Annotated in this window: 103 protein-coding genes, 1 other RNA gene and 2 pseudogenes (2 of these 106 cut by a window edge); 34 read left to right on the plus strand and 72 right to left on the minus strand. The window is 33.8% G+C overall.

The features are described from left to right. The 5 genes from BXU11_RS07860 to BXU11_RS07880 form a co-directional block, all read left to right on the plus strand. On the plus strand, positions 1-124 hold the end of the coding sequence (locus BXU11_RS07860; RefSeq protein WP_078211812.1) for an FAD-binding oxidoreductase. 1,112 nt of this gene lie to the left of the window's left edge; the window shows 124 of its 1,236 coding nt (coding positions 1,113-1,236); its start codon lies off the left edge, out of view; the stop codon is at positions 122-124. Positions 125-128: 4 nt separating this feature from the next. Then, positions 129-1,424 (plus strand): aminopeptidase P family protein, encoded by a 1,296-nt coding sequence (locus BXU11_RS07865; protein WP_078211814.1) that lies wholly within the window; start codon positions 129-131, stop codon positions 1,422-1,424. Positions 1,425-1,803: 379 nt separating this feature from the next. Continuing rightward, positions 1,804-4,998: a SusC/RagA family TonB-linked outer membrane protein gene (locus tag BXU11_RS07870; RefSeq protein ID WP_078211816.1), complete on the plus strand. Its 3,195-nt coding sequence runs from the start codon at positions 1,804-1,806 to the stop codon at positions 4,996-4,998. Positions 4,999-5,009: 11 nt separating this feature from the next. Next, positions 5,010-6,467, plus strand: coding sequence for a SusD/RagB family nutrient-binding outer membrane lipoprotein (locus BXU11_RS07875; protein ID WP_078211818.1), 1,458 nt, complete (start codon positions 5,010-5,012; stop codon positions 6,465-6,467). Positions 6,468-6,737: 270 nt separating this feature from the next. Then, positions 6,738-10,592, plus strand: coding sequence for a M43 family zinc metalloprotease (locus tag BXU11_RS07880; RefSeq protein ID WP_078211820.1), 3,855 nt, complete (start codon positions 6,738-6,740; stop codon positions 10,590-10,592). Positions 10,593-10,690: 98 nt separating this feature from the next. On the opposite strand, the gene BXU11_RS07885 is transcribed toward BXU11_RS07880, so the two are convergent. Both BXU11_RS07885 and BXU11_RS07890 read right to left on the minus strand, forming a co-directional pair. Further along, entirely contained in the window at positions 10,691-11,902 is a 1,212-nt protein-coding gene (locus BXU11_RS07885; RefSeq protein WP_078211821.1) for a Xaa-Pro peptidase family protein, read from the minus strand. A 109-nt stretch (positions 11,903-12,011) separates the two neighbouring features. Beyond that, positions 12,012-12,980, minus strand: a complete 969-nt coding sequence (locus BXU11_RS07890) for an ornithine cyclodeaminase family protein (protein WP_078211823.1) — start codon at positions 12,978-12,980, stop codon at positions 12,012-12,014. Positions 12,981-13,135: 155 nt separating this feature from the next. On the opposite strand from BXU11_RS07890, the gene BXU11_RS07895 reads away from it, so the two are divergent. The 4 genes from BXU11_RS07895 to BXU11_RS07905 all read left to right on the plus strand — a co-directional run bounded on the left by BXU11_RS07895 (position 13,136) and on the right by BXU11_RS07905 (position 17,193). Next, a complete protein-coding gene (locus BXU11_RS07895; protein WP_078212161.1) occupies positions 13,136-14,431 on the plus strand; it encodes a S28 family serine protease in 1,296 nt (431 codons plus the stop codon). A gap of 113 nt (positions 14,432-14,544) precedes the next feature. Continuing rightward, positions 14,545-16,551 carry a trehalase family glycosidase gene (locus BXU11_RS07900; RefSeq protein WP_078211825.1) on the plus strand — a complete coding sequence of 669 codons (2,007 nt, stop codon included), beginning with the start codon at positions 14,545-14,547 and terminating at the stop codon, positions 16,549-16,551. Positions 16,552-16,592: 41 nt separating this feature from the next. Beyond that, on the plus strand, positions 16,593-16,754 hold the full coding sequence (locus BXU11_RS17835) for a hypothetical protein (RefSeq protein WP_155959414.1): 162 nt from the start codon (positions 16,593-16,595) through the stop codon (positions 16,752-16,754). Positions 16,755-16,935: 181 nt separating this feature from the next. Continuing rightward, entirely contained in the window at positions 16,936-17,193 is a 258-nt protein-coding gene (locus tag BXU11_RS07905; RefSeq protein ID WP_024981640.1) for a hypothetical protein, read from the plus strand. Between the two features lie 205 nt (positions 17,194-17,398). Here BXU11_RS07905 and BXU11_RS07910 read toward each other — a convergent pair whose 3' ends face one another. The 9 genes from BXU11_RS07910 to BXU11_RS07950 form a co-directional block, all read right to left on the minus strand. Next, positions 17,399-18,409, minus strand: a complete 1,011-nt coding sequence (locus BXU11_RS07910) for a nucleotidyl transferase AbiEii/AbiGii toxin family protein (protein WP_078211827.1) — start codon at positions 18,407-18,409, stop codon at positions 17,399-17,401. Continuing rightward, positions 18,402-19,013, minus strand: coding sequence for a DUF6088 family protein (locus BXU11_RS07915; protein ID WP_078211829.1), 612 nt, complete (start codon positions 19,011-19,013; stop codon positions 18,402-18,404). Before BXU11_RS07915 ends, BXU11_RS07910 begins: the two co-directional genes overlap by 8 nt. A 335-nt stretch (positions 19,014-19,348) precedes the next feature. After that, a complete protein-coding gene (locus BXU11_RS07920) occupies positions 19,349-19,552 on the minus strand; it encodes a YqaE/Pmp3 family membrane protein (protein WP_078211831.1) in 204 nt (67 codons plus the stop codon). Between the two features lie 70 nt (positions 19,553-19,622). Next, positions 19,623-20,531, minus strand: coding sequence for a DUF5655 domain-containing protein (locus tag BXU11_RS07925; RefSeq protein ID WP_078211833.1), 909 nt, complete (start codon positions 20,529-20,531; stop codon positions 19,623-19,625). A gap of 3 nt (positions 20,532-20,534) precedes the next feature. After that, on the minus strand, positions 20,535-21,752 hold the full coding sequence (locus BXU11_RS07930; RefSeq protein WP_139363459.1) for a hypothetical protein: 1,218 nt from the start codon (positions 21,750-21,752) through the stop codon (positions 20,535-20,537). Positions 21,753-21,832: 80 nt separating this feature from the next. Then, positions 21,833-22,462 (minus strand): hypothetical protein, encoded by a 630-nt coding sequence (locus BXU11_RS07935; protein ID WP_078211837.1) that lies wholly within the window; start codon positions 22,460-22,462, stop codon positions 21,833-21,835. Then, a complete protein-coding gene (locus BXU11_RS07940) occupies positions 22,455-23,942 on the minus strand; it encodes an AAA family ATPase (RefSeq protein ID WP_078211839.1) in 1,488 nt (495 codons plus the stop codon). The genes BXU11_RS07935 and BXU11_RS07940 overlap by 8 nt, the downstream gene beginning before the upstream one ends. A gap of 9 nt (positions 23,943-23,951) precedes the next feature. Beyond that, positions 23,952-25,322, minus strand: coding sequence for a restriction endonuclease subunit S (locus BXU11_RS07945; RefSeq protein ID WP_078211841.1), 1,371 nt, complete (start codon positions 25,320-25,322; stop codon positions 23,952-23,954). 2 nt (positions 25,323-25,324) lie between these two features. Beyond that, the gene (locus BXU11_RS07950) at positions 25,325-27,571 is read right to left on the minus strand and encodes an N-6 DNA methylase (RefSeq protein WP_078211842.1); all 2,247 of its coding nucleotides are present in this window, start codon (positions 27,569-27,571) and stop codon (positions 25,325-25,327) included. A 332-nt stretch (positions 27,572-27,903) separates the two neighbouring features. Between BXU11_RS07950 and BXU11_RS07955 the strand changes: the two genes are divergently transcribed. Continuing rightward, on the plus strand, positions 27,904-29,184 hold the full coding sequence (locus tag BXU11_RS07955) for a hypothetical protein (protein WP_078211844.1): 1,281 nt from the start codon (positions 27,904-27,906) through the stop codon (positions 29,182-29,184). 141 nt (positions 29,185-29,325) lie between these two features. Here the strand turns inward: BXU11_RS07955 and BXU11_RS07960 are convergent, their stop codons facing one another. The 7 genes from BXU11_RS07960 to mnmE form a co-directional block, all read right to left on the minus strand. Next, positions 29,326-29,913, minus strand: a complete 588-nt coding sequence (locus BXU11_RS07960) for a BfmA/BtgA family mobilization protein (protein ID WP_078211846.1) — start codon at positions 29,911-29,913, stop codon at positions 29,326-29,328. Positions 29,914-30,119: 206 nt separating this feature from the next. Continuing rightward, the gene (locus tag BXU11_RS07965) at positions 30,120-30,986 is read right to left on the minus strand and encodes a toprim domain-containing protein (RefSeq protein WP_078211848.1); all 867 of its coding nucleotides are present in this window, start codon (positions 30,984-30,986) and stop codon (positions 30,120-30,122) included. Between the two features lie 202 nt (positions 30,987-31,188). After that, positions 31,189-32,403, minus strand: a complete 1,215-nt coding sequence (locus BXU11_RS07970; protein WP_078211850.1) for a primase-helicase family protein — start codon at positions 32,401-32,403, stop codon at positions 31,189-31,191. An 88-nt stretch (positions 32,404-32,491) separates the two neighbouring features. Continuing rightward, complete coding sequence (locus tag BXU11_RS07975) at positions 32,492-32,779, minus strand: AlpA family transcriptional regulator (RefSeq protein ID WP_078211852.1); 288 nt, start codon at positions 32,777-32,779, stop codon at positions 32,492-32,494. Between the two features lie 85 nt (positions 32,780-32,864). Next, positions 32,865-33,563, minus strand: a complete 699-nt coding sequence (locus tag BXU11_RS07980; RefSeq protein WP_078211854.1) for a hypothetical protein — start codon at positions 33,561-33,563, stop codon at positions 32,865-32,867. Positions 33,564-33,567: 4 nt separating this feature from the next. Continuing rightward, entirely contained in the window at positions 33,568-34,695 is a 1,128-nt protein-coding gene (locus BXU11_RS07985) for a site-specific integrase (protein ID WP_078211856.1), read from the minus strand. A gap of 149 nt (positions 34,696-34,844) precedes the next feature. Next, a complete protein-coding gene (mnmE, locus tag BXU11_RS07990; RefSeq protein ID WP_024981641.1) occupies positions 34,845-36,245 on the minus strand; it encodes a tRNA uridine-5-carboxymethylaminomethyl(34) synthesis GTPase MnmE in 1,401 nt (466 codons plus the stop codon). Positions 36,246-36,462: 217 nt separating this feature from the next. Here mnmE and BXU11_RS07995 point away from each other — a divergent pair, with 217 nt between their 5' ends. Together BXU11_RS07995 and BXU11_RS08000 are read left to right on the plus strand one after the other, a co-directional pair. Further along, on the plus strand, positions 36,463-37,308 hold the full coding sequence (locus BXU11_RS07995) for a universal stress protein (RefSeq protein WP_078211858.1): 846 nt from the start codon (positions 36,463-36,465) through the stop codon (positions 37,306-37,308). 268 nt (positions 37,309-37,576) lie between these two features. After that, positions 37,577-38,275, plus strand: a complete 699-nt coding sequence (locus BXU11_RS08000) for a DUF1826 domain-containing protein (RefSeq protein ID WP_078211860.1) — start codon at positions 37,577-37,579, stop codon at positions 38,273-38,275. Positions 38,276-38,446: 171 nt separating this feature from the next. Here BXU11_RS08000 and BXU11_RS08005 read toward each other — a convergent pair whose 3' ends face one another. From BXU11_RS08005 to BXU11_RS17840, 26 genes are all read right to left on the minus strand, one after another. Further along, on the minus strand, positions 38,447-39,253 hold the full coding sequence (locus BXU11_RS08005) for an endonuclease/exonuclease/phosphatase family protein (protein WP_078211862.1): 807 nt from the start codon (positions 39,251-39,253) through the stop codon (positions 38,447-38,449). A gap of 94 nt (positions 39,254-39,347) precedes the next feature. Beyond that, positions 39,348-39,755, minus strand: a complete 408-nt coding sequence (locus BXU11_RS08010; RefSeq protein WP_078211864.1) for a hypothetical protein — start codon at positions 39,753-39,755, stop codon at positions 39,348-39,350. A gap of 134 nt (positions 39,756-39,889) precedes the next feature. After that, positions 39,890-40,894: a TerC/Alx family metal homeostasis membrane protein gene (locus BXU11_RS08015; RefSeq protein ID WP_078211866.1), complete on the minus strand. Its 1,005-nt coding sequence runs from the start codon at positions 40,892-40,894 to the stop codon at positions 39,890-39,892. Positions 40,895-40,931: 37 nt separating this feature from the next. Further along, positions 40,932-42,443 carry a helix-hairpin-helix domain-containing protein gene (locus tag BXU11_RS08020; protein ID WP_078211868.1) on the minus strand — a complete coding sequence of 504 codons (1,512 nt, stop codon included), beginning with the start codon at positions 42,441-42,443 and terminating at the stop codon, positions 40,932-40,934. Positions 42,444-42,445: 2 nt separating this feature from the next. Then, a complete protein-coding gene (locus BXU11_RS08025) occupies positions 42,446-43,855 on the minus strand; it encodes a PP2C family serine/threonine-protein phosphatase (protein ID WP_078211870.1) in 1,410 nt (469 codons plus the stop codon). Positions 43,856-43,858: 3 nt separating this feature from the next. Continuing rightward, the gene (locus BXU11_RS08030; RefSeq protein ID WP_078211872.1) at positions 43,859-44,911 is read right to left on the minus strand and encodes a TerY-C metal binding domain-containing protein; all 1,053 of its coding nucleotides are present in this window, start codon (positions 44,909-44,911) and stop codon (positions 43,859-43,861) included. A gap of 1 nt (position 44,912) precedes the next feature. Next, on the minus strand, positions 44,913-45,164 hold the full coding sequence (locus BXU11_RS08035) for a hypothetical protein (RefSeq protein ID WP_078211874.1): 252 nt from the start codon (positions 45,162-45,164) through the stop codon (positions 44,913-44,915). Continuing rightward, entirely contained in the window at positions 45,164-45,613 is a 450-nt protein-coding gene (locus tag BXU11_RS08040) for a hypothetical protein (RefSeq protein WP_078211876.1), read from the minus strand. Before BXU11_RS08040 ends, BXU11_RS08035 begins: the two co-directional genes overlap by 1 nt. Before the next feature lie 17 nt (positions 45,614-45,630). Beyond that, the gene (locus BXU11_RS08045; RefSeq protein ID WP_078211878.1) at positions 45,631-46,266 is read right to left on the minus strand and encodes a VWA domain-containing protein; all 636 of its coding nucleotides are present in this window, start codon (positions 46,264-46,266) and stop codon (positions 45,631-45,633) included. Positions 46,267-46,425: 159 nt separating this feature from the next. After that, on the minus strand, positions 46,426-47,064 hold the full coding sequence (locus tag BXU11_RS08050; protein ID WP_078211880.1) for a VWA domain-containing protein: 639 nt from the start codon (positions 47,062-47,064) through the stop codon (positions 46,426-46,428). Positions 47,065-47,075: 11 nt separating this feature from the next. Then, positions 47,076-47,489: a hypothetical protein gene (locus BXU11_RS08055; RefSeq protein WP_078211882.1), complete on the minus strand. Its 414-nt coding sequence runs from the start codon at positions 47,487-47,489 to the stop codon at positions 47,076-47,078. Continuing rightward, a complete protein-coding gene (locus BXU11_RS08060; protein WP_078211884.1) occupies positions 47,489-48,148 on the minus strand; it encodes a TerD family protein in 660 nt (219 codons plus the stop codon). Before BXU11_RS08060 ends, BXU11_RS08055 begins: the two co-directional genes overlap by 1 nt. Before the next feature lie 20 nt (positions 48,149-48,168). Next, complete coding sequence (locus BXU11_RS08065; RefSeq protein WP_078211886.1) at positions 48,169-48,720, minus strand: TerD family protein; 552 nt, start codon at positions 48,718-48,720, stop codon at positions 48,169-48,171. Between the two features lie 9 nt (positions 48,721-48,729). Continuing rightward, a complete protein-coding gene (locus tag BXU11_RS08070) occupies positions 48,730-49,698 on the minus strand; it encodes a hypothetical protein (protein WP_078211888.1) in 969 nt (322 codons plus the stop codon). 34 nt (positions 49,699-49,732) lie between these two features. Continuing rightward, positions 49,733-50,821: a toxic anion resistance protein gene (locus BXU11_RS08075; RefSeq protein WP_078211890.1), complete on the minus strand. Its 1,089-nt coding sequence runs from the start codon at positions 50,819-50,821 to the stop codon at positions 49,733-49,735. A gap of 3 nt (positions 50,822-50,824) precedes the next feature. After that, positions 50,825-51,433, minus strand: a complete 609-nt coding sequence (locus BXU11_RS08080) for a TerD family protein (RefSeq protein ID WP_078211892.1) — start codon at positions 51,431-51,433, stop codon at positions 50,825-50,827. A 4-nt stretch (positions 51,434-51,437) separates the two neighbouring features. Continuing rightward, on the minus strand, positions 51,438-51,992 hold the full coding sequence (locus tag BXU11_RS08085) for a TerD family protein (RefSeq protein ID WP_078211894.1): 555 nt from the start codon (positions 51,990-51,992) through the stop codon (positions 51,438-51,440). Between the two features lie 4 nt (positions 51,993-51,996). Next, on the minus strand, positions 51,997-52,803 hold the full coding sequence (locus BXU11_RS08090; protein ID WP_078211896.1) for a phosphoribosyltransferase family protein: 807 nt from the start codon (positions 52,801-52,803) through the stop codon (positions 51,997-51,999). Between the two features lie 2 nt (positions 52,804-52,805). After that, on the minus strand, positions 52,806-53,471 hold the full coding sequence (locus BXU11_RS08095) for an HAD family hydrolase (RefSeq protein ID WP_078211898.1): 666 nt from the start codon (positions 53,469-53,471) through the stop codon (positions 52,806-52,808). A gap of 65 nt (positions 53,472-53,536) precedes the next feature. Continuing rightward, positions 53,537-54,112: a TerD family protein gene (locus BXU11_RS08100; protein ID WP_078211900.1), complete on the minus strand. Its 576-nt coding sequence runs from the start codon at positions 54,110-54,112 to the stop codon at positions 53,537-53,539. 261 nt (positions 54,113-54,373) lie between these two features. After that, the gene (locus BXU11_RS08105) at positions 54,374-54,661 is read right to left on the minus strand and encodes a hypothetical protein (protein ID WP_078211902.1); all 288 of its coding nucleotides are present in this window, start codon (positions 54,659-54,661) and stop codon (positions 54,374-54,376) included. Then, the gene (locus tag BXU11_RS08110) at positions 54,642-55,700 is read right to left on the minus strand and encodes a type I restriction endonuclease (protein WP_078211904.1); all 1,059 of its coding nucleotides are present in this window, start codon (positions 55,698-55,700) and stop codon (positions 54,642-54,644) included. Before BXU11_RS08110 ends, BXU11_RS08105 begins: the two co-directional genes overlap by 20 nt. Positions 55,701-55,792: 92 nt before the next feature. Continuing rightward, entirely contained in the window at positions 55,793-56,062 is a 270-nt protein-coding gene (locus BXU11_RS08115; RefSeq protein WP_078211906.1) for a hypothetical protein, read from the minus strand. A 132-nt stretch (positions 56,063-56,194) separates the two neighbouring features. Next, the gene (locus tag BXU11_RS08120) at positions 56,195-56,863 is read right to left on the minus strand and encodes a response regulator transcription factor (RefSeq protein ID WP_078211908.1); all 669 of its coding nucleotides are present in this window, start codon (positions 56,861-56,863) and stop codon (positions 56,195-56,197) included. Positions 56,864-56,870: 7 nt separating this feature from the next. Continuing rightward, the gene (locus BXU11_RS08125; RefSeq protein ID WP_078211910.1) at positions 56,871-58,592 is read right to left on the minus strand and encodes a tetratricopeptide repeat protein; all 1,722 of its coding nucleotides are present in this window, start codon (positions 58,590-58,592) and stop codon (positions 56,871-56,873) included. A gap of 45 nt (positions 58,593-58,637) precedes the next feature. Beyond that, a complete protein-coding gene (locus BXU11_RS17840; RefSeq protein WP_189318515.1) occupies positions 58,638-58,811 on the minus strand; it encodes a hypothetical protein in 174 nt (57 codons plus the stop codon). A 347-nt stretch (positions 58,812-59,158) separates the two neighbouring features. On the opposite strand from BXU11_RS17840, the gene BXU11_RS08130 reads away from it, so the two are divergent. After that, positions 59,159-60,019, plus strand: coding sequence for a hypothetical protein (locus BXU11_RS08130; RefSeq protein ID WP_078211912.1), 861 nt, complete (start codon positions 59,159-59,161; stop codon positions 60,017-60,019). Positions 60,020-60,618: 599 nt separating this feature from the next. On the opposite strand, the gene BXU11_RS08135 is transcribed toward BXU11_RS08130, so the two are convergent. The 3 genes from BXU11_RS08135 to BXU11_RS08145 form a co-directional block, all read right to left on the minus strand. Continuing rightward, a complete protein-coding gene (locus tag BXU11_RS08135) occupies positions 60,619-63,621 on the minus strand; it encodes a DEAD/DEAH box helicase (RefSeq protein WP_223253697.1) in 3,003 nt (1,000 codons plus the stop codon). Between the two features lie 69 nt (positions 63,622-63,690). Continuing rightward, on the minus strand, positions 63,691-64,629 hold the full coding sequence (locus tag BXU11_RS08140; protein WP_078211914.1) for a nucleotidyl transferase AbiEii/AbiGii toxin family protein: 939 nt from the start codon (positions 64,627-64,629) through the stop codon (positions 63,691-63,693). Continuing rightward, a complete protein-coding gene (locus BXU11_RS08145) occupies positions 64,620-65,405 on the minus strand; it encodes a type IV toxin-antitoxin system AbiEi family antitoxin (RefSeq protein ID WP_024981656.1) in 786 nt (261 codons plus the stop codon). Before BXU11_RS08145 ends, BXU11_RS08140 begins: the two co-directional genes overlap by 10 nt. 379 nt (positions 65,406-65,784) lie before the next feature. Here BXU11_RS08145 and BXU11_RS17845 point away from each other — a divergent pair, with 379 nt between their 5' ends. Next, entirely contained in the window at positions 65,785-65,955 is a 171-nt protein-coding gene (locus BXU11_RS17845; RefSeq protein WP_155959416.1) for a hypothetical protein, read from the plus strand. 190 nt (positions 65,956-66,145) lie between these two features. Here the strand turns inward: BXU11_RS17845 and ssrA are convergent. Both ssrA and BXU11_RS08160 read right to left on the minus strand, forming a co-directional pair. After that, positions 66,146-66,542: a transfer-messenger RNA gene (ssrA, locus tag BXU11_RS08155) on the minus strand. Positions 66,543-66,634: 92 nt separating this feature from the next. Further along, a complete protein-coding gene (locus tag BXU11_RS08160) occupies positions 66,635-67,837 on the minus strand; it encodes a serine hydrolase (protein ID WP_078211918.1) in 1,203 nt (400 codons plus the stop codon). 248 nt (positions 67,838-68,085) lie between these two features. On the opposite strand from BXU11_RS08160, the gene BXU11_RS08165 reads away from it, so the two are divergent. Together BXU11_RS08165 and BXU11_RS17850 are read left to right on the plus strand one after the other, a co-directional pair. Next, a complete protein-coding gene (locus BXU11_RS08165) occupies positions 68,086-69,288 on the plus strand; it encodes an NAD(P)-dependent oxidoreductase (RefSeq protein WP_024981740.1) in 1,203 nt (400 codons plus the stop codon). A gap of 160 nt (positions 69,289-69,448) precedes the next feature. Next, a complete protein-coding gene (locus BXU11_RS17850) occupies positions 69,449-69,622 on the plus strand; it encodes a hypothetical protein (RefSeq protein WP_024981741.1) in 174 nt (57 codons plus the stop codon). A gap of 93 nt (positions 69,623-69,715) precedes the next feature. Here the strand turns inward: BXU11_RS17850 and BXU11_RS08170 are convergent, their stop codons facing one another. Both BXU11_RS08170 and BXU11_RS08175 read right to left on the minus strand, forming a co-directional pair. Beyond that, positions 69,716-72,160: an outer membrane beta-barrel family protein gene (locus BXU11_RS08170; protein WP_078211920.1), complete on the minus strand. Its 2,445-nt coding sequence runs from the start codon at positions 72,158-72,160 to the stop codon at positions 69,716-69,718. Between the two features lie 88 nt (positions 72,161-72,248). Then, the gene (locus tag BXU11_RS08175; RefSeq protein ID WP_078211922.1) at positions 72,249-72,596 is read right to left on the minus strand and encodes an ArsC/Spx/MgsR family protein; all 348 of its coding nucleotides are present in this window, start codon (positions 72,594-72,596) and stop codon (positions 72,249-72,251) included. A 99-nt stretch (positions 72,597-72,695) separates the two neighbouring features. Between BXU11_RS08175 and BXU11_RS08180 the strand changes: the two genes are divergently transcribed. Both BXU11_RS08180 and BXU11_RS08185 read left to right on the plus strand, forming a co-directional pair. Continuing rightward, positions 72,696-73,619 carry a CPBP family intramembrane glutamic endopeptidase gene (locus tag BXU11_RS08180; RefSeq protein ID WP_078211924.1) on the plus strand — a complete coding sequence of 308 codons (924 nt, stop codon included), beginning with the start codon at positions 72,696-72,698 and terminating at the stop codon, positions 73,617-73,619. A 22-nt stretch (positions 73,620-73,641) separates the two neighbouring features. After that, on the plus strand, positions 73,642-74,685 hold the full coding sequence (locus BXU11_RS08185; protein WP_078211926.1) for an AMP-binding protein: 1,044 nt from the start codon (positions 73,642-73,644) through the stop codon (positions 74,683-74,685). A 270-nt stretch (positions 74,686-74,955) separates the two neighbouring features. On the opposite strand, the gene BXU11_RS08190 is transcribed toward BXU11_RS08185, so the two are convergent. From BXU11_RS08190 to prfB, 4 genes and pseudogenes are all read right to left on the minus strand, one after another. Beyond that, on the minus strand, positions 74,956-76,584 hold the full coding sequence (locus BXU11_RS08190; protein WP_078211928.1) for an acyl-CoA carboxylase subunit beta: 1,629 nt from the start codon (positions 76,582-76,584) through the stop codon (positions 74,956-74,958). Positions 76,585-76,895: 311 nt separating this feature from the next. Continuing rightward, positions 76,896-78,344, minus strand: a complete 1,449-nt coding sequence (locus tag BXU11_RS08195) for an IS1182 family transposase (RefSeq protein ID WP_078211930.1) — start codon at positions 78,342-78,344, stop codon at positions 76,896-76,898. Positions 78,345-78,511: 167 nt separating this feature from the next. Then, a complete protein-coding gene (lpxD, locus tag BXU11_RS08200) occupies positions 78,512-79,510 on the minus strand; it encodes a UDP-3-O-(3-hydroxymyristoyl)glucosamine N-acyltransferase (protein WP_024981747.1) in 999 nt (332 codons plus the stop codon). A gap of 182 nt (positions 79,511-79,692) precedes the next feature. Next, positions 79,693-80,789: pseudogene (gene prfB / locus BXU11_RS08205) on the minus strand (peptide chain release factor 2). Positions 80,790-80,878: 89 nt separating this feature from the next. On the opposite strand from prfB, the gene BXU11_RS08210 reads away from it, so the two are divergent. Next, complete coding sequence (locus tag BXU11_RS08210; RefSeq protein ID WP_024981748.1) at positions 80,879-81,907, plus strand: low specificity L-threonine aldolase; 1,029 nt, start codon at positions 80,879-80,881, stop codon at positions 81,905-81,907. 58 nt (positions 81,908-81,965) lie between these two features. On the opposite strand, the gene BXU11_RS08215 is transcribed toward BXU11_RS08210, so the two are convergent. Next, positions 81,966-82,286, minus strand: coding sequence for a YbaB/EbfC family nucleoid-associated protein (locus tag BXU11_RS08215; protein ID WP_078212165.1), 321 nt, complete (start codon positions 82,284-82,286; stop codon positions 81,966-81,968). 140 nt (positions 82,287-82,426) lie between these two features. Between BXU11_RS08215 and BXU11_RS08220 the strand changes: the two genes are divergently transcribed. The 7 genes from BXU11_RS08220 (at position 82,427) to lpdA (ending at position 90,186) form a co-directional block, all read left to right on the plus strand. Then, positions 82,427-84,487 (plus strand): S9 family peptidase, encoded by a 2,061-nt coding sequence (locus BXU11_RS08220; RefSeq protein ID WP_223253698.1) that lies wholly within the window; start codon positions 82,427-82,429, stop codon positions 84,485-84,487. Positions 84,488-84,555: 68 nt separating this feature from the next. Further along, positions 84,556-85,596, plus strand: a complete 1,041-nt coding sequence (locus BXU11_RS08225) for a PLP-dependent cysteine synthase family protein (RefSeq protein ID WP_078211934.1) — start codon at positions 84,556-84,558, stop codon at positions 85,594-85,596. 129 nt (positions 85,597-85,725) lie between these two features. Next, on the plus strand, positions 85,726-86,124 hold the full coding sequence (locus tag BXU11_RS08230; protein ID WP_024981752.1) for a cytochrome c: 399 nt from the start codon (positions 85,726-85,728) through the stop codon (positions 86,122-86,124). 568 nt (positions 86,125-86,692) lie between these two features. Continuing rightward, a complete protein-coding gene (locus tag BXU11_RS08235; protein ID WP_024982624.1) occupies positions 86,693-87,106 on the plus strand; it encodes an Rrf2 family transcriptional regulator in 414 nt (137 codons plus the stop codon). A gap of 195 nt (positions 87,107-87,301) precedes the next feature. Further along, complete coding sequence (locus BXU11_RS08240; RefSeq protein WP_024982623.1) at positions 87,302-87,751, plus strand: hypothetical protein; 450 nt, start codon at positions 87,302-87,304, stop codon at positions 87,749-87,751. A gap of 50 nt (positions 87,752-87,801) precedes the next feature. Next, positions 87,802-88,617 (plus strand): SDR family oxidoreductase, encoded by an 816-nt coding sequence (locus BXU11_RS08245; RefSeq protein WP_024982622.1) that lies wholly within the window; start codon positions 87,802-87,804, stop codon positions 88,615-88,617. Positions 88,618-88,782: 165 nt separating this feature from the next. Then, positions 88,783-90,186, plus strand: coding sequence for a dihydrolipoyl dehydrogenase (lpdA, locus tag BXU11_RS08250; protein WP_078211936.1), 1,404 nt, complete (start codon positions 88,783-88,785; stop codon positions 90,184-90,186). Positions 90,187-90,249: 63 nt separating this feature from the next. On the opposite strand, the gene BXU11_RS08255 is transcribed toward lpdA, so the two are convergent. Beyond that, entirely contained in the window at positions 90,250-90,624 is a 375-nt protein-coding gene (locus BXU11_RS08255; protein ID WP_078211938.1) for a DoxX family membrane protein, read from the minus strand. A 289-nt stretch (positions 90,625-90,913) separates the two neighbouring features. Next, entirely contained in the window at positions 90,914-91,834 is a 921-nt protein-coding gene (locus BXU11_RS08260) for a DUF4349 domain-containing protein (RefSeq protein ID WP_078211940.1), read from the minus strand. 204 nt (positions 91,835-92,038) lie between these two features. On the opposite strand from BXU11_RS08260, the gene BXU11_RS08265 reads away from it, so the two are divergent. The 4 genes from BXU11_RS08265 (at position 92,039) to BXU11_RS08280 (ending at position 98,824) form a co-directional block, all read left to right on the plus strand. Next, positions 92,039-93,325, plus strand: a complete 1,287-nt coding sequence (locus tag BXU11_RS08265) for an anthranilate synthase component I family protein (RefSeq protein ID WP_078211942.1) — start codon at positions 92,039-92,041, stop codon at positions 93,323-93,325. 223 nt (positions 93,326-93,548) lie between these two features. Beyond that, the gene (gene tilS / locus BXU11_RS08270) at positions 93,549-94,856 is read left to right on the plus strand and encodes a tRNA lysidine(34) synthetase TilS (protein ID WP_078211944.1); all 1,308 of its coding nucleotides are present in this window, start codon (positions 93,549-93,551) and stop codon (positions 94,854-94,856) included. Next, positions 94,857-96,893, plus strand: a complete 2,037-nt coding sequence (locus tag BXU11_RS08275; protein WP_078211946.1) for a protein-disulfide reductase DsbD — start codon at positions 94,857-94,859, stop codon at positions 96,891-96,893. It begins immediately after the preceding gene. 83 nt (positions 96,894-96,976) lie between these two features. Then, positions 96,977-98,824, plus strand: a complete 1,848-nt coding sequence (locus BXU11_RS08280) for a CocE/NonD family hydrolase (protein ID WP_078211948.1) — start codon at positions 96,977-96,979, stop codon at positions 98,822-98,824. Between the two features lie 277 nt (positions 98,825-99,101). On the opposite strand, the gene BXU11_RS08285 is transcribed toward BXU11_RS08280, so the two are convergent. Then, positions 99,102-99,566, minus strand: a complete 465-nt coding sequence (locus tag BXU11_RS08285) for a hypothetical protein (RefSeq protein WP_078211950.1) — start codon at positions 99,564-99,566, stop codon at positions 99,102-99,104. Between the two features lie 214 nt (positions 99,567-99,780). Here BXU11_RS08285 and BXU11_RS08290 point away from each other — a divergent pair. Further along, positions 99,781-100,334, plus strand: a pseudogene (locus BXU11_RS08290) (transposase). A 229-nt stretch (positions 100,335-100,563) separates the two neighbouring features. Here BXU11_RS08290 and BXU11_RS08295 read toward each other — a convergent pair. Continuing rightward, positions 100,564-100,863: a hypothetical protein gene (locus BXU11_RS08295; RefSeq protein ID WP_078211952.1), complete on the minus strand. Its 300-nt coding sequence runs from the start codon at positions 100,861-100,863 to the stop codon at positions 100,564-100,566. Between the two features lie 288 nt (positions 100,864-101,151). Here BXU11_RS08295 and BXU11_RS08300 point away from each other — a divergent pair, with 288 nt between their 5' ends. Further along, positions 101,152-101,706 carry a transposase gene (locus BXU11_RS08300; RefSeq protein ID WP_078211954.1) on the plus strand — a complete coding sequence of 185 codons (555 nt, stop codon included), beginning with the start codon at positions 101,152-101,154 and terminating at the stop codon, positions 101,704-101,706. Between the two features lie 232 nt (positions 101,707-101,938). Here BXU11_RS08300 and BXU11_RS08305 read toward each other — a convergent pair whose 3' ends face one another. From BXU11_RS08305 to BXU11_RS08355, 11 genes are all read right to left on the minus strand, one after another. After that, entirely contained in the window at positions 101,939-102,310 is a 372-nt protein-coding gene (locus BXU11_RS08305; RefSeq protein WP_223253699.1) for a hypothetical protein, read from the minus strand. 405 nt (positions 102,311-102,715) lie between these two features. Further along, positions 102,716-103,417 (minus strand): hypothetical protein, encoded by a 702-nt coding sequence (locus tag BXU11_RS08310; RefSeq protein WP_078211956.1) that lies wholly within the window; start codon positions 103,415-103,417, stop codon positions 102,716-102,718. An 858-nt stretch (positions 103,418-104,275) separates the two neighbouring features. After that, positions 104,276-104,644 carry a hypothetical protein gene (locus BXU11_RS08315; RefSeq protein ID WP_078211958.1) on the minus strand — a complete coding sequence of 123 codons (369 nt, stop codon included), beginning with the start codon at positions 104,642-104,644 and terminating at the stop codon, positions 104,276-104,278. A 13-nt stretch (positions 104,645-104,657) separates the two neighbouring features. Beyond that, complete coding sequence (locus BXU11_RS08320; RefSeq protein ID WP_078211960.1) at positions 104,658-105,161, minus strand: hypothetical protein; 504 nt, start codon at positions 105,159-105,161, stop codon at positions 104,658-104,660. Between the two features lie 2 nt (positions 105,162-105,163). Beyond that, positions 105,164-105,757, minus strand: coding sequence for an EndoU domain-containing protein (locus BXU11_RS08325; protein ID WP_078211961.1), 594 nt, complete (start codon positions 105,755-105,757; stop codon positions 105,164-105,166). A gap of 271 nt (positions 105,758-106,028) precedes the next feature. After that, positions 106,029-106,634, minus strand: coding sequence for a transposase (locus BXU11_RS08330; RefSeq protein WP_078211962.1), 606 nt, complete (start codon positions 106,632-106,634; stop codon positions 106,029-106,031). A gap of 449 nt (positions 106,635-107,083) precedes the next feature. Then, complete coding sequence (locus tag BXU11_RS08335; protein WP_078211964.1) at positions 107,084-107,638, minus strand: hypothetical protein; 555 nt, start codon at positions 107,636-107,638, stop codon at positions 107,084-107,086. A 303-nt stretch (positions 107,639-107,941) separates the two neighbouring features. Next, positions 107,942-108,364 carry a hypothetical protein gene (locus BXU11_RS08340; RefSeq protein ID WP_139363460.1) on the minus strand — a complete coding sequence of 141 codons (423 nt, stop codon included), beginning with the start codon at positions 108,362-108,364 and terminating at the stop codon, positions 107,942-107,944. 225 nt (positions 108,365-108,589) lie between these two features. Then, a complete protein-coding gene (locus BXU11_RS08345; RefSeq protein ID WP_223253700.1) occupies positions 108,590-109,018 on the minus strand; it encodes a DUF5713 family protein in 429 nt (142 codons plus the stop codon). Positions 109,019-109,165: 147 nt separating this feature from the next. Continuing rightward, positions 109,166-109,771, minus strand: a complete 606-nt coding sequence (locus tag BXU11_RS08350) for a hypothetical protein (RefSeq protein ID WP_024982609.1) — start codon at positions 109,769-109,771, stop codon at positions 109,166-109,168. A gap of 179 nt (positions 109,772-109,950) precedes the next feature. Further along, positions 109,951-110,661, minus strand: a complete 711-nt coding sequence (locus BXU11_RS08355; protein ID WP_078211968.1) for a hypothetical protein — start codon at positions 110,659-110,661, stop codon at positions 109,951-109,953. A gap of 748 nt (positions 110,662-111,409) precedes the next feature. Between BXU11_RS08355 and dnaK the strand changes: the two genes are divergently transcribed. Both dnaK and BXU11_RS08365 read left to right on the plus strand, forming a co-directional pair. Then, positions 111,410-113,293 carry a molecular chaperone DnaK gene (gene dnaK / locus BXU11_RS08360; RefSeq protein ID WP_024982607.1) on the plus strand — a complete coding sequence of 628 codons (1,884 nt, stop codon included), beginning with the start codon at positions 111,410-111,412 and terminating at the stop codon, positions 113,291-113,293. 158 nt (positions 113,294-113,451) lie between these two features. After that, positions 113,452-113,982 (plus strand): DUF6252 family protein, encoded by a 531-nt coding sequence (locus BXU11_RS08365; RefSeq protein ID WP_139363461.1) that lies wholly within the window; start codon positions 113,452-113,454, stop codon positions 113,980-113,982. A gap of 365 nt (positions 113,983-114,347) precedes the next feature. Here BXU11_RS08365 and BXU11_RS08370 read toward each other — a convergent pair whose 3' ends face one another. Continuing rightward, positions 114,348-115,343: the final stretch of a zinc-dependent metalloprotease gene (locus BXU11_RS08370; protein WP_078212169.1), read on the minus strand. It continues 1,560 nt past the right edge of the window; the window shows 996 of its 2,556 coding nt (coding positions 1,561-2,556); the start codon falls outside the window, past its right edge; it ends in the stop codon at positions 114,348-114,350.

The following is a 115,343-nucleotide window of genomic DNA, read 5'->3' on the forward strand; positions in this document are numbered from 1 at the left end:
CTTAACTTTGGCAACCGGACACGCCATGATGGGATTAAGTTTAGCTCCAGCAACGGGCAAGCTAGTTTCAGAAATTATTGCCGAGAAAACCACCACTGTCAATACCGAAATGTTTCAATTTTAACTTTATGAGATACGAATCCATACCTTCTTCTTTATTCATAGAAAATAGAAAACGTTTTTCGGCAAAAATGGATGCAAACAGCCTAGCTATTTTAGTTTCTAATGATGTAATGCCTAATAATGCAGATGATATAATGGGATTTGCCCAGAATAATGATCTATTCTATTTGTCAGGAATTAATCAAGATGAAACCATTTTGGTGCTTTTTCCAGATGCCTATAAAGAAGAAAATCAGATTACATTATTTATCAAAGAAGTAAATGCGCATACAAAACTTTGGGATGGAGATTTCTTAACCAAAGAAGAAGCCAGAGCAATTTCGGGAATAAAAAACATAAAATGGACTCACGAATTTGAAAAAACAGTACAGCTTTTTGCTTTTGAAGCTGATACCTTTTACTTAGGTCATAACGAACATATCAAAAGAGTTACCAATGAAATGATAACGCGTCAGGATCGAATGATTCAATGGTGTAAAGAGAAATATCCGTTGCATAAATACGACAGAGCAGCCAAAATAACACGCGATTTAAGACCGATAAAATCTGAGGAAGAAGTTTCCTTGATAGAAAAAGCAACAGCCATAAGCGTAAAAGGTTTTGAAAGACTTTTGAAAGCTGTAAAACCTAACATAAAAGAGTTTGAATTAGAAGCAGAACTGATCTATGAAATTGTAAAAAATGGAGCTTCACGTCATGCCTTCAGACCAATTATAGCATCCGGTAAAAACGCTTGTGCCTTACATTACAACAGCAATGACGCGATTTGTAAGGAAAATGAAATGATTTTGGTAGATTTTGGAGTTTGTTACGCTAATTACAATTCCGACACCACAAGGTGCGTTCCTGTAAGCGGCAGATTTTCTAAACGTCAGCGAGAAGTATATGCGTCTGTTTTGCATTGTTTAAAGGAAGGTTCAAAGTGGCTGCGTCCTGGTGTAGGACATAGTGATTACGAAAAACAAATGGCTGGACTTATCGAACAAGAATTATTAAAGTTAAAACTATTGACCCCTGAAGAAATTGCCCATCAGGATCCAGATGCTCCTGCCTATAAAAAATATTTTATGCATGGTACAGCCCATCATTTAGGACTTGATGTTCACGATGTAGGATTGTATTCCCGTACTTTTGAAAAAGGAATGGTTCTTACCTGCGAACCTGGAATTTACATACCCGAAGAAGGAATTGGTTGCCGACTGGAAAATGATTATCTCATTACAGAAGAGGGTAATAGAAACCTTTCAGAAGCACTACCTATAGAGATAGAAGATATCGAAAAATGGATTCAGCATAAATAGCTTGGAATAAAGATTTATATCATCATCAAAACGAATAGCTACAAGAGTATTTTTTGTAGCTGTTTTTTTATGTAAGAAATCTAAAAAAGAGAGATTCAAAGTCATAAAATAGGAATACTTTTTTTTATTCAAAAACATGATTTAGAGTAGGTTAGTTTTGTTTCATTTTCACACCTCAATTTATATTTACTTCTTCACATGGAGTAGTAAGCTCTACGATTCTACAAATCATAAAGACAAATAAATACTTGTAAATTTAAATTTCTATGATAAATAATATTCAAAACAAGATAATATAATCTGATTTTATGATAACATATTGGCATAAATAAGAATATAAATGCAAAATATTTGCAGTTCTTAATCATAAAACCAAAATATGAGAATTAACCTTTATTTTAGAAAATTTGCAATACTCTTTTTTGTATTTGCAGCACAACTAATCTTTGCTCAGGAAAGAATAGTTACAGGAATTGTTACCGACGACGCAGGAATCCCGTTGCCCGGTGTGAGTGTGTTAATCAAAGGATCCAAAACAGGAACACAAACAGATTTTAGCGGAGCTTTCTCTATTAACGTAGCTCCTAATCAATTATTGATCCTTAGTTATATAGGTATGAAGCCTCAGGAAGTGACTGCTGCTTCTACTAAACTTCATCTTAAAATGTCGGCTGGATCAACTGCACTTCAGGAAATTGTTGTAACCGCATTAGGTCTTAAAAGGGAGAAAAAATCTCTGGGTTATGCTACTCAAGAAGTAAAAGGCGAGGACCTAACCAAGGTGAATACTGGGAATGTCGCAAACTCAATTTCAGGTAAAGTGGCGGGTGTTAATATTAGAAGAAATAATAACATTGGAGGATCTACGAATGTGATCATACGCGGATCGTCATCTTTAACGGGAAACAACCAGGCATTATGGGTGGTAGATGGAGTGCCATTAAATAATGACAATACTAATACAGCAGATCAAAAAAGCGGTGGTAACACTGGAGGATATGATTACGGAAATGCCGCATCAGATATAAATCCGGATGATATCGAATCTATCAATGTTTTGAAAGGTGCAGCTGCATCTGCTCTTTATGGATCTAGAGCTGCAAACGGTGTAATTTTGGTTACTCTTAAAAAAGGAAGTAAATCTAAAGGCGGACTAGGTATTACTTTTACAAGTGGCATAAGTGTTGGGGTTGTGGATAAAAATACCTTACCTCAATATCAAAATGAATACGGAAGCGGTTATGGCGATTTTTATGGCACGGTAAATTTAGGCAGCGGAGAGTATCCTTATGCTGCTACAGATGATGCTTCATGGGGACCAAAATACGACCCCAACATACTGGTTTACAACTGGAATTCATTCTATCCAGAATTGCCTTCATACGGTGTTGCAACACCTTGGACTCCAGTAAAAAAGAATCCAAACAGCTTCTACCAAAAAAGCCTTACGTACATCAGTAATATTACTTTTTCAGGATCAAATGAAAATGGAGATTTTAGATTAGGCTATACCAATTACAATCAGGAACAGGGAATTCTTCCTAATAGCAACAACAAAAAAGATAATTTTAATTTTTCTGCCAGTTACAAACTTAGTCCAAAAACAAAAGTGTCAGCTTCTGCAAATTTCCTGAAAGCATACGCAAAAGGAATGAATGAAACCGGATATGGTGATGGTGGAAACAACTACCTGAGCAGTATAAGACAATGGTATAGTATGAGTGCGGATTTTCAGGATTTGGAAGATGCTTATAATTTAACCAAGAAGAACACTACATGGAGCGTTGGCGGACCAACAGACTTAACAGTTCAGTTTCATGACAATCCATATTTTCAGCGTTACAACAATTACAACTCTTTGAACAGAGATCGTTTCTTTGGAAATTTTGCTTTAAGTACAGATGTAGCAAGCTGGTTAAATATTATAGGAAAAGGATCAGTAGATTACTATAATCAATTACAGGAAGAACGAATCGCTGTCGGTTCAAAAAGAGCAGGCAATATGTTAGGACAATATTCAAGATATGATAAAACATTCAGAGAAATCAATCTTGATATAATGCTGAACTTTAAAACCGATATTACAGAAGACTTAAAATTCTACGGATTGCTTGGAGGGAACACTAGGCGTTCTGATAAAAGCATAGTCTATTCAGTTACAAATGGCGGTTTAATCGTGCCAGGTAAATATATGTTGAGTAATACGATATCACCTATAAACTATCCTTCGGAATATGTTGAAACTATAGGTACAAACAGTGTTTATGCTAATGCGACTTTGAATTACAAAGAAAAGATTTTCCTTGAAGGTTCTTACAGAGTAGATCAGTCTTCTACTCTTCCTAAAAAGAATAATACCTATACTTATCCGTCAATTACCGGAACTTACATTTTTAGCAATGACCTAAAAGCCGATTGGCTGTCATTTGGTAAACTACGCTTAAATTATGCTGAAACAGGTAATGATGCAGAATTTGCGGTAATCGAATCTACTTTTGCTAAAAACAGCAATTTTGGACCTGATGGAATTCGTTTTTCTAATGAAAACAACAAAAGTAATTCGAACTTAAAGAGTGAACTTACAAGAGGTTTAGAAGGGGGTATTGAGCTTAAATTTCTAAAAAATAGAGTAGGATTAGATTTCTCATACTATAAAAGCAATACTACTAACCAGATTTTATCAATCGAAACTCCTGTGCAAACAGGTTATAGCAGATCATGGATCAATGGTGGAAATGTAGAGAACAAAGGATTTGAGGTTGTTTTAAGTGTTATTCCGATTAAAACACAAGATTTTTCATGGGAAGCCAAAATTAACTGGGCAACAAATAAAAATAAGGTAATCGATCTTAATGGTGCTGAGAGACTTTCTATTGGGTCATTTCAGGGTGTAGGGTATATTGCCGAAGTTGGAAAACCAATTGGTCAGCTTATTGGAAGAGGTTATAAGTATTTAGAAGGCGAAAGAGTTGTGAAAAGTAACGGAAGATACGAAGTGGTAGCTGGAGCAACAATTGGAGATGTAAATCCGGACTGGACAGGTGGTATTAATAACATTCTTCGTTACAAAGATTTATCGTTTAATTTTTTAATTGACATCAAAAAAGGAGGTGATGTTTACTCTTTGGACCAGCAATATGGTAAAACCACAGGTATTTATCAAAGCACTGTAGGAATAAACCATTTAGGCAATCCGGTAAGAAATTCAGTTGCAGATGGTGGTGGAATTATTCTTGATGGAGTAATAGCTGATGGTACACGCAATACTAAAGTGATTCCTGCAGATTATAATACGTACAACTCAATGCCTCAAGAAGCTTATGTGTATGATGCGTCCTATGTAAAACTGCGCGAAGTAGGTTTGAGTTATAAATTTCCGTCAAAACTTTTAGCTAACACATTTATCAACAGTATGATTTTTACATTAAACGGAAGTAACTTGTGGATTATTAGTAAAAACCTTCCATATGCTGATCCAGAAGCAGGATCATCATCAGGTAATCTTCAGGGTTTTCAGACAGGAGTATTGCCTACAACAAAAGAGTACAACTTTAACATCAAAGTTCAATTCTAAAAACAAATAAAATGAAAAAATTTAAAACCATACTCCTTGCCGCAACATTATTAATTTCTGTGGTTTCCTGTGAAGATATCGACAAGTTAAACGAAAATACAAAAGCATATACTACCGTTCTTCCGGGAAGTTTAATGACTAGTTCTCAGGTAAATTATGCCTATTTCTTGACCAATGCATCGGTTAATGACAATAATTTCAGAGGTTATGCTCAATACTGGACTACTTCAACTTACACAGATGAAGTAAATTATAATCAGGTTAGACGAAATTTAGGTAACTCTCACTCTGTGATACTTTACAGAGATGTTTTAGAAGATCTTGTGATTGCAAAAAAGAAAATAACTGACGAACAAGCGCTTGGGCCAGTTGAAACGGCTGTAAAGAAAAACAGAATAGCAGTCTTGGAAGTTCAGATTGTAATGGCTTACCAGACATTAGTGGATCTTTTTGGGGATATTGTTTATTCGCAGGCTTTGGATATAGCAAATTACCCGACTCCAAAATATGATGATGCCAAGACGGTTTATCTGGATCTGTCTAATCGTTTGGATGCTGCCATTGCAAATATGGATGGTAATTATGCTAGTTTCGGATCGGCTGATCTGATCTATAAAGGAAATGTAGTGCAATGGAAAAAATTAGCCAATAGTGTGAAGCTAAAATTAGGAATGCATCTTGCTGATGTTGATCCTGCTAAGGCAAAAGCAATAGTTGAATCTGCTTTCAGTTCAGGAATCATTGCTAACAACGGTGATAATGCTTTATTTCAATATTACAAAACAACGGTAGATGAGAATCCATTATATAATAGTTTAGTTAATGAAAGTCAGATTATGCCAACAGAGTTTTTTGTTAATGAATTAAACGGAAAATCAGATCCAAGACGTGATATCTTTTTTAATCCGGCTTCAAAAATTGCTGGCCAATACAAAGGAGCGCCTTATGCGCAGCAGGTTACCTATAAAAACTTTTCGAATATAGGATTGAAATTAAGAGATAGAACAAATCCAGGGGTAATCTTTGATTGTTCAGAGACCAGTTTTTTACTCGCAGATGCAGCTAACAGAGGTTTTAATGTAGGTGGTACAGCAGCTCGATATTATGAAGGAGGTATTCGTTCCAGTATGAGTTATTGGGGAGTTTCAAGTGTAGATGCGGAAGCCTATTTGGCTAGGACGGATGTTGCTTATGCAACTGCCTCTGGGACAAACAAGCAAAAAATTGCTTATCAGCTTTGGATTGCTTATTACAACCGTGGTTTTGAAGGTTGGACAGAGTACAGAAGATTAGATTATCCAGTTCTGGTTGCTCCAGTAACTGCAGTATCTGAGGCTGAAGGAAAAGTTCCAGTTAGAAATATTTACTCATTATTTGATGCTACTTTAAATAAAGCCAATTACAATGCTGCAGCAACAGCAATTGGTGGTGATAAAATGACAACAAAATTATTTTGGGATAAATTTTAATCCGTAAACATTTTAATAGCTCATTGAATTTAGGCAGATGCTCTTAAGGTGTCTGTCTTTTTTTTGTTAAAAGAAGAAAAGTATTGTATTCTTTGGTTTTTGAAATAATAAATACTTGTATAAAAATTAAAATATTATCAAAATAAAAGAAAATAATGTAATTATAAAGTTAATTTTAAGATAACTTACTATCAATATAGAGTAAAATAGTGCAATATTTTAATTCAATATAAAAATACCTTTGGTTTTAACTAACAAATACCTAAAATTATGAAAACAAAGTTATTTTTATTTTTGGCATTCGTCTTTGTCTTAAAAGCGAGTGCCCAGGGGCTTCCCTGTCGGACGACCGAAGAGAACGAAAAAATATATAAAGCAAATCCCCATGCTTTAAAAGAAAAGAAAGATTTTGATGTATTTAGTAAAAACTTCAGTGCCTCAAGAAAATTAAAAACTGGAAAAGCTATCGAAACCTCGTATATTATTCCAGTTGTATTTCATATTTATGGCGACCTTCAAAGTGGGAAAACCATCACTTATCAAAAAATTGTCAACCACCTTCAACAACTTAATGATGATTTTAACGGTCGGAATGCCGATTATCAAACTGTTGATCCCTTTTTTCAAGCTCGAAGAGGAACTTTAAAAGTAGAATTTAAATTGGCTAAAATCGATCAGAATGGCGGATGTACCTCAGGGGTTGTGTTTCATCCTGCCAAAAATGGCTACGGAAATGGTGGCGGTTACGATGATCAAATTGCAGCCGATGCTTGGGACAATACAAAATACATGAATGTTTACATTCAAAACGACTTATATGCTGATGGCACTTTAAACAACTCTGGCGTTGCTTGGTATCCTAATTCAGGAATGACAGCTAGCAATACGGCCAGAGTTGTTTTTAATGGGGCTTATTTATATGATAACTCCTATAGTAAAGAATTCTCAGCTACACTTACTCATGAATTCGGTCATTTTATGAATTTAATACATACTTTTGAAGGAGGCTGTACTGGTACTGACGAAGTGGATGATACTCCCCTCGAAGATGGAAAACATACTTTGGCCTGTACGCAAGGAACCAACTGTAACGGTGATAGAGTAAACAACGAAAATTACATGGGATACAATGGTGCTCAAGGTTGTTACAAAATGTACACACAAGGACAAATTGACCGAATGCTAGCGGCACTTGAACATCCTGCAAGAAAATCACTTTGGCAAGCAGCTAATTTAATTGCTACAGGCGTAAACACAACAGGAGGATTACTGGCCGTAAATTCTAGTTTTTTCAAAGAAGCTGTTTCAAATGATGGTGCTTTTGATACCTCATCTATTGTAACTTTAACCGACAAAACATTCGCACTCACTTCTGGAACAATGGTTTCTGGCACACACTTCAGCCATACTTTTCCGGTTGGGATTACTCCTGTGCTGACTGTTAATTCAAACGCTCAGTTAACCATTACCTTAACAGGGAAAGCAACAAGCCACCTCACAACCAACAATACAAAAGGAACCATTACATTTTTGCCTGCAGCTTTTACTGGAGGAACTACTAATCTCACTTGTACGAGTTTAAATTTTGATTTTAAATTTGTTGATCCTTACGGAATTTATTTTGTAGATATGCCAGACGCGACAGCTTCCGCAACGACAACTTGGAAAGCTTTTAAAATAGAAAAAGGAGATGACCCCGCTTTTGGTTCTTGGCGATATGCGGCGAATGCTTTAAAAATAGAAACCTACGCTAAAAAATTGGTTTGTGAAACAGGAACAAGAAACATCTCCTTACTTCCTATAAACTCACCAGTAAATGCTTCAAGCAATTTTACTGCTCCTGGAGCATTTCCAAATCAGTTAGATTTACGTACTGCATCTTATACCAATTGGGATGGAAAAACTGGTTATGTAGGTTTTGATTTTCTTATTGATGGACTTACTTGTTATGGCTGGTTTAAAGTAACGGTTAACGCAAATGGAGATAGTTTTAGTATTACCGAATATGCTTACAATACGCAACCTGGAGCTCCTATTTATACGGGAATGTCTCCAAAAACTGCTGTAGTAGTTTCTAACAATATCTTGTATGAATCTGATGCAAATGATGGAAGCATCACTTCAAATTCAGTAATTTCATTATCAACCAATAACGGCACTTTTACAAAAAGCAGCGGGACATTTACTCCAAATACAGATTACACCATTACTGGCGTGCCTGCGGGTTTAACTGCTGTTCTAACGCTTCAAAATAGCTCAAATGTAGCACTTACTTTTACAGGAAAAGCCAGTTCTCATTTACCAGCTAACAATGCCACAGTAATTATAACTTTTAAAGATGCTGCTATAACAGGTGGGATTGCAACACTAGATAATCCAGCAAAAACGATAACGATAAATTTCGATGCACCATACGGAATCTTTTATGTAAACAATCCTGATTATACCGCATCGCCAGCAACTACTTGGCAATATTTTGATTTAGCTATTGGTGATAATACAGAATATGGTGCTTGGCAATATGCTGCTAACGCTCTAAAAATTGAAACCTACGGCAAGCGGCTAGTAACAGAAAACGGAACAAGAAACATTAGCAAAATAGCAGCTGGAACTTCAATTGGGGCTAGCAGTAATTTTACAGCACCAGGAGCTTATCCTAATCAGTTGGATTTACGTACGCCAACTTACACGACTTGGGATAATCAAACAGCTTATGTAGGTTTTGAATATACAAGCAGAGGCAGAACTTGTTACGGTTGGTTTAAAGTAAAAGTAACTGCCAACGGAGACGGATATTCTGTCTTGGAATTTGCCTATAATACAAAGCCTAATCAAGCAATTATTGCCGGAGCAACTAGCGGAACAACTGTTGCAGCTCCAACAAATTTAGTAGCCACTGCAAATTCGGCTAACCTTCAAGCTGTATTAACATGGACAGACAATGCAATTAATGAAACTGGATATACAGTAGAAAGAGCTGCTGCAGATGGAGTTTACAGCAGTATTGCAACTTTAGGAGCCAATGTAGTTACTTTTACCAACACTGGATTAACAGCTGGAAATACTTACACTTACAGAGTAAAAGCCATTGCCAACGCAGTTTCTTCTGACTATTCGAATGTGGCAACAGCAGTTATTACTGCAACTTCGGCTTATTGTACTGCGCAAGGAGCAAATGCTTATGAACATATTAAAAATGTTGTCATCGGAACTTTTACCAATGCTTCTGGAGCTGATGCTACTGGTTATGGAAATTATACTTCTAAAAACATAACACTAACACCTAATGCAAATGTAGCAGTAAGCTTAACTCCCGGATTCTCAAGTTCTAGTTATACTCAATCATGGGGAATTTGGATTGATTACAACAAAAACAGCACTTTTGAAGCATCTGAAAAAGTAATCAACGGACTTTCTTCTAGTGGTACTGTCACCTCAAATTTTACCGTAGCGAATGCAACTGGAACAACTAGAATGCGTATTGTTATGAAATACAATGCAAATCCAGCCTCAGCTTGTGGAAATATAGGCGATGGTGAAGTTGAAGACTATACCGTAACTTTTGGAAACGCAAATCCAAATCCAGTTACTTTAGCAACGCCAACAAATATTGGCAATTCAGGAATTTACTCCTCAGGATTTTATGCTTCTTGGAAAGAGGTTGCCAATGCAACAAGTTACGAAGTTCAATTGTTTAAAGCCGCAACTGGGTGGGCAACAGCTGGCACATCAAACACCTATTATTTATGGATTCCAAAACAAGGTACTGAAACCGCTTATAGATTTAGAGTAAGAGCTGTAAACGCATCTGGAACTAGCGACTGGAGTAATTATCTAGATATCAACCTTACAGCTGCACTTGCTGGACCTGAAGCCGATGATATCCTTACAGGTAAAAAATCATTTACAATGTATCCAAATCCAGCAACAGCATTGGTGAATTTTACTTTTGAAAATGTTAATGTTGCAAATGCTGTGATTACAATCTACAACAATAGCGGAGACCTAATCGATACCGTTCGCAATACATCAACTTATACTTTCAAAAATTTACCAATGGGACTTTATCATGTAATTCTTACAGATGGTACTTTTAGACAAAGTAAAAAACTTTTTATAAAATAAGAGAATAATGCATCCCTAAAAAAAAACCGCTGGAAGAATCTTTTCAGCGGTTTTATTATTTTATAAAGGAATTGATACGGATTAATTCTAATGCTAAATCAATATCCAAAAGGATTTTCAACACTTTGCATTGGCGTAGTAAACCATTTAGGTCCATTGGCAGTCATATAAAAATGATCCTCATGACGAATACCAAATTTCCCCGGAATACAAATCATAGGTTCATTACTCACAACCATTCCTTCACGAAGTTCAATTTCGCTTCCTCTTACCAAATACGGATACTCATGAATATCGAGTCCCGTGCCGTGTCCTACTCTGTGGGGTAATCCGGGTAGTTCATAATCAGCACTCAAACCTGCTTTTGCTAGTGTTTTTCTAGCAGCATCATCAACAGATCCACAAGTAGCTCCTATTTTTGCAGCTTCAAAAGCGGCAAACTGAGTGGCTTGTTCAAGATTCCAAATTCTTTTATACTCTTCGGATGGTATTCCATAGGTATAAGATCTCGTAATGTCAGAAAGATAACCTTCTAGTCTACAACCAGTATCAATAATTACCGCTTCGTTTTCTTTTAAATCCTGAGGAACTGAAACACCATGCGGGTATTGGGTGTCATCCCCAAATAAAACAATACAAAAATAAGAACCTGAAGCAACACCCGCTTTTATATGTGCTTCCTGTATAAATGAGGTTACTTCGGCAACGGTTATTCCGGGTCTGAGTATTTTTGCAGCTGCGCGTTGAACAACCATTGTAATTTCTTTGGCCTTTTGAATAATGGCGATTTCATTTACTGATTTTTGCATACGGCAACCCGAGCTAATTGGAAGCCCATTTACAAACGTATATAACTGATTTGCTTTTGCGACACCATCTACCAAAAAATAGGGAGCAGATTCATCAATCGCAATCTCTCCGTTTAGAATATTTTTATTCTTTAGCAATTCTCCCATTAAAACATAAGGAGATTCATGTTCTTCCCAGCAATTAATTGTTGCGTTTAGTTGCATGTATTTCATAAAAGTGCCGGCTTCAAATTTAGGTACGATATAATCTAACGTTCCATCATCATACAATAAAGCTCCAACCATTCTTTCAGATGGATTCCATTGGGTACCCGTGAAATAATAAAGATTGGTTCCTGCATTAATATACAAGGCTTTGATCTTACTTTCTTGTATTAAAGCTGTTGCCTTTTTTAATCGTTCTACATATTCTTCTGGCTGAATTGTTTTTACACCCAGGGTCATATCCTTAATTTTTTCTAACTCAATGGCAGCGGTTGAGCCTCCTATTCCAATTGTCATTTTTATTTTATTTTAAATTGATTCGATGATCTTCTTCTCATACAATCTTCCTGAGAAGATTTTTGAATTTATGTACTAAAGTGTTATTCCGACTGAGGTAATATACGTTTTAAAGATTATTTTTCGTTGTAAACTCCTCATAAAAATATCCGGCCGCTATAAGATCTTCCATCGCATGTCCAACGGATTTAAAAAAGGTGATTTCATCATCAGAGGTTCTTCCTGCTTTCTTAGTACTGCATAACTCAAATAAATCTGCTTTAATATCGTCTCTAGAAAGGACTCCATTAGTTAACGGAATTAATATGTCACCACTTTCTTTTAATCCACCCTGATAAGTATCTAAAAACACTGATGATTTTAATACAGCTTCATCATCTGCCTCACGCATATCTTTTTTGTAAGCGCCAACCAAATCTAAATGCTGTCCTGGTTTAAGCCATTTGCCAAACACAAGAGGGACGGGTGACAAGGTTGCTGAAGAAATAATAGCTACTTCGCCTATAATCTCCTCTATGCTTGAAACGGCTGTACAGCTATATGCCGCATGATGAAGTTTGTCACACCCCGCTTGTGCTTTTTCTAGTGTTCTTCCCCAAACATAGACTCGTTCTATAGGTCTTACGCTGGCGTGTGCTTCAATCAAATTTACGGCAAGTGCTCCAGTTCCTATCATTAACAGCGAAGAAGCATTAGTACGCGAAAGGTAACTACTAGCCAATGCAGAGGTAGCCGCAGTTCTTTTTGCAGTTAAAGATTTTGCATCAAGTATCGCTTTTACGTTTCCTTTATGTCCATCGAGATACAGATAAGTTCCTTGTATAGAAGGCAAATCGTACTTGCCATTGTTAGGACTAACCGTAACAATTTTTACACCTAAATCTTTACCCGATTCAAAAGCGGGCATTAATAACAAGGTTGAATCTTTGTCTTCTTCGGGATTTGGATAATCATGATGATGGCGCAAAGGCACTTGAATGGACGAAGTAGAAAATCCTTGGCGCAGTCTTTCGATAAGTTCATTGAAGTTGCAGCTTGCTTCGATGAAACTATCTGATAGTAGTTGAATACCTTCCATAAGTTGTATTTGAAATTTCAATAAAAATAGAAGATTAATTTATGATAACACTATTTCATCAAAAATTAGATAACTTAGAACAATTTAAGGTTAATATAGTACAAATTGATTATGCAGTAAGGACATATTTTTATAAAAAATCAATTTATAAAATAATGAAAAAATTACAACACCTTGTAATACTCCTCACCACATCGTTGCTATTTTTAACCAGTTTTGCACAAACTCAAAATGCAAATAAGAGTAGTTTGGAAATTAAATTAATACAATTATTTCCTGGGGCAGAAGTTAACAAAATCAAAGACTTTGAGAATTTTTCAGAGTCTTATGAATTAGTTCTAAATGAACCTTTGGATCACAAGAATCCTAAAAAAGGAACTTTTAAGCATTATATCTATTTATCGCATCTTGATTTCAAAAAACCAATGATTATTGAAACAGAAGGATATGCTGCTCGATATAGAAAAACAGAATTAAGCAGTTTGTTAAACGCCAATCAGCTTATTGTTGAATATCGTTTTTATGGAAAATCAAGACCTAACCCAATTCAATGGCAGTATCTTACAAACGATCAAGCGATTGCCGATTACCATACTATTGTCACAAAACTAAAACAATTGTATACCGGAAAATGGGTCTCAACAGGAATTAGCAAAGGTGGAGAAACCACCTTAATTTATAAATCGAAATATCCAAATGATATAGATGTTGCCGTTCCCTATGTGGCTCCGTTGATAAATACCCAAGAAGATCCACGAATTGAACAGCATTTAGCCACTATAGGGACATCCGAATGCCGAAAAAAAATAACAGCATTTCAGCGTAGTTTACTGCAAAATAGAGCAAGTCTAATCAATGAAATTCAAGCGTATGCGGAAAAGGAAAAAATGATATTTACAGCCGTTTCTTTGGATGAAGCATTAGAGTATAGTGCACTCGAATTTCCTTTTTCTTTTTGGCAATGGGGCGGCAAATGCGAAGAAATTCCAAACAGTACAGCATCCTCAAAAGAACTTTTTGAGTATATGAACAAAATTGTAGGCATTGGGTCTTATAATGACCAAAGCTACTACGACCTTTTACCCTCATTTTATCAACACATGAGTGAATTAGGCTATTACGGTTATGATTTTACTCCTGTAAAAGATTTGTTAACCACAGTAAAAAGTTCTTCAAATAATCGATTTGCTCCAAAAGATGTCGCAATACAATATAACCCAAACTACATCAAAAGCGTTAGAGCTTACGTTGAGAATAAAGGCTCAAAGATATTGTATATTTACGGAGGTTATGATACATGGGTAGCTTGTTCCCCCACTCCAAAATCAAATCTTGATGCCTTAAAAATGGTCTTGCCAGAAGGTAGTCACGCAACGAGGATAAAAAACTTTCCGAAAGAGGAACAAGAAAAAGCAATACAACTTCTTAAAAAATGGCTGCTTGCAAACTAATTTTTTGAAATAGTAAACTATAAAGCGAATCTTTTTAATTCTTTTGCAAATGATGGAAAAGGTATGCTTACAATCTTATTTCAAAACTAAAAACACTTTCAAAACAAAATAAAATGAACAAAAAGAAAATCCTTTTTATTCTTGTATCTATTGGTATAGTCCAATACGGATGGACTCAAAAGCACTTTCCCAATTTAGCAGCAGCCAAAAACAATATCGATTACAAAGGCAACCCTAAAAATGCTACGGATAGAAATCCATTAGCTTTTTCGGACAAAGGCGCTTGGTTTGCCTTTGGATTCTTGGACGCTTCCGGAATTCAAGCGGGATTTTCGGGTCCATTTTTAATGACAGAGCAAAACGGTGTTTGGCTAAGCCCTTCTTTTGTTGCCCTTCAACTTCAGGATGAAAACAAACAAGAGGTCATTCACTGGAAAAGCGCATTGGTGCAACAAAACAGTTACAACAGTCATTTAGAGCAAGAATTTAAAAGCGAAAAAATAAGGATCAAACAAGAATTAGTTTTTTTATCAGGGCATTCGGCATTGCAAAAAACTAGCATTACCAATACCTCGTCAAAAACAATAACACTTTTTCCTTCTTATAGCTCGACAACTTTTTTAACCGATGTACAAGTATCCAACGAAAATAAAACCCTAAAAATCGTTTCTCCAAAAAGTACTGCTATAGGTTACATACAATTTCTGAACACTACTCCTAAAATTCAAATTACCCAACAGGGATACCAAGTTCAAACAGCAAAATTGGTTGTAAAACCAAAGGAAACTAAAGAAATTGTGGTTTCGCAAACTTATATTTTTCCGCAGTATTCTTGGGAAAATGAAAAAGAAGTAATCTCAAAAACGGCATTTTCTGCGCTGCTCAACAGTACACAAAAAGAAAAAGAAAATCAACTATCACATTTGATTTCCAAAAAAAAGAAAATATACAACGACATTATTTATTCAAATCTGATTGCCAAACTTGTCCTTACATTACAAAACAATACGAGAATGCCAGCAGAAGGATTAAAACACGGGGGACTTTTTCCTAGTTACAACTACGAATGGTTTCATGGATTTTGGGCATGGGACAGCTGGAAACATGCTGTAGCTATCGCCAATTACGACACTGAATTGGCAAAAAATCAAATGCGTGCTTTATTCGATTATCAGGAACCCAATGGATTTATACCCGATTGTATTTACAGAAATAATCTTATTGAAGAAAACAATTACCGAAACACCAAAGCACCGCTAGCAACTTGGGCAATTTGGAAAATTTATGAAAAAACAAAAGAGATTAATTTTATACAAGAATTTTACCCAAAACTAAAATTATATCACAATTGGTGGTACAACGAACGCGACCATGATAAGGATGGTTTATGCGAATATGGATCTACAGACGGAACTTTACTTGCCGCAAAATGGGAAAGCGGAATGGACAATGCCGTTCGATTTGATGATAGTAAACTCCTGAAAAATGGAGAAAAAGCCTATTCATTAGATCAAGAAAGTGTCGATTTGAATGCATTTTTATATGCCGAAAAAAACTATCTATTTAAAATGGCAAAAGTGTTAAATCTTACAACAGAAGCCACCAAATGGCAAGAAGAAAGTGTTGCATTAAAAGCAACTATTCAAAATCAATTTTGGGATCCTGCAACAAGCTGGTTTTATGATACTACGATAGATGGCAAAACACTCATAAAAGCAATGGGTTGCGAAGGATATATACCCATTTGGGCTGAAGCCGCTTCACCTGAACAAACTAAAACAGCAAAGGAAAATATGCTCGACACAAAGTCCTTAAACACATTTGTTCCTTTACCAACACTGGCCGCAAATCATCCTAAATTCAAACCCTATAATGGATACTGGAGAGGTCCGGTATGGATTGATCAAAGTTATTTTGGCATCAACGGATTAGAAAAATACGAATACCAAAATGAAGCAAATCAACTGACAAACAAACTAATTCATAACTCCGAAGGAGTTTTAGACAAAGGCAAAACCATTAGAGAAAATTATCAGCCCCTTACAGGAAAAGGTTTGGAAGCCTATAATTTTAGCTGGTCAGCAGCGCATTATTTAATGCTACTTTTAGAAGATGAATAGTGAATCAATGAAAAAAGTAATTTATTTGCTACACTTATTAATTGAACTTACATAATGTTAATATTGAAGAACAACAAGAAATCGTTTCTCGCGTAGAAAGTTTGTTTGCCAAAGCCGATGTGATTGAGAAGAAATACCAATCAGTAAGGGAAAAAATAGACAATTTACCCCAAGCCTTGTTGCACAAAGCGTTCAAAAGGTGAGCTTACAGAGCAGTTCGAGAGTGATGGGGATGCGCGAGAGTTGTTGCAACAAATGCAGGTGTTGAAAAACAGTGGGGTAAAACCTAAAAAAGTCGCATCTAAAAAAGTGAAGAAGTATCCAGAAAACGAAGCTATTTTGGGGATGATTTCGGAGGATGAAGAAAATTATAAATTATAAAATATGGAAATACTAAATAGAAGTGCTATTACCATTACGCCCAAACAACCTTTTGTTGATTGGGCGAATGCGCTTTCCTCAGAATTTCCAATGGAAATAAGTGTGATAGGAGAATCCCACACCTATCTCACCAATCCTGACTTTGACGATGCCCAAAAACACATAAAAAAATATTTCAAGCAAATTTTTGAAGAAGAACTCGAAGGCATTTGGACAGTCGAACAGGATTGGCCACAAAAAAGAGATTTCGAAGCTTTTTGAGCATGGTTCAGCTATGAAATCAGTGATTGGGTTCACGATTTAAGTACAAAACCACTATTTGACGAATTTTGATTTTACTTCCCAATACAATAAGTAATAATCCTTGTGTTTAAAGGGTTAAGAAGGGTAGAGATGTACAAAAGATGTAGTGATATTGTCAGTAAATTGATATTTATTGCAATTAAAAATAAAAATTACACTAATTCTACATTTCTATCTGCCAATCCAAAGCATTCATTTTGTTTTTTAACTCTAATAATGTCGCTATGATTTCTTCAAATGATGGAGAATCTCCATAAATCATTTGCTGTTGCATGATTTTATAATCCGATTTCCAAGCATCAATAATTGCGAGAGAGGGGATAGGATTGATTGTTTTAGGTTGGTGTAAGCTGTAATCAATATCGGCAACTTTAGTAAACTTAAAGCGGTGCTTTACGATTGTTTGATATAATTCTTTGTCGTTTAGTGCAATTTCGGAAAATTTTGTTTTTGACAGTTGATGCACATCATACAAGTGGCGACTTAGCCGTTCCACTCTTATTTTTTCTACAGGCTTAGAAAATTCCTCATGCAACAAAAAAATATTTTCTAAAAAGGTACGTTCTGGATTTACCGTTGGAATTGAACTAGCTTGTTGCCAAAAATCGGTGTCAGGGTAGTGGATATCAACCAAAGAAGTAATGCTTTGCTTGCTAAAAGGCTCTCTTAACGAACGGCATCCAATCTCAATTTGTACCCTTGGCTGAATGTATTCAGAGAGTTCTATGCTATTTGGGTAGTATAAATTTATGATTACTGGGTCTTGATCGGATTCGGTTGTTTTTATAATCTCCCATTCGATGCCCTTAAATCCTTTTTTGACAAATTCTTCTTGTAGCTCAGGAAAGAATGTTTCCGAAATATAATTATTTGCAGCCTTTCTCAAGGCTGTGATTTGTTTTTTTGAGAGTTCTCCCTCAAAACCTAAAAATTGCCTGTCTATAGCCAAATCTACATCTTCAGAGAAACGGTCAATAAGATTCCAAGCTTTACTCAAAGAAGTCCCTCCTTTGAAAACGAGGTGTTCGCTGACTTTCATATCAAAAATAATGGATAAGGTTTGTACTACCCACCAATCTTTTTCTACAGCAAAAGCAGCCATACCAGTTTTTTCGGCTATTTGCAAATAGGCTTTCTTTTTTGCGCTGTCGGAAATAGTAAACCACTTATTCATTATTTGATGTTTTTATAGCTTGTCGCATGATTATTCTAATCCATTCAGGAGCCAGTCGAATATCGTGTTCCAAACGATAGGGTTCTTCTTTAGTCAAATGTTTTAATATGATTTGTTTTTCGGTCTCAGTTACCTTGTCTTTCTCAATTACTTTCAATGCTTGAATGACTAAACTGCTTATTTTGCCTATGGCAGCTAAGTTTTTAGGAGCTGTTTTTTTGAAGAGAATTTTGCGCTTTCCTAAATCAATTTTTCTTGCTGCTCCATCAGTAAGGTAAACGACATTCATGGGGACTTGTGTAGATAAGCCTAACGCATTAAGAGCAAGAATACCTGTTGGTATTATACGGGCTTTATCACGTTTAGCGATAGCAATGGCAATGGCTTCGGTACTCGGCATAAGAACACCAAAAATAGGATCTGTTTCTAAACGAGCATAAATGCCACGAGCAACCCTTGATAAATCGCCTTTGTCGACCAATCTTTCCAACACTTTGGCAACTGCTTTTGCAGAACCAAATGTTACAAAATCATCGACAAAAAAAAGCGAACCCCTCTTGGCTTTCTTTATTTTAGCAATAGCCTTGTCATCAATGCTTAGCATGCTTTTTAGGTTTTATTTTGTCGCAAAAATAGTAAATATTTGCGACAAAATACACTTTGAAAAATGTTTAGTTGAAATTATAAAATAGCCTGTTTTACCAAATTCATTGATAGATCTTAATTTTACTTTACAGTTGCACTAACCACATCCCAACCAATAGTTTTAACATTACTGTAATTGTTCACTTTTAATTTAAACTCCTTCTGTGTATTGGGACCAAAAAAATCATAAATTGTATATTTCTCCCTTGCAATCTCGGAATCAGTTTTACTGTAAAAAACGACATTAACCATTTCATAAATTTAATTTATTGTAGTTTTGGATACAAAAGGTCTTTAATTTATTTTTTTCATCTCTTTGATAATCTTAGTTGTTCTTCTATCTGCATACATTCTGTTTAAGGCAGTTACAGCCCATATAAATGCAGGAATCCAACCAATGATTGTTATTTGTAATAACAAACAAATAATACCTGAACCTATTTTTCCTTGTAACATCAAGGATAACCAAGGTAGAAAAAATGCTAAAACGTATCTCATATTTTTTTATTTGTGAAGGCAGAAGGATTCGAACCTTCGACCGCCTGCTTAGAAGGCAGGTACTCATCATTTATACAATAGCCTGTTTGATCAAACTCATAACATACTCCAAATTCACTGTGTTGGTTACGATAGTTTCATAATCGCCATTTCCCCAATGCCCGGTTTCCGAAACATCTTTCATTAACCTTTTTGGATCGTCTAACTGTCCTTTTTTAAGGTTAATAAAGATCTTAATTCCTTTTTTTAGGATTACAATATCGGCAATATTTTTATTCTTTTTAAAAGCGATGTATAGTTTTTTAGGAACAATTTCAATATCATCCGTTAGGTTTAAAATGGCATTTTTGAAAGATTCATACAATTCTACAATTTCCTCTGAAGAACCGTTTAAATGATCTTCTTCTGTATATACTTTGATTTCATCTGTAACCGATTTTATCAAGCTATTTTGCTTTGTTAGTGGTTTAATGCTCTCTGCTGATTTTGTTTTTTTGATAGGGTTGATGCTAATTAAATCATTTTCATATCTTTTTATTTCCCATAACTCAATGGCAATATCTTTGAAATTAGTAGCCAGTCGTTGGTTTTCTGTAAAACTGGGTGATACAAATACAACTCGTGTTTGTGACCAGTCTACTGAAGTACTGTGTATTGCTTTTTTTAAAGTTTCGTTATAGGTTAAAACAAAATCTGCTTTGTTCTCCAGCATTAGACTCAAATAAGTAAAACCTTGGTCAACTACACTGACGTTTTTATCTCGTTTGTATTCAATAATAACAAATGCTTTCGATTGCGGATCATAACCCAAGGTATCGATTCGCTTTCCTTTTATTACAAATTCCGTATTGACCATTTCTAGTCCCATAAGCTCAGGAAGATTCTTTTCAAACAGTATTTGAATTTCTTTCTCTAGTTTAAAAGGTTTTTCTTTTAATATACTTAGGTTATTGGTGTTTTTGGATTGGTATAGGTTCATCTATTAATTATTAATGTTCAATGAATTCAAGTTTAGAATTCTAGTATTTTGCCCTATTACTCCTGTGTTTTTTTCTTTGAGTTCTGCCTCAATTTCTTGGACTAGAAAAGTATCTATAACATTTACTAAAAGTATTGGTTTTAGAACTATTTCTTTGAATTCTGGTAGTTTTTGAATTCGTTCAACATCTTTTATCAACTTACCGAAATGCTCCCTAATTTTGCTTTTAAGCTTGTCGATATCGGTATTGAGTTTATACATTTTTGCTTCCACTATGTAAGTAAAAGTTCCATCACTAAAAATACAGTCAATTTCAATATTGTCTAAAAAGTGTTGATTAGTTTGATATTGGTACTTGTTGCTTTCCAATACATTACAATAGGCATCTAAAAGCAATCCGTCTTGACTTTTCACTACATCATAAATCTCTTTATGCAATTCATAAGGAACAAAATAAGTTACTTCTTTAGAGCAAACAGGACATTTTAAGTCTTTGAGTTTGTTGGGATTTATTCGTAGTTGAAATACGCCTTTGTATGTACCCGAATCACAATGTGAACATTCTATAAAAGCATCTTCACTACTTGGCGCAATAATTTTATTATCATAAAGTAGATGAAATAATTTTATACGAGAAGTAAAATTATCTTCACTATTTAATGTGTTTACTAGAATTTGATTGGTATTGTAAAGCTTTTTATAGGAATGGTTTACATATAATTCCTTTATGAATTTTATTCCTTCAAAAAAGGTATTTATAGTATTCTCATTTATTAATTCGTTGCCTTTTTTTGGTTTTAATCTTCTTTCGAAATTAGTTTCAATTTCTTTGAACGTTTCAATGTTATGCCCAATGAAACCATACTCTTTTAAAAACTTGATACTGTTCTTTTCTCTGTTCTCTTCGTCAGTGAGAATTTTTATTGCTCTAAAAAACAAACTCAATCCTTTTTTATCAAAGTCATTGATTAATTTTTCAAATGATTTACGGAAATGTTTGTCAAAAAAGTCTTCCAGTATTGGTGTAAAATACTCTATTTTAGCATTTAATGAACCATCTAAAAAAATGTTTTGGGTTTCATTTCTGAACTTTATAGTATCGTGAATACCATCGTCATTATCTTGGGCATTGGAAATAGTAATTCTTGGTAATGAATAACTGAATGCGTTTTCATCATTGCCAATAGTTGTGGTTTCTAAAAGTTCTTCTTTTGAAAGCATAAACAAGTTTTGGCATGATTGATTTTGCCAAAAGAGATTGTAGAACACTTTTTTTATTTCGGGCATTGTTGAATAAATATTTATTTTTTTAAAAAGTATAAGCTAACCCCATAAAATGGTTGAAATTTACCATTAGCATCTTTTGCGATACAGTCTCGTATGCTTTTTTCTATTTTTTTTGAGTAATTACCTTTTTTTAAACCACATCGCTTTTTTATTTGTTCAATTGCTTTATAAACGCTTTCACGAGATTTTCTTAAATTCTCATCGTTCAAATTAAGTATATTCTCAATATCATTCTTTATATTTTGATCGTCAGAAAAAACAGCACCATTTTTAGTATATTTAATTTTAGATGTTATATTAGAATTAATCAAATCAAAAGAGTTTATATCTAAATTAGCTTTTTTCGTATCGCAAGTAAATACATCATTGTTACCTATGCCATTACAAGCAATAAATAAATTATTAAAGTTTAATTGAAGCTTAGGATTTTTATCTTGGCAAAGGAAATGCTCAATTTTACTCTTAACGATAAACTTATGAGGAAGTCTTTTTTGACAATAGCAGCATATATAACCCTGATCCTTAAGCAATTTATTTCTCAAATCAACTTTTTCTCTTTTACCAAGATTATCATACAAAATCACTCCATTTTTAATTGCCTGTAGTAATGATGGTGGTTGGATAGTTTTAACGATATTAACCATTTAAATCAGATTTTAAAAATTCTAATTCAATGTTTGCTCTAATTAAATCTTCATCATCATTCCCTAAAATAATAGATAATTCATTGTATAAATTCTCACTTTCTTCAACTTTCTCTATCTCTAAATATTCGAAAAGAGAATTTAATTTGTCCTGTATTTCTTTTGGTCGTTCCGTAACATTCATTAAATTATAATTCACTGAAGCAATTGTACGTCCATAATAATTTAATGGTAAATCTGAAACTTTGCCATTTTGAATTAAATTAACCTTAACAAATTCATTGCTAGCATTATTTAATAAGTTAGCAGAATGTGTGGCTAAAAGAATTTGATTATAACTATTATCACTAAAAATATTTCTTAAAAATGGAATTAATTCTGTTTGTCTTTTTGGATGTAAAAAAGCATCTGGCTCATCCATTATTAGAACCGAATTATCTTTAAGAAGATGCTGTTTTAAAGCACTAATAGTTATTAATTGTTGTTCTCCTTCACTCAAGTCATTTATATCAATAGAATTATTTAAATCATCAGTAGAAATGTAAACTGATATTTTTTCCAAAATCCCTACCTCAAACAACAAATTCATTATTTGAAATAGAAGATATGTATCGTTTTTATACTCATAGTCGTTTGACCAATTACCCATATCATAGATAGCATCTAATAAGCCTTTATGATAGTCAATATGAATAAAGGTTTTTTTATCATCAATATCTAATTCTACTTTTCCAGAATACGATGTTTTTAAAACTTCATCAAGGTAAGTTCTTAGAAACCCAGTTAATTTATATAAATCATCATAATCATTATTGGCAAAATCATCCGGTTTTTTGAGATGTAAATTTACACTCCTTACTTTATAAATTTGATTTGATAATGGTAATTGTAAATTATTACTTTTATAATAATTCATTAGAAAGAGAACAGGGTAATGCTTTTCTTTTATATAGATTATCTGTTTTGATAATAAATATGGAATTAATGAAACATCGTTGTCTTTTATGCTATAAAGTTCTTTGGCTTGAATTTTTTCTGTTTCTTGAACAATATTTTTTAGAATTGAAGAATAACCTGCATAATAAAAGACTAGATTATCAGGTAAATATTTGAGCATTTCTTTTCTGTCTTTAATAATAGTACCATTAATAGCCATTGTGAATAGAAGCCCAGATTCACTGCTAGAAGTTAACTCAATATATTCTATAGAAGTTTTTGATTTTAAAGTGGTAGTTGTCGTTTCAATAACAACCTCATTTGTAAAACTATAATCAATTTTGAAATTAAATATTGACTCCCTTGTTTTGCCATCTAAGCAAAACTGTTTTACTTCAGAAAAAATAATAGCTATGGCTTCAAAAACACTTGATTTACCAGAACCATTTATTCCAATAAGTACGTTAATCTCACTATTTAAATCAATAGTAATAGATGGATAAAATTTTTTATATGTTTCTATATATAACTTCTTTATTCTCATAATAAATATTTAATTAAATATTTCATTTTCAAATTCCAAAATAGCTTCTTCTTTGTTCTTAATTGATGAATTATTCAATTGTTTGATTTGTGATTTTATTAATTGTATTTTTTTAGAAATCTCTTTTTGTTTTTCTAATGATGTTAGTGGAAAGACAATTTTCTTTAAATTATTTACCCCTAATTCTGTTTGTTTTGTAGATTGAGCAGATTTTATTCCGTCCACTTGATTTTGACCAAAATGGCTATTAAATAAATATGTGTAAAATAAAGGATCAATTACACTTTTATTAACTCTTAATAAAAGCATATGGCTATCATATAATAAACCTTCATACTTATTTGTTAGACAAGTAGCTCTACCAATAGTTCCTTCCCCAGTTGAATTGATTATTACATCACCATCTTTTGTGAAAAAGTTTTTATCAATACCGTTGTACCAACGTTCGTCAACTGTTTTGGAGTGCTCAATCTCGATGTTATTCCAACGATTACATTTTTGATTTAAAATAAGTCTGGTTGAATTTTCAGAATACTTTGGGCTTTTACCTCTAAAAATACTTTTTACTAAGTTTGGATTTGTTTCAAATGAAGTCATATCGTATAGGGATGATTTTAATTCATTTGAATTAAAAATTTTATCAAGACCCCATTCCGATATTATGGTATATCTAATAAACTGTAAAAAACTATTTGATTTTCTTTCTTCTGCTTTAATGATACCCAACTCTTCAAATAAATACTTTTCAATACTTTCTTCAAGTTCTTTTGCTAAACTCTCTTGTTGCACTGCTAAATTTAATTTAGAATTATATGCTCCAATTATACGATTTTGTTCCTCTAGTGATGGGAGCGGAATATAAATTTCCTTTAATAATTGATCAGGTCTAATGTATTTTCGATTTGTAGTACCAGTAACAAAACCATCTAAATATTCGTAAATTCGATTGCTTTTAAAATATAATTGAACAAAATCAACATTTGCTTTATTGGTGTCAATTTCCGCAAAAGTCATATTAGAAGAACCTAAACCTGATGATAAATTATTGCTTATAACTCCAAAAGCACCATTTTTTGTATCTACTTTGCACCAAAATAAATGATTTGGTTTTGCTTGTTGATACACTCTCATTTTTAGTGTTTTACCTTCAACTTCTCTATTTACAAAAGCTCCTTTTCCATACGATCTAACGCCTAGAATTTTATAGGTTTCATTGTCTTCAATACTAACTTTTTTAATAGTTGCTTTTGATAGAAACTCACCAAAAAGTACTAGAGGAATATTAGGATTAAAAGAATTACTCTTTTTAATAAAATTCTTTACATCCCAACTAGAAATGCTGCTGTATGATACGATTTTAAATAATGAATTAACTCCCATAACTATTTATAAAAAGCTACTGGTTCCCCTAATTCCATTCTAAAAATATTGTCATTAATGATTTCATATTTTACTTCATCAAAGATGCCTTTCCAAAGTTTGTTAGCTTTTCTATAAGCTGTAAATTCTACTTCTAATGGTATTAACTCATTTTCTATTACTGAACCAGTTGTACTAATCCCTGCTTTTTCTACTTCGGCAATTGGTATTTCGTAATCAAAAAGTTGTTTGATTTTGGTTTTTATTTCAATTTCTATGGTTTGGCCTAGTTGTTTTTCTTTGGCTTGAAGTTCTTTTCTATCTTCTTTAGAAAGGGCTTCTTTCCCCTTTAAGGCTAATTTTGATTTAATTACTTGTAGCTCGTTTATATATATATCTTCGATAGCTACTTTGGCTTTCGTTTGGATTAATTTATATTCTTTTACTTCCGCTTCTGTAAATTTCTTAAAGAATAACAAACTTGGTTTTACTGTTGCACCACTTGCAATAAATACATCTTGAGGTATAGAGGTTATAAGTAGAATTTTTGCTTTGCTTTCTACAAAATCTCTAATCTTTTGTAAGTTGGTATTGTTTAAAACGCCTTCGGGTAAAACAATTCCCATCCTGCCACCTGGTTTTAATAAATTTAAACAACGCTCGATGAAAAGTACTTCGGTAAGTGAACTTAATTTCCCTGTTTTGTATAAACTCAATAAAGGTTTATTGATGTTATCATTAATTTGTCGTAATGCCACATCGTATGCTTCGCCATAGCGTTTGCGGTATTTTGCAATTCTTGCTTCGTCGGTGTATTTATCAGCTTCGGTAATTTTTAGAGATTTTTCAACTCTGGAACCAAAAGGGGGATTGGTTAGAATGACATCAAAACGGTTTTCAAATATTCCGTTTACGTTTAATAATCCATCGTTGTGATGTACGCCACCGTGACCATCGCCGTGCATAATCATATTCATTTTGGCAGTTCTACTCATACGAGGATTTGCATCTGTACCAAAAATACAATCGTAGCTCAACACTCGTAAACGACTGTCTGGATTGTTTATGTCTAGTTCTGCATTGAGTTTGGCAAATAAATCGTTTACGGTTTCATCTACTTTTTCTTTGTCGGCTTCTTTCATCTTCTCGAAAGCAGCATCGAAATACATTGCTTTAATTCGCTCTTTTTCTTCGTGAATTTCTTGTTCAATTTTTGCTCTTACAAATTCAAAAGCTTTGATTAAGAAACCGCCACTACCGCAACAAGGATCACATAAAACTTCTCCTTCTTCGGGATCAAGAATATTAACCATAAAATCAACAACTGTTCTTGGTGTGAAAAACTGACCAAGTTCACCTCTGAAAGTTCTTCCTAGAAATTGTTCGAAAGCAATTCCTTTGACATCATCGGAAGTAGTTGATAGGTTATAAATTTGTAATTCCTCAACAATAGCTTCAAAGCTGTTTTCTCTAATACGTATTATTTCAGATGGTTCAAATAAATCATCATCTTTAAAATCCTCTTTGGTTTGCTCAAACAAAAACTGATAAAAATCTTTACCATCTTTCGGTTTATATTTTTCGTAACTTGATTTGGCTTTTTGGAATTCTTCTTTTGAGAAAATTTGAGCTCCAGAATTAGTCCGTTCGTATCGTATTTTGATAAACAAAATTTTGCTAATTTCATCAAAAGCTGCCTCTGGTGATAGCTTATCGTTATTGCGGATAATGTTATGGCATTTGAATAGCAGTTTAGAGAATTCGTCTCTTGTAAATGCTTTTGTCTTTTTTAGATATTCAGTTACTTTTTTCTCATCATTGATGATTTTAGCATCTGGAATATCAACGATTTCTTCTAGTTTTTTTGGTATGTTTCCTTTTACAACCTTAAAAATTCGTGTTTCTTTTAGATTGGTTGTAACAAAGAAATCAGCACCAGCCCATGAAGCATAATTATAACCTTGGAAATAATCTTCTTCACGAACGGTAATGTGTTCCGCTTTACATTCCACAACAATTATTGGGCTTTTACTCTCTGATTTGTCTTTTATATTTCTCCATATAACAATATCAGCCATAGCACGACCTTGACCACGTTGAGAGTTACTCACTTTTACTTCTTGATCCATTTGATCCAAAGTAAAACCTTTGTTTTCCAACAGTCGACATATGTACTCTTGTCTTACTTTTTCTTCTGGTTTAAGAATCAGCCATTTATTTAGTAATGGTGCAAATATTTTGTTATCTTTAATCTGAACGTCTAATTTCATAAGGAACTTGTATTTTTATACAGTATGATAATCTTCAAAAATACTATTTTAATACTATTTTTTGTTGTTTTTGTTTTCTTTTAGTACTTCTTTATTTATCTCAAAATTATAGCAGTTTAAAAACCTACTAACTATCCTTGAAATCTTAAATACTAATTACTTCACTCGCTTATTACATTTGCTTTTGAAAGAAAGAATAATGCTTTTAAATTATTTATTTTCTTCTAAAGTAACACCTTATGATATTTAGGGTATTTACATTGATTTTAAGCCTTTTTATTTAATTATTTAAAGAGAAGCGCACTAGTCTTGTAATTTTAAACAATCACTATATGAATCATTACCCATTTAAAAAACAAGGTAATAAATTTGATTTTCTGTCTCAGGATGAGATGACTACTTTAATGAAAGAGTATTACGAGGATAGGATCTCCATGACTGCCTTAAAAGCAAAATACAAGCTTCCCCAAAGTAATAATTTTGAAGAACAATTTCCTTGGGAAAAAATAGCAGAAATTTGTGGTTTATGTAACTGCCAAATGGTTGTAGTCCCACATCATAGGGATAGAAATTCAAATAAAGCTGTGTGCTCAAACTGTGGTCACATAAACGAAGGACTTTGTACTTGTGGCACTTGTCGTGACATAGAACGTCAAACTTATTTACAGGAAAAAAAAGAAAGAGAAGAACGCATTTCAAATCAGTTGGAACTTGAAGAATCTGTAAAAATCCCTTTTGACAAGCTCACGGCTGAAGAGAAAATAAGTCTAGGAATGTTAGTCCGGAATATGTCTTCAGAAGATTTAACTTATATTGTTCCTTTCTCCAGTAAAGAAAATTGGAAAAATAACAAAGATTTTGTGTTACCGCTTTATAAATCAAAGATTTTAACGGTTCATCCTGAAAGTGATTATAGCTTCATCGGAATTAAAGAAAATAAATTTAAGGAAACCATTCTTTCTTTTGAACTCCATAAAATGAAATGGAATATCAATGTTTTGAAAGAGAATTTATCAAACAATGAATTGTATAATTACTTGGCTAGGGCAGAAGATCAATTAAAATTAAGCTACGAAGAGCTTTTTTTATACTGGAAAAAAATTGCCAAACATGAAGCTCAATTATATCTTGCTTACAATTTTAATCAGGTTCTTAAAATAGAATTTGAAAATGATTTTGCAATAGATAATCTACTGGAGTATTTAACGAATCATTTTTCTATTGGTCAGATTTATAATTTGATTTGGAAGTATACCAATAATACATTGCGTTTCAAAGAGGAACGACAAGTGACAAGAAATCATATTTATAATTATTTGCTGAAGTGTATCAGAAATGAAGCAGAAAAAATCATTGCAAACAGCTATAATTTAGGACATTTTGACAAACCTAAATATATACAGGAAAGTTCTTTTTCGGACTTTTTTTTCAGTTATATTTTAAAGGCAAATGGACAGGGGTATAGAATAACTCCATCGGAAATTTTTGAAATTAATCAGAATAACTCTGATGATATACAAGAATTTGTGCAATTTAAGACAGTTGGTGATTATCTTAATACTTATAAATTTCTCTCTACAAATAAAGAGTCTTTTAAAGACGAAGATGAATAAGATGTGCTGTGGTTGGGGTGGTAATCTTATGATTGGCTAACAAATCGATACAATCACAATAGAATTACCTTGACTTTCAGTTCAGAGGTTTTCTGTAGCTTAAAACCTCTGAACTGAAAATTGAGGATAACGAAGTTATTTTCAAGGTGTTAGATAGAATAATTTTTCGGCTTCTTCTTTGGATAAATCTATAAATATTTTGTTTCCTACTGTGGTTCTTTCAAGTCTAACAGCTTTATTTATTGCTTCTAAACACCTGTGATATTCTTGTATTTTTTCTTCCAATGATCTGTTTTTTAGTTGGCTTTTTTCTAATTCTTCGTTTAATTTGATGAGCATATTATTTCTCGAATCAAATAACCCATCGACATCTCTAAAATATCCCGATATCTCATCATCAGGGATTTTGTTCACAATACTATAAACCGCATCTATCTTCTCTGCAAAATTTTTAAAATAATCTCTTTCAATTGCTCCAAATCTTTTCCTTAAGCTCAGAGAATCGGCTTTAATGAATTCTTTAAGTTCCTCAAAAGACCTCCGTTCGCTTATACTGTTTCTAAATAACTGCTCGTTTAATTCTTGATTTATTCTATCTCTTGGAGTTATTTTATTTCTTTCAAAAAACCAAACTATGTCTTCCAAACAACTTGTTAAAGTGGTATATCTACCTGCTTTTTTTAGTCTATCTAGTCCGTTTTTTGCTTTCTCCCCGATTCTTATATTCATTTGTTTTTTTATTAAAATGGATGCTTTTTGCACGCAAATATGTAGATGTTGAAACTAATAATGTGTTGTTTTTTAATTGATTATGTTTTTAAATGCGTTCATTTATGCCTACTTTTTAAAAAAGTAAAAAACACAAACTATTTAAAATCAGTACTTTATGTTTTGAACTGAGATTCATCTCCGTTCCCTCTTGCTTCTCCCATTCTTTATACTAAATCTTTAATTTCACTGCCATTTACCAAGCATTCATTTAGGTCTTTAAATCCAAGAAAATGCTTTCTACAATCTTTCGCATTTTTAAATTTTTCCATTACCAATGAAGTGTATTTATCTCCTGTCGTGTCATTATCTAAGTACAATTCTATAAAATCATAATCACTCAAAACCGAAATATTCGTCACTAACAATGCCACCGAATTTAAAATCAAATAATCCGATTCCTCCATTATTAAATTTTCCCGAACCTGTATAAAAGATAAATAGTCAAAAAAACCTTCGTAGATTCTTAGCGTTTTTGATTCATTGTAGATTAGTGATATGTCTTTCTTTCCTAAGCAGATTTTTGCATATTTGGATCTGATTTCCCAACCTTGGCTTTTATTTTGAAATCCTAAAGCGAAGTGATTTTTTTCATTTATTGTATAGTGGATTTCTTTGAGCTGTTTAATATTTTTGGAATTATGTATTTGTCTATTTTTTAGATATTGAATTAAAGCGACATGTTGAACCGGTAATATTTTTTTAATATGATTAGTGCTATTTAGTTCCTTAGTTGGTGTTTCAAAAATTTGCTTTTGAAAAGAAAAAAAAGTATCGAATTTTTCTAGGTAACTCAAAGCTTCATTAACACTAAATCCAAACTTTTGAATTACGAAGTCTATAACGTTCCCACCTTTCTGTTCTCCGTGGTCAAACCATCGATTAATTTTTCTATTGAGCTTAAAAGAGGCTGTTTTTTCAATTCTAAAAGGGGATAAATACCAACTTTCATTTTCATTTGATTTTGTGGGTTCACATCCTAAATTTTGAAGTACTTTTTCTATTGAAATTTCTCTTGCTTGAGTCGAATTCATTACAGCGTATTTTGTAGGTTAAAAAAATGCAAAAAAGTGATGAATTGATGACAAAGTGGTCTCAGCCCAATATTGATAGGGGATTACGTCTCCTCATTTTGTCATCACGTCATCATTATTAAAACTCTGTCATCATTTTTTATTCATCATTATAATTTTTGATGACAAAATGATGACAATGTAAAGCCTTACTGTTGTTGGTTTAATCTTGTGTTGTCATCAATTCATCACTAAAATCAGATAAAAAATATCTGGTTATCGAGTAATAACGCCCTTTGGTTAAATTTTGGTAGAAATCTAAATCATTAGTGATGCTTATTTTTTGATATTGATTTGAATTTTTAGCTTGCTCTAATTTCCAATTTTTACGAATAATTTTTTTTATTTCAGCAGCATCATATTTGATCCTAAACTTGTTTAAAATATTCAATAAATCAGAAAAACTGAAATCTAGAATTTCAATATCTAAACTTTCCATTGTATTCAATAAAACATTAGCTATTTCTTTTTCCAATTGGTTCGAATTATGTTTTACTAACTTTAATAAAGCCTTAGTTTTAATTTGTTCTGGAGTAAACCACATTCGGGATTGATTTTCGGTGGATAATTTTCTAGTTGTTAGAAAATGTAGAAATGCAGGAATTTCGTCAGTTAGTTTTTTCAAGAAATTAACATCCTCTTTTTTGTAACGATTCACTTTTATGATCCAAAACCGAATTTCATCAGCATCAATTTTAATAAATGATGTTTCATTATTGGAGCAAAGAATAAATTTCCCAAAAAAGGAAGCTTCTTTTTTGTCTTTTCCTTTGGCTTCTGTTTTATGTGTATTAGTCGTAGAAAGGTATTTTATACGTTCTGTGAGTTCATCAGTCTTAAACAAAACTTCATCAATACAAATCAATAGTTTTGAACTCCAGTCGGAGTTAAAGTTTGAAGTAAAGTCACTATTGGTTAAAAAAGTCAAGTTATATTCATAGATTTCTTTTAACCATTTTAGGAAGGTTGATTTTCCGGTTGATCTTTCTTTGCTAATTAAACATAAAATGGGTAATATTTGGGTTGGTTTTAAATAAAGCAACTGCAAATAGTCAATTCCTAAATCTAGCTGTTCGCCAAAAATATGGGATAAGAAAGTAAGTGTATGGGTAATATCGCCTTCTGAGGGCGATTTACTTATTTGATGATAGGTGTTATAATAGTCCTGGACTCTTTTCTTAAAGTGTTCAGGACGATTTTCAGGAATACATATGAATCCATCAAATCTTTCAATTTCTGAAAGGACATTTTTACCGTGATCTTGTCTTATCAATTCTGCTGACCAAATTACTAAAATCTCGATAAAATCACCTGAAGGTAAAGGATATAAGGATTTCTTAAAATAGGTAGTTCCTATTCTTAAATACATGTTTTTCATTATACAATATGGTTTTATTGTATCTTTGTCAGACACAACATGGTTAGAGTTAAAATAAAGCGTTGCAATTCGGCGGAATTGAACGCTTTTATTTTTTTACAGCATTTGTATAATTGATCGCCTCTTTTTCGATTTGAGAAACCGATTTTGACTTGTTTTGTAGTAACCATTCATCAATCTCTGATTTAGTAAAAAAGAGTGTTCTGTTGTTTGGTTTGGAGTAGGGGAGTATGTTGTTGTGTACTAATTTATAGACATAACTTTTTGAGAATCCCGTGTAGTTTACAACATCATCAACAGTGAAGATTTGTTTGTTTGTCCCAATTATAAGTTTCTCTAATTGGGTTAATTTTTGAATGATAGCATTACTTTCCATAAGTGATTTGTTTTATCGTTATGGTAGCAAATGTCACTAATGCTTATCGCTTTGAGCATGACTTTTATTACAAAGTAACGAAAGTCTATTTTGGAAAACTCATGAAAATGGTATTTAAATTTTTAGCATTATCGGAATTACGTTCTTTATCCTTTCCATTTTTTACCGAACTATATTTATATGGGATATTATCATCAGTTAGAAATGAATCGCTAAATTTATTTAAAGGAATCCTCTGATTTAGATTTAAATTATTTTGAACTAGCTTATGAAAGTAATACAAATCAAATGCTGTTAAATTTATTTGCATTGGTTTTGAAAGAAAATCTGAATAAAAATTGCTTTTCTCAATTTTCTCATCGATAACAGAATATTTTCTTAATTCATTATATAGATAGCTAAGTTGGGAATTATTTAATAAGTGGTTAAAATTTTTAATCGTTGGTTCTTTTGGAGAAATTAAACTGTTCTTGGCTCTTTCTGCAAATCCCATTCTGTGAATTAAATATATTGAGATTGTTAAAAAAAACAATATTGTTATATATGAGATTGCCAAATACAATTCGTTTGAAGACGTCAGTAGTATGCGACCTAAATAGATGCTTAAACAAAAAAATGCTAAAAATGAAGCTGCAATTATTCTATCGTAATTAGAATTCCAAGTGATTTTTTTATTTTGAAAATATTGTATGATTAAGGGATAATAATATCTCAAAATTAAACCTAGTTGTACTAAAATATTAATTAAAATTGATACAACAATAATGTAGCTTATAATTTCCATTCTTTTAATTATTAATGTTAGGGATTAGATTAGCGGCTTCTTTCATCTTAGAATCAATGATTTTAGCATAAATTTCGGTTGTTTTTAATTCTCTATGACCAAGCCTTTTTGAAACGGTGTAGATATCGGCTCCGTTTTCTAAAAGTAAGACAGCATTGGTGTGTCTGGCGCTATGAAATGTGATGTGCTTTGTTAATCCAGCTCTCATACACCATCTTAATATTTCAGCATTAAAATGAGCTCCATATTTCAAGCCTTTAAAAACACGTTCTGAAGGACTTTCTCTTTCTCCGAGTAGTTTTCTTGCTTCTTCTGAAATATATAAATATTCTACACCATCTGTTTTTTCTTGTCTAAAATTTACTCGGCTAATATCTCCTTCGTCTCTTACTTCTTTCCAAACAAGTGTATTTATATCAGACCATCTTAAACCAACTAAACAGGAAAAAATAAAAGCTCGTTTTAGGACATCATATTTACAAGTAGCTTTATTCATAGCTACTAACTCATTGTAAGTTAGATACTCTCTTTGGCTTTCTCCTTGCTCAAATCCTTTTACTTTTTTGACGGGATTCATTGTAAGATAGCCATCTTCAAAAGCGGCTCTTATTGCAGCTTTGAATTTATTATAATAAGAATATTTTGAGTTTTGAGCTAATGGAAGATCGCTTTTAGTTCTAGCGTCTTTGTCCAAATAATTTCGGTATGCTTTTGCGAATTCTTCATTAACTTCATCAAAAGTTATATTTGGATTACAGAATCGTTTAAGATGAAGAAAGGAAGCTGTCCAATTCCCATAATTTTTTGGAGAATCAACACGTTCTTCCGCTTGATTACTATAATATTCTAAAAATAAGGTTTTAGATTTTGTATTGTTTTTGATGTCAAATTTGCCTTGAAAGTATTCGGCTTTTCTGATTGATAATATCTGTTCGCTTAAAGTATCAATTTCTTTATTCTCCTTTTTTTCACTGGCAATTTTCGGATCTTGATGTGGATATAACTTTAGATACTCAAAGTCTCTCAAATGAATACGTTTGCCAGCTGCATTAACAGTTGATCCTTTGTAGTATTCTAGATACAAACTATATCTACCATTTTGCAATTTCTTCTTCTTTAAACTAATTATCATAAGGTGTACATTTTTACACCTTGTTTTTGATAAGGTGTACATGAAGTGTAACAAATGTATAAATTAAAGATAATATAAGAAAGTAAAAACACTTCTAAATCAATGGGAGTCAACTAAGAGAAAGTATAAGAAACTTAAAGAAAGTGTATTTACTTCCCAATACAGAAATTAGCAAATATATTCCCCAACAATTCGTCATTCGTAACTTGTCCTGTAATCAATCCGAATTGGTACAAGGCTTCCCGAATATCTAATGCCATTAAATCACTGGACAGATTGGTTTCTAGTCCAAACTTCACTTTTTGAATTTCTTCTAGGGCTTTCAATAAAGAATCGTAATGTCTTGTATTCGTTACAATCGTTTCGTTGTTGCGAAGCGCTCCAGTGTTGACGAACGAAAGCAATTGATTCTTTAAATCCTCGATGCCTTCTTTGTTTTTGGCTGAAATTTTTAAAAGTTTAAGGTTTAAAGTTTCAAGTTGATTGTTGATACTTACCATTTCATTTTCAGCTAACAAATCAATTTTATTTACAACAACAAGAATTGGCTTTAATGGGTATTTATTTTTTACTTTTTCAATTTCGGTGATATAGTCAAAACCTGAAACTTTGAACTTTAAACCATCAAACAAAAAGATAACGACCTGCGCTTGTTCAATTTTTTCAAACGTCTTTTGGATACCAATGCTTTCTACATAATCTTTGGTCTCGCGGATACCAGCGGTATCAATAAATCGGAAACCTATACCGCCAATCACCAATTCGTCTTCAATCGTATCACGCGTAGTACCCGCAATTTCCGAAACGATAGCGCGTTCTTCGTTGAGTAAAGCATTCAATAAGGTGGATTTCCCCACATTGGGTTCGCCTACAATAGCTACTGGAATTCCGTTTTTGATTACATTGCCCACGGCAAAAGAATCAATCAAACGCTTTAAAACAAACTCAATTCGGTTAATCAACTCGTGAAATTGAGTTCTATCGGCAAACTCGACATCTTCTTCGGCAAAATCCAATTCGAGTTCGATAAGGGAGGCAAAATTCAAGAGCTCTTCACGTAGTTTGGCAATCTCGTTCGAAAAACCACCTCGCATTTGCTGCATGGCAATTTGGTGACTCGCTTCGTTATCTGACGAAATCAAATCAGCAACAGCTTCGGCTTGGGATAAATCCAATTTTCCATTCAAAAAGGCTCTTAGCGTAAATTCACCAGCATCGGCCATTCTACAGCCTTTACGCAACAATAATTGAATAATTTGTTGTTGAATATAAGTAGAACCGTGACAGGAAATCTCAATTGTATTTTCTCCAGTATAAGAATTTGGACCTTTAAAAATCGAAACCAATACCTGATCCAAGGTTTTTTCACCATCAACGATATGTCCCAAATGCAAAGTATGCGTTTTTTGTGTAGTCAAGTCTTTGTTTTTGATGGAACGAAAAACAGAATGACCAATTTGAATGGCATCTTGACCAGAAATACGAATGATGGCAATGGCTCCAGCACCCGAAGCGGTGGCTAAAGCAACTATAGAATCGTTTGGAATCATGTGGAATGTCTATTTGTATGCAAAAGTAAGTAAAAGTATTGGCTTTGCAATTGTTGAGAGCAAGGGGCTGTGCTATTAAGTAAAAGTTGGAGAGTTTAAAGTCAAGTATATTATCTTATAGTTAAAAATATGGTAAACTGATAATTATCAGTCAACATAGAAGAAACATTTCTTAATTTTAAGAACCATTAAAACCAATCCTTTAAACTTTTTAATCATGAAAAGAATTTTATTTCCAACCGATTTCTCAGATGTTGCTACGAATGCTTTTGTGCATGCCTTACATTTGGCCGATGTTGTTGAAGCGGAATTGATTTTATTGCACACGTTTCAGCTTCCAATTATCGACAGTCAGTTTACGCCTGACAATTATTATATGATTTATGAGTCATTACAGTTGGCAGAATTTGATGCGTTCAAAGACGAAATTCCCAAACTGAGAGCTATTGCTGAAAAAGAAAGGATGGAGCATATAAAAATTACCCATCGATTAATGGATGGTGACTTGGTAACTACCATTCGTGAAGCGATCAAGGAAGAAAATATAAACTTTGTAGTCATGGGAACAGCGGGCGCTACAGGCTGGGAAACCTTCTTTGTGGGTACCAATACAGGTTCCGTACTTTCTGCAGTTACTGTTCCTGTGTTGAGCGTTCCGATCAATGCTAAGTATCAAAAAATTAACACCATTGGTTTTACCACCAAGTTTAAAGAAAAAGATAAAAAAGCCCTAGAATTGGTTTGTGCTGTAGCCCAAAAAACAAAAGCCCAAGTGAAATGTTTGTACGTAAAAACAAGCCAATCTAATGTGAAACCTGAAACCATCAAAGAGTGGGAGTCTCATTTTGCTCAGTATCCTGTTCAGTTTACCATTCTTCCCCTTGAAGATGTACAAGGCACGATTCTAGATTTTGTATCACAAAAAAGCATCGATGTTTTGGCGATGGTCACTTACAAGCGTAACTTTTTTGTCGAATTGTTTAGCCCAAGTCTGACCCGAAAATTTTCAGATTATTCCGAAATACCTATTTTAGCGCTTCAAAGTGATACTATTGTAGAGTAGTGTTGTCAGAAAAAAAAATCTAGTAGCTTTCGTTTAAGTAGCAAGAACTGTATAGTGTCATAATCATTTAAAAGAGTTTTTGCTACGCCACGAATTAATCTGTGCTAAGCTATGAAAGCTGTGGCAAAGAAATTTATAGCTTTAAAACACGACATCAAATTTTTACCATTACTTAGATGCTAAGCGTGTGTAACTAGAAGAAAAGATATCGTACAATTTTATAATTTTGCAGCCTATTTTAGGAGCAGAATTTTAATATAAAAACACAATGAAAGCAACAATTTCTTCTAGCACTCAAATTCAAGTAGTGTCCAACTTTACTGAGCTGATACACACTGATTTTAAGGGCGAAAAGAATGCTTTGTGCTGGCACAGAACATTGGAAGGTGATTTTGCAGCAATTGTAGCTCAACTGCAACTGAAAGAAGATATAACAGAAATTTCCCCTGAGGACTTATTAGCGCTTCAGTTATCAGAAGAGGGACAAAAGGCAAGAGAAATTATCTTAAACGATTTACGATTGCTGGCTAATTTTGGGGCTTCTCCCTCTCTAAATTTATTGAAATGCTATGGCCGAGATGATGAATTTGATTTTATCTCTACGGATGTGTATTCGTATCATGTAGATCGTTCACCCATTGCAACAGATACTTTTTTATGTACGTATCACGGAGCGGCTAGTGATATTATTCCAAATGAACAAGCGGAACAAAAAATTCTAATTCCAGAAATAAGAAGCAAACTTGAAGCTTTACACGAAGGGTCATCCAATGAATTTGATGATTTTTTAAAAGATAATTATTTTGACTTGCATTATCAAGCCAAGCCACATGCTGAGCCGACTAATTTAGGTCTTGGTCATCTTTGGCGCCTAGCGGTCGATCATCCTGAACAAAAGGTACTGCCTTGCATTCACAGAGCGCCAAAAGAAAATGATGGAGAATATCGTTTGTTGTTGATTTGTTGATCAAAAGGAGTGTTAAGATTCCAAATTACTGTTTAAAATGTAATTGATTCGTTTCTATTTATGCGAATTCTATTTTCAGTAGTATTCAAAATAGGACAGCTCACGAGTTTTCTGAGCAAGGGGAATAAAGATTGATTTTGAAATAGTTTTGCTAGGTTTTGAATGGGGATTTTAGTTTTCATCTAGAGAAAATGCCATCCATACCGGAATATGGTCCGAAATTTTTCTGGCTTCTTGTAAGGAACTAAACGCTTTATAAAAATGGATTACTCCACCTTCGATTTTTTTGACTTTTTTATGGTAAAATAGGTTGTCAAATTCAGAGGCCAATGCTGCTCCGTTTTTACTGTTTCTCTTTAAGGAGGTTTTTTGTCCTTTCAAAGCGGAGTCATAGCCCATTTTCTTCAAGGGCGTAAAAACAGTATGCGACTGCGGACAGTTGAAATCACCCAAAAACAGGAGGTTCAGTTTTGGGTATTGAGCAGGTAACAACTTAAAATATTTGATTTCCTTTTCGGGTTGTTTGCTTTTGGTAATGGCGTGAAAGTTCACGAGCGTAACTTCTTTTTGGTTGACGATAAAAGTAGCCAAATACGGTTCGCGGTCAATTTCGAGTTGGAATTTCGACTCCAACCACGCTTTTCCTTTCAGGCGAGCGCGATTCGTTTTCCATAAATAAGCATAGCGCTCCGTTTTGTAGGCACTGCTGCTGGTGGGGTTGCTAATGGAATAGTCCCATTTCGCTCCTTTTCGGTTCAATTCGTCTGCTAATTTAGCCACAGTTTGCGCACCTCCATCACCAGCTACGACTTCTTGCAGGGCTACGATATCGTAGTCCTTTAGGGTATTGGCAATAAACTCCAGTTCAGGATTCGATTTGGAACGGCCTAAGTTCTCGATATTCCAAGACAAAAGCCGAGTTTGAGCATAAAAGGAAGTACATAAAAGGAAAAGAAACAGGCTGTAGGTCTTGTTCATGAATGGAGGAATTTGGGTGCCAAAGATAAAGATTGTAAAAGAAACATCAGTCTTCCCAACCACAGAGCGAAAGACCAAAATTCTTTACTAATCATTAATGGACTCTCAACTCATAACAGCGGCCTTGTTGGTCTTTTCCTTTTAGCACGCCATACGCTACCCATTCCACCTCCACGGCAAGGGTATCTTGGTTGTTGTCGATGAGAATTCCAGCGCCATATTTTCCTTTGATATTGATCAAGCCGTTAATGGAATCTTTGGCCTCATTCCGCCCGTGTACTTGGTATTGGTACTCATAATGCCCAGAAGTTCCTGTGCGGTATTCGTAGTCATATACCGTGTCCCGATGGTATGTTTTTGCTTCCTCTGTCGTGAGGGTTTTGACATCATCTGGCGTGATTTTCTCTTGATAAAAAGATTGGACTTTAGGCGGTGTGGGTTCTTTTTGGCAGGAAAGGATGCACCCAATTAAAAGCAACAAAAGAAGGATTGGTCGGCGCATAGCTTTTTGTTTCTAAAGTAGAAGCCTTGCCTTCGAGTTCCTTACCGGAAACCACATAATGAATAAATAATAAAGACTATCTAATTTAGACAGTCTTTATTAATTAAAATTATATTTTTTTTGTAAAGTAGATTTTATGATAATTCTTCTTCTTTGCTAGCAAACAAAATTGACGCAATTACGGATAAAGCTAAAATACTACCAATGACTATTAATGAGTAAACAGATTCAATATGGTAGAATGGTGATATTATCATTTTAATTCCAATAAATGAAAGTATGAACGCTAAACCGTAAGTTAGTTTACTAAACAAATGAATAAAATTATCTAAAAGAAAAAACAATGCTCTCAAACCCAGTATCGCAAAGATATTTGATGTGTATAGTATAAAAGGGTCATTAGAGATTGCAAAAATTGCAGGTATTGAATCCACCGCAAAAAGTAAATCTGTAAACTCAATTACTGCGACAACAACTAACAAAGGAGTTGCTAATTTTTTACCATTTTCAATTGTAAAAAAATTATCACCATCATATTTATCACTTACACTAAAGAACCTTCTAATTAATTTTGCTCCTCTAGTATCATTATAATCTTCTTCATCATCATCATCTCCAGCTGACCAAGATTTAATTCCTGCATATACTAAAAATAATCCGAAAAGTGTCATAATTATGTTAATATCATATTTAAAACCTTGAATTCCTGCAAGACCTAATAGTTTGTTCAAATAAGTCAATTCAATTAAAAATGCACCTGAGAAAATAAAAATAGCTCTTAAGACTAGAGCTCCAATGATTCCCCAGAACAATACTTTATGTTTGTTTGAATTAGCCACATCAAAGAACTTAAACACTAAAATAAACACAAATAAATTGTCCACAGATAATGCCTTTTCTATCCAATAAGCCGATTGAAATTCATAAAACTTTGTTGAACCTGCATAGTAATATACCAACCCACTAAAAAGCATGGAAAGTGATATCCATACAAGTGACCATGTTATAGCCTCCTTATTTGAAACTTCGTGACTTTTTTTACTAAACACACCTAAGTCTAGCAAGAGCATTACGACTATTGAAATTGCAAAGGTTACTATTAACCATGGGTGTTCTGATACTATTGGATGATTGTTCATTTTTTTTGTTTATTTATTAAAGTTAATTTTTATTTATTTATTTATTTGCCATTGTTATAACTACTACTCGTCCGCCATCTTCTTTTGATAATAGAAGTTTTTTTCCGTCCGTTAATTCTAACATTGATCCGATTGGAATTTCTTTATCTTCGGTAATATCTTTTAATGAGGAGAGTTTTTGATTGACAAATACCCACTTATCATTATGAAAAGTAAAATAACCTACAGGAACCTTTTGTTCTGATGTAAGTTTTTCATTTCTGGCAATATTTCGATTAACATGCCATTGAAATAAGTATTGGTCGTTATAAACCATCAACCTATGATTCTCAGGTTTCCAAACGGTTTCCTGAAACTGATAGTATAAGTCTAAAACAGGAAGTGTACCCTTGTGAGCAGTACCACAAAAGGGACATTTTGGTGTATTAGTATTGTTAAAAACGTACCATTTTTGTTCACAGGAAAGGTTATGGCATTTCTGCATTAAATCGGTTGTTTTGAGTAGAGCAATTTCCCATTCTTCGGCAGTTGGTCTTTGCATCGGATTGTGTAATCCATCTATAAAGACTTTATCAAATAGGGTTTTTAAATATGGGCCGGTTATTGTATAAGGCAATTTATCAATATCTGCCCAAGGCAAATCCCATTTTGAAACCTGATTAAGTTTTGGTCGGTTCATTGGGTCTGTTGGATGCTCAATAAACATTGCCTTTTCTCCCATCGATAGCAAATCGTCTTTTTCTGTGTCTAAATCGTGTACTTTACCTCCTTTTAATGGATGTCTATGTAATAAAAACATATAGATTAAAACCGGCAGCGCATGTAAATCGGTTAATCGGTTTGGTAATTTTCTATTTGGGTCTGATTTGTCTAAATGTTTTGTCGAAAGTACTTCTGGAGCGATAAACTCGGCAGTTCCTATTACTTCTGCGGGAAACAATCCAGGTACGACTAATCCGTCCAAATCAATCATACAAGCTGATTTATTGATCGGATCAATCAAAACATTATTGTATGATAAATCAGAATGCGCTAATCCCATTGCATGCATTTTTTTTACACCACGAGACAAATTGACACAAACCTGAAAGTAACTTAGCCAATCACCTAGCTCTGATTTGGCCACACGAAGAGGAAAATGCGGGTTCCTAAATTTTGATCCTGCAAACCATTTTCCGTTTTTCTCTTTTCCTTGAATTAAATCACTGGTTTCGTATCCTTTTTTAAAGAAAAATTTAGAATCATAGATAGGAACAATAATTCCCGTTAATCCTCGATGTTCAATAACATCTGTCGGCCATCTGTACACCTCATTCAAATAATAATCACCAGCATCACCGTTTTGAATCTGAGTTAAATATTTATTGGTAATTCTTTGAAGTCTTTCTTTTTGATTAAAATCTAATTTATCCCGAAATATAGCAACAACATATTTTTTATCAGGACTAAAATAAACATCCTTTACACCACCACGCATGGGGTCACCATTATCTACAAATTGATAAGATTTTGAAGTGTCATTAATTGATTTTACTGAAATAGTAGTCATACTTAATAAATTATAGCAAGGGTTCTGTCATCATGATTTCCCGGGCTCCAAAAGTCCATCCATGTCGAAAGTTGCTCATTAACATCGAGATTATTTTTATCAAAATCTACTTTGATTTCTTCTTCATTTTTTCCTTTTAAATCTTCTAGGAATTCATTCCATTTATCTATTTTTTCTAAATTGGCTTCAACGACAAATTTAGGATCGTAAATTCCGTCTGTCATTAGCATTAAATAAGAGAAATCGTCAATAAGTTTAAAACCGAATCGGGAAGAAAATTTATCATTCTGAAAAATTTCTGGCATGGTAATAAAACGCGTTCCGCCGCCATAATCGCCAACATCGAGCCAGTTCATTAATTTGATTTCTGTGAGATTCTTATTTAACAATCCGATTGGACAATCACCAACTCCAAACGTTAGAATGGCATATCCAAATTCATACTTTTTGACCAAAGCAAAAATTAAAGTGGCATGAAAATACTTCAGCTCTGTTTCGTTTTTTATCGCAAATTCTTCAATTTGCTGATGTGCAAAATGTGCTGCTTTAGAAAGATTCTGATATACAAAATGACTTATTTTTTTTGATGTTTCATCAGTTGCTTTTGCATGATGTTCAACCAAAACCTGATCAAATTCTTTTAAGCTTTCTACGTTTAAATTCTCTTCAAAATAATGAATAACAGACTCACAAGCTATTTTTGACCCTTTTCTTGATAATTTTGCGGAACCTGCACCATCGGAGACGGCCAAAATACTCCAACCAATTTCTTCAAGATTTTTAAACGCAAAATCATCTTCCCGAAAAGAACCTACATTAGCATGACTTCTTCCTCTTTTTGAAGCTACTACAATGCTTTTATCTAAAAAATTAGAGGTAACAGCTACGTTATCCGCTTTCCAATAAGGATCATTTTTATCACTTTCCAGGTTTTTCCACAACGATTTTGGATCAGGATTTATAATTAGTGTTATTGTTTTTTCATTTAAAACCGAATCTTCCGCCTCGTTTTCGATTCTAAATAAAATCTTTATTTTTAAATCACCGCTTATTTGAGGAATTCCAAAAAGTAATTCATCGGTCTCATTAAACTCAAGTCCTGTATTTTCTAAGCCTTTCATTTCAAAGAAAATAAAATCATTCCAACCCAAAGTATTGAAATCAATTTTTGCTTGATATTTTTTATTTACCGTACCATTTGGTATCGATACAGTCTGCATCAAAATATCATCAATTCTGTTTTTCAATATCCAATTTTGCATGATCATTTTTTGGTTTTCCTGAATTATTTGTACTGCATTGATATTCTTTTCATTCGCAATAAATGCATCAAAAAGAGCTGTTTTACCTGAAGGAATGTCAATTTTCTTTTGAGATAAAAAAGACTGAATATATCTCTTAGTCTCTTCCATGAATTATCCTTGTGTTCTGTTTACGTCAAATCCACCTTCACCATAACCATAGCTCCCCTGATTATTACACCACGGGCACGTACTTATATTTTCATCACCTATGCAATGTATTTTACCACAGACGCAAACCGCAAAAGCAATTTGATTGCCACAGCACGGACAAGTGGGGGCGCCAATTAGTTCTTCTGTGTTCACTTTATTGTTGAAATTTCCTGAATCGGCCAATTCAAAATACGAATTGTCAACCTGATAAGCGCCAACTAATTTGTAATTTTTAGACGATAATTCAATACCAGCATAAATAGACTCTGCAATTGTCTTACGGTATTTCATTAAATAGGGTCTTTTAGTATTTTGACATTTCCCGTTCAAAACCACAAAATTGTCATCTACATATTGACGATTGGGTTCAACTTTGGTTAAATCTATTTTCGAAAGGGTTTCTCCGTCTAATTTTGCTAATTCAAAACCACTTGAATTATTTTCGACGCTAATACTGCTAGTTTTTATGGAATCTGTTACCCATTTAAAAAACTCTTTGTATGATTGAACATTTGTGTTTTTAAAATGCAAAACATTCTCTGTAAGCTCGCCTAATAATTTTGTATCTGTTTCACTTCCGAAAGAGATTGCAATTAAATTAGCGGTTCTTTGCCAGTTTCGTTTCCATTCGTTTATTACTGCCTGACTGTCATCTGTAGGAACTCCGTCTGTAAATAAGAAAACAATAGGTTTCCAATCTCCTTTTACCTCATACGTTGTTTTAACGATATTAGTTCTTAATTCATACATTAAATGTCCTAAGCCTTTGCTTAAAGAGGTTCCGCTGCCAATTGGGAATTTTGGTGGATAAAAGCTCACGATTTCTTGCAAAGGGACAAGGGTTTTAGGTTGTCCAGCAAATACTATAATCGAAACAAAAACGGTTTCCAGCGCATGAGGATCTGTTTTTAAAGCCTGAATGATAGTAGCTAATCCTTCTTCAACCTGCTGAATTGGTTCTCCAACCATTGACTCCGAAATATCGATCAGAAAATATATGGGTAATCTTCTCATTTTAAAGGAAATTTAATAACATTAAAAAAATAATTAAAAGCAAAACCTGTGTCATATCAACAGCTAAACCAACTCCAACCTGAAAAGGTTGTATTATTGTTTTTAGGGAATTGAATATTGGAGAGAAAACACTATTGAAAAAATCAAAAATGCTTCGGTATTGTGGATTTAATTTGTCTTTGTACGGCAATAATGTGGAATACATGAACAGACCTACAATCAAAATCTGAATAAAAATTTTTATAATATGCATTAGGAAACAGCTTTTAATAATTCGTTTGCAATTTCTTTAAAGACCAGTTTCTCATTAGTATTTTTAGTTTTATGACCATAAACTGAAACACCATTATTTACTTCCATGATATTGATAGAGAAAGAAGTTCCGTAGCATTTATTCCCACCTTTGAATGGAATATCATGCATCACTTTTAGGTAAGAGCAATTTTTACGTATAATGACATCTATAATTTCGAAATCGTTTTGTAGATAATTATTTTTCAGATTTTTCTCTATGTCTTTAATCAAAAAATCATTAATCTCAGCAGTTTGATTGCATACCGTCAAATTATCGATATCCATGGTTTCTAATTTTTGATCAGAACTTAAAACCATATTTTCAACCTCATTTTCTTTTCCTTCGTAATAGGCCTCGTCAATAGCTGTAGCTACATTAATCAGCACTTTTGCAAATGTAAATATCATATCAATCCTATTTTAGATTAAATCACTACCGTTATTTCACTTGGCGGAGGCGGTAATGTTACGCTTTCTCCCGTTCCCTGACTCTTATTCCCTTGTTCTATCGTTTCTGAAACCCATTTAAAAAATTGTTTTAAAGTTGAACTATCAGCAGATGCTAAATGCACAACATTATCGCTTAATTCTTTTAAAATTTCATCGTTAGCCATATGTCCAGCGGCACAGCCTACCACTGCACCAAAACTCATATTGCGTATTTCCTGTGTTTTTTGTCTGTAAAGCTGAATGTCTGATGGTTTTCCGTCTGTAAAAACAAATAGCAAGGGTTTCCAATCACCTTTTTGAGTTTCAGACCCTTTAATAACCTCTTTATTTACTTTTTGAATAACAAAATCAAGCCCTGCTCCAGTATTGGTAGGACCACTTTGTGGACAAGTAATTTCAGGCAGTTGAAAGTTTACCAGTTCGGTTAAGGGAACAATTTCTTTTACTTCACGATCATAGGTTATGATACTGATCCATAATGAATCTAAGGCCTGAGCGTCTGAACGTAGTGTGTTGATCATACCGCTTAGTGCGTTATTCAATGCTTGGATGGGTTCACCATACATAGAACCCGAAGTATCTAATAAAAAATATACTGGTAGTCTTCTCATATTACTTTTAAAAATGTTATAACAATGAAATTACTTAACTTTCAAATGCGTTTTAGAATTTGAAAGACATGCTTGTCTTAGCATAACATCCTTAAAAAGATGTAATACTCAAAAGTGTATTTAATTTAAACGGCAATATAAACTCCGCCTTCTCAAAACTTAAACTACTATGTTTAATTCTGATGGTGGCGGAGGTAATTCTTTTAAATTTGTAAATTCTTTTCCTGAATCTTCAACTTTTGTTGAAGTTACACCAATGGAAGCGGTTACCCATTGAAAAAACTTTCCTATGCTGGCACTATCAGCTGTGTTAAGACTTACTACGTTATCCGTAATTCGTTTCAAAATAGCGGTATCAACACTACCTCCTGCTGCGCACGCAACTGTATAAGCCGTTGTTGCTTTCTTAAATTCATTTAGACCACTTTCCCAATTATCCGTTGGTATTCCGTCAGTCATTATAAATACCAATGGTTTCCAGTCGCCTTTTTGTTCTGTAGTTGTTTTAGCAACTTCGGTTTCTATTTTATGAGTCAATAATCTTAATGCTTCTCCCAATGCAGTTACGCCAGTTGCTTTAAGGTCGACCATTTGAAAAGAGGCCAAATCGGTTAACGGAATAATTTGCTGCGCTGTTGTATCGAAGGTAATTACGCTTAAAAAAGCAGTTTCTATGGCCTGAGGATTTTGTCTCAATGCACTAATCATCATTTGAACACCATTTTTAACGGCTTCGATAGGTTCGCCAGTCATTGAACCAGATGTATCTAATACTAAGTAAACAGGCAGTCTTCTCATGGTTATGTTTTTTATACAGGAATATTATAAGTTGGTGTTTCAGTAGTATTGCCTGCCAGATTAGAGCTTTCAACACCATTAATATTATATGTATTTGTGTTTGCTTCAGGGTCATGCTGAGTTAAGTGACTCATAACCTCCGGAGTTAAATCTTTACCTCCTACAATATGATGGTAAGCAGAGCCTATTGTGTAAATTGGTCCCCATGGGATTCCCCACCAGCCCACAATTAAATTCAGAAAAACGTAACCATATGAATATTTAAATGTATTTTCTTCAGCTTTAATGAAATAAATATCTGAACTTCTTTTTAAAGTCATTAATATGAATGATACGGTATATGGAAATACAACAAATTTAGCTCCCTGTTGAACCATGTCTCTTATTTGTGAAACTCTTAGTCCTTCGATGTTTTTGATTTCCATTATAGGTAAGATTTAACAATTTTATGAATAGTCTGCCCTAAAAATGTATCATCTGTTGGATCACCAATTGCACTGAATTTCCATTCGCCATTACGCTTGTACAATTTACCCATGATAATTGAACGTTTGTTTACATACTGTGCTTCTGCAGAAACATTATACGAAGCAAATTCTGAAACTACTCTTGTTGGGGTTCCTTCATACATTCTGATTTTTGCATATGGAATTTGAGAGAAGTCTTCTTTTCCTGCATTATTTAAAAAGAAAAATATCTGATTTACTTTGGCATCAACTTTTGAAAGGTCTACGGTAATAATTTCATTATCTAAACCGTCGTCACCACCTGTATCACCTGCAAGGTCATCACCGGTGTGTTTTAGTGCTCCATCAACACTTACTAATTTGCCTTTTGGTAAACCAAACTGCTGTAATACTTCTACTCTGTATAGAGGGGAATACAAATGATCGCAAAGTTTATTTTGGTCATCAATAAGTATGCAACTAAGATCTAAGTCTACTTCTGTTACGTTTTTTGATAATCCAAAAAATCCTTTTGTTTCAATTGCACCCCAGTTTACACCGACGCAAAAATTGGTTAATGTTTCACCAGTTGATTTTCGCAAATCAATTTTTTGTCCTTTGGTTAAGTTAATTGCCATACTTTTTAATTGGTTTTAAATTAATTATATTTATTCAAATAATCTTGTAAGCCACCTTTCATTCCTATTCCAACTGCTTCAAATTTCCACTCGTTGTTTCTTTTATAAATTCTTCCAAATTCTACTGCGGTTTCAATAGAAAAATCTTCGTCAAGCTCGTATTTTACCAATTCAGTGTTTGTCTGATCCAGAATTCTGATAAATGAATTTCTGATCTGTCCAAAATTTTGTCTTTTTGTGTCTGCCTGATGAATGGTTACTACAAAAGAAATTTCATGTACCTCTGGAGAGATTATGGATAAATCAATTTGGATTTTTTCATCATCTCCGTCACCATCACCAGTTAAATTATCTCCTGTATGCGTTACCGCGCCATCAGGTGATTTTAAATTGTTATAATAAACAAAATGGTTGTCATTGGGAATTTTTCCGTTTGCACCAACTAAAAACACTGAAGCATCCACATCAAAACTTGATCCCGTGTTGCTTGAATTACTATCCCATCCAAGACCTACAGTAAATTTTGGTGCATCAATACTTTGTCTTTGTCCTTTTTCTAAATTAATTGCCATTTTATATCTTTAATTAATATTTATATTCAACATTGTTTTTAAAATATTGGTTTGTTCATCAATATTTTGAAGTTCTTCCAGAAAATCTACTGATGAAATTTTTTCATGATATTCTTTTAATACTTCCAAAACATTTTCAGGCAGAGTTGTTTTGATGACACTAAGTTCTCTCTTCAGATCTGCATTTTTATTGTTCAAATCTCTTATGATTTCTTCTTTTGCGGAACCATTTCTTGAAACATCAATATCTTTTACGTCTTCTTCATTCAAAAAATAAAATGATTTTTCATTGGCTACAAAAACAAATTTATCGTTAGAATCCCTAAACTCGTAGATTTCAATTATTTCATTATTACAAACCAGTCCGCATGAAAACTTAATTTTAAAATTCAGGATATTCAAACGCCCAAGAAGCTTTTTTTCAAATCTGGCGCATGTGTTTTCATATACGCTTTTATTTTGTTGCGAAAGTCTTTCGTACTGTTCAATAGTTATTTCCCTATAATATTCGGACTGAATACTCTGAGAAAAAGTCATTATGTCATTCCAATTAAAAAAAACATCTTTTTCAGAAACAAATAGCTGATAGAGCTCTTCTATTTTTCTGGACATATTCTGAGCATGCAGTTGCATTTGTTTCGCAAATTTGCTATCAACTATTTCCAGTTTCAATTTTGATAAAATATCTTCATTAATATATATTTCATCACTTATTAAAACATGTTGTTGTTCTTTTGATTTTTTGATTTTTTGAAACAAATCAATAAGACTACTTGTAAATTGAATATGAAAGAGTTCTAATTTATTACTATCTAATATTCTGTTTTTTTCAAAAAGGGCATGTATGATTTTTGTCCTTACCAAAATCCCGACAAGATCCTTGTGGTTAAAGAAATTGGATAACAATTCTAAAACCACAAGTTTTCTGTTACTGTCTTTTATTATTTGAAGATATCTCTCTTCTTCTTCCTCCCGCATTTATCTAATTTCCAATATTCAAATTTTGTAATCTCTAACTTACAACGCCTTTCTTTAATTCTTGTTCCAGGCTTTGTAAACCAGCGTCAAGCTGTCTTCTGGTTTCTGTTCCTTGCTCGTGAATTTGTTTTACTTCTGTCAAAGTATCGATCAAAGATTTTGTTGTCATTTTCAGCGTTTCCAAAGAAACAATAGTGTTTTCGTTTTCTCTGGCAACTTCAATACTATTTTGTTTTAGCATTTCAGCATTCTTTTGCAAAATCGTATTGGTTGTTTCAGATACTTTTCTTTGAATTTCAATGTTTTGTTTTTGTCTTTGAAGTGCCACTGCCAATGTTAATTGGTTTTTCCAAACCGGCATTGTTGTAGTAAGGATAGATTGAGCTTTCTCTGCAATTGAAGTATTATTATTTTGCACAACTCTAATTTGAGCTAAAGACTGTAGCATGATAAAACGCACAATTTTCATATCGGCAAGACGTTTGTCTAATCTATTAATGAACGTCCTTTTGTCCGAAATTTGATAATCCTGATACTGTGCACTATTGCCTTCCATTACAGCAAGTTCTTCGTTTAATTCCTTAAAGCGAATCTGACCTGCAATGATGTGTTTTTCCATTTCTTTAATAAGACCAACGTTACCGTCAAACATGGTTTGAAGTGCACTGTTATCTTTTACGGAATTGATCATTCCAGCTTTCACTTTGTTACTGATTTTGTCAATATTTACAGTGATCTTATCGTATTGCTGAAATAGTTTTTTTACGTCAACAACCAATTTATTTAGCAATGGGATTTTAGACAAAAATCTTTTTAACGGACCTTGATCCAGCTGATCAACATCTACATAATTCAATTCAGTTAGTAGATCGTTAATCAACGTTCCTACTTCTCCAGAGTTATATGTTCTAACATTAGTTAAGAAAGTATCACTTTGTTTTGCGATTGAATTTTGAATTTCTGCTCCGTAATTCAGAATCGAATTGGCATCATTTTCATTTAACTGATTCGAAATAGATTTGTAATTATTTGCATCAGCTTCTGTGATAGCAGTTAAATTTACGTTTCCATCTTTATCAATCAAAGCGCTATTTTCCTGAGTAACTAATTGATTTTGCTCCATTTTTTATAAATGATTTTGTTGAATTGTAACGATAGTCTGTTCTAATTTTTTGTCATTTGTTGGTACTCCAACTGCACTAAATTTCCATTCGTCATTTCTTTTATAAAACACTCCTAAAACCATAGAAACGTTGCCTGCAAAAGTAGCATCGTTTGCTATATCAAAACGTGCAAATTCTTGGCTAACTTTAGTAGGTGTTCCTTCGTAAATACGGATAGAAGCAAACGGAATATCTTTAAAATCCTGTCCTCTAAAACTGTTTATAAAAAAAGCGACATGGCTTGCTGCAGGTGTTAATTGTGAAAAATCTAAAGTGATAACTTCATTGTCAAGACCATCGTCTCCATTTAAGTCTCCTGTTAAATCATCACCGCTGTGTTTAATAGCACGATCATTTGAAATTAATTTTCTGAAGTTAACAGAATCGATATGATTTTTTTTATCGTCGTAAACGGCGCAGCTTGCATCTAAATCTACTGCTTCTTTTTTGGTTCCAAAAAAACCTTTTTTCTCAATTGCTCCCCAATTTACGCCCACACAAATGTTTTGTAATTTGGTTCCATTACTTTTTTCAAGATTTATGCGCTGTCCTTTTTCTAAGTTAATTGCCATATTTTTAGTTATATTTGTTTAAGTAATCTTCTAATCCGCCTTTCATTCCAACTCCAATAGCTTCAAATTTCCATTGTCCGTCTTTATTGTAAATTCTTCCAAATTCTACAGCGGTTTCAATAGAAAAATCTTCTTCAAGTTCATATTTCACCATTTCAGTATTGTTGCTGTCATCAACAATTCTTATAAATGAATTTCGAACTTGTCCAAAATTTTGTTTTCTGTTTATTGCATCATGAATAGTAACCACAATACAAATTTCTTTTACTGCTGGGTTTATTTTTGTTAAATCAATTTTTACTTGTTCATCATCTCCATCTCCATCACCCGTTAAGTTATCTCCTGTGTGAATTACTGATTCGTCTGGAGATTTTAAGTTATTATAAAAAACAAAATGAGAATCAGATAAAATTTTTCTGTTATCTCCTAATATAAAAACAGAAGCATCAAGGTCAAAGCTTGAGCCCGTACTACTATTATTAGTATCCCATCCTAAACCAATTGTAAATTTTGGGGCATTTATATTTTCGCGTTGCCCTTTTTGTAAGTTGATAGCCATAATTTTAATCTATTTTTATTACATTAATATTTGTTTTGTATTCTAATATCTGGTGATAGTTATTGCTTATAGCCAAATGAAATAATTCATCACTTTTTTTGGAAGAAATGCTATTGATTAAAAAATCGAACTCATCTTCATTTAAACTCAAAATAAATTTCACTATTCTGGTATTGTATTGAAAGTTTTCACTATTTATTATCGAGATGATATCTTCAACATTTTTAATATCAAAGTAGTTATAATGATTTTCAATATTAGGATGGATGTCTTTATTGACCAATTCTGCGAAGTAAACAAAAATAAAATCTCCGTTTACATCATATTGATTCAATATCTTATTTACTGTATGCTCATGGCTTCCGGTTATTTTAATATCATCTACAAAAATGCAGAGTTTATTATTAATGAAATTTCTATCAATATAATAAGTATCATTAGATATTAAATTTACCCTTTCATTAAAATCTAAATTTCCATAATCGGTAACGTAAGTTTGATTACGATAGATTTTTGATTCAATACTAGCTTTTTTACCATTCCTAAATAAAAAGCTGTTTAATTCTTTTTTAAAGTAGTAGCATAAAAAGTTTGAAGCAGTTGGTATTGACAAATAGGGACTTGGCAAAATGACAATTTCCTCCTTTGAAAGCAGTAATTCTCTAAAATGATCTATAAATCCTGAAAATAGTTCTTTGGCAAATTTTTCCGCATAGAATTTATCGCCAAATTTAAATCGGCTGTATTCATTTTCTTTAAATGGACAATTATCTTTGTCAATAATTTTATGTAGGCTGTAACGTTTATTCACTTTTAATTTTTTAATAGATGTGCATCAAATCCAAAATTGATTGCGCCATTATAATCAGCAATGCTATTATCTCCAATGTGTAACACTTCGTTTTTTTGTATTTTTTTTGATTCTTTTATCTTATCAAAAACCAATTGAAAAATTTCTTTATTGGGTTTTGAAAATCCAACTTCGTCTGAATAAATTTGAAAGGAAATAAAATTTGATAATTCATAATGAGAAATCAGTTTCCTTAAACTTTTCCCTTTTATGAATCCTGTATTGCTTAATATGTTGATTGATTTTCCTTGTTTTACAATCTTTTCAAATTGAAATTTAATGTCTGGAAAAATCAATTCTGGTTTATTATTAAAAAATAAAACTTCTGTTTCATCATAAAATAATGCTAACCTTTCTAAGCTATTTGATTCTAAATTCACATCGAGAGAGCCCAATATTAAGTAATAGATTTCATAAGTACTTAAATTAGATCCTGTTTTTTCGTTGATAGTATTACAAAGAACATCATAATGTCTGATTGTTTCAGATACTTTTTCGATGGTTGCATTAATTTCAAAAAAATCTTTAAACAACTGATTTCTTTTTTGTTTAAATTCAGGGTTAGATCGTATTAATGTTAGCCATAAATCAAATGAAAAATGGTTGTAATTTGTATAATTTAATTTCAAAATTTATTGTTAAAAGGGTTCTAGATGTTTTAGTTTTGGGTACTGAATATTAGTTTTTTAAAGTATTATTTTATTATTTTTCCAGAAAAATATTTTTCCAGAAAAAATCCTAAATCTGCTTTATATCCAATTCCTGAAGCTTCAAATCTCCACTGATTATTTCGTTTGTAAAGCCTTCCGAATTCAACTCCCGTTTCAATCGAAAAGTCTTCGTCTAATTCATATTTGGCAATTTCTTGCCCATTTGCATCATCTACAATTCTAATATACGAATTTCTAACCTGACCAAAATTTTGTTTTCTTCTCTCAAAATCTTCAATAGTAACTACAAAAAGAATTTCTTGGACATTTGAATCAATTTTGCTTAAGTCTACTTTTATTGCCTCGTCATCATCCCCGTCGCTGTTACCACCAGTTGGGTCATCTCCGGTATGCTCTAGTGCACCGTCAGGAGAATTTAAATTATTGTAAAAAACAAAGTAATTCTCATCTAGAAGTTTACGATCAGCGTTAATCATAATTGCTGAGGCATCTAAATCAAATTCATGACCTGTTCCTTCATTTGGATCCCAGCCTAATCCTACAGAAATTCTGGACAGACCAATATCGATTTTTTGTCCTTTTTGTAAATTTATTGCCATTTATTTTAAATTTTATTCTACTTAATGGAGTAGTCAAATATAATTACTTTCGGACAAAAATAGCAATCGTTTTGAAAATTATTTCAACAATATTGTTTCATTTTCTGCTATTGCCTAATTTTTTATGAATTATTTATTTTAAGAAAATAATGACAACTTGTTTTAATTTTTTACTAGAAGCTTCTTCAACTTTGTATAACAAAATAACATTCCCGAATACTCTATAATCAATTGATTTTCCTTCGTCATCAAAAGTAATTTTTATAAAAAAATCAAATAGTTGTCTCTTACAGTTGCATTTTCAACTATAGTATTTATGATAGAGTTTCCTAATAAAGTGTCTAGTTTAGAAAATGCATTTTCAGAACCTGTTTGGTTGTCTTTTAAAGATTTTTGATAGTAAACCCTATACGTTTCTTTAACTTTTTCTTTGTTTTCTTTTTGACTATGCTTTGTAAAAATTACAATCAATAAAATTTTATAAAAGCAAGAAGTACGATTTGTTTCGTTTTCATAGTAAAATAGTGTTTTAGTTATTCTCAACTTCATACAACCCCGCCGTTTCCAATAACTCTTTTTCAAACAAATAGATGTCATCGACAGTTTGGATAGATTGGCGGATTTCGCTTTTGTCTGTATTGAAAAGCCCAAGGTATTTTTTGCTACCGTTGAGGTGCAAGCGGCATAAGGGTTTGCGGTTGTTGTCGTCGAGGAGAATGCCAAAATACGATTGGGTGTCTCGGTATACGATGCGTTGGGTGGGGAGTTTGCGGCGGAGAATAGCAACGACTATGCGGTAGCCTTCCAGTTCTTCTTCACTAGTGACTACTTTGGATTCTTCAACTTCTTCGATTTGGTCTTTTTCTTGAATAATGACCTCTTTGTTCAAGGCAAAATGGAGGCGTTCGTTGATTTTTTCGCCTATCAATTGTCCGTAAGCTTTTTGAACCAGTTCTGTAAATTCGTCCATTACTTTTTCGGTCAAGCGACCGCTGTATAGTTTGGAAGCAAACAACCGTACAAATTCAGGAGAAGGATTTTGAATCTCTAGATCAATTTGTCTTCGGATTTCTTTGATGTATTTCAAAGAACTGGCATTGTCTAGAATTTTGTTGACATCAAAACTGGATTTGTGGAATTTGGCAATTTCATTGATGGCACTATCTTTCAACGAGCAAATGTCAAATTCAAAAAAGGGTTTTTGGTCCATTTTGTTTTTTTCATCCAAATCGGTAAAAAATTGATAGTGTATGCCATTGGTGAGCAAAGCAAAACGTGTTTTCGAGACATGGAAATATCGAAACAGTTGGGAGTTATGAACACTTAGGTTTTCTTTCCAATTCTTGCATTCAATAATCAATATTGGTTCGTCGTTCTGAATAATGGCATAATCTACTTTTTCGCCTTTTTTAAGCCCTAAATCAGCGGTGAATTCAGGAACAACTTCGGTTGGATTAAAGGTGTCATATCCCAAAAGCGTAATAAAAGGGAGTACAAAAGCATGCTTGGTCGATTCTTCAGTTTCAATCTTATCTTTTAGTAAATTAATTTTGTCAGCTAATGATTTTAGTGCCACTTGTAATTCCATAGTTGTTTTGTATCAGGTTAATATCATCCAAACCTACCGCTATCCAAAATCAATTCCTTACGGTTTCCCTCATTATGCAAAAAAAAAGTGATTTAGAGTGCTGTTAAGGCTGCTTTGCCTTTTCCTCTTCTGTGAGAACTATTGCTTTTAAGGGATGTTGAGTTGTGAGTTTGGAACGCTTTAGTTACGGGCAATTGGGTATAGTAGCGAAAACCATATGGTGTTTTTGGTAGAGGAGTGGATAAACTATCTGCATCCATTGGAGTGAAGAAAGCTTGTGTAATTTTTCCTTTGGCACAGACCATAGCAAAATAAAACAACAAGAAACAAACTAACGTTTTGGTAGAATAAGAAGGTGTCATAGCGGTTCTGGCTTAGCATTATTTTTGAACAGAATCAAAAGTAAGGGGCTATGCAACGACTTCCTTACGGGAAACCGTAAAGGAGTTGATTTTTTTAGCACTGTAGTGGAATGGCAAAGAGGCTCTCTCTTTTTAAATCAAGCCTAAATCTTTGGTAATCGATACCAAGTGAGTTGTATTGAGCGCTTTGAAGTAGATTTTGAGTTTGCTGATGCGTTTTTCGATGGTACTTTTGCTATTTGGCGTAATACCCGCTTGTTTCAAAACGGATTCCATCGCCTCTTGAGAGACACCTTGTGAGAGATACTCCAGCAATTGGATATCATAATCATCAATTTCATTGACCAATTTATCCTGAAAAATATACTGCAAATCTGCAGGTAAATAGGGAGCGTCATGACTAGCCACTGCTTCTACGGCTTTGCGTAACTCAATCATGGTGTTGCGTCCTTTCATCACAAAACCATTAATGCCCAAATGGTCAAACAAGGATTTGATGCGATAGGATTTGTCTTCTATAGAAAAAGCAATGATTTTGATTTCGGGGAACAATCCCTTTACGGCTTCGATTAAGGCTTCACCCGAGGTGAGTTGGTTCGCACGATGGTCGGCTTTGAAAGACAAATCGGTAATCAATAAATCATAAGGCGCATGATCTAAATAGGCTTTTTTGAGTTTAAGCAAGGCATCATCGCAGTATTTGGCAGAGTCTATTTGAGGAACAGCCAAAGCTTCTAGCACACTCACTGCTGCTACATCATTGAAATCAATATCATCTACGATCAACACTTTTTGAAACATACTTGGTTTATTTAGGAAACGTTAGTTTGATTTTAAGCCCTTTTGAACTTGATGTGTCAAAAATAATACTTCCGCCAATAGCGTGAATACGGTTTTCCACATTCTGAAGGCCATTTTTTGAAGGAATAGGATGGGACATACCGATACCATTGTCCGAATAATGAACGAGTAAGGCTTTGGCATTCATTTCAAATCGCAAAACCACAAAGGAACCTTGACTGTGCTTTTTCATGTTGACCAAGAGTTCTTGCAATACCCGATACAGCGCAATTTTTTGCTCTTCTGCTATTTTGTCCCAAGGAATAGTACTAATATCTTTTACGATGACTTGTATTTGAGAAGACGAAAAGCCCGAAAGCATTTCTTTTAGTGCCATTTCGTAGGAAGCACCAGTACCGATGGCACTATTCTCTCTGGAGATATTGCGTGTTCGAGTGTAAATTTTATCCAAATTATCCAATAGCGTTTCTTTTTGAATAGGGTTGTGCAAGTCTTGAGTCTCGGCAAAGGCAATGGTTTGATAGACATCATTGGCCAACTCGTCGTGCAGTTTTTTGGCAATGCGAGTTTCGCTCTCATAAATAGCGGCTTGTTTTTCTTTCTTGCTTTTATTTTTCTGATAGAAATACAAGAGCACCACAGCGATTAGTACTAACAACAGTGTAAAAAACAGTAAATAATTGTTGAATCGTTGTTGGGCTAGGGCCAAGGCATTTTCTGCTTTTTCCGCTTTTAATTGTAAATTCTCATTGCGCTCTTGGGTCGCATCGTATTTGATTTTGGCAAACTGATTTTTAGCGATTTGCTTGACTTTGCTAATACTGTCATTGAGTTGCAGGTAGCGTTTAGTGTATTGGCGAAGTTGTGAAGGACTACTAACTTCCATCAAGAGTGCCAAGGCGGACAAACGATCTTCAGTACTTTGGATGGCAGTAGCTTTAGCATACGATTGTTGGGCATAGGTAAAGGCCAGTTGGGGATTAGCCTTTTGATAGTATTTTGCCAAATTACTATAACTGCTAATCAAGCCATAATCAAATTGCAGTTGTTGATGAATGGCTAGCGCTTTCTTTAAATAAGCACTACTTCTGGAGTCTTGGATTTTAAAATAACAAAAGCCCAAATTGTCCAAAACTCTGGCTTGATGCTCCAGATTGTTTGAACCGATTGGAGATTCGTAAAGAGCAGTTAATAACGGAGTGGCTTGCTTATAGCGGTGTTGTTCCATATACACCACAGCGATGTTGTTCTGAATGACTGCTTTTTGTAGCGGTGTATCAGCTAAAGCCCTTGCTTTTTGATAATACCGAATGGCATTGGTGTAATCAAATAAGTTTTTGTAATTAATACCCAAAGTGTTGTAAATCGCCACTTTGTATTGGGCTTCGGTGTTTGGTTTGAAATATGAAATTGCTTCAGTAGCAGTGGCTTCGCTACCAATAAAATCGCCTTGGGTTTGCTGTATCGCTGCCATTTTGAGCAAAACATAAACAATTTTATCCCCCTCAGTTTTGGTACTACTTTGACTTCGAATTTGATTGTAGTAATAGTAAGCACTGTCGTAAACGCCCTTGGCATAAAAATCTTCTGCTTGGGTAATGTATTGATGATAAGCGCTAACTCTAGTTGCCTCGTTTATAGCAGGAGTTTTGCGAGTACAAGAAAAGAAAAAACAACCCAAAAAGGTTATAGAAATAAAAAACGGGAAATGTATTTTTTGAAAAATCATTTCCCGAAAATATCAAATTAATTCCAATTAATGGAGTAGCATCTTTTATTTTTTTGGAGGAGTGGTTGGAGTTTGTCCACTTGAATTGCCGCCTAGACCATCATCGGCAAGGATTGAAGTGGTTGCAGAGGGCTTACTGGGTTCTATTTCATCATTGGTACAAGAAACAAAGGCCATAACAGCCAATAAAAAACACGAAAGGATAACTATTCTTTTCATTAGATTTGATTTAAAAATTAGACATAAGAAGGGCGGTTCGATTATGAAATCGAAGGTTTGTGGTTAAGGTGTGTATCCTTAAAAGCCCTATGAATTATACTTTTTTTGGAAGTGAAGTGTGCTAAAACAGTTGATCAAGAATTTATACTTCCCGGATAAATCGAACCCACTGTTTAGTCACACTTTTTTATGAACTAGTTTTGTACATTTGTTCGTATCGCGAAATAGAACAAGAACTAATTCTGTAGCAAAGGAATGGTGTTTCTAGGTGCTAATACTAAGGCGATTCCGATAATTCCAGTAATTCCGTTGAGGTCTACTAATTCTAATACAATCCGTTGGTGTTTATGAGTACAATTACTTTTGAAGAATATAAAGAGGGGATAAAAGCGCAATTTCAAGCGATAAAAAGAGTGGGAATTTATGGTAGCGGTGACTTGTCCAATGTAACACCTGCACAACTGAGAGATTTGTGTTTGAGGAAGGCAGAAAATCAGTTGAATCCAAAAGACGAAATGGTTTTTAGGTATTTTTTTAATGCAAAAGAGGGGGAGAAATTGAGTAGAGCCATAGAGAATTATGGTATAGGAAAATTAAAATCGGTAATTTCCTTTTTAAAAGGAGAGAAGAATTCAGAAAATAGAAACAGAATAGAATTGGCCGCCATTTTGGTGGATTTTAATCCAAGACCTTTTCATAGTTACTTTTCAAATGAAGGAAAGGAGTTAAAAATAGGTGAGGAGTCTTTACAAGAAATAAAAGAAACGTCTAATGAAGAGCGTATTGCTTTTGTTGCAGTAAGTGAGAAAGAGATAAAAAGCGAGCAAAATAAATCAATACTAGAGCGTTATAAAAAGCAATTGGCAACAGGCGCCGTGTTGTGCAGTATGGGAATTGGTTTGGTTAGTTTGCTGCCTAAAAAAGAATGCATGCAATGGAATACCAATCATTATGAAGTTGTAGACTGCACTAGTAAAAGTAGCGGTTTTATGGATTCCCGTATTCCAATAAATAATGAAAGACTAGGTTTGAAAAAACTTGAACCAAAGACGATAAAAACTTATTTTAAAAATGGTCAACCAAGCGTTTGGTATGCTAAAATTGAAGGGAAGATTGAACTTTTTAATCAGCCAGGTTTGCATCCCACTACAGGAAAAACCTTAAAACCGATAACGCAATACATTATTAATAAATATCTAAGGGATTGAAAATTGTAGTGTCTCACTAACTGTGTAAGTTGAATATTTATTCTGGAATTTTGTGATTCATAATTACTTAATTTATCATAAATCGTCTTTTTTAGCAAGATGTTCACTTTCTTTCTCTCTTGTTATCATTGAGCTTAGAAGAATTTAGGTGACCCTGAATTTGAGAAATTTCAGGTATCCGATTGTACTACCAAAATTTTGCGATTTACTATATAATTTGAGTTGTAATCCAAAACAAAAAAGCCTGTAAATCCAACGATTTACAAGCTTTTGCTCTGATTTGAAATTGTAAAAGTGGACTGGGTGGGACTACAATCGAACACTTAATACCGATATTGACATTTTTTGAGAGCTTAAAATTATGAGTTAATTGCTTTATTTTTTATCACTTGAATTTTTGGAAGCTTTGACGTTGGCATAATCAAGTGTATGTATTTTATTGTACCGATTTAAAACCGTATTTGACCATTAAAATTTATACTCTTTCTGGCTTTTTTTGCTTTTGTGGATACAAGAAGAAAGTGTTCAGTTTTCATTGGGAGGTATGGCATTTACAAAAGTAAATGTTGGTACTTGCGATTCCACTTTTGTGCCAGTTTTCAAGTAAGTCTTTCTTCAATCAAATCTTTCCAAATTATAAATCCTTTTCTTTCTTCTGAATAATCGTGAAGTATGCGGCTGAAATTCTCGTGTGGATTTACAATAAATACTTGTCTCCCATTGTTTCTAATGATGTTAAGGTAATTGTCAACTTGTTTTAATTTGTCAGGAAGTGCCCGTTTGTTATTGTCGAAATGCCAAATATATGTGGCTTCTTCGGTGTTCAGCGTTTCTAAAATAATGTGAAACCCTTCTTTTCCGGCTAAAAGAAAAACAAACGAAAAAGGATTAAGGACAAATCGAATTTTAAGAATAGTCCTTTCGTGACGGTCGGCTAAATATTGTAAGTGCTTTTGGTGTTTGTAGTTTTTATTCTGTAAAAAATCATTTAATAATTCATCCCCAGAATCATATAGTTTGCAATTAGTTTCATTTTGTAATTGATTAATATCAAGCAAATTTTCTTGACTAACTGCATTTGCTTTGCCTAAGAAAGTCTTCGTTATAAATTTAAACTTGACTCCTTCAATCAATTCTCTACTGATCTTTTTTAGATCGTTGGATAGTGCCAATTGAGAAATTAGTTTGCTGTTATCAAATTCAGCATAAATAGAAACAACGATATTTTTAATTTTGAGTGTCTTTGAAAAATAGGGTTTCAAAACTTCAAACTCTGGTCTGATTTCGAGATTTTCAATATCAAATTCAAGTTCTGTTTTCATTTCAGGCACATTGTATTTAAAAGCAATGCTTCCGTAGCGAAATTCAAGTTTCTCAAATGCAATCTTTATTTTCTGATTAATGATAAAAGTGTTTTTTGAAACAGCAATTTCCTCTTCGGGTTCATCAAACAAGGTGGCTAGTTTATCTATTTTTCTATAATAGGTATTTCTCTTCAGAAACATTTTGTTTAAGTAATCAATCTTGATGTCCCGATAATCATAAATAGTTGGAGCGATTTCCGATCGTTGGACTCTACCGATGTATTGAATCAATTTGCCTTCAAAAGAAAATGGGTAAACAAGAAACAGACAATTGGTGTTTTGCAGATCAGTTCCTTCACCAAAGAATTGTCCAGTGGTGATTAGTACTTGATAATTCCCTTCTTTTAGTAATTTCCATTTTGAGTTTTTGGCACTTTCAGAATCTTCTCCACTTAAAGTGATTACTTCATAAGATTGTTTTAAATATTGATTTAGCGAGTCAATATGTTCTTTACGTTCTGTAATAATAACGACTTTTTTGTCAGATTTCAATTCATTAATCACATCTTCAAGAATTGATTTGTTTCGAGTAGAATCGTGAACTAGAATTTTTGATAAAGTTTCAAATTTGTCTGTTTTTGAGTTGAATGGCACATCAAGTTCAGTGTTTCGAATGATAATTTTTGGCCTTTTAGATGTGCTTATTTCATTTGATTTTATTTCAGCAATTACTTCACCTAAATGAATAAAAATAAGTTTACTGTCATTGTATTTTCGAAATGGGGTTGCAGTTAATCCATACAAATAAAAGGTTTGTAATTTTGAAATTGCATTTCTGAATGTTTCTGCAGGAATATGGTGGCACTCATCTACAATGATAGTCCCAAAGGCATTCAAAATTTTTTCGTTATCAGGTTTCTCCAACTCTTTTGATAAACTCTGAATCATAGCAACCGTTATTTGCTTACCGATTTTGGTTTTGCCTTGACCTATTTTTCCAATTTCTTTTTTTGGAATTCCAAGAAAAGTTTCAATTCTTTCAATCCATTGGTCGGCAATTTGTTTGCGATGAGTGATGATTAATGCAGGTTGTTTTTTCTCCGCAATAATTTTTAGCCCGACTATAGTTTTTCCTGAACCCGGCGGTGCCACAACAATTCCTAAATCTTTCTTTCCAATCGCATCAATCACTATTTGCTGATGTTCTAGGAGTTGTGTGTTGAATAAAAAAGAAATCTCTTTTAATTTTTTCCTTTCATCCTTGAAATCATATTCAATTTTACTTTCTCTACAAAATCGAATTACTTTACCAATAAAACCTCGTGGAATAATTACTTCGTTTTCCTTTTCTTCAATCAGTTTAAAATATCGTTCTGTTCCAAAAGTATTTTTCCCCATTTTCTTTTTTATTAAAATTTCGGTGTTCAGAAAATTCAATTCTTCTTTTAGAAAATTTATTAGTGGGGTTGAAATGGCAGAGCGATTGATTTTTACAACATTTTCTAATCTTATCGTTAATTTTTCATTGTATAATTTTGGTATAATCGAAGCAGGAATATTTTGTAGTGTATTATGAATTTGGTATAATTCATCCAATTTTATTGTCGAAATTTTTTGAATATTCTTTATAAAATTCCATTGATTTGGAATAGGTTCTAGGCTTTCCATATCAATAAAACAACTGTTTCCATGTTCATAAGTTTTCTTATACAACGGAAGTGCTATCAAATTTCCAAATCCTTTTCCAGAAAGAAAATCTTGATTGGGAAACATTCTATCAAAACTGGAACTCTTGTCAAATAAAGAAAAAACTCCAGTTTGCTCCAAAATTGATATAAATAGCCGTCTGCTTTTTATCGCTGGATAAGGTTGTTCAAAAAATATCCAAACGTGCCCGCCTTTACCCGAACGAGAGCGTTCCAAATAGGCAGGGATTTCTTTTTCATTACAAGCATTTATAAACTTTTTGCAATCACCAACCCAATCAACTTTGTCAAAATCGGCAACAATAAACCACGAAGTATTGTCTTTGAGTAAAGGATAAACGCCAATATGTTGTTCGCCGTTAAGGTGTTTTTCAATTTCCTTTTCTGTAAAAGGCAAATATTCTTTATCTACATAATTTTGAAAATTTCCACCATTCATTTTATGAACTCGATACCGATATGGGTCATAAAAATAGGCTGGCATATAGCCACTTTTACTCCCTTTTTCCCAACGAACTGCAAATACATCTTCTCTAGCTGTAAAAACAGATTTGAATAGTTGGACTTTATTCATCTCGGCTGATGTTGACATAATTTTAATTGTTCAAATGGTCTATTCTTTAAAGAAATTGCAAGTGAATTAGAATGCTAGATTTAAAGACTATTTTATATGTGTTGGATATAGTATGTTTTGCAATTTATCAAATGCTACTTTGTGTTTTTGAGTAGGCATTTTTTCAAGATTTATCATTTTCCAAAGTACTGAAGGAAGGTTAGTAATTACGGTAACATTTTCCATTTCCAGTAAATTCCAATCAGGAGTTTTGTTTTTGAATGACAAAAGAAATTTCTTTTCATTATCTGTCATCTGAGAATTGATTTGATGAATTAGATTTTCTCTAGCTTCTTCTAATTGTTCTAATGGAACATCTATTTCAGCCATTTGTTTAAACTCTGTTTCGTAAATTTCACTAATATCTTTTCGATTTGGCGCTAATAGTTCTGACATTGGTCTTTGATGACTTATTAGAAATATTAAGAATGTTTTTCGTAAATTATCCGTTAGCCCTTCATTTTCGAGAAGAAATTTTACATCAAATAAATCTCTTGGATGTTGTCTGTCTAAAGCAGCACATAATTTACCAGCATATAAATCTGGAAGTGATGCTATTTGCATTTCTACATATCCAAACTCTCTTTCGACTTCTTCAACAACCTCCATTCTTACTTCTGGAAAAACAGTCCCTCTAATTACTGGAGATAATTCTACTTTAATACGTACTTCTCCTTGACTTACAATTAAGCGTAGTGCATCGCTTTGGTCGTGTGCATCTTGTACTTTACTTCCCGGTATTTTTTGCCGTATCAGTTTGCTTATTCTTGATAAAGCTGCTTTAATATTTATCAATGCTGTTTCTCGATCATCCATTGGTATGTATAGTAAATCGATATCAACCGAAAGTCGAGGAAGTGTTCTGTAAAATAAATTGATTGCAGTTCCTCCTTTTAGTGCAAAACATTTTTCGGTATCCACTAACGGTAAAACACGAACTAAAAGTTGTACTTGTCTGCGGTATATATTGTTTGCGTCTATATCCATTTTGGAACTGTTATTTTATATTTATTATCTAATTTTCCGCCTTTTATTATCATTCTGTTTCCAGAACCGAATGTTATGTTTTCTCGATTTATTTTACCCAACCAAACATAATTTTGACGGTCTGCAAACCAAAAGAAAAGCCGTTTTACTTTCACATTTTGACAGCATTCCAGCGTTTTTTGAAGATTTCTAGGCGACAATGTTGTTAGCCCTTGCATTAATTGATCAGCGTGTTCAAAAGTTGTTTTTTGTGGTACGTCTAACAATACTTCGAGATACGCTCTTTCTGGCGAAGATAGGATTAGTTTTCTATTATCATTATCCCACTCTCTCTCTACTGTAAAAGATTGTAATTGTTTGTTTTCTTCTGAATTTTTAGCAAATAAACTATTGGTAGTATGTCTAACAAATTTTACATTCAAATCTAAATTTGTAACCCATTCAGGCAGTACATCATTTCCAAACAAATGCACTATTTTATTTTCGGATAATGATAAGTAATGAGATAATCCCTGCATTTCAAGTGCTGTTAAACCACCTACAACAAAATCTGTTTTCAATATTGACTGCAAGGAGAAAACTACTGACTGCCAAGATATTTTACTAGCATTTCTAACATAAACCCCTTTACTTATGGAATCCAGTTGGTTACTTTTTACCAAATTGTCTATTGCGTGACGGGTTAAATTATTTTCCATAAGCCACTTATGAGTAGTTACTAAACCCTCGGGCATTATTTCGTATAACTCTTTTCTTCGTATTACATTTACAGCCATAATTTAAAAGTTTAGCTTATTGCGGTGTTAATCGCCGTTATGCAAAGGTAATGTAAATTGGTTGATTTACAGATATTAATTTTAACGGCGATAATCGCCGTTAAAATTAATTTATATAAACTTTGCTTTAAAAAAGTTTATATAAATTATAAAAACCATGACTTTCAGGGTTTATATTGATAACTTTTTTTCGATTAATTTAGGTATATTCCTAAGTCAATTGTAAAAGTGATTCTGGATTTGATTAAATGCGTAGCTTAAGTGAATATAAATGATATTTATAAAATTAATTTTAAGATTACCCCACTTTAACTTCCAATTTAAATTTGATTTTAATATTTGTGTAAATATATCTTCAGTAGGATTAAATAATATTAGCATGAAATCAAAAGGTCCTAATCTTACAAGAAAAAATAAAAAGAAGCTCAAAACAGAGGCTGAAAAGGAAGAAGCTCTGGTTGAGTTAATTATTCGAATGATTGTTGAAGCAACTCTAAAAGAGATATATGAAGAAAATCAAAAAATTGAAAAAGATAAAAATCAGAAATGAATGTAGTGTTAATTGTTTGTTTTTCAGATTGTTAAGGCGTTCGATTATCGTTGACTCTCTAGTTTTTTTAAACAATTTTGGTGTTTTTTTAGCAATAAACTGTGTCGAATACTTATTTTTTAAACTTATAACTGATTGATTTGCAATGTTTTGATAAAAAAAAAGGGGAAGGTGTTCGATACCTTCCCTTTTGTGGAGTCGCCGAGAATCGAACTCGGGTCCAAACAAGCAACTAAAAGGCTTTCTACACGCTTATTTCCTGATTGGGTTTTCGATGTTGAGCTAGGTCAGAAACAACCACTCAACACTTATCTTCTTAGTTTCGATTACCACTCGAAGCTCATGGTAATCTAGGTTTATTTTTACGGTTCCCCTGTACTGACCGCCACAAACCAAGGCTTTCAAGGAGAATCCAGCTTTCCTACCTTGTAGGAACGTGGCGCAATCGTACTATAATTCGGATTATGCAGCTAAAGCGTAGTTATTTTCGCCGTGTAAAAGTGTGAGATCTTATATTTACGAGCAAGGTCTCAATGCTCGACGTGCTTACTTTTCAATTCGACTTGCTGTCAAAACCAGTCGACCCCAATATTTTTTGGATTGCAAATATAATCTATTTGAGGTAATAAAAAGTATTTAAATCAAATTCTATGCCTATTTTTTAAAAAATGGATTTTCCTTATTCTTCGTCCTCCAGTTTAAACGGGTAATCTCCAAAAAGCGTTGCAAGCTTTCTGACCGAATACGTACTTCTTGTCATTTTATTGGATAAAGCAATGATGACCACTTTTTCTTTTGGAAGTGTGATGTATGAGGAGGTGTTTCCATGCCACCAACCGTTATGAAAATAAAAATTTTGACCTGTTTCCCAATTGATCATTCGAATGCCTAAACCATAGTTTTTGGTTCCTTTTCGTTCGTTACTATAGGGGGTAAAAACTTGCTTCCAAAGATCTGGTGAAATGAAAGAGCCTGTATTTCTGGCTAAATCAAATTTTAATAGATCTCTTGGAGTAGAGTAGATGTTTTTGTCGCCATACACTCCGTCTAAGTAATCAATTCCAATTTCAACTTTGTTGGTTTTATATGACGGGACTATTTTCTTTTTGTCTTTGGTAATGTCAAACACAAAACTGTGGGTCATTCCCAACGGTTGGAAAATCATTTTGTGCATTGCATCGATATACGTTGTATGAGTTATTTTTTCAATAATCAAAGCCAAAATCGCATAGTTGGTATTGCAATAGGCAAAACGACTATCTGTTTTAAACTCTAAACTGATATCTTTTGTAGCCATTAAATCCAATACATCTTGGTTGGTTAATGTTTTTTTACGATCCCAAATATTAGCTTTCCTATCCGTAAAGTAAGCATAGTTTCGAATTCCAGAACGGTGATTCAATAAGGTGCGTACTGTAATTTCAGGATACGGAAAGGTTTCAAGAATACTGTTAACCTTTTGGTCCAAATCCAAGCGTTTGGCATTGACTAATTTCAAAATCAATGTGGCCGTTAGCACTTTACTCACAGATGCAATATGCAAAGGAGTTTCGCTTGTAATAGTATCTTTATCTCTAAAATTTCCATAACCATTGTATTTTTCATAAATGATTTGGCCGTTTTGAGCTACTAAAAAACTCCCATTCATAGAATTGTTGGGCCAGGTTTTTTGATAAAACGTAGCGATTTTTGCCTTTTTTTCTTGAATGTAATTTGCACTGAGTTGGGTGCTATCTTTTGGTGCTGGCTTTAATATGGGTAGAACGTTTTTCGGAAGCTGGTCGTCTGTAAGCTCTACTTTTTTAATTTCTTTTGCACAAGAAATTATGGTTAAAGATACGAGGAGTAATTGTGCTATATTTGCTTTTTTGAGAAGTGCCATCTAAAGTAAAATTGAAAGGGGCAAATATATAGATTCCTTTACATTTTTTCTTTCTTGTTTTTTTTCTATTGCTACATTTAGGATAACTTTAATATTCCTCCAAAGACATAGCGTATTGGTGTTCAATATTAATTTGTTTTTTTTGTAATGAAAATCAAAATAAAAAAAGGCTATTCTTATTACTATTGTTATATTTGTAACAATAATTCAATCGTAAGTTAAATTAATTATCGTATAAATACTGTAAAATGAAATTTGGAATTATAAAAGAAAGGAAAAATCCACCAGACAAACGTGTTGTTTTTTCTCCTAATGAAATAAAAATATTACAAGAACAATTTCCAGATCTTATTTTTAAAGTCGAACCTTCGGATATTCGTGTTTTTAGTGATGCATCTTATCAGGATCAAGGAATAGCGGTAACCGATGATTTGTCGGATTGTGAAGTATTATTTGGGGTAAAAGAAGTGCCAGTAGAGTGGTTGATTCCTGATAAAAAATACTTCTTTTTTTCGCACACAATCAAAAAACAGCCTTATAATCGAAAATTATTGCAAGCTGTTTTAGAAAAAAACATTGAACTGTATGATCATGAAACCATTGTGGACGCTTCGAATAGACGATTGATTGGTTTTGGAAGGTATGCAGGAATTGTGGGTGCCTACAATGCTATTCGAGCTTTCGGAATTAAGTTTGAATTGTTTAAAATGCCGAAAGCTTGTACTTTGAATGGAAAAGAAGATCTAGTGCGTCAATTAAAGCGCCAAATTCTTCCTCCAATAAAAATTGTGGTCACTGGTAAAGGTAAAGTCGGAGTGGGAATACAAGAAATTTTGACGGCAATGAAAATTAAAGAAGTTTCGGTAGAAAATTTTTTGAATAAAAATTATTCTAGTGCTGTTTTTACCCAAATTGAAGTTTTGGACTACAATAAAAGACTGGATGGTACTACGATCGATACAAACGATTTTTACAAAAATCCCCAAGATTATGGTTCTGATTTTGAGAAATTCACCAAAGTATCCGATATTTATATCTCAGGACATTTTCATGGCAATGGTGCTCCAGACATTCTAACGCAAAAAATGTTACAAGCTAGTGATTGTAAAATAAAAGTGGTTGCTGATGTTTCCTGCGATGTAAACGGACCTATTGCTTGTACACTCCGAGCTTCAACTATTGAAGAGCCATTGTATGGGTATTTACCCTCCGAGCATAAAGAAGTTGATGTGTTTCATCCTGCAGCTATTGTGGTAATGGCCGTAGATAACTTGCCTTGTGAATTGCCGAAAGATGCCAGCGAAGGTTTTGGTCAGATGTTTGCACAACATGTAATTCCAGCCTTTTTTAATGGTGATGCTGACGGAATATTGGCTCGGGCTCGAATGACTCATAACGGGCAATTGACAGAGCGATTCCAGTATTTACAGGAGTATGTGGATGGCAAATAATTGATTTTTAGTTATTTGATAGGATTGCGTAATGATAACGTTATAGTTAAAAAAGCATTCTTAAAAGTTTCTTAAAAATAAAGCTGAGTTTTTATGCTTTTAATTGCTTTAAAACAATATTCCCGCTATATTTGTCGCAACATTCAAAATTCCGGAAAACATGTTTGAATTTTCACAGTATTTAGGTTTCTTGCTTTTTTTAACCATCCTAACCATGGGATTTTGGTTAATGTTTTTCTTAGTTGGTTTCATATCCTATTGGGTAGGAGGCGCTTCTTGGGAAGCTTATAAAGAGAAAAAAGCAAAACAGAAACAAGAAGAAGAATTAGTATAAGCTAATGATCTTAATAAAAAAGGACTCAATTTGAGTCCTTTTTTTTGTGCTTTATCCAAAAAGAAGACCTGCTTAAGCAGGTCTTTTAATTGATTATCCTTGAAATTCCATTTCGCCTTCGTTCATGTTGCGTTTCGGTTTTTCTCTTTCGTTTTTAGGTTTGTTAAAACGATAAGTAAATGAAAGTGTTACTTGTCGGATTCTAAATTGCATTTCTGAATACGATTCAACACTTGGAATGCGTGTTTCTGACATCATTTTTCTACTATTGAAAACATCACTTATGTTGAAGGCAACCGTAGCTTTGTCTTTTAAAATATCTTTACTAAATCCTAAATTCATGGCTAAGATACCCAAACGTTTTCCTTGGGCATTGTCTTGTGGTCCATTGTAGGATAAGTTGGTTTGCCAGTCTATTTTGGCAGGTAACGTGATTTTTGAGGTTAAACGTGCTGACCAAGAAGTAGCATCAAAATCAAAATTTTGAGTAATTACTTCTCCTAAAGAATTAGTGTATACAAAATCGCCACGCGTTTGTACAGCGAAGAAATTAAAGTTACTATTCAATTTCCACCATTTATAAGGCGAATAATTTAATGTGAATTCAAAACCACTTCTTAGCTCTGTACCCAAATTAATAGGAGAGGCTTCAATTACGGGGATTCCATTTACGGTTTCTCCCGATGGGCGTCTCACAAATTGGAAAGCATCTTTGGTTTTGTTAGCATACAATGAAGTACTTAAAGTTAGCTTTTCCCATCTTTTGATGTATCCAAAATCAATCGCATCGGTTAGGGCAGGGTCTAAGTCAGGATTTCCAACAAAAATATTGATGTTGCTCGAGAAGTTGTTGAAAGGGTTTAAGAAACGTCCTCTTGGTCTTTGAATTCGTTTGCTATAACTAATTGACGTACTACTTTTGTCTGATAATTCATAGGTAAAAAAAGCACTTGGAAATAAGTTGCTGTATTTTTTGGTATTGAAATCGTTAGTTTTTAAAAAGTTAATATCAATATTTGAATCTTCATAACGCATACCAAAAAGCATAGAGAGTTTGTTTACTTTTAAGCCATATTGTGTATATAAGGCGTTTACTTTTTCTTTATACTCTAAAAAATTGGTAAAAATACCAACAGAAGTACCACTACTAGTTACAGCATAATCAGTGTTTAAATTCGTAAAGTCACCTCGGTATCCTGCTTCAAATTGTTGTCCTTTTCCTAACGGCAACACATAATCAACCACAAATAAATTTCTTTTTTGATCTTGGTTGTTACGGGAATCATCAAGCTTAACCACTGTAGAATTTGTTGTTTTATCAGTAATTATAGCAGAATTCAAATCTTTATTGCTAGAAATAGAGATATCAACACTCAGCTTATGGCCTTCTTTTTTGAAGTTTTTGATAAAATTAGAAGCGTATTCAAAATTCTCGCTATCACTATTTTCTTTATTTAAACGATTACGGGTAAACTCGTAAACAAAATCTTTGTTATAATTATCTTGAAAGACATTATCCTCGTTATTGCCATTACTTTTTCGGTAATTGATACTATTGGTCCATGAAGTAGATTTATTGATGTACCATTCTATTCCAGCAGTACCATTGTAAGCGCTGTTAAAACGATCGTTTTCTCTGTCTTCGTATACATAATTTTTGGTTGTTCCGTCAGTATTGAAGTATTTTGAATCGTTTAATCCTCGACCAGGATTGTTTCTGTAATTGTAGCCTTGGGTGGTAAACAAATTGAATTTTTCAGTTTTGTAATTCAAAGTTCCGCTCAAACCATGATTGTCTGGATATCCGGTATTAGCTATGAAGGTTCCGTTGAATCCTTGGTTTTTTCCTTTCTTTAGAATGATGTTCAATAATCCACCACCACCTTCGGCATCGTATCTAGCAGAAGGATTGGTTACAACTTCTACTTTTTCGATAGCATCCGCTGGAATTAAACGTAAGGCTTCGGTAATATTAATAGCGTTTGAAGGTCTTCCGTCAATAAGAATTCTCACATTTTCGTTTCCTCTCAAACTTACGTTTCCTTCGGCATCTACTGCTACAGAAGGAATGTTATCTAGAACATCGCTCACTGTTCCTCCTTTAACCATTAAATCAGAACCTACATTATATACTTTTTTATCTAATTTAATATCCACAGTTGTTTTCTCGGCGCGTATCACGACTTCGTTTAGTTGTGCAGCATCTTCTGTTAGGGAGATGAGTCCAAGTGATACGTTATCTGAAATGTTTTTTTGTTTGATTTCAAAAGGCTTAAACGAAATGAATTCTACAATGATATCGTAAGTACCAGCGTTCAGATCTACTGAAAACTCTCCTTTATTGTTTGTAACACCTCCAGCAATAATTTTTGGATTGCTAGTGTTTTTTAAGGTGATTGTAGCGTATTCTAAGGGTTGTTTTGAATTTTTTTCAACAACTCTTCCTGTGACTTTGAGTTTGGTTTTTCCTGGTTGTGCATAACTCGCAATAGTAAAGCAAAGTAGTAATAAGGTAATGAAGTGAGTAAGGTTTTTCATTTTTAGTTTTAATGATTTGGCTTTTTAGACACTTAAAAAGTAAAAAGGTTTCATTCTGAAATCATAATATTTTGTTAAAAAGAAATGATTAATCTTTTAAAAAGTCTAGTGTTTTTGATTCCTCACGGGCAATGATCGCTCGATCTCCTGATACAATAATTGGTCGTTCAATAAGTATGGGATTACTAGACAAGATCAAGATGATTTCAGCTTCGGTTAGTGTTTTTTCTTTGTAGTTTTCGATCCAAATTTTTTCTTTTTGCCTTACTAATGCTATAGCTGGTATGGACAGTTTTTGAAGCAGTATTTTTAATTCCTCTGGTGTAGGTGGAGTGGTGAGATACGAAATGATTTCAAACTCTTGATTCATAGTTGTTAACTGAGCAAGGCAATTTCTGGATTTCCCACATCGTGGATTATGAAAAATTTGTAGCATTTTTAAAGTTATTTTTGAATTTATAAACAAATAAAAGGGTATTTTTAGGCATACAAATCTATGAACTTTATTATAAACCATTCATCAAATTGTTAAACTATGTTTTTAACACAAGGAGTTCTTCCTCATAATCATTTTTACAAATATATTATTGGTTCTGTACTTGTTATAGTGGCATCTCTTATTGGTCAACTCCCGATGTTAGCCGTGATTTATTTTAAATCGATTCAAGATAATTTGCCCTTTCCAGCAACTAACGAAGCTATGATGCATTTTTTAGCCCCAAATGCTACTTTGTTTTTCATGCTATTATCGTTTGTCTTTGCATTGTTGGCTTTTTTTCTGGTGGTTAAAGTGATTCATAAACAATCTATTTTGTCAGTAACTACATCAAGAGCTCAGGTCGATTGGAGTAGGGTTTTTTTCTCTTTTTCAATTTGGGCATTTTTCGCAATTGCATCTACTTTATTGGATTGGTTGTTGTCTCCCAAGGATTATGTATTGAATTTTGATCCCTTGTCTTTTTTGATTCTTTTATTGATTGGAGTGGTTTTTATTCCTATTCAAACCACAACAGAGGAATATGTATTTAGAGGTTATTTAATGCAGGGTTTTGCGAATATGTCTTTGAATAAATGGTTTCCATTAGTCATGACATCTAGTATTTTTGGATTGATGCATTTAGCAAATCCTGAAGTGGTAAAAATGGGCAATAGTATACTGATCTACTATATTGGTACGGGCTTTTTTTTAGGAATTATTACGTTGATGGATGAGGGAATGGAATTGGCTTTGGGTTTTCATGCAGCAAATAATTTGGTTGGCGCTTTATTGGTGACCTCAAATTGGTCCGTTTTTCAGACGCATTCCATTTTAAAAGACGTATCAGAACCATCAGTAGGGTATGATGTATTACTGCCGGTTTTGTTGATATACCCAATTCTTTTGCTTATATTTGGGAGAAAATATCAATGGACTCAATGGAAAAATAAGCTCGCGGGTTCAATTAATAATAGATTATAAATTGCAATAAATTACAACCACTATGAAAACAGTTACATACAAGAATGTTCATAATTATTTTAAGTTTAATGGTGTTCACTTAAATCGCGAACAGTTATGCATGGTAGCTTATTCTTTTATAAAAGAAGGAGCTGAATTTCAAAAATCGTTAGGCGATTTTTTAATTGATTGGTTTGATAATAGGTCTTATATTGAGATCAATACTTCAGGTACGACAGGTGCGCCAAAATTAATTCGTATTGAAAAAGAAGCTATGGTAAGTTCTGCTTTAGCTACAGGTGATTTTTTTGAGTTAAGCCCAGGTAACAAAATTTTACACTGCTTACCTATTGATTATGTTGCTGGTAAAATGATGTTTGTTCGTGCCTTTATTCTAGGTTTGGATATGGATTTTGTAGAACCTAATTCTAATCCTTTGCAGTATAATGATGCAAAATATGATTTTGCTGCCATGGTTCCTTTACAGGCCAAAAATTCAATAGATAAGTTAAAAAATATCAAGAAAATAATAGTCGGAGGGGTGAAAATCCACAAGTCGTTAGAGGATAAGTTAATAAAGTTACCAAATAAAATTTATGAAACTTACGGAATGACTGAGACAATCACACACATTGCTGCTAAAAGAGTAGGGGAAAAAGCTTTTACAACTTTACCGAATGTGACCGTTTCTGTAGATGATAATAATGGTTTAATTGTACATGCTCCGGCTATCAATGCTAATCCAATAGTAACAAATGATATTGTAGAATTGGTTTCAGATACACAATTTATTTGGGTTGGACGATTGGACAATATTATTAATAGCGGTGGAATAAAACTTGTACCTGAAAAAATTGAAGCTAAATTGTCCTCTCAAATACCAAGACGTTATTTTGTAGCAAGTAAACCTGATACTGTTTTGGGAGAAAAAGTAGTTTTGTATGTTGAAGGTGAGCCGATGCCAATTGAGGAGTCTGTTTTTGATGTTTTGGATAAATACGAAAAACCAAAAGAAATTTTATTTGTTCCTGCTTTTGAAGTAACCGCTACTGGAAAAATTATCAGAAAAGAATCGATAGTAGCATAGTTTAAAAATTATAGTAGTTAGTTTAACTTCTATAGTAGAAATAACCAAGAATCATTTAGTACAAATAAATTTCTACTCTTCAACTTAGAGGGGTAGGAAAGGCAATAAAAAAGAGCTGAGAAATCAGCTCTTTTTTTATGTACTAAGTAGTAAGAAATATATATTGTCATAATCATTTAAAAGAGTTTTTGCTACAGATTGAAAAATTAATCTGTGCTAATCTGTGACAAAGAAATTTTTAGCTTTAAAACACGACATCAAATTTTAACCTTAGGTTTGAATGATACCCAGATTAAACTTTTTTTCAATAGGAGCATGATTGGCTGCTTCAATACCCATAGCGATCCAAGTTCGGGTATCCAATGGGTCGATGATAGCATCGGTCCATAATCTAGCGGCGGCGTAATAGGGCGAAACTTGTTCGTCATAGCGAGCTTTAATAGTAGCGAACAATTCGGCTTCTTTGGCCTCGTCTACCACTTCGCCTTTGGCTTTTAGAGAGGAAGCTTCTATTTGCGCTAATACTTTTGCTGCTTGTGTGCCACCCATTACAGCTAATTCTGCACTAGGCCATGCAACAATTAGTCTTGGATCATAAGCTTTGCCACACATGGCGTAATTTCCGGCACCGTAAGAATTTCCAACTATGATGGTGAATTTTGGAACTACAGAATTCGATACAGCATTGACCATTTTGGCGCCATCCTTAATGATTCCGCCATGTTCTGATTTGTATCCCACCATAAATCCGGTGACATCTTGAATAAAAACCAATGGAATTTTCTTTTGGTTGCAATTGGCAATAAAACGAGTGGCTTTATCGGCGGAATCAGAATAAATTACGCCGCCAAATTGCATTTCCCCTTTTTTGGTTTTTACTACTTTGCGCTGATTGGCAACAATACCTACGGCCCAGCCATCAATTCTTGCATACCCCGTTATAATCGTTTGCCCGTAACCGTCTTTATAAGGTTCAAATTCTGAAGCATCAACCAATCGGAGGATAATCTCGTTCATGTCATATTGTTCGTTTCTCGCTTTAGGCAAAATACCATAAATGTCTTTTTGTTCTAAAGTGGGTGGGGCAGATGGAATGCGATTGTAACCTGCTTTTTCGTAATCGCCAATTTTACCCACTATATTTTTAATTTTATCCAAAGCATCTTTGTCATCTTTGGCTTTATAATCGGTTACACCTGATATTTCGCAATGTGTAGTGGCGCCTCCGAGGGTTTCATTGTCAATGGTTTCTCCAATGGCAGCCTTAACCAAATAGCTTCCTGCCAAGAAAATACTCCCCGTTTTATCTACGATCATGGCTTCATCACTCATAATGGGCAAATAAGCTCCTCCGGCGACACAGCTTCCCATCACGGCGGCAATTTGAGTGATGCCCATACTACTCATTTGTGCATTGTTTCGAAAAATTCGCCCAAAGTGTTCTTTGTCAGGAAAGATTTCGTCTTGTAGTGGCAAGTACACACCAGCGCTATCGACTAAGTAAATAATAGGCAACCTGTTTTCCATTGCAATTTCTTGTGCTCTTAGATTTTTTTTGCCTGTAATAGGAAACCATGCTCCTGCTTTTACAGTAGCGTCATTCGCAACTACGATACATTGTTTTCCTTGGATGAAACCTATCTTTATAACAACGCCTCCTGAAGGGCAACCTCCATGTTCAGGGTACATTCCTTCACCAACAAAAGCACCAATTTCAATACTTTCAGCTTTGGCATCTAATAAATAATCAATACGCTCTCTTGCCGTCATTTTGCCTTCGGCATGTAACTTTTCAATTCTTTTTTCGCCACCTCCCAATTTTACTTTACTTAATTTGTGACGCATTTGAGAAAGCAGTAATTTATTGTGGTCTTCGTTTTGATTAAAGTTTAAATCCATAAAGATTGATTGGTTTTTTAAATTGTAAGCTAATTTACAAAAAGGTTTTAATTTCTTTTATGTTTAAATGCATATCAATGTGTTGTTTTTTAATAAAAACAAAAAAGCAGCATAATATGAGGCCACTGAAAAACCTCGTCGAATTTGATAGGCATTGTTTTTAGACAATAAAAAAACGCTTATAATTGGAATTTTACCTTCCTTTTATAAGCGTTTTCTCTTTTTGATTAATTTTATTTGAGATTTTATTGTGGCTACATTTCGATTTATCTAAGTTCATTTTAGATGAATCTGGAAGTAGACCTGATTTGCTACATTAATTTCAGTATTCTTTTTAAATTGACTGTAAAAATAGCCATTGCACCCTGCATTTGCATATTGTCTATACCGTACGATAGTGCTCTGTCATAACTGTGTACATTTTTTAACTCACTATTTTTAGCCTCTATCTTGTATCGATGTTTTGCTTTTTCCTTGTAATATTCTGTTTCTTGAAAATCTATTTGGTCTTGATGTAATTTTGATTTTATAGATACCGAATACGTTTTCGTTTTGGCTCCATCTTTATAGCAACCTTCTTTTAAAGGACAAGACTTGCATTTTTTGATATCAAAATAATAAGTATCTACTTGATTTGCCCCGACATCTTTGGTTCCCCCTCGTGCCTTTCGTATTGCCATATGTCCTGCTGGGCAAACAAACCTATCAGCATCTTTATTGTAGTCAAATTTATCTTCATCTTTTCTAAATCCTTGTGCTATCGATGGATTTAGTTTTGCTACTATTTTAATGTTTTGTTCACTTGTTATTTTTAGGTTTTCTTTTCCAGAATAAGCCGCATCGCCAATAATGGTGTCAACATCAATTCCGTTTTCTTGACTAATTTCTAAAAGTTTAGGCAATTCCGGTCCATCGCCTTTTTCTCCTGATGTAACTACGGCCGCTGTAATGATGCGTTCTTGGGTCATTGCCAAATGGGTCTTGTATCCAAAAAAGGAGCTCTCGGCAGATTTATGGCCTATTTTTGCATCGGTATCTTTTGATAGCGTTAAATTTTCTTGAGTATCTTCTAGGGTTTCTTTTAGCAGATTTAATTTTTCTTTCACAGCGGGTATTGAACTTATCGATGGCTCATTTTCGATACGTTTTCCTAAGTCTTTGCAATAAGCTAGTTCCTTTTCTAAATCATTATCGGTATTTTTTTCAGGCATACGTTCTTTGAATTGGTCGTCAAAGATGTATACTGTTTTTCGAAGAAGTTTTGAACGTTCTCTCAATACATCGATAGCTGAAAATGGATTGGATCTTGATAAAGTATGTGTGGCATCAACGATAATAGACCTCGAACGGATGATACCTTTTTCAATAGCGATGGCTACCGTTTTGTTTATCAATAGATTTAATAAATCGGTGTCTTTTAAACGCAGTCTTCTGAATTTTGTCAACGAACTAGAATTGATAACATCGTCTTCTGGATTCATGTCCAAAAAATATTTAAAGGACATATCGTAACGCGAACGCTCTACTACATCAACATCAGAAACGGTATAAATTGTTTTAAGAAGCAGATACTTGAACATACGAACAGGACTTTCTGCCATACGCCCATTATCGGCGCAGTATTTATTCAATAACTCGTCGTAAATAAAGGAAAAATCAATCAAATCATTGATCTTTCTTAAAATATTTTCCTTTGGAACGATTAAATCATACAATGTAGAATGCTCGCTGAATCGTATTGTTTGTTGCTGTACTAACACTTAAAAAATATTAAAATTACAGCTAAATATAATAAAAAAGGAGCAGGAAAGCTAAGCTTTCTACTCCTTTAATTATCGCTTTTATTCCTTAAAGTACTTTTTCAGTGGCCTCCATAATATTGCTGCTTTTTTTGTGAAATTAATAAAATTTTATCCGTTAGGTGTGTTTATTTTCTTGTGTCATTTACTAATTGTTTCAATATTGCCCATTGGCGTAGTGCATCTTTGGCGGCTACGGCAGGATAGCCCAAAACGACTTTTCCTTCAGGAACATCGCAGGTTACGCCTGAACCAGCACCTACAGTAGCTCCCGATCCAATGGTAGTGTGATCTTTGATCGAAGCACTTCCTCCAATAACTACACCGTCTCCAAGTGTTACAGAACCGGCAAGACCGCTATGCCCAGCCATAATACAAAAACGACCCAGTTTACTGTTGTGACCAATTTGTACCAAATTATCAATTTTGCAGCCATCACCAAGTACGGTAGCGCTAAATTTGCCACGATCCACACAAGAATTAGCACCAATTTCAACTGAATTTCCAATGATTACATTGCCAATTTGTGGAATTTTGACCAATCCTTTTTCTTTACACATTCGAAAACCGAAACCGTCTGCTCCAATAGTAGCATTAGGATGGATGATGCAATGGTTGCCAATTTGACAACGTTCTCTCACCACAACTCCTGACCAAAGTACTGTATGGTCTCCGATAAAGGATCCGTCCAAAATAGTCACATTTGGGTAGATGGTTACATTTTTTCCAATAACCACATTGGGTCCAAGATAACATCCTGCACCAACTTTGCTTCCTATTCCTAAAATAACGCTGTCATGAATAGTGGCATTAGGGTGAACATCAAAGTCAAATTGAGGAGGCTCTGGTGCGTAAAGTTGTAGTAATTGTGCCATTGCTAATTCGGCATTTTTTACTTTAATAAACGCTTTGTTTTCTCCAGGCTCTATGCTAATATCTTCGTTTACAATAGCAGCGCTGGCATTTGAAGTAGCCCAATATTTTTCGTATTTTTTGTTGCCAATAAATGAAATTTGATGGGTTGTTGCTAATTCTAATTGTTCGGGTGCAGTAATATGGTGTAATAAGTTGCCAATTAATTGGCCTTGCAAAGCCTCGTTAATTTCTTGAATAGAGTAGGATTTCATTAAAGGGGAAGATGTTTAGGTATATTTGGTTTCAAATAAAAGAATTTGTTATAGACCTACCTAATAATTTAACTTTTAAAAGTTAAAAAAAACTTAAAATAAGAAAAAAATGACTTTTTTGAGTAAACTAAAAACGACTTCAAGAATATATTGAAGTCGTTTTAGTTTTTGGAATACATAGGTTATTCTTCTTCTCTCTGTCCCATCATCATTAGGAATGATTTTAAAAAAGGGTCAATGTTGCCATTCATAACACTATCTACGTCGCTAGTTTCGTGGCCTGTCCGAACGTCCTTTACTAATTTGTAGGGATGCATGACGTAGTTTCGAATTTGTGACCCCCATTCAATTTTCATTTTCTTGGCTTCAATTTCGTCTCTAAGCGCTTGCTTCTTTTTTAATTCAATTTCATATAATTGTGATTTCAACAATTGCATGGCTTTGGTTTTGTTGTCCAATTGAGAACGTGTTTCGGAGTTTTCAATAATGATGCCTGTAGGAAAGTGACGCAAACGAACTGCAGTTTCCACTTTGTTTACGTTTTGACCACCTGCTCCGCTTGAACGCATGGTTTCCCACGAAATATCGGCGGATTAATCTCAATTTGAATAGTATCATCCGCAAGGGATATACATATACGGAAGCAAAAGATGTATGTCTTTTGGCATTACTATCAAAAGGAGAGATACGAACCAAGCGATGTACCCCATTTTCTCCTTTTAAATACCCAAATGAATAATCCCCTTCAAACTCTAAAGTCACGGTTTTGATACCTGCTGATTCTCCTTTTTGAAAGTTCAATTCTTTGATTTTATAGCCATATTTTTCGCCCCACATGATGTACATACGCATCAGCATTTCAGCCCAATCACAACTTTCGGTTCCGCCAGCACCAGCTGTTATTTGTAGTACAGCACTTAAGGTATCGCCTTCGTCAGAAAGCATGTTTTTGAATTCAATTGCCTCAATATGATTTTGAGTGCTTAAATATTGTTCGTCTAATTCTTCGATACTAAGTTCTCCTTCTTTGTAAAAATCAAAAGCGAGTTGCAATTCTTCTGTAAGTGCAACGGCCTTATTGTAATCTTCAATCCACTTTTTTTTGTTTCTCAAGTTTTTTACAATAAGCTCAGCTTCTTTTGTATTATTCCAAAAATCTGGAGCAAAAGTTTTTTCTTCTTCATTGGTAATTTCAATAAGTTTGGTATCTACGTCAAAGATACCTCCTCAACGCACCAAGGCGCTCCACAATACCTTTAATTTGTTCGGTAGTTGTCATAAATTTTAATTAATTTTGTTTTGCAAAAATATAAAAAAAATAGCACAGCACAAGCTAAGGTCTTACTGTGATTGATATAAATACTTCTTATGGAAATTAATTTAGTGAGTGATACTGTGACTAAACCCACTCCCGAAATGTTGCAATATATGTTCAGAGCGGTTGTTGGTGACGATGTCTACAAGCAAGACCCAACAGTAATTGAATTAGAAGCACGTGTAGCGGCCATGTTTGGGATGGAAGCGGGTTTGTTTTTTCCTTCAGGGACTATGGCGAATCAAACGGCGATTAAATTACATACGCAACCTGGAGAACAACTTATTGCAGATAAATATGCCCACGTTTATAATTATGAAGGAGGAGGAGTCTCGTTTAACAGCGGGGTTTCTTGTTGTTTACTAGATGGATCTCGAGGCATGATTACAGCGGCTCAAGTGGCCGAAGCGATAAATGATCCCGAATTTTATCATAGCCCCAAAACCAGTTTGGTGTGTGTAGAAAATACTACTAATAAAGGAGGTGGCGCTTGTTATGAATTAGAAACATTACAACAAATAAAGCAAGTTTGTACTAGCAATAACTTGAAGTTTCATATGGATGGCGCCCGAATTTGGAACGCTTTGGTGGCTAAAAGGCAAAATCCTAAAGAGTACGGAAAATTATTTGATACCATTTCTGTGTGTTTGTCCAAAGGATTAGGCGCACCTATCGGATCAGTTTTGTTGGCCGATAAAGAGACCATTCATAGAGCGCTTCGGGTTCGTAAAATTTTGGGAGGCGGAATGCGTCAAGTAGGATATTTAGCGGCTGCGGGAATTTATGCACTTGAAAACAATATCATGCGATTAACAGAGGATCATCGTCGTGCCAAAGAATTAGGATTATTGCTCAGTAGATTGCCATGGGTTGAATCCGTGGAACCAGTGGAAACGAATATCTTGATTTTTAAAGTGATTCCTAGTTTGAGTGATGCTTTATTGATCGAGAAGTTGCGCCAAAAAAACATTGCAATTAGTTCACTCGGAAAAGGAAAACTTCGAATTGTGACGCATTTGGATTATAGAGAAGTAATGCATTCTTATGTAATAGAAACCTTGCAGCGTTTGTTTGTAGTGTAAAAAAAAAGGATTTATAGTAATTACTGTAAATCCTTTTTTTTGTTTTAATGAAAAGTTACTATTTGAATAGATTATCCATTCCAGGGATCATCGGCATATCCATTTTTGCTACAGCATCAAGTTCTGTTTGATTGACTTGGTTAGCTCTTGAAATTGCCTTGTTCATAACCAAAATCAAATAATCTTCTAATTGTTCTTTGTCTTCTAATAACTCATCCGAAATATGAATCGATTTTACCGCTGTGTTGGCAGTAAGTGTAACTTTTAATAAGCCGTCTGAACTTTGTTCGTCAATCAAAACACTATCCAATCTTTTTTTAGTGTCTTCTATTTTTTGCTGGGTTTCTTTTAGTTTCCCCATCATTCCCATTAAATCCATTTTTGGTTTATTTAAAATTATTAGCGCAAATTTACTATATTGCTGATACATAATCAATAAAATTTATGAAAAGAACCGTTTGTTTCGGGTGCCTTTGTGTTATTTTTGCAGCTTTAATTCCAAAAGTTAAAGCACAAACTATGTCTGAAAATATTCAAGCTCCAATAGCAAAAATTATCCCAAAACAATTAGTAAAACACAAGCATACACGTACTGATAATTATTTTTGGTTGAACGAAAGAGAGAATCCTGAGGTTATTGCTTATTTGAATCAAGAGAACGAATATTACAATGCTAAAACTGCACACACAAAGCAATTTCAAACCGAACTGTTTGAGGAGATGAAGGCGCGTATCAAGGAAGACGATCAATCGGTTCCCTATTTTTATAATGGCTATTACTATATAACTCGCTACGAGAAAGGTCAAGATTATCCTATTTATGCGAGAAAAAAAGAAAGTCTTTCGGCTCCCGAAGAAATTCTCTTCAATTGTAATGAAATGGCTAAAGGGCATTCCTATTTTCAGTTGGGTGGATTAAGTGTGAGTCCTAATAATAAATATGCTTCTTTTGGTATTGATACCCAAGGGAGAAGGATTTATACGATTCAAGTTAAAGATTTAGAAACGGGCGAAATTTTATCCGACACTATCAAAAATGTAACGGGTGGATCGGTTTGGGCCAATGATAATGCGACTCTTTTTTACACCCAACAAGATAAAGTTACTTTACGATCAGACAAGGTGTATCGTCATAAATTAGGGACAGATTCTAAAAAAGATATTTTAGTATTTGACGAAAAAGATGACACTTTCAATGTGTATGTTTATAAAGAAAAGTCAAGAAAATACTTGGTTATTGGTTCTAGTAGTACACTAACTACCGAGTGTAGAATTTTGAATGCTGATCAACCGGAAGGGGAGTTTCAAGTTTTTCAACCTAGAGTTCGTGGTCTAGAATATAGTATTTCACACTATGGAGATTCTTTTTATGTTTTGACAAATAAAGACAAAGCAACGAATTTTAAGTTGATGAAAACTCCTGAAACTACTACTTTAAAAAAGCATTGGAAGGATGTTATCCCACACAGAGAAGAAGTGTTGTTGGAAGGGATTGATATCTTCAAAAATTATTTAGTAGTTGAGGAACGTTCTAATGGTTTGAATCATATTCGTATTATGCCTTGGAGTGGGAGTGGAGATTATTATTTGCCTTTCGATAATGAAACTTACAATGCCTATACCACTACAAATATCGATTTTGATACAGATGTCTTGCGCTATGGTTATCAGTCTATGGCTACGCCTTCGTCTGTGATTGATTTTAATATGGCTACCAAAACCAAAGTAGTTTTAAAAGAGCAACAGGTTCTAGGTGGTACTTTTGACAAAAACAACTATGTCGAAGAGAGAGTTTGGGCTACGGCTACTGATGGTACCAAAGTGCCTATTTCAATGGTTTATCATAAATCAGTTCAGAAAGATGGTAAAAATCCGTTGTTATTGTATGCTTATGGCTCTTATGGAAACACTATGGAACCTTATTTTTCATCTACTCGATTGACTTTATTGGATAGAGGATTTGTCTATGCAATCGCTCATATTCGTGGAGGTGAAGATTTAGGAAGAAAATGGTATGAAGACGGGAAATTATTGCATAAAAAAAATACGTTTACTGATTTTATCGATTGCTCAAAATTTGTGATAGAACAAAAATACACTTCGGCTTCTCATTTGTATGCCGAAGGTGGTTCGGCAGGAGGATTACTGATGGGAGCTATCGTGAATATGTCGCCTGAATTGTACCACGGTGTAATTGCTCAAGTTCCTTTTGTGGATGTTATTACCACCATGTTAGATGATAGCATTCCATTAACAACAGGGGAGTACGACGAATGGGGGAATCCAAACAGTAAAAAATATTACGATTATATGTTGTCGTATTCACCTTATGATAATGTCAAAGAGCAAAAATACCCTAACATGTTTGTTTCAACTGGCTTGCACGATTCTCAAGTGCAGTATTGGGAACCTGCAAAATGGGTGGCTAAATTGAGAACTGTAAAAAAGGGGGATACCGCCTTGTATCTAGTAACCAATATGGATGCAGGACATGGTGGGGCTTCAGGTCGATTTGAGTCCTTGAAAGAGTTGGCAAGAGAGTTTAGTTTTTTGCTAGATTTAGAGAAAATTAATAAGTAATTGAATTTTTTTGTTAGATTTGTATCTTACCTTCTTGTTTGATTCACAACTCAGGTTAACATTTATTTATGAAAGAAGAAATAAACGCTTTTAATAATGTTTTAGAATTAATAGGAAATACTCCTCTTATAAAGCTAAATAGTGTAACAAAAGAATTAAAAGGTAACTTTTATGCAAAAGTTGAGGCTTTCAATCCAGGGCATTCATCTAAAGATCGAATTGCTTTGTATATCATTGAAGAGGCAGAACGAAAAGGCATTTTGACTCCTGGCGATACTATAATTGAAACGACTTCAGGGAATACGGGATTTAGTCTTGCCATGGTGAGCATTATCAAGGGATACAATTGTATTTTAGCGGTGAGTTCCAAATCATCTAAAGATAAGATTGATATGCTCAGAAGCTTGGGCGCTAAAGTATATGTTTGTCCTGCTCATGTATCAGCCGATGATGAGCGTTCCTATTATAACGTAGCGAAAAGACTGCACGAAGAAACGAAAGGATCGGTTTATATCAATCAGTATTTTAATCAATTGAATATTGATGCCCATTATTTAACTACGGGACCAGAAATTTGGAAACAAACCAATGGTAAAATCACCCACTTAGTAGCTTGTAGCGGAACAGGAGGTACCATTTCAGGTACTGCCAAGTATTTGAAAGAACAAAATCCTGCCATTAAAATATTAGGCGTTGATGCCTTTGGATCAGTGCTTAAAAAATACCATGAAACCAAAGAGTTTGATAGTGCCGAAATTTATCCATATCGTATTGAAGGTTTGGGGAAAAATTTAATCCCAACGGCTACTGATTTTGATGTTATTGATAAATTCATGAAAGTCACCGATGAAGAAAGTGCCCATTCCACCAGAGAATTAGCTCGCAAAGAAGGACTTTTTGTAGGCTATACTTCTGGGGCAGTGTTGCAAGCTATAAAACAATATGCTGAGGAAGGTGAATTTGACCAAAATAGTAATATAATTGCTATTTTTCCGGATCATGGCTCACGGTATATGAGTAAGGTATTTAGTGACGATTGGATGAATGATCAAGGTTTTTTTGACAGTATCAATGAAGAGGAAGTTCAAAAAATAGAGTTTATTAAGTAATAATACAAGTAAGCGTCTCTGTTCAGGAGACGCTTTTTTTACAGTTTTTTTTTAAAATAACTGACAATTATCAGGTTGTAAATTGATAGATTCAGCTATATTTGAGTAACAAACTAAAACGATTTCGCTATGAAAACTAATGTCACTTTTTTATTCATTTTTCTTTTTTTTAGTATTGGAAGTACTACTGTTTTTGCCCAAGATTCTGATTGGAAAGCGCCAAAATCAGCCGATGCAATAAAGAATCCTCTGGCCGGAAATAGTAAAGCTACTGCTGAGGGAAAACGTATTTATGAACAAATGTGTGTTTTGTGTCATGGAATAAAAGGAAAAGGAAATGGAGAAGCGGGACTAACACTAGATAAAAAACCAGCTAATTTTTTAGCCTTTAAAGTAAAAAAAGAAACAGATGGTGTTATTTATTGGAAAATCACCAATGGAAAATCACCAATGGCGGGTTATGAAGAACTTCTTACTGAAGATCAACGTTGGCAATTGGTAAATTATATTCGGGCCTTAGAAAAATAACGTAAAAAGAAACTCCAATCAAAAAGCAATCTAAAATAATTGCAAATAAGATACACGAACGTTTGCATCGTGATCCTAAATATGTGCCGCATCATTGGCGTGTCTTACCTAATATTGTTATTAATTCCATTTGCTTTTTGTTGTCAGCAGTGGTTGTTTTTACGCTAATGTATTGGCTGGTTAGGTACATACTCACCGTATTTTATCATTTGCAATAAAAATTTTGAATGCTGTTACTTTTGTATCTTTCGAACCGACTTTTTTTGGGGAAGAAGTCGGTTTTTGTATGGATACAACCCTTCTTTGATTATTTTAAACCCAGAATCCGCATTAGATTTCGTAGCGAAACTGAATTATTCAATAAAAGCAGGAGCTCACGGACTATTTTTGAAGAAGGAATACTTTTGTATTTTGAATTTAAAAATAGGAGTAAGTTCATGGTTTTGAAGAAGAATTTAGTTGTAGTAGATTTCTAATGCGGAATCTGGGTTAAAAGTAAAGCGCAACCACTAAAATACAATCGGAGTCATTCTTGGTTTTTTTTGTATTTTAGCCAAAAATAATACAGATGCTGTCACAAAAAACGAAATACGCTTTAAAAGCTCTACTCTATTTGGCCCAACAAGAAGAGGGAATTATTGTGAAAACTAATGCTATTTCTGAAGAAGCTTCTATTCCTAAAAAATTTTTAGAGCAGATTCTTTTGGATTTAAAACGTGCCCATTTAGTAGGAAGTAAGCAAGGCAAATTAGGAGGGTATTATCTTTTGAAATCCAAAAACGAAATCACTTTAGCGGATGTGTATCGATTATTTGATGGTGCTATTGCACTTCTTCCTTGTGCTTCACTCAACTTTTATGAACCTTGTAGTGATTGTAAAAATGAAGCAACTTGCCATCTGCGTCATAGTTTAATTTCTGTTCGTGAAGAAACTTTGCGATCCATGCAAAACATTACTATTGCTTCCATAGTATCGAATTAATATACTTCTTTTTGATTTATGACTTGTTTTTTTAAGTGTTTTGTGAGTTTTATTCGTAATTTAGAACTTGCTTAACATTTTGTGACTAGATATTTGTTACTTTTATTTTAAGTAAATGAATTGTATTTTAGTATCGTGATCCTCTTTGCTATTTTAGGAAAAAATGATGTATAAACAGATGAAATTAAAAGTAAAATGACAAAAAGAAACATCATTATTGGCTCTATAATTGCCGGTGTAATAAATTTAATCATCAATACTACGCGCTACTGGTATGCTATGGGGGAGCAGTATCCTACCATTTTTTTAACTCAAGATAGTATTTCAAGCACAGTACCTTCGGTTTTTTCAAAAGCTGTGCCTTTGGCGGTTTCCTTATGCTTTTTTGTGACTTCCATTGCTTTTTTAACCACAAAAATGAAAGATAAACCGTCCTATTTTCCAGGCTATTTTCTGAAAGCACTTAAACACTGCGTATTTGCGTTTGGTTTAGTAACTATTTTTGCGGTTTTATTTCAAAAATATTTCGGTGCAATCGAGGTTTCTCACCGCACGGCTTCCATTGTAACAGGAATAGTCTCTGGTTTTGTAGCAACTTTGGTAGATTATGAAACCAAAACAAGTTTGCATTTAGATCGAGAATAAATACGTTTATTTAGCTCAAAGTTTTCTTTATTAATTTAAATGGTAATACAATGAAACCATCTAAAACTATTGTAATTACAGGTTCGCAAACAGGAATGGGGCTGGCTAGTAGATTGTATTTTGAACAACACGGGGTGCAAATAATTGGCGTAACCAATACCGACGATGCTGAAATTCAGGCCGATTTGTCCACAATTGAAGGAGTTGATCAAGCGGTGCAAGAAATTGTAAAATTGAGTAATGGAAAAATTGATGGTATTTTTGCCAATGCTGGTGCGGGAGGGGAGAATGCATCACTTGTATTTGGTTTGAATTTCATAGGAATTGTTAGAATGTTAGAAGGCTTGCAACCGTATTTAAAACAATCTGGAAACGGTAGAGTAGTAATTAATGCGTCTAATTCGGTAGTGATTACTCCCGGAATTCCTAATGAAGTGGTGGATGCTCTAGTGAATTTTGATCTTGACAGCGCTTTTGAATTAATTAAAGAAAAACCCTTTTGGACTTATCAGGTGAGTAAAACGGCTATTACAAAATGGGCACGTCAAAATGCATTCAAAGAAGCGTGGGCAGGCAGTAATATTTCGATGAATTTAATTGCTCCAGGGGTGGTTTTGACGCCCATGATCGAACATGATTTAAAGGATCCGAGAAAAGCCGAAGGAATCAATAAATTGCCCAGACCCTTAGGTGATTTTTGTAAACCCGAAAACATAGCGCCTTTGGTTAAATTTTTATTAGTAGACGACTCGCGATTTATTATTGGTCAATATATTGTGATTGACGGAGGAACGGAAGTGACTTGGCGAGGGGATGAACATCCTAAGACATGGGACATAAGTTTTGAAGATTTTGCTAAATTGTAACTGTTAGATTTGTAGTATTTTGTTGTTTCAAACGTGTACTTGTATTTGATTATACAGGGAACACGTTTTTTTGATGAAATTCACACAAAAAAAACCTTAAAAAGTAGTATTCAAACCTAACTTTATTGCTTATTTTTGGCTCACAAAAAAATAAATCAACACACTATGAGTTCATTTGACGTAGTCATTATAGGTTCTGGTCCTGGAGGATATGTGTCAGCAATTCGTTGCGCACAATTAGGTTTCAAAACCGCAATTATCGAGAAATACTCCACACTTGGAGGAACCTGTTTAAATGTTGGATGTATTCCATCTAAAGCGCTTTTAGCTTCTTCACATCATTATGATGAAATTAAACATTTTGCCGATCACGGAATTGAACTTTCTGGTGCCGTTAAAGTGAATTTAGAGAAAATGATTGCTCGCAAACAAGCAGTTGTGGATCAAACTTCTGGAGGTGTTCAGTTTTTGATGGATAAAAATAAAATCACAGTTTTTAACGGTTTGGGTTCATTTGTAGACGCGACTCACGTTGCGGTTGCCAAAGCTGACGGAACTTCTGAAACCATTGAAGCCAAAAATATCATTATCGCAACAGGTTCTAAACCTTCTTCTTTACCTTTTATCTCAATCGATAAAGAAAGAATAATTACTTCAACCGAAGCTTTAAAATTAAAAGAAGTGCCTAAACACCTTGTAATTATTGGTGGAGGTGTAATTGGAATTGAATTAGGGCAAGTGTATTTACGTCTTGGTGCGCAAGTATCTGTTGTGGAATTTATGGACAGAATCATTCCAGGAATGGACGCTTCATTGTCTAAAGAATTGACCAAAGTCCTTAAAAAACAAGGAATGAAGTTCTACACTTCTCACAAAGTACAATCGGTAGAAAGAGCTGGTGATGTGGTAACTGTGAAAGCTGAAAATGCTAAAGGTGAAATCATCACTTTAGAAGGAGATTACTCTTTAGTTTCTGTAGGTCGTCGTCCTTATACTGACGGATTGAATGCAGATAAAGCGGGTGTAAAAATCTCTGACAGAGGTCAAATCGAAGTGAATGACCACTTGCAAACATCTACTCCAAACATCTACGCTATTGGTGATGTGGTGCGTGGCGCGATGTTGGCTCACAAAGCTGAGGAAGAAGGTACAATGATAGCTGAAATCTTAGCAGGTCAAAAACCACATATCGATTATAATTTAATTCCTGGTGTTGTCTACACTTGGCCAGAAGTTGCTGCTGTTGGACAAACAGAAGAACAATTGAAAGCGGCAGGAGTAGCCTACAAAGTGGGTAATTTCCCTTTCAAAGCTTTGGGTCGTGCACGTGCTAGTGCAGATTTAGATGGTTTTGTAAAAATCCTTGCTGATGCGAAAACGGATGAAGTTCTTGGTGTTCATATGATTGGAGCTAGAACAGCCGATTTGATTGCAGAAGCAGTGACTGCTATGGAATTTAAAGCTTCAGCCGAAGATATTTCTAGAATGTCACACGCGCATCCTACTTTTGCGGAAGCGATAAAAGAAGCGGCATTAGCTGCTACAGACAATAGAGCGTTACACGTATAAAAGCGTAACTTTCAAAAATAAGAAACCCGTCTCGTGATTATGAGACGGGTTTTGTTTTTTTAATCAAGGAGTAAAAACACTTTTATAATTATCCCAATAGCGATAAATCAAGAATAAATTCCCCAAGAATAAAGCGCCAGCAATCGGGATGCCTTCGGGAGCTAAAAAGATATTGATGAACAATATGTTTATCGTGATGGGAAGAATCAAAATATTGGCTAAAGTCACAAAACGATTGCTAACAAAAGCTAATCCGCATAAAAGTTCAATTCCCTTGGCTAGAGGCATAAGATAGGTTGCAGCTACCAATCCTACATTGAAGGCTTTAAAATTTCCTGTTGTTTCAGGCTCAGGCACTAAATGAAAAAAATAACTGATGGAAGCGAACAGTAGTAAGAGTCCAATCAAAATTCGAATAATAGTAGTGGCTACTTTCATATATGTAAAATTTATTTGTTAGCGGTCATATATGGTATCGCTTTTTGCTTATCGGTGTTTGTTTGCAACAAACCTTTTGTTACTGGCGATTTCATATTTACAATATATTTTAGGGGTTACTTTTTTTGAAATCAACAACGAATCATTTCTTGGTTTGGTACTACTTTTAAAACTATTTTTTTAGGAAATGTTTAATTGTCTATCAAATTTAAGTAAAATATTGATAAATAGTGAATTGCGAGTCTTGTTTTTCGGATTTTGATTTTTTAAGCGAATGAATATACAGACTTTATTTTATGTTTTTTATGAAAGGCACTTTCTTGAATATCCAGTATAGTACTAAACCAATTAGCGCTAACCACCATAATTTCAAAAGGAAAACTACTAACGATAGCAAATGAAACCAACCCGATTGCAACGCATCCAAGATTTGAATTCCAATAGCTGGTTCAAAATAGTACCCTTGTTTTTCATTGGCTACCAATTCCTGTTTTACAACTTCTCTTTGGTACAACTGAAGGGTAATAGTGCTGTAATTGATTTGGTCTTGCAGCGATAAATTATCTATAAGACTAGTATCACTTGCAGCTTTTTGATTTTCAAGTTGCGATTCGGCATTCATAACATCATTGATTTTTTTACCTTTTGTATCAATGGCATTAGCTACTCTTTTTTCACTGGTAGCACTTCTTTTTTGCAACAATTCATTGGATAGTAATCGTAGCGCTACATCATCTGCTTTGATTAATCGGTAGTCTAAATAATCAATTTCTTTGGCAATTTCTTTTACCACGGTATCCATATTTTGTTGCGGTACACGAAGGGTGATGGTGTTTTCAACTTGGTATTTAGTGGTTTCTAGCGTGCTGTCTTGACTAATTTTAGTACTTATTTTGTCATTTATGGTACTTTGAAGGTTGGAGTACGTAACCAAACCACCCCATTTTTTAGTGGTATTCTCAATCAAGTTGGTCGATTGGACGACACTTTTTACTTTGAATTTGATATCTGCTGTTCGAATGAGCTTCCTTTTTTCTACAGTTTTTGGAGTTTCTGTGGTTTTTTCTGGGGTATTGCTAACGGTTGCGCTATCGGCAACAGCTGCAGCGTAATCGGCGGTTTCTTCTGCCGAAACATCAGCTTTTTTGCACGAAAATAGTACTACTGCGATGATTACGGCTAGGATGCCTGCTTTTGCAATTGTCTTCATAAATAAAATAGTTTAATAGATTAAAAAAGGGTTAAAATTCAAATAAGAGTTCCAAAATGGAGTAAGGGTAGTTTTTTAATCAATACCTAATTTTATTTAGTGAAGTAGTACTTTTTTTACCTATTAAAAAGTGTGCCAATTTTTTTGAGGAAGGAGACAGAAGGTATTTTTTTGTCGTAATTTTGGAGCTTAAAATAATTATTATTGAGAGTCTCTGAATTTTATACTATAGACAATCCTTCACTTTTTAAGGAACAACTTTTGCATTGGGCACAGCAGTTTCGTGAAGTTGCTTTTTTGGATAGCAATAATTATCCACAAGCGTATTCCAGTTATGATTGTTTGTTGGCAGTAGACGCTTTCACGCTGCTGCAAACCGATTATGATAATGCTTTTGAGGATTTAAAACAGTATCAGCAAACGACCAAGGATTGGCTGTTTGGCTATTTGTCTTATGATTTAAAAAACGATAGCGAGCGTTTACAATCCAATAACTTTGACGGCTTGGATTTCCCAGATTTATTCTTCTTTCAACCCAAAAAGATTTTTTTGCTAAAAGGCAATCAGCTTGAGACACGCTACTTGCATTTATGTGATGACGAGTTGCAAGAAGATTATCAAGATATCACGACTATTGTTCCTCAACAAAGTACTGCTTCCGAGTCTGTTGAAGTACAAGCTAGAATAGACCAAAAAAAATACATCGAGCAAGTGCAAAAAATGCAGGAATACATTCATAAAGGAGACATTTATGAAGCCAATTTTTGTATGGAATTTTATGCAGAAAATGCAACCATTCAACCGCTCGATAAGTTTCAAAAGTTAAACGCTATTTCGCAACCACCCTTTGCAGTTTTCTTAAAAAATAACCAACACTATTTGTTGTCTGCCACGCCAGAACGCTATTTGAGAAAAGAAGGAGAAGATTTGATTTCGCAACCCATAAAAGGAACCGCAAAACGCTACGAAGACCCAGCGGCTGATGAAAAAGCAAAAGATGATTTGGCTTCAAATCCAAAAGAACGCGCTGAAAATATTATGATTACCGATTTGGTTCGCAATGATTTATCGCGAACCGCCCAAAAAGGTTCGGTGCAAGTAAAAGAACTTTGCGGCATTTATTCTTTTATGCAAGTCCATCAAATGATTTCAACCATCACCTCAAAAATGGACGAAAAATATTCAGTTATTGATGTATTGCGCCTCACGTTTCCAATGGGAAGTATGACGGGAGCTCCCAAAATTTCGGCAATGAAAATCATCGAAGAATTAGAAGCGACCAAAAGAGGTTTGTACAGCGGGGCAGTAGGTTATTTCACTCCCGAAGGTGATTTCGATTTCAATGTGGTCATTCGCAGTATTTTGTACAATCAAAAGAAACAATACCTTTCTTTTTCGGTCGGAAGTGCTATCACAGGGCTATCGGTTCCAGAGCAAGAATACGAAGAATGTTTGCTCAAAGCCAAAGCAATGAAAACCGTATTAGAATAAAAAAAACAGTTCTATACTTTTTTAGGATCGCTAACAATAGGCTTTTTTGGCAATAGGGTTTCCAGCTATCCGCTATATCTTTTTTTATTTTACTCTGTCAGGGTTCAAAACCCTGACAGAGTAAAATAAAAAAAGGATGCCGCTCCTATCTGGGCTAAAGACTAACAATTGTCTATATTTGGAAACAAAAAAGGCCTCTAATTAAAAAAATGTAAATTTGAGCATGCAAAACCTCTTTTACCAACATCTACAAACGCAATTTCCATTTCTCGAAAACAAAAAATTATTGTTAGCCGTAAGTGGTGGTGTAGATAGTATGGTACTTTTGCATTTATTGCAACAATTGCCTTACACCATTGCCATCGCGCATTGTAATTTTCAACTCCGTGGTATTGAAAGTTTTGAAGACCAGAATTTTGTGCAAAATTATGCTCTTCAACATCAAATTCCCTTTTATTGCACTCAATTCGATACTCAGGCATTTGCCAATGATTATAAACTTTCGACACAAGTTGCAGCAAGAGAACTGCGTTATGATTGGTTCTATGAACAACTAGAATTGCATCAATTCGACTTTGTTTTAACCGCCCATCACGCCGATGATAATTTGGAAACTTTTTTGATTAACCTCTCAAGAGGCACAGGTTTAGACGGATTGTCGGGTATACCTGCGCAAAACGAGGCGGTAATTCGACCATTATTGCCTTTTTCTAGAACAACAATTGAGGAATATGCCAAAGTTAATAATTTACAGTGGCGCGAAGACAGTAGCAATGCTTCGGATAAATATTTACGCAACCAAATTCGCCATCATTTAGTTCCAATGCTCAAAGAACTAAATCCTGATTTTTTAAAGGCTTTTGGAATGACTCAGGAGTATTTGCAACAGGCACAAGAATTGGTTTCAGATGCGGCTAGTATGGTGTATCAGCAAGTAGCAAGAGAAGAAGATGACGCCATTTATTTTGATGTAAAGCAAGTATTGCGCTTGCCTAATTATACTTCTTATTTGTACCAATGGCTTAAAGAATATGGTTTTTCGGCTTGGGATGATATTTACAATTTGGTCGATAGTCAATCAGGGAAACAAGTTTTTTCAGCAAACTACAGATTACTCAAAGACCGCGATTTTTTTATTTTGAGTCCAATACAAGAACCTGAAAAGGGGATATATTTCATCGAAAAAAATCAAGATAAAGTTAAGATTCCCTTAAAACTCGAGTTTTGTAAAGTAACAGACATTTCAAAGACAGATTCTAATGCTATATTTGTCCAAGCGTCAAAGTTAGTTTATCCTTTGGTAATCCGAAAATGGAAAGAAGGCGATTATTTTTATCCTTTGGGAATGAAGGGAAAAAAGAAAAAAGTGAGTAAGTTTTTTAAAGATGAAAAAAGCTCACTTTTAGAAAAAGAAAATACCTGGCTTTTGTGTTCCAATGATGCCATTGTTTGGATAATCGGAATGCGGCCTGACGAACGATTTAAAGTTGAAGATAATAACAATACCATTTTAAAAATTGAATTAATATAGATGAAAAAGTACCTTATTTTAGGAATTAGCTTATTGCTTTTTAGTTTTACCCATGCACAAATTTTAGATCCTGTAAAATGGACGACGAAAATTGAAAAAAAATCCGAAAACACCTTTTTGATTTCGCTGAATGCCATCATCGAAAATGAATGGCATGTGTATTCTCAATTTACGCCTGATGGTGGGCCACTACCTTTAGAAATTTCTTTTACCAATCAAAAAGGAAACTATAATTTGGTAGGCAAAGCCAAAGAAGGAAAAACAAGAACCGCCTACAATGATATTTTTGAAGTAAATGAAACTTTTTTTGAGAAGAAAGCTCAAATTACTCAAGAAATTTCGGTTACTAATAAAGGAGTAAAAACGATCGAAATAGTGATTAATTACCAAGCTTGTAAAGAGGTTTGTATTAATCTTGAAAAGAAATTTAGCATTGCCCTTCCTGCTAATAGTGAAGGAGCAGAGGCGACCACAGCCACAGGAATCACGGCTGACAGCGCTGTAGATAGCACTAATTCATTGAGTGTTGCATCCACAGTTGTTGATACGACAGCAGTAACTAGCCCTGCTGTTGCTACTTCAAGTACTGAAAATGTTCCTGACGAGACTCCAGCGACCGAACATGGGTTATGGGCCATTTTCTTCATTGCCTTTTTATCAGGTTTTGCGGCATTATTAACACCATGTGTGTTTCCAATGATTCCAATGACCGTTAGTTTTTTTACCAAGCAAAGTAAAAATAAAGCCACCGGTATACGAAATGCCATTATTTACGGGATCTCCATTATTGTAATCTATGTGGTTTTGGGATTATTAGTCACAGGTATTTTTGGTGCCGATGCTTTAAACGCCTTATCTACCAATGTATGGTTTAATTTGATTTTCTTTGTTTTATTATTGGTTTTTGCGTCTTCATTTTTAGGCGCCTTCGAGATTATGTTACCTAATTCTTGGGCCAACAAAGTAGACAGTCAAGCGGATCGTGGTGGAATCATAGGTATTTTGTTTATGGCTTTAGCCTTGGCTATAGTGTCGTTTTCATGCACGGGGCCAATCGTTGGCACGTTATTGGTAGAAGCCGCTTCAAAGGGTGGTATTGCTCCTGTTATTGGAATGCTAGGGTTTTCATCAGCTTTGGCTTTGCCTTTTATGTTGTTTGCCATGTTTCCGGGTTGGTTGAATTCGTTACCCAAATCAGGTGGATGGTTGAATACCGTTAAAGTATTTTTAGGCTTTTTAGAGTTGGCTTTGGCTTTCAAATTTTTATCCAATGCTGATTTGGTATTGCAGCTTCACATTTTAGAGCGTGAAGTGTTCATTGCCATTTGGATTGCTATATTCGGAACTTTGTCGTTGTACTTGTTTGGAAAAATTACTTTGCCGCATGATAGTCCGATAGCGTCTATTTCTGTAGGACGTTTGTATATGGGGTTATTGACTTTAATTTTCACCTTCTACCTGATTCCAGGACTTTGGGGAGCACCTTTGAAATTGATTAGTGCTTTTCCACCTCCAATGGAATATAGTGAAAGTCCCAACGGAGTAGGAGGAAGCGCAAAATTAACTAGTATAGCTGTACTTCCTGAAGGCGCCAAAAATGGTCCTCATGGTATAGTAGTTTTTGATGATTACGAAAGTGGATTGGCGTATGCCAAAGAAGTCAATAAGCCTATTATGCTTGATTTTACTGGTTTTGCTTGCGTAAATTGCCGAAAAATGGAAAACAACGTGTGGTCGGATCCAAAAGTACTATCGATTCTTAAAGATAAAGTAGTAGTCATTTCATTGTATGTCGATGATAAACGTGAGTTACCTAAAAAGGATCAATTTATTTCTAAAACCACAGGCGAAGAGATTGAAACTATTGGTGATAAATGGACGGATTTTATGATTTCAAAATACAAAACCAACACGCAACCTTTGTATGTGTTGACGGATTTAGAAGGAAATAATTTAAATACTGCCAAGCCAACCATTAGTTATGTTGGTGTAAAAGAATATCAAGCTTGGTTGGAAGCAGGAATTGCTAAGTTTTAGTTTATAAAATATATTTTTTTAATCCCATCTGTGAAAACGGATGGGATTTCTTATTTTTACCAACTATCAAAATAAATAACCACATGAAAAAACTGTTTGTATCTCTATTCTTGTTAGTAGCTGTTTCGCTTTTGGGACAAGACAAAAAGAGTAATTACGTTGCCGAAAACTATACCAAACAAGAAGTAAGCATCAAAATGCGTGATGGCTTGACGCTATTCACCTCCATTTATTCTCCAAAAGATACTTCTAAAAAGTATCCGATTGTAATGCAGCGTACTCCCTACAATTGCGCACCTTACGGACCAGACCAGTTTAAAAGAAGCATTGCTCCCAACGAAACAATGATGAAAGAAGGTTACATTGTGGTGTATCAAGATGTTAGAGGACGTTACATGAGCGATGGTTTATATGATAATATGAGAGGTTATATACCAAATAAAAAAGCAAAAACCGAGGTAGATGAAGCCTCAGACACTTATGATACTATTGATTGGTTGGTGAAAAATGTACCCAATAACAACGGAAATGTGGGGACTTGGGGCATTTCGTATCCCGGATTTTATGCTTCTTATTCTTTGTTGAGTGGACATCCTGCCTTAAAAGCTGTTTCTCCTCAAGCCTGTATAGCCGATTTCTTTTTTGATGACTTCCATCATAATGGAGCTTATATGTTGAGCTATTGGAAGGTGACGCCACTTTTTGGTCCTCAAAAAACAAAGCCAACTACAGAAGCTTGGTTTAAATTCCCCAATGTAGGTACCAATGACGATTATCAATTCTTTTTGAATGCTGGACCGTTAGTGAATTTGGACAAATACTACGATTCGTCTAATGAATTTTGGCAACAACTAAAAGAGCATTCAAGCTATGACGAGTTTTGGCAAAAGAGAGGTTTGTTACAGCATTTAAAAAACATTAAACCTGCTGTAATGACAGTAGGCGGATGGTTTGATGCCGAAGATTTGTACGGTCCATTGAATACGTATTCAACCATAGAAAAAAACAGTAAAAATTACAATACTATTGTTATGGGGCCTTGGAGCCACGGCGATTGGGCTAGAAATTCAGAAAAGCAAATCATTGGAAATATTAATTTTGGTGACAGTATTTCTGGTTTTTATCAAAAGAATATTGAAGCTAATTTTTTCCGTCATTTCTTGAAAAATAATGGAAAAGGGGAAAACAAATTACCCGAAGCTTATGTTTTTGATACAGGAAGAAAAGAATGGAAAACCTACGATACTTGGCCTCCAAAAAACACAGAGAAGCAACAGTTTTATTTGCAACCGCAACAAAAATTGACTGAAAATGCTGGAGCAGTCTCTTTTGAGGAATTTGTCAGCGACCCAAAGAAACCTGTGCCACATTCTGAAGATATCAAACAGCAAGGGTTGACGCCAAGAAAATATATGACCGATGACCAACGATTTGCGGCTAGGAGACCTGATGTTTTGGTTTTTGAAACCGATGTTTTAGCAGAAGATGTTACTTTGGTCGGAGATATTTTAGCTAAATTGCAAGTAGCCACCACTGGAACTGATGCGGATTGGATAGTTAAAGTTGTGGATGTTTTTCCAAATGACGAACCAGAAACAAAAGAAGTGCAGCCGTATTTAAAAATGAGCAATTATCATATGATGGTGCGCAGTGAGGTGATGAGAGGTCGTTTTCGTAATAGTTTTGTAAATCCAGAACCTTTTGTTGCTAACGAGAAAACTCCGGTAAATGTAAAATTGCAAGATGTTTTTCATACCTTCAAAAAAGGGCATAAAATTCAAATTCAAGTGCAAAGTACTTGGTTTCCTTTGATTGATTTGAATCCTCAAACTTTTGTGTCGAACATTTTTTATGCCAAGCCAGAGGATTTCAAAAAACAAACCCATCGTGTGTATTCAGACTCAGCTATTGAATTTACTGTTTTGAAATAATTTCAAAGCAAATTCCAAATACTTAAAAAGAGATTAATCGTAAACAAAAACCGCAAGAGTTTCCTATGAGGTAGCTTTTGCGGTTTTTTTATTTGAATATCCAATTTTAGTTCTGCTAGAAATTATGCGGGCTTAGAAAATGATTTAGAGGTCGTAATGTTGGATTTATTTTAGATTGTTGATGCACTGTGTGGGCACGGATTACTTCGTCAGTTCACTTCGTTTGTGTGCAAATCCGAGCTATCGTGCGTAGAGATAGATCCGCGTGATCGGGACCTCAAATCTGAGGGCTTTTTCTTTGTAACATATCTATCCATTGGCTACAATAAGTGATATATTTTTCTAAGGAAATTTTTACATATTCAGTATAATTATTTTCAATGAATAAAGTATCTAAGAGCCAATCCCCATCTTCGTTTAGAATATTTTCTCCATTGTCTTTTTTTAATCCTGGTAGACGCCTGCCAATTTGTTCAATGGATTCATCAAGTACCATTACATGATCATGTCTGAAACAGATTGTACCACGCCATGGAAAAGAATTCCAATCAGTGATTTTTCCTGTTCTGTTTCTTAGCGAGTCTAAATATGGTAAAATTTCATTTTCCCACTGAGCAATAGTTTTAAATGTAGTAATTGAATGCCCTAACAAGTAATAATATTTCCCAAAGGTTTGTTCATCAAAGTTTTCATAAAACGAACGTTCTTCCAGAATTTGCTTTTCAAAATCTTTATTATTCATAACACTATGGAATTATGTAGGCAGTTGAAATATTATTACTACCATCAAGGTACATTTCTATCTTAACACCATCAGCAGTACTACCCGATAGCGCGGATTTGCAATCCGTGCCCACAACGATTAGCCTACAAAGCAAATCTACACGAAAACAAAGAAATACAAGCTATTTTTTTTCTTCATTTTATAGCTTTTATTGTATTTTTAAATAAAAAAAATGTCAACAAAGTATAAAGCAACAACAACAGATCAGGCATATTTTATAACCATAACAACAGTAGGTTGGGTTGATATTTTTACTCGACTCAACCAAAAGTATAATATTATTAATGCTTTGCAATATTGTCAGGAGAAAAAGGACTTGAGATTTATGCGTATTGCATTATGCACAGTCATATCCATTTAATGTGCAAAGCCACGAATGGTTTTATTTTATCTGATGTTATGCGTGATTTTAAAAAATTCACCTCCAAGAAAATTATTCAAACAATAATAGAAGAACCAGAGAGTCGCAGGGAGTGGCTCTTGGCTTATTTTGAAAATGCGTGTGCGCATCTTAAGAGAAATCAAAGCTATAAAGTATGGCAAGATGGCTATCACGCTGAAATAATAGAAACCAATTGGTTCATAAAACAAAAAGTGAATTATATCCACAACAATCCTGTAAAAGAGAAAGTAGTTAGCTCTCCAGAGGATTACTATTTTAGTTCTGCTAGAAATTATGCGGGCTTAGAAAATGATTTAGAGGTCGTAATGTTGGATTTATTTTAGATTGTTTATGCACTGTGTGGGCACGGATTTTAAATCCGCGCGATCGGGTGATCGTACGTAGAGATATATCCGCGCGATCGGGGATTTATAAAGGAGCGAAGTCGGAGACGATAGCAGCATTTCAAAAGAACACTTCGAACAGCTGGGAAACCTCATATATAAATACCTATAAATTTGCATCTTAAATTTAACAATTTTTACTTGTTTTTATCATAGAATGCGGAGCGGGCTATCTAGAAAAATAACTATTAAAAATTACATCTTTTTCAATCGTTATATACGAGTCAATTGACAAATAAAGCTTTGCTAGATCATACTTTGTTTTTAAAACTATTTTTATTTTTTCATCTTTTTTAACTATTATTTCTCCACATTTTATTAGAAAATCTAACATACCCTTTGTTTTTCCAATTGCCAATCCTTGACCTGAAGCTATTTGAAAAGCATCAGTAATTTTTATTATCTCATTATAGTTAATAACATTCTCTTTCTTTAATCTCTTTAAAATTTCTATCTGATATTCTATCATAATTATAAATTTTTAAATTGATACAACTTAAAATAAGCGCTTAAGATTTCAAAGAACTTAACTCAAAATTGCATCTTCACTTTGTTTAAATTTTGTTTGTTCAAAGACTTAATAGTTAGTTAATCATTTGGATTAACTTCTGAATTTTTTATAAAACCCCGATAGCGCGGATTTGCAATCCGTGCCCACAACGATTAGCCTACAAAGCAAATCTACACGAAAACAAAGAAATACAAGTTATTTTTTTTCTTCATTTTGTAGCTTTTATTGTATTTTTAAATAAAAAAAATGTCAACAAAGTATAAAGCAACAACAACAGATCAGGCATATTTTATAACCATAACAACAGTAGGTTGGGTTGATATATTTACACGACTCAATCAAAAGTATAATATTATTAATGCTTTGCAATATTGTCAGGAGAAAAAAGGACTTGAGATTTATGCGTATTGCATTATGCACAGTCATATCCATTTAATGTGCAAAGCCACGAATGGTTTTATTTTATCTGATGTTATGCGTGATTTTAAAAAATTCACCTCCAAGAAAATTATTCAAACAATAATAGAAGAACCAGAGAGTCGCAGGGAGTGGCTTTTGGCTTATTTTGAAAAAGCGTGTGCGCATCTTAAGAGAAATCAAAGCTATAAAGTATGGCAAGATGGCTATCACGCTGAAATAATAGAAACCAATTGGTTCATAAAACAAAAAGTGAATTATATCCACAACAATCCTGTAAAAGAGAAAGTAGTTAGCTCACCAGAGGATTATTATTTTAGTTCTGCTAGAAATTATGCGGGTTTAGAAAATGAATTAGATGTCGTAATGTTAGATTTGTTTTAGATTGTTGATTAACTGTGTGGGCACGGATTGCAAATCCGCGCTATCGTGCGTAGAGATAGATCCGCGCGATCAGGTTACTTCGTCAGTTCACTTTGTTCGTGTGCAAATCCGCGCTATCGTGCGTAGAGATAGATCCGCGTGATTGGGATGCAATTCCGCGCTATCAGTATCGAGAATGTTCTTAATATCCGAGCCATCGGGCACTATCGTGCGTAGAGATAGATCCGCGCGATCAGGTCATATCCGCGCTATCGGGAGTTATTTTATTTATAGTAACATTTCCTATTTTATCAGTTCCAGCGTCTGAGATTTTAAAAATTCTATTATTACTTACAGTTAAATTAAAATCTTTATTAAAATAATTGGCAACATCGTTATCATTCAACTTTATGTCATATTTTATTTTCATACTAGTTTGTCCGTTAATAATAGCTCCAAACCCTTCTTTTTGTCTTTTTGTTAAAGCAGTACCTTGAGAAAGTTTATTTTCAATTATAATGGTGTCTTCAATTTTTCCAAGTGCATTTTTCTTAATTAACAAAATGTCTGCCTTCATAAAACCTCCTGTAGTTCCTAGTGGCACTTCGGTTAATATATCGTACAATTTAAGATTTTCAGGTGTCATGTCAAGGCTATGAGCTAAATCTTCAAATAATTTCCCAGATTTAAGTTTTATTGCATCTGTTATGTTTTTACTTAAACGATTACCTGTTGCAACAACTTCCCCAAAATTAGAGAGTTTAGAGCTTCTGTTTATCCAATTTTCTAATTTTTCTTTAGAGGCAGATGAGGTTATTAATTCTGCGATTTCATCAGGAAAATTTTCATAATCTGCTCTTGTAAATTTATTTTTATGACCGACAATTGCTTCAGCATATCGACTATCTGCATTTAGTAATGCTACAAAGTCACTATCACAATCATCTAGAAATTTGCTAAGTGTTGCTCCTGCTTTATCATCAGTAAGTTGAGAAATAAACTTTTGAACATCGGGTTTTTTTTTATAATTCTATTTTATATAAGGTTTTTGTATTAAATATTTTTCATCCCATTCATACAATGGTTTTGTCTTTTCTAATGTTTTTATGATTTTTAGATATTTGTCATAATCTTTTTTTAATAATTTGTCATTTGGAGTCTCTTCTAGTTCCAGCTTAAATATCCCTAACATTTCTTCAATTAAATTATAATAACACGGATGTGAGCACAGTTTCCATATAATCACTTTTTTATAAAAACCATCCCCCGAAAATAAATCTGCAATAAAACCATTATCTTTTGTTTCTAAAAATGGTAAAAAATCGCGAATATCCTGCCAATAGTTAAAAAAGGGAATAGCCTCTTGTTCTATATACTCTTGTATAAGTTGACACGCTTTATCTATGCCAGCTTCAGTATCTAAACTTATAGGTAATTGACTCAAAATTTCTTGATAATCATGCTTAAAAGGAAATTTGTTTCCAAGAATATCAATAGTTGGATTATTTTGTCCTAATTCGTATTTATTATTCAGAATGTTTTCTATTTCAAAAAAAATAATGCTTGATGAAATATTTGTTAAAAAAAAAGCGTTTAAGTTTCCACAATATATTTTATTTAAAATAGTGTTGTTAATCTTTTCAAGACTTATATAATTCTCTTTTGATATAACAACATTAAAACCCTCAGGTGAAATTCCTTCAAATTTTTTAGTTATATATTCTATATTCATATTAAATTTATTTAAAGATTTTAATTGTTTCTGTTATACTCTTCCCATCTCCGTTACTTATTGACTTATAAATGTCGGATCTATATATTCTGACTTTATCTCCCCGATAGCGCGGATTTGCAATCCGTGCCCACAACGATGAGCCGCAAACATAATCCATGCCAGCAAAGCAAATCTACACGAAAACAAAGAAATACAAGTTATGTTTTTGTTTGTTTTGTTGCTTTTATTGTATTTTAAATAAAAAAATGTCAACAAAAAATGAAGCAACAATCCTGTAAAAGAGAAAGTAGTTAGCTCACCAGAGGATTATTATTTTAGTTCTGCTAGAAATTATGCGGGCTTAGAAAATGATTTAGAGGTCGTAATGTTGAATTTATTTTGATTGTTGATGCACTGTGTGGGCACGGATTACAAATCCGCGCTATCGTGCGAGTGACATATCTGCGCTATCGGTTTTTTTTTTGTTTTTACTTGTATTATTTGACTTTGATTATGGGCACGGAATGCAATTCCGCGCTATCGGGTTGCGCTATCGTACGAAGAGATATATCCGCGCGATCGGGGTTATGATGACAAAGAAGTTCTTTGTGTTCACGAGCGGGGCTTGCGTTAGCCTTTTATAATATGTTTCAAGAATGATATTTTTTATTCCAATAATAGAATCTATCGAAACGAGTGTTTAAAAAATCAGTTAATTCTAATGTATAAGGATCTAAAATTTGGGATTCTGTATATTCTAACTCATAATCTATATCTAGTATATCTAATTCAAAACCTTGATCATTAATGAATCTTTTATAATGATTATAACATAATCTTTTACCTTTTAAAAAGCTTTCGATAGGAGGATTTGATTCATTTTTTTTTTTCTATTTGTTCCAAAATTAATTCAGACTTGAATTTTGGTACCTTAAGAATTTTGTTAACAGTTCCGTCTAAATTAAATATTATAGCATTATCTGGATGTGGATATATTTTACTATTTTGAAATATAGCTACAACATATTGCAAAGTTGAAATAGGAAAACCTTCAACACTTCCATTTTCATCAGATATACTTATTTTTTCACCATTATATTCCCAATAAATTCCTTGCTTTTTTCCTTTTAAGAATTCTTCTTTCTTATTTTTTTCAATTTTATCAAAATTAGGTAGATGCGAATTTAATATATCTATTGGTATGTTAATTCCACTTTCATTGAATTTTTTCCAGTTTTTAATCATGGTCTTGATATATTTAATTATTATGTAAACTAATTTTTTCTGAAAGTTTTGATAATGAATACTTCATAGCTTCTGACCAGGAACGATTATTCTGAGATATTTTTTTGTCTCTTATATAATACTTAAAGTAATCAATGTTTACATTTTCATTGTATCTATATGTATCTAAAACTACAAGAGAGAAATCGTATAATATTTTGTCAAAGATAACTTGTTGAATTATAGTATCACCAGTAAATTCATGGTGTAAAAAAATTTCACCAATCTGTAATTCTCTACCAATCACATTTTTTATCCAAGATTGATCATCACAATCAATATCAGTATACATCCGCAAGCTTAAATATTCATATCCTGTACTATTTGAATTAATGACATCATTAATAAAATCAGGATAATCAATTACTTTAATTTGTGAAAGAAACCCTGATAAAATTAGGTTTTCGGGTTTGAAATCGATATCTAATCGATAAAATGATCCCTTATTATCTTTTCTATGGCTTATTACGTATTCCATGATTATTTAAAGTAAAACGTTTTAACTTTCTGATCTCTGATAATAAATTCTATTTCATAACCATCTTTAGTAATTCCTGAAGTAAGCTTGTCTTCAATCATATTTCCCTTGTTATTACAATCCAGTAAAGCTTCCTTTAGCGCTTTTTCTAATTTTGAATCTGTCCAAATTTTAGGATCATAAATTGTCTTGACGTAATTTTTTATAGAAGATTCACCTTTAGTTGCTCCAGTAGTGAAACCTTTATTGACATCTTTTCCATCAATTTTAACAGTATACTTACCATCAGTTGTAGGAACTCTATATTCTATAATTGTTACTCCGGGAACTTTTGAGTGTGCTGACTGTTTTAAAATTACTATATCTTCTACTTCATCTAATGTTTTACCAATAGGAAAATTAAAATCTAAATTATCAATTGCTTTAGCCACCCTTAGTTTATAAAATTCTGTGGCATCATGTAAACCTTTAATTTCCATTAATGTAGAATTAGATAAATCCCTAAATTTAATGTGTTTTAAAGCCTCAGGTATATCAAATTTAGAAAAATCTAATTCACTAATTAACAATGTACCTTTTTCATCACTGATCTTCAAATATTTTTTCCAATCTTCACCACGTACATTTTCAATGAATTCATATTGATGTTGATTACCTGCATAAACTTGTCCAGCATTTGAGCCAGAAATTTCTTGTAATGGAGCAACTACTCCACCAGCTCTGCGAAGTCTCCTGACTTCGCACTTTTTTTAAATCTTCAATTAAAGCAGTAAATCTAGTAAAAGTCTCCCGACTTTTTCCGTGAATATGATGAAAGAGTCTTTCAGGAATTTTAAAAATGCACAATAAAATTAATACAAATTGTATTTAGTAAAAGAGTTTAGGATTCAAGACATCAACAATGGGACTGTCAGCTTTATCTATTTTGAGCAGCCCTGTATCGTTAACATAATTACTAGCACTTGAGTAAATGTATTGTGATGCTTTTTCAACAATTCCTGCACGTACAGGATTTAGATGAATATAATCTAACTTTGACCACATAAACTTGTTAGTGTAGATTTCTTCTGGATGGTTGCCATATTGCCAGAACTGATAGTTTTTGTTTCTTGAATGGCTTTCGGTTGCCAATTTAAAACGTTCTAGCATCCATTGTCTTCGGCTCTCAGGTTCGATTTGTATTTTTTCTAAGATTTTGGTTGCTATGAACTTTTTGAAATCACGTATTAAATCTGAAAGTTTACCGTCACTGGATTGAACTATTAAATGAATATGATTGCTCATGATAACATAGCCGTAAAGAACCATTCCTTTGTGCTCAATACAATAATCTAAACACTCGATAACCGTATCTCTATATGTTTTTCGTGTAAAAATATCGATCCAATCTACAACAGTTGCTGTTAGAAAATGTGGCAAAGTTTGATCTCTTATAACGAAGCCTTCTTTGTTAGTTGTGTTATTTTGAATCATTTTGAACGTAATTTTACCTATAATTCAAATCATCATAAAAAACTACAAAATACCTCAACGGTTACTTTGTCGTTTTTTATGATGATTTGAAACGCATATCATGCTAAAGACATTTACTTTAAAAGTAGGGAGACTTTGACACGTTTACGGTTTTTAAGAACTCTTTAAAAAACGTAAAAGTCATGAGACTTTGCGGAGCGGGGCGCAGCTGGTTACTGATTTTGATCAACGATTTTTGATTGCTGATGGTCAAAACGTTTAAAAATATTTTTTTTTAATCACTTGTGCTAAAATCTAAAAGCAAGAATCGTTAATCTACAATCTAAAATCTCATAACTTAATGACATTGGGATTGTATCCGAACGATAGCGAATTGACGAAGTATATCCGCGGGATAGCTTGATAATACGTTTTAAGATCTCGCTAAATAGAGGATATTCAAGCAGCGCTTAGGAGTTGAACAGTTTAATGACTCTAGACCATATAAAACGGAGTATAGGTAGCAGTAATAAATAGATTGCCCCAGTTATCAATACCAAAACGGTTCCTATTATAATTGGGAGTACACCTCCAAAAGTGTATGTCATGCCTAGTACAAAACCCAACAAACATTCTGCTCGATAAATGGGAAAGAAAAAAGCAAAGACCAACAAGCCCACAAGCATATAAAAAGGGACATCTTGATTGCCAAGTAAAAAAAACACCGAAAGAACAATTCCGAAAAACAAAGCGCCTACAAAATGAGTAACAAAACGGGTTGGAAAAACTTTGCTCGTTGATTCTTTCTCTATTCGTACTTGTGATCGGTAGAGCAAGAACCAAGTTAACAAAGGAAGCAAAAGACCGCCCCACCAATTAGAAAATTTGGGTAAATCTTTATTTTGCAAAATATGATGACTAGGTACCCCACCATGATAAAAATCCCAAAGTAATAAAATCCAAATGGCTACTGTGACTACAAGTGTAACATACAATCGTTGCTTGAAAAAGGATAGTTGAGGCATGGTTTTGCTATTTAGTTTTTGTTAGTTAAAATCCTAATACATTAGTAGTAAAAAAAGCATATAAGTTACAGGTTATTGGGTATACTTGCTATTCGTTGATTAATATTTTTTTTAGGAGCACCACATCCTTGCTTACAACACCAGTCGTCCCGCTGTTCGTTATATCTTACTGTGCGAACCCCGCCCAGTAAGGATACCACTGCCATCGGGGCTAAGCGAGGCGCGTAGGTTTTCATAACATAAAAAAAATAACAATATCTTTTTAGAATAGTACTGTTTAGGGAATGATGTTGTCAAATGTTTTTATTTCGCGCTGCTGCGTCTGACTTTCTCTCTTGTTGAAAAGGCAATTCTAATGTTAGGGCAATTGTCTTTTACTTTGTTGGTATGAATCAGCGTGTCATTTCTTAGGATAAATTTTTCATTCTCAAAAATCTCATAAGTAGCTTCACGACCATTTGGTTCACAATTTTTAATTGTCTTATTGTTTTCAAAATAAGTTGTATCATTATATGCAATGCAAGAAATTCCAAATCGATGTTGAAACAAACATCCTGTGGGTTTTGTGCTATTTAAAATGATAGTGTCCTTTTCAATTTTCCATATTCCGTTGCTTTTGGAACCATCCTGACACGAACGACTTGAATATTCGAAGGTGTTGTTTTCTTTGATGTTTAATTTTGCTCTGAAAGGCATTCCTTGAACAGTGTCATACCATGTTCTCACAAACTTTGGATTTTCGATGGTTTGCGGTAACTCTTTTTTACAACTTGAAAATAAAACCAAGCAAACAAACAGAAAGCCTATTTGGTGTTTGAAGTCAAAGATTTTGGTTGTATTGCGCATGGGAGAAATGGTGCTACTTTCGGTGAAGTGAAGTTATAACTGATTCAAAGTTGTAATATAAAAAGGTAATTGCTTTAATCCATTGAAGTCGTAATTACTAGTTTTCTACCATTCTCTTGGGGCTATCAGTTCTTCTGAATCAGCATTGAATCCATAAGCTTTAGCAATGAAGTCAAAGTCTGTCGCAATTGATTCTCTAGCACCAGTTTCTATTTCGCTGTTTTGCTCAGAGAATTCGTTTTGTAAATCATTTATTTTTTTTGTCGCTGTATGTGTTAATTTATAAAGTTCGTCAAGATTTTTAGGCGCTGTTTTTTCAATATCAATACATAGCTCAATAAGGATTATTTTTACTTTGTCAACGAGAAATTTTGGAAAATAGGAATCAGTATACATATCTTTTAGATAAGCATAATTCTTCAATTTATCGTTTTTTAGATTTTCTTGCTTGATAATTGTATTTTGATTTGTCGCTTGCTGACCATTGCAAGAAAATAAAATCAAAGAAATTATTGCAATAAAATATGCTTTCATTTTTATAAAGTTAGTGCTGATTGACGTTCGTTTATTACAGCGGGTTTGAGAACTAAATTAAGATTTATTTTTCGGTTATCGCTAAACTGCCAAATACAAAACCATCTTTCAATTAAGCCAAATGCCTAAATCCGTTGTAGTGGCTGGTTACTTATTTGAAGCAAAATTGTTATTTCCGCGAATTAATATTTCTTTCGACTTTTTAATGTTTTCTTCGGATTTAGTAATCAAACGAATAAAATTTACATTTAGTTTTTCTTTCTTGTTTTCAAACTTCTCAACAATTATTTTTAAAATATAATTTTCATCAACTATATAGCTTTCATAGTTAGCGTAAATTATTTCATTGTCAATTTGAAAAATTGTTGAATTGTCTTTTAGGTTTGTATATTTCAATTTCAAATTGTTTAATGAAATGAATTTAGGCTTATATGTTGGTTTAGTTACAATATAAAGTTTTCCGTAATATTTTATATTTTCTATTTCAATATTTTCCTTTTCTACATTTACTGTTTCAATTTCATTCGGATTTAGACTTCTTAAAATACTTTCATTAATCAGCTTTCCATTTACGAAATAAGCAGGTTTTTTGTTGTTTTCAATTTCGTTTTTGTATACAACGTTAATAATTGTATCATTTTTAGAAGCAATTTCTTGATTTGTAATTCGTAATCCTTGAGCTTTTCCCGTCGGTTTTTGCCCGAAACTATTAATTGATAAAAATAGTGTTGCAATAAAAAGTATCTTTTTCATAATTTTCTTTTTTTTTACGTTTCTTAGGTTAACAAGCCACTAATGTTATGGTACTACAGCGGGTTTGGGAACTAAATTAAGATTTATTTTTCGGTTGTCACTAAACTGCCAAATACAAAACCATTTTCCCATTAAGCCAATTGCCCAAATCCGTTGTAGCTTTTAGTGGTTGGGCTTTTTCAGCTTTCCATTTCTTCCCATTCATTTTTGTCTGGAATCATTCTTAAATTTTTAAATTCATTAAAGTCTTTAAAAAAATCAGTTCCTGGAAATCCATCAATTTCCTTTTTACCATTCCAGGTCAAATGAATAACAGTAAACTGCTTTTCAAAGTTTTGATTTCTAACTTCAAATAAAACATCATCATCAGATTTATATTTATAAAGTGCAGAAAATTTAAAATCGGAAAGTTTATGTTTTTCTTGTTTAGGTTTTAAAAAATCAAATATAGATTTTTCTTCCAAACCGATTTCTTTACTTAATTCTTCTTCAAAACCAATTTTTTGATTTATTGTAATCTTTTCCCAAGGCTCTTCAATAAAAAGGTTGGAAGAATTTTGTAGAGAAAAAAAATCTAATACATCTCTGTCAATTCCCGCAATATCAATTCGCTTTGGTTCGGTAGGGAAATCCGGATTATCATCAAACGTATAACCACCAATTGGATAAAGAAAATAGCCATTCTCTAATTGTACATTAAATCGTAAAGAACTCCATTTTTTATAATCAGGTTTATTTGTTTTCCAAAATTTCCAAACAGATTTTTGTATGTATTTAAAATAATTTTCGGTTGGAACAAATTCTCCAAATATGCAACCCATATTTTCGTCTCCGATTTGTAAGTCGGTTGTTCCTATAAATAGTTTATTTGAATATATTTTTGCTTTCAACGTTCTCTTTTTTTAGCCTTGCCACTAATTTGTATATAAACGCTATGTAATAGCGACTATACGCCCAAAATTGGCTGGATAATCGCAGTTTTATCTCGTTTTATTGTTTTTCAAATATATACAATTTTCATTACAAATCTTTTGCTTGTTTAGGCTTTGTTGCTATTGGTTTATGGTTTGGAGTTTATGGTAGTTGTTAAAAAACACACACCCCGACCCCTATAACTCCTTTTTGCTATTTATTTCGGAGTCGTTGAATCTTCGATTTCAAGAGGGGAGTAGTAACTGCAAAAAAAAAGGGATTTGTAATTTATAATTGGAATTTCTTCGCATAACGTTTCTAGCCCTGATGGGAGCGGCATCCTGTGGCTCTGGGGTTCAGATCCACAGATATAGCGGACAGCAGGATTAAGCTCCTAAATAGTTGTGTAATGGAGGAATATGCCCTTCGACTGCACTCAGGGTGATGTTTTTTGAATTTTGAATTTTGAATTTGAAATTTAAGAATTAGGATTTGCCCTTCGACTGCGCTCAGGGTGACGTTTTTGGGATTTTGCTTTTTGCTTTTTGCTTTTTGCTTTTTGCTTTTTGCTTTTTGCTTTTTGAAAATGTCATCTTGTCATATTTTTTTCCGCCATTTTTGGGGCAAACTGACAATTTATAGACTGACATCGGCTTGGCACAGTCCTTGACTTACCGACCTCGAGTTGTTAAAACGAGTATACAATTAAAATTAAATATAGTAAAAATGGGTAAAATAATCGGAATTGATTTAGGCACGACCAACTCTTGTGTTTCTGTAATGGAAGGTAATGAAGCAGTTGTTATTCCTAACGCAGAGGGAAAAAGAACAACGCCATCTATCATCGCTTTTGTAGAAGGTGGAGAAATTAAAGTGGGTGATCCTGCAAAAAGACAAGCAGTAACTAATCCAACTAAGACTATTGCTTCTATCAAACGTTTTATGGGACACACTTTTGCTGAAACTACAGAAGAAGCAAAAAGAGTTCCTTACACAGTTGTAAAAGGGGACAACAATACACCACGTGTGGATATTGACGGTCGTTTGTACACTGCTCAAGAATTGTCAGCTATGACACTTCAAAAAATGAAAAAAACTGCTGAAGACTATTTAGGTCAAACAGTAACTGAAGCAGTTATTACTGTTCCTGCTTACTTTAACGATGCACAACGTCAGGCTACAAAAGAGGCTGGTGAAATCGCTGGTTTGAAAGTTATGCGTATCATCAACGAACCAACTGCTGCGGCTTTGGCTTACGGATTGGATAAAAAAGGAACAGATCAAAAAATTGCTGTTTACGATTTAGGTGGAGGTACTTTTGATATCTCTGTTTTGGAATTAGGAGACGGAGTTTTCGAAGTATTGTCTACTAATGGTGATACACACTTAGGTGGTGATGATTTTGACCAAGTAATCATTGACTGGTTAGCTGACGAATTCAAATCTGAAGAAGGTATTGATTTACGTTTAGACCCAATGTCATTACAACGTATCAAAGAAGCTGCTGAGAAAGCAAAAATTGAATTGTCTTCTTCTGCAGAAACTGAAATCAACTTGCCATACGTTACAGCTACAGCTTCAGGACCAAAACACTTAGTAAAAAAACTAACTAGAGCACAATTCGAAAAATTGTCTGATAGTTTAGTAAAACGTTCTATGGCTCCAGTAGCACAAGCATTGAAAGATGCAGGTTTGTCTACTTCTGACATTGACGAAGTAATCTTAGTAGGTGGTTCTACTCGTATGCCAAGAATTGCTGATGAAGTGGAGAAATTCTTTGGTAAAAAAGCTTCTAAAGGAGTTAATCCTGATGAAGTAGTAGCGATTGGAGCTGCTATTCAAGGTGGTGTATTGTCTGGAGATGTAAAAGATGTATTGTTATTAGACGTTACTCCTTTATCTTTAGGTATCGAAACTATGGGTGGTGTAATGACTACTTTGATCGAATCTAACACAACTATTCCAACTAAAAAATCACAAGTATTCTCTACTGCTGCTGATTCTCAACCAACTGTTGAAATCCACGTTTTGCAAGGAGCAAGAGCAATGGCTGCTGATAACAAAACAATCGGTCGTTTCCACTTAGATGGAATTCCACCAGCACCAAGAGGTGTTCCTCAAATTGAAGTTACTTTTGATATTGATGCCAATGGTATTATCAAAGTATCGGCTACTGACAAAGGAACTGGTAAATCTCATGACATTCGTATCGAAGCTTCTTCTGGATTAACAGCTGAAGAAATCGAGAAAATGAAAAAAGATGCTGAAGCTAACGCTGAATCAGATAAAATCGCTAGAGAAAGAGCTGAGAAATTGAACGAAGCAGATGGAATGATCTTCCAAACTGAGTCTCAATTGAAAGAACTTGGAGATAAATTATCTGACGATAACAAAGTGGCTGTAGAGTACGCTTTAACTGAATTGAGAATGGCGCACCAATCTCAAGACATTCCAGCTATTCAAACTGCTTTGGATAACATCAACGCTGCTTGGAAAAAAGCAACTGAAGCGATGTATGCTCAAGGTGAACAAGGTCAAGCTGCTGCTGAGCCACAAGCTCAAGCACAGGGAGATAATGTTGAAGACGTTGACTTCGAAGAAGTTAAGTAAGTATTAAGTACTTTGTACTAAGTATTGAGATAAAACCGAGTCAGAAATGGCTCGGTTTTTTTTGTTTCATTTTTTATATATTAGCAGGTTATTTCCTATAATTCATTTTGTTTTTTCAAAATAATAATCTTTTATTTGTTAAAGTAAATTTATTAGAAATGAAAAAATATATTGGAATGGGTTTGGTCATTATGACCTTGTTTTTTGTAGGCTGTAGTGCTGAAGACTCTTCAGATGATACTACATCGGGAACCATAACGGCAACGATTAACGGAACGCGTTGGAAAGGGGCAAAGATTGTTAATGTTTCTTTGATGCAAGTAAATTCTATTGGAGAGCAGCGATTTGATATCAGTGCTCAAGATGGTAAACAAATGCTGTCATTAGCCTTTTTAAGCGAGTTAACTACCAAAGGAATGCCTGTTCGTACTTATTCGTTTGATAATGATGATGCGTTATTTTTAAATACGTATCTGATAGGGAATAGTACGTTTACCGAGCATTCTCCAGTTAGTGGTCAATTAACCATTACGGCTATGGATGCGGATAAAAAAACAATCTCAGGTACCTTTAGTTTTCAAAATGAGAAAGTAGGTATCTTACAGACAGAAATTATAACTCCTGAATTGGTAAATGTAACGGAAGGGGTTTTTACCAATCTAAGCTACAAAGTGATAACGGAAAAGTAATCTACTTTTTGGCAATGAGAACCGAGTCAGTAATGGCTCGGTTTTTTTTGTGCCCTAGATTCAGATTTTGATGCAAATGATTGCTTTTGATTATGTAGAAAAAGGAAAAGTAATACAACCTTTATTTCAATATAGTCTTTTCGTTTTTTGTCATATCGAGCGTAATCGAGATATATCGAGGGTTCTCGACTGCGCTCGAACTGACAAAATGGACTATTTTATGGTTTTTCTGTAAGGTCTTTTTTTTGACTTTGTAGGCATCAGAATTCAAAATACAAACCTACAGGATTTAACTATTTGATATTCTACAAAAAAGGTCTCGCTATAAAACGAGACCTTTTGATATTCAACTAAAATGGTACTTGTTATTTTGGATTCAAAGCACTGTCGATTCGAGCTACCAAATCCAATAAGTGGAATTTACTCAAACGATCCATTCTCGCTGCAGCCACTTTCATTTCATTTTTCAATCCTACCAATTGTCCTCTAGCGATAGAAGGCAAATCGGTTTGGGCTAAATTTACGGTTCTTGAATTCATACCGTAAGCCGCACCTACACTGTTAGAACGTACTACTGCATTACCTGGTTTTAGCATAGCAATTACTTTATCTACATACAGTTTTTGGATGTTTCTGCGGTAAATGTCTATTTTGGCACCACCAGCTAATTCTGAGAAGATTCCTTTTTTCAAGTCGGTCATTAATTCATCTACAGAATAGTTTTCAGGACTACTACTTGCGCTTTCCATCAAACGCACCATTCTGTCTCCAGCCAATAAGTTAGAAAGTGTTCCGTCTTGCATTGCTTTGATGGCTTCTACACCACTTTCTGGACTAATTTTAGATAAAACGTTAGCATCTAGTAACCATTTTGGTGTAGCAAATAATTGAGTGTTCAAGAAGGTAACCGCTTCTTTTTGGATGCTTTTTGGAACAACTTCAAATTGGTTGCCAGACATGTCATAGGTTTTTGGTGTGTCATAAATACCACCTACGTTTTTGGTCACGTGTCCCATATAGCGTCTGAATTGTCCTGTCAAAGCATTGTACATTTCTTCTAATTCTGAATAGCTTTCTCCTTTTTCGGCACTCCAAATGATTAAGTTGGGCAAAATGCGTTTTAAGTTTTTGATTCCGTATGCAGAAGCTTTCATAGCATTGTCACCAATGTCTTCTGTTTGGTATCTTGGGTCATAAGGACTAGCCTCTGTTCCAAACCACAAACGACGGTTTTTGTAGGCTTCTTTGGTCATCTCATTTAAGATGGCTTTTTCTGCTTTTTCATCTTTGGCGTCAGCAAAATACGAATACCCCCATTTGATAGCCCATTTGTCATAATCACCAATTCTTGGGAATAAGTG

The sequence above is a fragment of the Flavobacterium sp. LM5 genome (assembly GCF_002017945.1).
GTDB lineage: Bacteria > Bacteroidota > Bacteroidia > Flavobacteriales > Flavobacteriaceae > Flavobacterium > Flavobacterium succinicans.

What these genes read in the sequence shown, in the direction of transcription:
- BXU11_RS07865 (WP_078211814.1), top strand. Translation starts at nt 129, where the DNA reads ATGAGATACGAATCCATACCTTCTTCTTTATTCATAGAAAATAGAAAA.
- BXU11_RS07870 (WP_078211816.1), top strand. Translation starts at nt 1,804, where the DNA reads ATGAGAATTAACCTTTATTTTAGAAAATTTGCAATACTCTTTTTTGTA.
- BXU11_RS07875 (WP_078211818.1), top strand. Translation starts at nt 5,010, where the DNA reads ATGAAAAAATTTAAAACCATACTCCTTGCCGCAACATTATTAATTTCT.
- BXU11_RS07880 (WP_078211820.1), top strand. Translation starts at nt 6,738, where the DNA reads ATGAAAACAAAGTTATTTTTATTTTTGGCATTCGTCTTTGTCTTAAAA.
- BXU11_RS07885 (WP_078211821.1), bottom strand. Translation starts at nt 11,902, where the DNA reads ATGACAATTGGAATAGGAGGCTCAACCGCTGCCATTGAGTTAGAAAAA.
- BXU11_RS07890 (WP_078211823.1), bottom strand. Translation starts at nt 12,980, where the DNA reads ATGGAAGGTATTCAACTACTATCAGATAGTTTCATCGAAGCAAGCTGC.
- BXU11_RS07895 (WP_078212161.1), top strand. Translation starts at nt 13,136, where the DNA reads ATGAAAAAATTACAACACCTTGTAATACTCCTCACCACATCGTTGCTA.
- BXU11_RS07900 (WP_078211825.1), top strand. Translation starts at nt 14,545, where the DNA reads ATGAACAAAAAGAAAATCCTTTTTATTCTTGTATCTATTGGTATAGTC.
- BXU11_RS07905 (WP_024981640.1), top strand. Translation starts at nt 16,936, where the DNA reads ATGGAAATACTAAATAGAAGTGCTATTACCATTACGCCCAAACAACCT.
- BXU11_RS07910 (WP_078211827.1), bottom strand. Translation starts at nt 18,409, where the DNA reads ATGAATAAGTGGTTTACTATTTCCGACAGCGCAAAAAAGAAAGCCTAT.
- BXU11_RS07915 (WP_078211829.1), bottom strand. Translation starts at nt 19,013, where the DNA reads ATGCTAAGCATTGATGACAAGGCTATTGCTAAAATAAAGAAAGCCAAG.
- BXU11_RS07920 (WP_078211831.1), bottom strand. Translation starts at nt 19,552, where the DNA reads ATGAGATACGTTTTAGCATTTTTTCTACCTTGGTTATCCTTGATGTTA.
- BXU11_RS07925 (WP_078211833.1), bottom strand. Translation starts at nt 20,531, where the DNA reads ATGAACCTATACCAATCCAAAAACACCAATAACCTAAGTATATTAAAA.
- BXU11_RS07930 (WP_139363459.1), bottom strand. Translation starts at nt 21,752, where the DNA reads ATGCTTTCAAAAGAAGAACTTTTAGAAACCACAACTATTGGCAATGAT.
- BXU11_RS07935 (WP_078211837.1), bottom strand. Translation starts at nt 22,462, where the DNA reads ATGGTTAATATCGTTAAAACTATCCAACCACCATCATTACTACAGGCA.
- BXU11_RS07940 (WP_078211839.1), bottom strand. Translation starts at nt 23,942, where the DNA reads ATGAGAATAAAGAAGTTATATATAGAAACATATAAAAAATTTTATCCA.
- BXU11_RS07945 (WP_078211841.1), bottom strand. Translation starts at nt 25,322, where the DNA reads ATGGGAGTTAATTCATTATTTAAAATCGTATCATACAGCAGCATTTCT.
- BXU11_RS07950 (WP_078211842.1), bottom strand. Translation starts at nt 27,571, where the DNA reads ATGAAATTAGACGTTCAGATTAAAGATAACAAAATATTTGCACCATTA.
- BXU11_RS07955 (WP_078211844.1), top strand. Translation starts at nt 27,904, where the DNA reads ATGAATCATTACCCATTTAAAAAACAAGGTAATAAATTTGATTTTCTG.
- BXU11_RS07960 (WP_078211846.1), bottom strand. Translation starts at nt 29,913, where the DNA reads ATGAATATAAGAATCGGGGAGAAAGCAAAAAACGGACTAGATAGACTA.
- BXU11_RS07965 (WP_078211848.1), bottom strand. Translation starts at nt 30,986, where the DNA reads ATGAATTCGACTCAAGCAAGAGAAATTTCAATAGAAAAAGTACTTCAA.
- BXU11_RS07970 (WP_078211850.1), bottom strand. Translation starts at nt 32,403, where the DNA reads ATGAAAAACATGTATTTAAGAATAGGAACTACCTATTTTAAGAAATCC.
- BXU11_RS07975 (WP_078211852.1), bottom strand. Translation starts at nt 32,779, where the DNA reads ATGGAAAGTAATGCTATCATTCAAAAATTAACCCAATTAGAGAAACTT.
- BXU11_RS07980 (WP_078211854.1), bottom strand. Translation starts at nt 33,563, where the DNA reads ATGGAAATTATAAGCTACATTATTGTTGTATCAATTTTAATTAATATT.
- BXU11_RS07985 (WP_078211856.1), bottom strand. Translation starts at nt 34,695, where the DNA reads ATGATAATTAGTTTAAAGAAGAAGAAATTGCAAAATGGTAGATATAGT.
- mnmE (WP_024981641.1), bottom strand. Translation starts at nt 36,245, where the DNA reads ATGATTCCAAACGATTCTATAGTTGCTTTAGCCACCGCTTCGGGTGCT.
- BXU11_RS07995 (WP_078211858.1), top strand. Translation starts at nt 36,463, where the DNA reads ATGAAAAGAATTTTATTTCCAACCGATTTCTCAGATGTTGCTACGAAT.
- BXU11_RS08000 (WP_078211860.1), top strand. Translation starts at nt 37,577, where the DNA reads ATGAAAGCAACAATTTCTTCTAGCACTCAAATTCAAGTAGTGTCCAAC.
- BXU11_RS08005 (WP_078211862.1), bottom strand. Translation starts at nt 39,253, where the DNA reads ATGAACAAGACCTACAGCCTGTTTCTTTTCCTTTTATGTACTTCCTTT.
- BXU11_RS08010 (WP_078211864.1), bottom strand. Translation starts at nt 39,755, where the DNA reads ATGCGCCGACCAATCCTTCTTTTGTTGCTTTTAATTGGGTGCATCCTT.
- BXU11_RS08015 (WP_078211866.1), bottom strand. Translation starts at nt 40,894, where the DNA reads ATGAACAATCATCCAATAGTATCAGAACACCCATGGTTAATAGTAACC.
- BXU11_RS08020 (WP_078211868.1), bottom strand. Translation starts at nt 42,443, where the DNA reads ATGACTACTATTTCAGTAAAATCAATTAATGACACTTCAAAATCTTAT.
- BXU11_RS08025 (WP_078211870.1), bottom strand. Translation starts at nt 43,855, where the DNA reads ATGGAAGAGACTAAGAGATATATTCAGTCTTTTTTATCTCAAAAGAAA.
- BXU11_RS08030 (WP_078211872.1), bottom strand. Translation starts at nt 44,911, where the DNA reads ATGAGAAGATTACCCATATATTTTCTGATCGATATTTCGGAGTCAATG.
- BXU11_RS08035 (WP_078211874.1), bottom strand. Translation starts at nt 45,164, where the DNA reads ATGCATATTATAAAAATTTTTATTCAGATTTTGATTGTAGGTCTGTTC.
- BXU11_RS08040 (WP_078211876.1), bottom strand. Translation starts at nt 45,613, where the DNA reads ATGATATTTACATTTGCAAAAGTGCTGATTAATGTAGCTACAGCTATT.
- BXU11_RS08045 (WP_078211878.1), bottom strand. Translation starts at nt 46,266, where the DNA reads ATGAGAAGACTACCAGTATATTTTTTATTAGATACTTCGGGTTCTATG.
- BXU11_RS08050 (WP_078211880.1), bottom strand. Translation starts at nt 47,064, where the DNA reads ATGAGAAGACTGCCTGTTTACTTAGTATTAGATACATCTGGTTCAATG.
- BXU11_RS08055 (WP_078211882.1), bottom strand. Translation starts at nt 47,489, where the DNA reads ATGGAAATCAAAAACATCGAAGGACTAAGAGTTTCACAAATAAGAGAC.
- BXU11_RS08060 (WP_078211884.1), bottom strand. Translation starts at nt 48,148, where the DNA reads ATGGCAATTAACTTAACCAAAGGACAAAAAATTGATTTGCGAAAATCA.
- BXU11_RS08065 (WP_078211886.1), bottom strand. Translation starts at nt 48,720, where the DNA reads ATGGCAATTAATTTAGAAAAAGGACAAAGACAAAGTATTGATGCACCA.
- BXU11_RS08070 (WP_078211888.1), bottom strand. Translation starts at nt 49,698, where the DNA reads ATGCGGGAGGAAGAAGAAGAGAGATATCTTCAAATAATAAAAGACAGT.
- BXU11_RS08075 (WP_078211890.1), bottom strand. Translation starts at nt 50,821, where the DNA reads ATGGAGCAAAATCAATTAGTTACTCAGGAAAATAGCGCTTTGATTGAT.
- BXU11_RS08080 (WP_078211892.1), bottom strand. Translation starts at nt 51,433, where the DNA reads ATGGCAATTAACTTAGAAAAAGGACAGCGCATAAATCTTGAAAAAAGT.
- BXU11_RS08085 (WP_078211894.1), bottom strand. Translation starts at nt 51,992, where the DNA reads ATGGCTATCAACTTACAAAAAGGGCAACGCGAAAATATAAATGCCCCA.
- BXU11_RS08100 (WP_078211900.1), bottom strand. Translation starts at nt 54,112, where the DNA reads ATGGCAATAAATTTACAAAAAGGACAAAAAATCGATATTGGTCTGTCC.
- BXU11_RS08105 (WP_078211902.1), bottom strand. Translation starts at nt 54,661, where the DNA reads ATGAAGTTGAGAATAACTAAAACACTATTTTACTATGAAAACGAAACA.
- BXU11_RS08110 (WP_078211904.1), bottom strand. Translation starts at nt 55,700, where the DNA reads ATGGAATTACAAGTGGCACTAAAATCATTAGCTGACAAAATTAATTTA.
- BXU11_RS08115 (WP_078211906.1), bottom strand. Translation starts at nt 56,062, where the DNA reads ATGACACCTTCTTATTCTACCAAAACGTTAGTTTGTTTCTTGTTGTTT.
- BXU11_RS08120 (WP_078211908.1), bottom strand. Translation starts at nt 56,863, where the DNA reads ATGTTTCAAAAAGTGTTGATCGTAGATGATATTGATTTCAATGATGTA.
- BXU11_RS08125 (WP_078211910.1), bottom strand. Translation starts at nt 58,592, where the DNA reads ATGATTTTTCAAAAAATACATTTCCCGTTTTTTATTTCTATAACCTTT.
- BXU11_RS17840 (WP_189318515.1), bottom strand. Translation starts at nt 58,811, where the DNA reads ATGAAAAGAATAGTTATCCTTTCGTGTTTTTTATTGGCTGTTATGGCC.
- BXU11_RS08130 (WP_078211912.1), top strand. Translation starts at nt 59,159, where the DNA reads ATGAGTACAATTACTTTTGAAGAATATAAAGAGGGGATAAAAGCGCAA.
- BXU11_RS08135 (WP_223253697.1), bottom strand. Translation starts at nt 63,621, where the DNA reads ATGTCAACATCAGCCGAGATGAATAAAGTCCAACTATTCAAATCTGTT.
- BXU11_RS08140 (WP_078211914.1), bottom strand. Translation starts at nt 64,629, where the DNA reads ATGGATATAGACGCAAACAATATATACCGCAGACAAGTACAACTTTTA.
- BXU11_RS08145 (WP_024981656.1), bottom strand. Translation starts at nt 65,405, where the DNA reads ATGGCTGTAAATGTAATACGAAGAAAAGAGTTATACGAAATAATGCCC.
- BXU11_RS17845 (WP_155959416.1), top strand. Translation starts at nt 65,785, where the DNA reads ATGAAATCAAAAGGTCCTAATCTTACAAGAAAAAATAAAAAGAAGCTC.
- BXU11_RS08160 (WP_078211918.1), bottom strand. Translation starts at nt 67,837, where the DNA reads ATGGCACTTCTCAAAAAAGCAAATATAGCACAATTACTCCTCGTATCT.
- BXU11_RS08165 (WP_024981740.1), top strand. Translation starts at nt 68,086, where the DNA reads ATGAAATTTGGAATTATAAAAGAAAGGAAAAATCCACCAGACAAACGT.
- BXU11_RS17850 (WP_024981741.1), top strand. Translation starts at nt 69,449, where the DNA reads ATGTTTGAATTTTCACAGTATTTAGGTTTCTTGCTTTTTTTAACCATC.
- BXU11_RS08170 (WP_078211920.1), bottom strand. Translation starts at nt 72,160, where the DNA reads ATGAAAAACCTTACTCACTTCATTACCTTATTACTACTTTGCTTTACT.
- BXU11_RS08175 (WP_078211922.1), bottom strand. Translation starts at nt 72,596, where the DNA reads ATGCTACAAATTTTTCATAATCCACGATGTGGGAAATCCAGAAATTGC.
- BXU11_RS08180 (WP_078211924.1), top strand. Translation starts at nt 72,696, where the DNA reads ATGTTTTTAACACAAGGAGTTCTTCCTCATAATCATTTTTACAAATAT.
- BXU11_RS08185 (WP_078211926.1), top strand. Translation starts at nt 73,642, where the DNA reads ATGAAAACAGTTACATACAAGAATGTTCATAATTATTTTAAGTTTAAT.
- BXU11_RS08190 (WP_078211928.1), bottom strand. Translation starts at nt 76,584, where the DNA reads ATGGATTTAAACTTTAATCAAAACGAAGACCACAATAAATTACTGCTT.
- lpxD (WP_024981747.1), bottom strand. Translation starts at nt 79,510, where the DNA reads ATGAAATCCTACTCTATTCAAGAAATTAACGAGGCTTTGCAAGGCCAA.
- BXU11_RS08210 (WP_024981748.1), top strand. Translation starts at nt 80,879, where the DNA reads ATGGAAATTAATTTAGTGAGTGATACTGTGACTAAACCCACTCCCGAA.
- BXU11_RS08215 (WP_078212165.1), bottom strand. Translation starts at nt 82,286, where the DNA reads ATGGATTTAATGGGAATGATGGGGAAACTAAAAGAAACCCAGCAAAAA.
- BXU11_RS08220 (WP_223253698.1), top strand. Translation starts at nt 82,427, where the DNA reads ATGTCTGAAAATATTCAAGCTCCAATAGCAAAAATTATCCCAAAACAA.
- BXU11_RS08225 (WP_078211934.1), top strand. Translation starts at nt 84,556, where the DNA reads ATGAAAGAAGAAATAAACGCTTTTAATAATGTTTTAGAATTAATAGGA.
- BXU11_RS08230 (WP_024981752.1), top strand. Translation starts at nt 85,726, where the DNA reads ATGAAAACTAATGTCACTTTTTTATTCATTTTTCTTTTTTTTAGTATT.
- BXU11_RS08235 (WP_024982624.1), top strand. Translation starts at nt 86,693, where the DNA reads ATGCTGTCACAAAAAACGAAATACGCTTTAAAAGCTCTACTCTATTTG.
- BXU11_RS08240 (WP_024982623.1), top strand. Translation starts at nt 87,302, where the DNA reads ATGACAAAAAGAAACATCATTATTGGCTCTATAATTGCCGGTGTAATA.
- BXU11_RS08245 (WP_024982622.1), top strand. Translation starts at nt 87,802, where the DNA reads ATGAAACCATCTAAAACTATTGTAATTACAGGTTCGCAAACAGGAATG.
- lpdA (WP_078211936.1), top strand. Translation starts at nt 88,783, where the DNA reads ATGAGTTCATTTGACGTAGTCATTATAGGTTCTGGTCCTGGAGGATAT.
- BXU11_RS08255 (WP_078211938.1), bottom strand. Translation starts at nt 90,624, where the DNA reads ATGAAAGTAGCCACTACTATTATTCGAATTTTGATTGGACTCTTACTA.
- BXU11_RS08260 (WP_078211940.1), bottom strand. Translation starts at nt 91,834, where the DNA reads ATGAAGACAATTGCAAAAGCAGGCATCCTAGCCGTAATCATCGCAGTA.
- tilS (WP_078211944.1), top strand. Translation starts at nt 93,549, where the DNA reads ATGCAAAACCTCTTTTACCAACATCTACAAACGCAATTTCCATTTCTC.
- BXU11_RS08275 (WP_078211946.1), top strand. Translation starts at nt 94,857, where the DNA reads ATGAAAAAGTACCTTATTTTAGGAATTAGCTTATTGCTTTTTAGTTTT.
- BXU11_RS08280 (WP_078211948.1), top strand. Translation starts at nt 96,977, where the DNA reads ATGAAAAAACTGTTTGTATCTCTATTCTTGTTAGTAGCTGTTTCGCTT.
- BXU11_RS08285 (WP_078211950.1), bottom strand. Translation starts at nt 99,566, where the DNA reads ATGAATAATAAAGATTTTGAAAAGCAAATTCTGGAAGAACGTTCGTTT.
- BXU11_RS08295 (WP_078211952.1), bottom strand. Translation starts at nt 100,863, where the DNA reads ATGATAGAATATCAGATAGAAATTTTAAAGAGATTAAAGAAAGAGAAT.
- BXU11_RS08300 (WP_078211954.1), top strand. Translation starts at nt 101,152, where the DNA reads ATGTCAACAAAGTATAAAGCAACAACAACAGATCAGGCATATTTTATA.
- BXU11_RS08310 (WP_078211956.1), bottom strand. Translation starts at nt 103,417, where the DNA reads ATGAATATAGAATATATAACTAAAAAATTTGAAGGAATTTCACCTGAG.
- BXU11_RS08315 (WP_078211958.1), bottom strand. Translation starts at nt 104,644, where the DNA reads ATGATTAAAAACTGGAAAAAATTCAATGAAAGTGGAATTAACATACCA.
- BXU11_RS08320 (WP_078211960.1), bottom strand. Translation starts at nt 105,161, where the DNA reads ATGGAATACGTAATAAGCCATAGAAAAGATAATAAGGGATCATTTTAT.
- BXU11_RS08330 (WP_078211962.1), bottom strand. Translation starts at nt 106,634, where the DNA reads ATGATTCAAAATAACACAACTAACAAAGAAGGCTTCGTTATAAGAGAT.
- BXU11_RS08335 (WP_078211964.1), bottom strand. Translation starts at nt 107,638, where the DNA reads ATGCCTCAACTATCCTTTTTCAAGCAACGATTGTATGTTACACTTGTA.
- BXU11_RS08345 (WP_223253700.1), bottom strand. Translation starts at nt 109,018, where the DNA reads ATGAAAGCATATTTTATTGCAATAATTTCTTTGATTTTATTTTCTTGC.
- BXU11_RS08350 (WP_024982609.1), bottom strand. Translation starts at nt 109,771, where the DNA reads ATGAAAAAGATACTTTTTATTGCAACACTATTTTTATCAATTAATAGT.
- dnaK (WP_024982607.1), top strand. Translation starts at nt 111,410, where the DNA reads ATGGGTAAAATAATCGGAATTGATTTAGGCACGACCAACTCTTGTGTT.
- BXU11_RS08365 (WP_139363461.1), top strand. Translation starts at nt 113,452, where the DNA reads ATGAAAAAATATATTGGAATGGGTTTGGTCATTATGACCTTGTTTTTT.